The organism is Thalassotalea nanhaiensis (assembly GCF_031583575.1).
In the GTDB taxonomy this organism is placed as follows: Bacteria; Pseudomonadota; Gammaproteobacteria; order Enterobacterales; family Alteromonadaceae; genus Thalassotalea_A; species Thalassotalea_A nanhaiensis.
Window position 1 is genome coordinate 1,095,758 of sequence record NZ_CP134146.1, and the last position, 115,343, is coordinate 1,211,100.

At 38.6% G+C, this 115,343-nt stretch carries 99 protein-coding genes (2 of these 99 running past the window's edge); 56 read left to right on the forward strand and 43 right to left on the reverse strand.

Annotation, left to right across the window (positions count from 1 at the left end):
* From RI845_RS05005 to RI845_RS05015, 3 genes are all read left to right on the forward strand, one after another.
* Window positions 1–657 carry the 3' portion of a sodium-dependent transporter gene (locus tag RI845_RS05005; protein ID WP_348388649.1) on the forward strand. It extends 714 nt beyond the left edge of the window, so 657 of the gene's 1,371 nt are visible here — the last part of the coding sequence; its start codon lies beyond the left edge, outside the window; it ends in the stop codon at window positions 655–657.
* Between the two features lie 523 nt (window positions 658–1,180).
* Entirely contained in the window at window positions 1,181–3,493 is a 2,313-nt protein-coding gene (locus RI845_RS05010; protein ID WP_348388650.1) for a TonB-dependent receptor, read from the forward strand.
* Window positions 3,494–3,622: 129 nt separating this feature from the next.
* Window positions 3,623–4,045, forward strand: coding sequence for a hypothetical protein (locus tag RI845_RS05015; protein WP_348388651.1), 423 nt, complete (start codon window positions 3,623–3,625; stop codon window positions 4,043–4,045).
* Between the two features lie 71 nt (window positions 4,046–4,116).
* Here the strand turns inward: RI845_RS05015 and RI845_RS05020 are convergent, their stop codons facing one another.
* The 4 genes from RI845_RS05020 to RI845_RS05035 all read right to left on the reverse strand — a co-directional run bounded on the left by RI845_RS05020 (window position 4,117) and on the right by RI845_RS05035 (window position 7,383).
* A complete protein-coding gene (locus RI845_RS05020) occupies window positions 4,117–4,674 on the reverse strand; it encodes a hypothetical protein (RefSeq protein WP_348388652.1) in 558 nt (185 codons plus the stop codon).
* Between the two features lie 232 nt (window positions 4,675–4,906).
* Window positions 4,907–5,437 carry a hypothetical protein gene (locus RI845_RS05025; protein WP_348388653.1) on the reverse strand — a complete coding sequence of 177 codons (531 nt, stop codon included), beginning with the start codon at window positions 5,435–5,437 and terminating at the stop codon, window positions 4,907–4,909.
* Between the two features lie 212 nt (window positions 5,438–5,649).
* Complete coding sequence (locus RI845_RS05030; RefSeq protein WP_348388654.1) at window positions 5,650–6,612, reverse strand: LysR family transcriptional regulator; 963 nt, start codon at window positions 6,610–6,612, stop codon at window positions 5,650–5,652.
* A gap of 99 nt (window positions 6,613–6,711) precedes the next feature.
* Entirely contained in the window at window positions 6,712–7,383 is a 672-nt protein-coding gene (locus RI845_RS05035) for a malonic semialdehyde reductase (RefSeq protein WP_348388655.1), read from the reverse strand.
* A 193-nt stretch (window positions 7,384–7,576) separates the two neighbouring features.
* On the opposite strand from RI845_RS05035, the gene RI845_RS05040 reads away from it, so the two are divergent.
* From RI845_RS05040 to RI845_RS05075, 8 genes are all read left to right on the forward strand, one after another.
* Window positions 7,577–8,401: a sulfite exporter TauE/SafE family protein gene (locus RI845_RS05040; protein ID WP_348388656.1), complete on the forward strand. Its 825-nt coding sequence runs from the start codon at window positions 7,577–7,579 to the stop codon at window positions 8,399–8,401.
* A gap of 429 nt (window positions 8,402–8,830) precedes the next feature.
* Window positions 8,831–9,763, forward strand: a complete 933-nt coding sequence (locus tag RI845_RS05045; RefSeq protein ID WP_348388657.1) for a fumarylacetoacetate hydrolase family protein — start codon at window positions 8,831–8,833, stop codon at window positions 9,761–9,763.
* Window positions 9,764–9,783: 20 nt separating this feature from the next.
* Window positions 9,784–10,317, forward strand: coding sequence for a VOC family protein (locus RI845_RS05050; RefSeq protein ID WP_348388658.1), 534 nt, complete (start codon window positions 9,784–9,786; stop codon window positions 10,315–10,317).
* A gap of 16 nt (window positions 10,318–10,333) precedes the next feature.
* On the forward strand, window positions 10,334–11,161 hold the full coding sequence (locus RI845_RS05055) for an alpha/beta fold hydrolase (protein ID WP_348388659.1): 828 nt from the start codon (window positions 10,334–10,336) through the stop codon (window positions 11,159–11,161).
* A gap of 81 nt (window positions 11,162–11,242) precedes the next feature.
* Window positions 11,243–12,868, forward strand: a complete 1,626-nt coding sequence (locus RI845_RS05060; RefSeq protein WP_348388660.1) for a thiamine pyrophosphate-binding protein — start codon at window positions 11,243–11,245, stop codon at window positions 12,866–12,868.
* A gap of 1 nt (window position 12,869) precedes the next feature.
* Entirely contained in the window at window positions 12,870–14,357 is a 1,488-nt protein-coding gene (locus RI845_RS05065; RefSeq protein ID WP_348388661.1) for an aldehyde dehydrogenase family protein, read from the forward strand.
* Window positions 14,358–14,542: 185 nt separating this feature from the next.
* Window positions 14,543–15,193 (forward strand): GntR family transcriptional regulator, encoded by a 651-nt coding sequence (locus tag RI845_RS05070; RefSeq protein WP_348388662.1) that lies wholly within the window; start codon window positions 14,543–14,545, stop codon window positions 15,191–15,193.
* A gap of 162 nt (window positions 15,194–15,355) precedes the next feature.
* On the forward strand, window positions 15,356–16,414 hold the full coding sequence (locus RI845_RS05075; protein WP_348388663.1) for a hypothetical protein: 1,059 nt from the start codon (window positions 15,356–15,358) through the stop codon (window positions 16,412–16,414).
* Window positions 16,415–16,488: 74 nt separating this feature from the next.
* Here RI845_RS05075 and RI845_RS05080 read toward each other — a convergent pair whose 3' ends face one another.
* From RI845_RS05080 to RI845_RS05105, 6 genes are all read right to left on the reverse strand, one after another.
* Window positions 16,489–17,025: a 3-hydroxyanthranilate 3,4-dioxygenase gene (locus RI845_RS05080; RefSeq protein ID WP_348388664.1), complete on the reverse strand. Its 537-nt coding sequence runs from the start codon at window positions 17,023–17,025 to the stop codon at window positions 16,489–16,491.
* 305 nt (window positions 17,026–17,330) lie between these two features.
* The gene (locus tag RI845_RS05085; protein ID WP_348388665.1) at window positions 17,331–17,642 is read right to left on the reverse strand and encodes a 2Fe-2S iron-sulfur cluster-binding protein; all 312 of its coding nucleotides are present in this window, start codon (window positions 17,640–17,642) and stop codon (window positions 17,331–17,333) included.
* Window positions 17,643–17,671: 29 nt separating this feature from the next.
* Window positions 17,672–18,403 (reverse strand): sulfite exporter TauE/SafE family protein, encoded by a 732-nt coding sequence (locus RI845_RS05090; RefSeq protein ID WP_348388666.1) that lies wholly within the window; start codon window positions 18,401–18,403, stop codon window positions 17,672–17,674.
* 21 nt (window positions 18,404–18,424) lie between these two features.
* On the reverse strand, window positions 18,425–18,868 hold the full coding sequence (locus tag RI845_RS05095; protein WP_348388667.1) for a VOC family protein: 444 nt from the start codon (window positions 18,866–18,868) through the stop codon (window positions 18,425–18,427).
* A gap of 40 nt (window positions 18,869–18,908) precedes the next feature.
* Window positions 18,909–19,721, reverse strand: coding sequence for an aspartate dehydrogenase (locus RI845_RS05100; protein ID WP_348388668.1), 813 nt, complete (start codon window positions 19,719–19,721; stop codon window positions 18,909–18,911).
* Window positions 19,722–19,878: 157 nt separating this feature from the next.
* Window positions 19,879–21,186: an MFS transporter gene (locus RI845_RS05105; protein WP_348388669.1), complete on the reverse strand. Its 1,308-nt coding sequence runs from the start codon at window positions 21,184–21,186 to the stop codon at window positions 19,879–19,881.
* 432 nt (window positions 21,187–21,618) lie between these two features.
* Between RI845_RS05105 and RI845_RS05110 the strand changes: the two genes are divergently transcribed.
* The 10 genes from RI845_RS05110 to RI845_RS05155 all read left to right on the forward strand — a co-directional run bounded on the left by RI845_RS05110 (window position 21,619) and on the right by RI845_RS05155 (window position 30,596).
* Window positions 21,619–23,097 (forward strand): 2-hydroxymuconic semialdehyde dehydrogenase, encoded by a 1,479-nt coding sequence (locus RI845_RS05110; protein WP_348388670.1) that lies wholly within the window; start codon window positions 21,619–21,621, stop codon window positions 23,095–23,097.
* Window positions 23,098–23,162: 65 nt separating this feature from the next.
* Entirely contained in the window at window positions 23,163–23,999 is an 837-nt protein-coding gene (locus RI845_RS05115) for a 2-keto-4-pentenoate hydratase (protein WP_348388671.1), read from the forward strand.
* Window positions 23,992–24,966: an acetaldehyde dehydrogenase (acetylating) gene (locus tag RI845_RS05120; protein ID WP_348388672.1), complete on the forward strand. Its 975-nt coding sequence runs from the start codon at window positions 23,992–23,994 to the stop codon at window positions 24,964–24,966. The genes RI845_RS05115 and RI845_RS05120 overlap by 8 nt, the downstream gene beginning before the upstream one ends.
* A gap of 9 nt (window positions 24,967–24,975) precedes the next feature.
* Window positions 24,976–26,055, forward strand: coding sequence for a 4-hydroxy-2-oxovalerate aldolase (gene dmpG, locus RI845_RS05125; protein WP_348388673.1), 1,080 nt, complete (start codon window positions 24,976–24,978; stop codon window positions 26,053–26,055).
* A 2-nt stretch (window positions 26,056–26,057) separates the two neighbouring features.
* Window positions 26,058–26,849, forward strand: coding sequence for a 2-keto-4-pentenoate hydratase (locus RI845_RS05130; RefSeq protein ID WP_348388674.1), 792 nt, complete (start codon window positions 26,058–26,060; stop codon window positions 26,847–26,849).
* 31 nt (window positions 26,850–26,880) lie between these two features.
* Entirely contained in the window at window positions 26,881–27,312 is a 432-nt protein-coding gene (locus tag RI845_RS05135; protein ID WP_348388675.1) for a RidA family protein, read from the forward strand.
* Window positions 27,313–27,355: 43 nt separating this feature from the next.
* Window positions 27,356–27,892, forward strand: coding sequence for a 3-hydroxyanthranilate 3,4-dioxygenase (locus tag RI845_RS05140; protein ID WP_348388676.1), 537 nt, complete (start codon window positions 27,356–27,358; stop codon window positions 27,890–27,892).
* A gap of 70 nt (window positions 27,893–27,962) precedes the next feature.
* Complete coding sequence (locus RI845_RS05145) at window positions 27,963–28,955, forward strand: amidohydrolase family protein (protein ID WP_348388677.1); 993 nt, start codon at window positions 27,963–27,965, stop codon at window positions 28,953–28,955.
* A gap of 61 nt (window positions 28,956–29,016) precedes the next feature.
* Window positions 29,017–29,628: a fumarylacetoacetate hydrolase family protein gene (locus tag RI845_RS05150; RefSeq protein WP_348388678.1), complete on the forward strand. Its 612-nt coding sequence runs from the start codon at window positions 29,017–29,019 to the stop codon at window positions 29,626–29,628.
* A 98-nt stretch (window positions 29,629–29,726) separates the two neighbouring features.
* Entirely contained in the window at window positions 29,727–30,596 is an 870-nt protein-coding gene (locus tag RI845_RS05155) for an endonuclease/exonuclease/phosphatase family protein (RefSeq protein WP_348388679.1), read from the forward strand.
* On the opposite strand, the gene RI845_RS05160 is transcribed toward RI845_RS05155, so the two are convergent.
* From RI845_RS05160 to RI845_RS05170, 3 genes are all read right to left on the reverse strand, one after another.
* A complete protein-coding gene (locus RI845_RS05160) occupies window positions 30,597–30,932 on the reverse strand; it encodes an SUI1 family translation initiation factor (RefSeq protein ID WP_348388680.1) in 336 nt (111 codons plus the stop codon).
* A gap of 138 nt (window positions 30,933–31,070) precedes the next feature.
* Window positions 31,071–31,997 carry an electron transfer flavoprotein subunit alpha/FixB family protein gene (locus tag RI845_RS05165; RefSeq protein ID WP_348388681.1) on the reverse strand — a complete coding sequence of 309 codons (927 nt, stop codon included), beginning with the start codon at window positions 31,995–31,997 and terminating at the stop codon, window positions 31,071–31,073.
* The gene (locus RI845_RS05170) at window positions 31,997–32,746 is read right to left on the reverse strand and encodes an electron transfer flavoprotein subunit beta/FixA family protein (protein ID WP_348388682.1); all 750 of its coding nucleotides are present in this window, start codon (window positions 32,744–32,746) and stop codon (window positions 31,997–31,999) included. The genes RI845_RS05165 and RI845_RS05170 overlap by 1 nt, the downstream gene beginning before the upstream one ends.
* Window positions 32,747–33,057: 311 nt before the next feature.
* Here RI845_RS05170 and RI845_RS05175 point away from each other — a divergent pair, with 311 nt between their 5' ends.
* Window positions 33,058–34,707 carry an electron transfer flavoprotein-ubiquinone oxidoreductase gene (locus RI845_RS05175; RefSeq protein WP_405054097.1) on the forward strand — a complete coding sequence of 550 codons (1,650 nt, stop codon included), beginning with the start codon at window positions 33,058–33,060 and terminating at the stop codon, window positions 34,705–34,707.
* A gap of 202 nt (window positions 34,708–34,909) precedes the next feature.
* Here the strand turns inward: RI845_RS05175 and RI845_RS05180 are convergent, their stop codons facing one another.
* A complete protein-coding gene (locus RI845_RS05180; protein WP_348388683.1) occupies window positions 34,910–35,218 on the reverse strand; it encodes a DUF6170 family protein in 309 nt (102 codons plus the stop codon).
* 183 nt (window positions 35,219–35,401) lie between these two features.
* On the opposite strand from RI845_RS05180, the gene ribH reads away from it, so the two are divergent.
* Genes ribH through RI845_RS05200 form a run of 4 tightly spaced genes read left to right on the forward strand, consistent with a single transcriptional unit; the run spans window position 35,402 to window position 37,791 of the window.
* Window positions 35,402–35,866, forward strand: a complete 465-nt coding sequence (gene ribH, locus RI845_RS05185; RefSeq protein ID WP_348388684.1) for a 6,7-dimethyl-8-ribityllumazine synthase — start codon at window positions 35,402–35,404, stop codon at window positions 35,864–35,866.
* Window positions 35,867–35,878: 12 nt separating this feature from the next.
* Window positions 35,879–36,295 carry a transcription antitermination factor NusB gene (gene nusB, locus RI845_RS05190; protein WP_348388685.1) on the forward strand — a complete coding sequence of 139 codons (417 nt, stop codon included), beginning with the start codon at window positions 35,879–35,881 and terminating at the stop codon, window positions 36,293–36,295.
* A 34-nt stretch (window positions 36,296–36,329) separates the two neighbouring features.
* The gene (gene thiL, locus RI845_RS05195) at window positions 36,330–37,298 is read left to right on the forward strand and encodes a thiamine-phosphate kinase (RefSeq protein ID WP_348388686.1); all 969 of its coding nucleotides are present in this window, start codon (window positions 36,330–36,332) and stop codon (window positions 37,296–37,298) included.
* Window positions 37,299–37,317: 19 nt separating this feature from the next.
* Entirely contained in the window at window positions 37,318–37,791 is a 474-nt protein-coding gene (locus RI845_RS05200; RefSeq protein WP_348388687.1) for a phosphatidylglycerophosphatase A family protein, read from the forward strand.
* A gap of 393 nt (window positions 37,792–38,184) precedes the next feature.
* Here the strand turns inward: RI845_RS05200 and RI845_RS05205 are convergent, their stop codons facing one another.
* Window positions 38,185–39,678: a peptide MFS transporter gene (locus RI845_RS05205; RefSeq protein WP_348388688.1), complete on the reverse strand. Its 1,494-nt coding sequence runs from the start codon at window positions 39,676–39,678 to the stop codon at window positions 38,185–38,187.
* A gap of 445 nt (window positions 39,679–40,123) precedes the next feature.
* Here RI845_RS05205 and RI845_RS05210 point away from each other — a divergent pair, with 445 nt between their 5' ends.
* From RI845_RS05210 to pgi, 14 genes are all read left to right on the forward strand, one after another.
* The gene (locus tag RI845_RS05210) at window positions 40,124–42,877 is read left to right on the forward strand and encodes an SLBB domain-containing protein (RefSeq protein ID WP_348388689.1); all 2,754 of its coding nucleotides are present in this window, start codon (window positions 40,124–40,126) and stop codon (window positions 42,875–42,877) included.
* A gap of 163 nt (window positions 42,878–43,040) precedes the next feature.
* Window positions 43,041–44,081 (forward strand): UDP-N-acetylglucosamine--undecaprenyl-phosphate N-acetylglucosaminephosphotransferase, encoded by a 1,041-nt coding sequence (gene wecA, locus RI845_RS05215; RefSeq protein ID WP_348388690.1) that lies wholly within the window; start codon window positions 43,041–43,043, stop codon window positions 44,079–44,081.
* A 198-nt stretch (window positions 44,082–44,279) separates the two neighbouring features.
* Window positions 44,280–45,290, forward strand: coding sequence for a Wzz/FepE/Etk N-terminal domain-containing protein (locus RI845_RS05220; RefSeq protein ID WP_348388691.1), 1,011 nt, complete (start codon window positions 44,280–44,282; stop codon window positions 45,288–45,290).
* Between the two features lie 11 nt (window positions 45,291–45,301).
* Entirely contained in the window at window positions 45,302–46,324 is a 1,023-nt protein-coding gene (gene wecA / locus RI845_RS05225; protein WP_348388692.1) for a UDP-N-acetylglucosamine--undecaprenyl-phosphate N-acetylglucosaminephosphotransferase, read from the forward strand.
* A gap of 558 nt (window positions 46,325–46,882) precedes the next feature.
* Complete coding sequence (locus RI845_RS05230; protein WP_348388693.1) at window positions 46,883–48,073, forward strand: EpsG family protein; 1,191 nt, start codon at window positions 46,883–46,885, stop codon at window positions 48,071–48,073.
* Window position 48,074: 1 nt separating this feature from the next.
* Complete coding sequence (locus RI845_RS05235; protein WP_348388694.1) at window positions 48,075–49,277, forward strand: MATE family efflux transporter; 1,203 nt, start codon at window positions 48,075–48,077, stop codon at window positions 49,275–49,277.
* Window positions 49,249–49,776, forward strand: a complete 528-nt coding sequence (locus RI845_RS05240) for an acyltransferase (RefSeq protein WP_348388695.1) — start codon at window positions 49,249–49,251, stop codon at window positions 49,774–49,776. The genes RI845_RS05235 and RI845_RS05240 overlap by 29 nt, the downstream gene beginning before the upstream one ends.
* Window positions 49,776–50,840 carry a glycosyltransferase gene (locus RI845_RS05245; RefSeq protein WP_348388696.1) on the forward strand — a complete coding sequence of 355 codons (1,065 nt, stop codon included), beginning with the start codon at window positions 49,776–49,778 and terminating at the stop codon, window positions 50,838–50,840. The genes RI845_RS05240 and RI845_RS05245 overlap by 1 nt, the downstream gene beginning before the upstream one ends.
* Window positions 50,837–51,997, forward strand: coding sequence for a glycosyltransferase (locus RI845_RS05250; RefSeq protein WP_348388697.1), 1,161 nt, complete (start codon window positions 50,837–50,839; stop codon window positions 51,995–51,997). Before RI845_RS05245 ends, RI845_RS05250 begins: the two co-directional genes overlap by 4 nt.
* Window positions 51,994–52,506: an acyltransferase gene (locus tag RI845_RS05255; protein WP_348388698.1), complete on the forward strand. Its 513-nt coding sequence runs from the start codon at window positions 51,994–51,996 to the stop codon at window positions 52,504–52,506. The genes RI845_RS05250 and RI845_RS05255 overlap by 4 nt, the downstream gene beginning before the upstream one ends.
* Before the next feature lie 4 nt (window positions 52,507–52,510).
* Entirely contained in the window at window positions 52,511–53,656 is a 1,146-nt protein-coding gene (locus RI845_RS05260) for a glycosyltransferase family 4 protein (protein WP_348388699.1), read from the forward strand.
* Between the two features lie 613 nt (window positions 53,657–54,269).
* Window positions 54,270–55,226, forward strand: a complete 957-nt coding sequence (locus RI845_RS05265) for a DHH family phosphoesterase (RefSeq protein WP_348388700.1) — start codon at window positions 54,270–54,272, stop codon at window positions 55,224–55,226.
* 106 nt (window positions 55,227–55,332) lie between these two features.
* The gene (galE, locus tag RI845_RS05270; RefSeq protein WP_348388701.1) at window positions 55,333–56,343 is read left to right on the forward strand and encodes a UDP-glucose 4-epimerase GalE; all 1,011 of its coding nucleotides are present in this window, start codon (window positions 55,333–55,335) and stop codon (window positions 56,341–56,343) included.
* Window positions 56,344–56,511: 168 nt separating this feature from the next.
* On the forward strand, window positions 56,512–58,152 hold the full coding sequence (gene pgi, locus RI845_RS05275) for a glucose-6-phosphate isomerase (RefSeq protein ID WP_348388702.1): 1,641 nt from the start codon (window positions 56,512–56,514) through the stop codon (window positions 58,150–58,152).
* Between the two features lie 9 nt (window positions 58,153–58,161).
* Here the strand turns inward: pgi and RI845_RS05280 are convergent, their stop codons facing one another.
* Entirely contained in the window at window positions 58,162–58,845 is a 684-nt protein-coding gene (locus RI845_RS05280) for an EAL and HDOD domain-containing protein (protein ID WP_348388703.1), read from the reverse strand.
* A gap of 326 nt (window positions 58,846–59,171) precedes the next feature.
* On the opposite strand from RI845_RS05280, the gene putP reads away from it, so the two are divergent.
* Window positions 59,172–60,671 carry a sodium/proline symporter PutP gene (putP, locus tag RI845_RS05285; RefSeq protein WP_348388704.1) on the forward strand — a complete coding sequence of 500 codons (1,500 nt, stop codon included), beginning with the start codon at window positions 59,172–59,174 and terminating at the stop codon, window positions 60,669–60,671.
* A gap of 116 nt (window positions 60,672–60,787) precedes the next feature.
* Here the strand turns inward: putP and RI845_RS05290 are convergent, their stop codons facing one another.
* The 8 genes from RI845_RS05290 to RI845_RS05325 form a co-directional block, all read right to left on the reverse strand.
* A complete protein-coding gene (locus RI845_RS05290) occupies window positions 60,788–61,501 on the reverse strand; it encodes a DUF3379 family protein (RefSeq protein ID WP_348388705.1) in 714 nt (237 codons plus the stop codon).
* Window positions 61,494–62,009 carry a sigma-70 family RNA polymerase sigma factor gene (locus RI845_RS05295; RefSeq protein WP_348388706.1) on the reverse strand — a complete coding sequence of 172 codons (516 nt, stop codon included), beginning with the start codon at window positions 62,007–62,009 and terminating at the stop codon, window positions 61,494–61,496. The genes RI845_RS05290 and RI845_RS05295 overlap by 8 nt, the downstream gene beginning before the upstream one ends.
* Before the next feature lie 176 nt (window positions 62,010–62,185).
* On the reverse strand, window positions 62,186–63,820 hold the full coding sequence (locus RI845_RS05300; protein ID WP_348388707.1) for a BatD family protein: 1,635 nt from the start codon (window positions 63,818–63,820) through the stop codon (window positions 62,186–62,188).
* Complete coding sequence (locus RI845_RS05305; protein ID WP_348388708.1) at window positions 63,814–65,754, reverse strand: tetratricopeptide repeat protein; 1,941 nt, start codon at window positions 65,752–65,754, stop codon at window positions 63,814–63,816. Before RI845_RS05305 ends, RI845_RS05300 begins: the two co-directional genes overlap by 7 nt.
* The gene (locus RI845_RS05310; RefSeq protein ID WP_348388709.1) at window positions 65,754–66,878 is read right to left on the reverse strand and encodes a vWA domain-containing protein; all 1,125 of its coding nucleotides are present in this window, start codon (window positions 66,876–66,878) and stop codon (window positions 65,754–65,756) included. The genes RI845_RS05305 and RI845_RS05310 overlap by 1 nt, the downstream gene beginning before the upstream one ends.
* Window positions 66,871–67,425: a DUF4381 domain-containing protein gene (locus RI845_RS05315; RefSeq protein ID WP_348388710.1), complete on the reverse strand. Its 555-nt coding sequence runs from the start codon at window positions 67,423–67,425 to the stop codon at window positions 66,871–66,873. The genes RI845_RS05310 and RI845_RS05315 overlap by 8 nt, the downstream gene beginning before the upstream one ends.
* Complete coding sequence (locus RI845_RS05320; protein ID WP_348388711.1) at window positions 67,413–68,414, reverse strand: DUF58 domain-containing protein; 1,002 nt, start codon at window positions 68,412–68,414, stop codon at window positions 67,413–67,415. Before RI845_RS05320 ends, RI845_RS05315 begins: the two co-directional genes overlap by 13 nt.
* Window positions 68,415–68,471: 57 nt before the next feature.
* Window positions 68,472–69,428, reverse strand: coding sequence for an AAA family ATPase (locus RI845_RS05325; protein WP_348388712.1), 957 nt, complete (start codon window positions 69,426–69,428; stop codon window positions 68,472–68,474).
* Between the two features lie 202 nt (window positions 69,429–69,630).
* Here RI845_RS05325 and fadI point away from each other — a divergent pair, with 202 nt between their 5' ends.
* The 3 genes from fadI (at window position 69,631) to RI845_RS05340 (ending at window position 73,522) form a co-directional block, all read left to right on the forward strand.
* Window positions 69,631–70,941, forward strand: coding sequence for an acetyl-CoA C-acyltransferase FadI (gene fadI, locus RI845_RS05330; protein WP_348389505.1), 1,311 nt, complete (start codon window positions 69,631–69,633; stop codon window positions 70,939–70,941).
* Between the two features lie 5 nt (window positions 70,942–70,946).
* On the forward strand, window positions 70,947–73,103 hold the full coding sequence (gene fadJ / locus RI845_RS05335) for a fatty acid oxidation complex subunit alpha FadJ (protein ID WP_348388713.1): 2,157 nt from the start codon (window positions 70,947–70,949) through the stop codon (window positions 73,101–73,103).
* A gap of 203 nt (window positions 73,104–73,306) precedes the next feature.
* Entirely contained in the window at window positions 73,307–73,522 is a 216-nt protein-coding gene (locus RI845_RS05340; RefSeq protein WP_348388714.1) for a hypothetical protein, read from the forward strand.
* A gap of 296 nt (window positions 73,523–73,818) precedes the next feature.
* Here the strand turns inward: RI845_RS05340 and RI845_RS05345 are convergent, their stop codons facing one another.
* From RI845_RS05345 to RI845_RS05355, 3 genes are all read right to left on the reverse strand, one after another.
* Complete coding sequence (locus RI845_RS05345; RefSeq protein ID WP_348388715.1) at window positions 73,819–74,109, reverse strand: hypothetical protein; 291 nt, start codon at window positions 74,107–74,109, stop codon at window positions 73,819–73,821.
* A gap of 253 nt (window positions 74,110–74,362) precedes the next feature.
* The gene (locus RI845_RS05350) at window positions 74,363–78,898 is read right to left on the reverse strand and encodes an EAL domain-containing protein (protein ID WP_348388716.1); all 4,536 of its coding nucleotides are present in this window, start codon (window positions 78,896–78,898) and stop codon (window positions 74,363–74,365) included.
* Between the two features lie 198 nt (window positions 78,899–79,096).
* Window positions 79,097–81,862 carry an insulinase family protein gene (locus tag RI845_RS05355; RefSeq protein ID WP_348388717.1) on the reverse strand — a complete coding sequence of 922 codons (2,766 nt, stop codon included), beginning with the start codon at window positions 81,860–81,862 and terminating at the stop codon, window positions 79,097–79,099.
* A gap of 241 nt (window positions 81,863–82,103) precedes the next feature.
* On the opposite strand from RI845_RS05355, the gene sixA reads away from it, so the two are divergent.
* Window positions 82,104–82,580: a phosphohistidine phosphatase SixA gene (gene sixA / locus RI845_RS05360; RefSeq protein WP_348388718.1), complete on the forward strand. Its 477-nt coding sequence runs from the start codon at window positions 82,104–82,106 to the stop codon at window positions 82,578–82,580.
* Between the two features lie 44 nt (window positions 82,581–82,624).
* On the opposite strand, the gene smrB is transcribed toward sixA, so the two are convergent.
* The gene (gene smrB / locus RI845_RS05365) at window positions 82,625–83,176 is read right to left on the reverse strand and encodes an endonuclease SmrB (RefSeq protein ID WP_348388719.1); all 552 of its coding nucleotides are present in this window, start codon (window positions 83,174–83,176) and stop codon (window positions 82,625–82,627) included.
* 54 nt (window positions 83,177–83,230) lie between these two features.
* Here smrB and prmB point away from each other — a divergent pair, with 54 nt between their 5' ends.
* The 5 genes from prmB (at window position 83,231) to RI845_RS05390 (ending at window position 92,269) form a co-directional block, all read left to right on the forward strand.
* Window positions 83,231–84,166 carry a 50S ribosomal protein L3 N(5)-glutamine methyltransferase gene (gene prmB, locus RI845_RS05370; RefSeq protein ID WP_348388720.1) on the forward strand — a complete coding sequence of 312 codons (936 nt, stop codon included), beginning with the start codon at window positions 83,231–83,233 and terminating at the stop codon, window positions 84,164–84,166.
* 3 nt (window positions 84,167–84,169) lie between these two features.
* Entirely contained in the window at window positions 84,170–85,258 is a 1,089-nt protein-coding gene (aroC, locus tag RI845_RS05375; protein WP_348388721.1) for a chorismate synthase, read from the forward strand.
* A gap of 145 nt (window positions 85,259–85,403) precedes the next feature.
* On the forward strand, window positions 85,404–87,842 hold the full coding sequence (locus RI845_RS05380) for a DUF748 domain-containing protein (protein WP_348388722.1): 2,439 nt from the start codon (window positions 85,404–85,406) through the stop codon (window positions 87,840–87,842).
* Between the two features lie 226 nt (window positions 87,843–88,068).
* Window positions 88,069–91,194: an efflux RND transporter permease subunit gene (locus RI845_RS05385; RefSeq protein WP_348388723.1), complete on the forward strand. Its 3,126-nt coding sequence runs from the start codon at window positions 88,069–88,071 to the stop codon at window positions 91,192–91,194.
* 10 nt (window positions 91,195–91,204) lie between these two features.
* Window positions 91,205–92,269, forward strand: coding sequence for an efflux RND transporter periplasmic adaptor subunit (locus tag RI845_RS05390; RefSeq protein ID WP_348388724.1), 1,065 nt, complete (start codon window positions 91,205–91,207; stop codon window positions 92,267–92,269).
* Between the two features lie 70 nt (window positions 92,270–92,339).
* Here RI845_RS05390 and lipA read toward each other — a convergent pair whose 3' ends face one another.
* The 14 genes from lipA to leuS all read right to left on the reverse strand — a co-directional run bounded on the left by lipA (window position 92,340) and on the right by leuS (window position 106,662).
* Entirely contained in the window at window positions 92,340–93,323 is a 984-nt protein-coding gene (gene lipA / locus RI845_RS05395; RefSeq protein ID WP_348388725.1) for a lipoyl synthase, read from the reverse strand.
* Window positions 93,324–93,328: 5 nt separating this feature from the next.
* Entirely contained in the window at window positions 93,329–93,970 is a 642-nt protein-coding gene (gene lipB / locus RI845_RS05400; protein ID WP_348388726.1) for a lipoyl(octanoyl) transferase LipB, read from the reverse strand.
* Window positions 93,971–94,115: 145 nt separating this feature from the next.
* Window positions 94,116–94,379 (reverse strand): DUF493 family protein YbeD, encoded by a 264-nt coding sequence (gene ybeD, locus RI845_RS05405; protein WP_348388727.1) that lies wholly within the window; start codon window positions 94,377–94,379, stop codon window positions 94,116–94,118.
* A 52-nt stretch (window positions 94,380–94,431) separates the two neighbouring features.
* Entirely contained in the window at window positions 94,432–95,280 is an 849-nt protein-coding gene (gene dat, locus RI845_RS05410; protein ID WP_348388728.1) for a D-amino-acid transaminase, read from the reverse strand.
* A 146-nt stretch (window positions 95,281–95,426) separates the two neighbouring features.
* Window positions 95,427–96,590, reverse strand: coding sequence for a serine hydrolase (locus RI845_RS05415; RefSeq protein WP_348389506.1), 1,164 nt, complete (start codon window positions 96,588–96,590; stop codon window positions 95,427–95,429).
* A 152-nt stretch (window positions 96,591–96,742) separates the two neighbouring features.
* Window positions 96,743–97,555 carry a septal ring lytic transglycosylase RlpA family protein gene (locus RI845_RS05420; RefSeq protein WP_348388729.1) on the reverse strand — a complete coding sequence of 271 codons (813 nt, stop codon included), beginning with the start codon at window positions 97,553–97,555 and terminating at the stop codon, window positions 96,743–96,745.
* Window positions 97,556–97,828: 273 nt separating this feature from the next.
* Complete coding sequence (rodA, locus tag RI845_RS05425) at window positions 97,829–98,944, reverse strand: rod shape-determining protein RodA (protein WP_348388730.1); 1,116 nt, start codon at window positions 98,942–98,944, stop codon at window positions 97,829–97,831.
* Window positions 98,945–98,976: 32 nt separating this feature from the next.
* Window positions 98,977–100,920: a penicillin-binding protein 2 gene (mrdA, locus tag RI845_RS05430; protein WP_348388731.1), complete on the reverse strand. Its 1,944-nt coding sequence runs from the start codon at window positions 100,918–100,920 to the stop codon at window positions 98,977–98,979.
* Window positions 100,921–100,926: 6 nt separating this feature from the next.
* Window positions 100,927–101,397 carry a 23S rRNA (pseudouridine(1915)-N(3))-methyltransferase RlmH gene (gene rlmH, locus RI845_RS05435; RefSeq protein ID WP_348388732.1) on the reverse strand — a complete coding sequence of 157 codons (471 nt, stop codon included), beginning with the start codon at window positions 101,395–101,397 and terminating at the stop codon, window positions 100,927–100,929.
* Between the two features lie 6 nt (window positions 101,398–101,403).
* Window positions 101,404–101,727, reverse strand: a complete 324-nt coding sequence (gene rsfS / locus RI845_RS05440) for a ribosome silencing factor (protein ID WP_348388733.1) — start codon at window positions 101,725–101,727, stop codon at window positions 101,404–101,406.
* Between the two features lie 130 nt (window positions 101,728–101,857).
* Complete coding sequence (gene nadD, locus RI845_RS05445; protein WP_348388734.1) at window positions 101,858–102,511, reverse strand: nicotinate-nucleotide adenylyltransferase; 654 nt, start codon at window positions 102,509–102,511, stop codon at window positions 101,858–101,860.
* Window positions 102,495–103,553: a DNA polymerase III subunit delta gene (gene holA, locus RI845_RS05450; protein ID WP_348388735.1), complete on the reverse strand. Its 1,059-nt coding sequence runs from the start codon at window positions 103,551–103,553 to the stop codon at window positions 102,495–102,497. Before holA ends, nadD begins: the two co-directional genes overlap by 17 nt.
* A gap of 8 nt (window positions 103,554–103,561) precedes the next feature.
* The gene (locus tag RI845_RS05455) at window positions 103,562–104,074 is read right to left on the reverse strand and encodes an LPS-assembly lipoprotein LptE (RefSeq protein ID WP_348388736.1); all 513 of its coding nucleotides are present in this window, start codon (window positions 104,072–104,074) and stop codon (window positions 103,562–103,564) included.
* Window positions 104,074–106,662, reverse strand: a complete 2,589-nt coding sequence (leuS, locus tag RI845_RS05460; protein ID WP_348388737.1) for a leucine--tRNA ligase — start codon at window positions 106,660–106,662, stop codon at window positions 104,074–104,076. The genes RI845_RS05455 and leuS overlap by 1 nt, the downstream gene beginning before the upstream one ends.
* A gap of 207 nt (window positions 106,663–106,869) precedes the next feature.
* Here leuS and RI845_RS05465 point away from each other — a divergent pair, with 207 nt between their 5' ends.
* The gene (locus RI845_RS05465) at window positions 106,870–107,355 is read left to right on the forward strand and encodes a zinc ribbon-containing protein (protein WP_348388738.1); all 486 of its coding nucleotides are present in this window, start codon (window positions 106,870–106,872) and stop codon (window positions 107,353–107,355) included.
* On the opposite strand, the gene RI845_RS05470 is transcribed toward RI845_RS05465, so the two are convergent.
* Entirely contained in the window at window positions 107,345–109,705 is a 2,361-nt protein-coding gene (locus RI845_RS05470; protein WP_348388739.1) for a carbohydrate binding family 9 domain-containing protein, read from the reverse strand. The two genes, RI845_RS05465 and RI845_RS05470, sit on opposite strands and share 11 nt — an antisense overlap.
* 454 nt (window positions 109,706–110,159) lie before the next feature.
* Here RI845_RS05470 and RI845_RS05475 point away from each other — a divergent pair, with 454 nt between their 5' ends.
* The 5 genes from RI845_RS05475 to nuoC form a co-directional block, all read left to right on the forward strand.
* Window positions 110,160–112,556 carry a Lon protease family protein gene (locus RI845_RS05475; protein WP_348388740.1) on the forward strand — a complete coding sequence of 799 codons (2,397 nt, stop codon included), beginning with the start codon at window positions 110,160–110,162 and terminating at the stop codon, window positions 112,554–112,556.
* Window positions 112,557–112,698: 142 nt separating this feature from the next.
* Window positions 112,699–112,872 (forward strand): hypothetical protein, encoded by a 174-nt coding sequence (locus RI845_RS05480; RefSeq protein WP_348388741.1) that lies wholly within the window; start codon window positions 112,699–112,701, stop codon window positions 112,870–112,872.
* A gap of 414 nt (window positions 112,873–113,286) precedes the next feature.
* A complete protein-coding gene (locus RI845_RS05485; RefSeq protein WP_348388742.1) occupies window positions 113,287–113,823 on the forward strand; it encodes an NADH-quinone oxidoreductase subunit A in 537 nt (178 codons plus the stop codon).
* A 1-nt stretch (window position 113,824) separates the two neighbouring features.
* The gene (locus tag RI845_RS05490; RefSeq protein WP_348388743.1) at window positions 113,825–114,463 is read left to right on the forward strand and encodes an NADH-quinone oxidoreductase subunit B family protein; all 639 of its coding nucleotides are present in this window, start codon (window positions 113,825–113,827) and stop codon (window positions 114,461–114,463) included.
* Window positions 114,463–115,343: the start of an NADH-quinone oxidoreductase subunit C/D gene (gene nuoC, locus RI845_RS05495; RefSeq protein ID WP_348388744.1), read on the forward strand. The gene runs 907 nt beyond the window's last position; the window shows 881 of its 1,788 coding nt (coding positions 1–881); its start codon is at window positions 114,463–114,465; its stop codon lies beyond the right edge, outside the window. The genes RI845_RS05490 and nuoC overlap by 1 nt, the downstream gene beginning before the upstream one ends.

Here is a 115,343-nt window from a genome sequence, read left to right on the forward strand (position 1 = left end):
GGTAGTGTAATGGCTTATGGCGGTTATTTATCAAAAGATATTTCCATTCCTAAATCGGTGTTAACCGTCGCCTTTGCCGATACTTTGGTGGCTCTGTTAGCTGGTCTTGCAATATTTCCATTTGTGTTCGCCTTTGATTTAACGCCATCAAGTGGGCCTGGGTTGATTTTTGAAACTCTGCCAATAGCGTTTGGGCAACTACCAGGTGGACAATGGGTTGGTTTATTATTTTTCTTTTTATTAGCTGGCGCCGCGCTTACAACAGCTTTGTCTATGCTTGAGTGTTTGGTACGTTTCCTATCGGATAGGTACCAATTCACCCGAGTTAAAGCTACATGCATTGCCGGCTCTGCCAGTGCTGTTTTAGGTTTAGGTGCTGCTTTATCATTTAACCTGTTAGCAGATTTCAAACCACTTGGCTTTATTGACTTTTTTAGTGGTAAAACATTGTTTGATTTAATGGATTATTCGGTAGCCAATATTATGATCCCGTTCAATGCATTATTAATTGTGTTGTTCTGTGGATGGGTAATGAAAAAAGATGTTGTGCAAGTAGAGTTTGCAGAGCAATCATCTGTTTGGTTTAAGCCATGGCTAACACTAATTCGATTCATTGCCCCAGTAGGCGTAATTGCGGTGTTAATTATTGGTTTGTAATACAACTTTATTATTCTGATCAGGCAGGTAAAACTGCCTTTTTTACTTCAGGGAAGAAGGAATGCCAAGCTCACATGGATGTTATAGGGTTGGCTCATTTACTTTTCACTTCAACTATTGGCAAAATTTCCCCGTTAATTTAAATAAATTTGTTTCGAAACTAGGAACAAAATATTAACATGGGTTAATAATAATAAATTTTTACCAACTCCAAAATTTATATTTTTCACAACAATTGCAATTCTCATTTTTATGTCTTTATAACCTGTTGAATTTTAACTGTTAAAGTTTGAATTTTGGTTTTTATTGAATAAATTGGCTATATATAAAAGTGTATAGCAGACCCGTAATAAATTATTTTTATTATATGTTTGACTCCTTTAGTGTGGTTACAGATGAGTAAGAACATAATAACAACTCATTAATAAAATAAATTCATTCATAAAAATTATAAAAGATAATTCCCTAGCACTGGGGTGGAGAACACAAGATGAGTATGCAACATATTTCAAAGGTTAAAACCATGCGAAACCCAATAGCAATGAGTGTCGCTCTTGCCATAGGTTTAACTAACCTGTCAGCTTTTGCTGAAGAAGCAACTACAGAAAACGTTGAAGTAGATGAGTTAGCGATTGAGCATGTAACCGTTACTGCTCGTCATAAAGTTGAAAGTTTACAAACAACACCGATTGCTGTTTCAGCATTTGGTGCAGATCAAATTAAAGAAGAACGTATAAACGGCTTAGAAGATATTTCAAGCAGAGTACCTGGTTTTCAGATGAATGCTTATAACTCGGCTGAGCCAGAATTATTTATGCGTGGTATTGGTAGTGATATAGAAAGTGCCGGTGCTGCAGCAGCAATTGGTATGTATATCGATGGCGTTTATATTTCACGTGGTACCAGTGCTGTTATGGATTTATACGACCTTCAAAGCGTTGAAGTGCTGCGTGGTCCACAAGGTACATTGTATGGTAAAAACGTTGTCGGCGGTGCAGTAAACTTTATCACTAAACGCCCTGTTGATGGTGATATGGAAGGTAGCGCAGAAGTTACCGCTGGTGATTATGGTCTAATGGAAGCGAAAGGCTATGTTACTGGTGCTGTCTCAGATAGCATGGCGGGTAAAATTTCTGTAGTGTCAAAAACACGCGATGGTTACGGTAAAAACACCTATACGGGTAATGATGCCGATGTTGCTGAAAGTACCTCTGTACGTGGTCAATTATTATATACCGCCAGTGACGATTTAGAAGTATTGTTTACCGCGGCATCAAGCAGTGCTGAAGGGGTACCAAAAATTAAACATATTGGCTATAGCGCAGGTCGTAACGAAGCGTTTATTAGTGAAGACCCGCGTGAAGATTTAAGCAGCGTTGATAATGATGAAGAATCAGACAGCACAACGTTTGCAGTGCAAGTTGATTGGACAACTGGTATTGGTCATTTAACCTCAATCACAGCGTATCGTGATAATGATTACAGCATTTATGAAAATGCGGCTGCTGGACTTGTAGATTCAACTCAAAAGTTTGAATGGTGTGGCGATTGGAGCACTTTTGATATTTACCCTTGTGAAGATAACACGGTGGAGAATCAAGAAGACTTAGCGTTAATCCAACCAGATGATGAATGGTTGTCATTAAAAGAAGAACAATCTGAGCAGTTTTCACAAGAATTTCGTTTAGCCGATGTAAGTGACGGACCATTAGGTTGGTTAGTTGGTGTGTTCTACATGACTGAAGACATTGACCGTCAAGAAGAAGTTGATTATTGGTTTGATACGCAATGGGGTACAACTACTGGCAATATATATAACACTACAGTAAATGACACCACAAGCTACGCTGTTTTTGGTCAAGCTAGTTATGAATTAACGGACAAGTTATCTGTTACTGGTGGTTTACGTTGGTCGCGAGATGAAAAAGACTTCTCCGGTACCGCTGGTGGTAAACGTTTTGATAACTGTTGTGGTCATCACATTGACCTCGAAGGTAACTGGGTATTTGATGAATACGCATTCGAGACTGATGATTCATGGGAAGAGTGGACACCAAGTTTTAACTTAGATTATCAAGCAACAGACGATATGTTCTTGTATGCATCAGTAGCGAAAGGCTATAAAGCGGGTGGCTTTAACGGTGAAGGCATGGAAAAAGCTGAAGAAGCAATTATTGCTTTTGATCCTGAAACAGCTTGGAACTATGAAGTTGGATTTAAAACGCGAAGCTTTTCTGACAGATTACAAGTAAATGGTGCGTTATTCTTTACTGAATATACCGATATTCAAACCACAGTTTGGGTAGAAACCGGTGAAACCACGCCTGATAACTTACAAGTGTTTAACGGTACTGGTGAAGTATCTGGTTTAGAGTTGGAAGTTGTTGCCTTAGTGACTGAAGGTTTAACCCTAAAAGGTAGCTACGGATTTATTGATTCAGAATTTACTGAAGACTTTGAAGTGGATGGTGAAAACCTCAAAGGCAATAAAATGCGCCGTACACCAGAAAACACGTTCAGCCTAAATGCTGTATATGAGTGGGGCATGGGTGACTTTGCTGAAGCAAGTGTAAGTGTTAGTTACCAATATCAAGACGAATACTTCTTTGATAACTCAAATGATCCACTTACCCAAGTTGACTCAGAAACTAACGTAGATGCTGTATTTATGCTGCGTAGCTGGGAAGACACATGGTCAGTTCAAGTTTGGGCTAAAAACCTAACTGACGAGCTGAACGTTGCTTCTACTACTGTGTATGCTGCTATGGACGATACCGTGTATAACTCGTACAAAGCGCCTAAAACAGTTGGTGTTACCTTTGGCTATAACTTTTAATTCAGGGATGAATTAATGCAAAACAAACAGGGATGTTATCTGTTTTGCTAAGTTGAAGAGCTAATAAAATATGACAAACATGGCCCTGAAGACGAACATTTTCAGGGCTTTTTTATTTTTGAGGATCCTATGAATTATATTAAATTATTCCTGCTTGCTGCACTTTTAACACTAACAATTATCGTTCCTAATAAAGCGCATAGCGTTGCCGATCAAAATGCAATTTATACAATTACCGTTTGGAAAATACACCCTGGTAAACATGTTGAATTTATAAAGTACATGACTGAATGGGAAGAGGTGTTCAAAGAAATTAATGAACCGCCAATGAAATGGTATCGAAAAATATCTGGTGACAGCTATGACTTTGTCAGCATTAGCCCGCCATTTAATTATGAAGCAGAAAAAGCCATGGAGGCTGCGGGTAAAAAACGCGGTTTACCAATTGGCTATAACTATACGTTAAAGCTTAATGAATTTGCTGATACGTACACCAGTACTATCGTGGAAGGACCGCAGTCTATGGCTGACTTATTGGCACAGATTGAATAGTCCAACGTATAAAATCACATTGGGTCAGAGTGTATGAATTCATTTTATAACCTTCTGACCCAGAATATTTTTTAAATATTGCTTATATCAACTTCACATTGGTAATTTGAGTCTGTTCTACCTGGGTAGTCAATTCGCATTTGGTTGTATTCTATATCATCAAAACTGGCTTCCATAGTATCGGTAAACTTATCAGCTGTTTTTCCTATTACCCTGCCTTGCTTGCCCAATGCATCAAATTCATGTTGATGCTCAGCCATTAATAAATCTAACTTTGCGACTACTGCCTCTTGTTGCTTTAAGTAATTTTTATCAATATATAAACTATCATCACTTTCTTGGATAGCTAATGCTGTTAACTCTTCAATCTGCTTTGTATAATCATTGAGCTCTTGCTCAATAGACTGAATTGGCAATTCTAATGAAGCCATCTTCTGTTCTTCAGCTCGCAATGCCTTATAAGCTTCTATTTGTTCTGAATTCATCGGGTATTGAGCAACTAGGTTACAGTTGTTCAACAAGCTAATGGTGTAGCCTGTGTCATTTTCGTTTGACTGTGTAGCAAATGCAGTACTAATTAATAAGCATGATGAAATCGCGGTATAAGTGAATGTTTTGTGAAATGTCATGGTAGCCCCTGATTATCGGTTTTATTTAAATTCAATAACTAGTAAGTCGAGGGGATTGCAAAAAAAGTTTAAATTAGTTTTTAATTTAATCTATAGATGACTAAAACTTTATGGCCTTTGTGTTAAGGGAGGCGCTATCTAGTGAGTTACGGTTTTTGATTTAGGTAACTGAAGAAGGAGCTGTATAAAGTCTGGCCGAATGCTTTTGGCCAGACTATAAAGGCATTGAAAGCTATTTAATTGTTATCGGTTTATATGAAAGACCCATATAAGCTTGACCTTTCCATGAGTCTAATACAAAGCTGATATTGGCATTGTCGTTCTTCCACTCACTGTTTAACTTGTAATCACCTTTAGAGGTAAGTTGGCACAGTTGCTCAACATTAACCGTGCTTAAATCCACTTTATTATCAGTAACTACCTTTGCTTTTCCGTATTGCTTTTCAACTTCAGCTTTTACTTCGTTGTAGGCACTAACACAATTAACGGCTGTTTCACTAAAGCCTTTGTAATACAAGACATTAACTAAATTTCCTGCATCATTAAATAAGTACTCTTTATGAAATTCAATATTAAATAAATGGCTTTCATAAGTTATACGCGTTGGTATTTCGTCATCGGGGGCAGTCTTATGGTTTTTCTTTACATCACTGAAACTTTGGCTCCAGTCTATTTTTTCCAATGCCGTGTTATTGGTAGCACCAACATTGCCTACACATAAAAATGAAAGTAAAACGAAGGGGAATTTTTTGAATGGTTTCATGGTAATACCTTTAATTAATCGCTTAGTTAAAGGTTGCCAGATATTATAGGTAAAGTCTTATAACAGATTGGCTTGTTATAACTCCTTTATTGTTATAGCTGAAGCTAAAATTGAGTCAACTTTTATAACGTCCATGTTAAGTAAACATTCCTTTGTCCCTGAAGTATAAAAAGCCAACAATAAATGTTGGCTTTCAGATAGGTTGATAATGATTAATAAATTTCTTTATAGCGCTTGGTAAGTTTTTCTGCCTCTTCGCGTAACGCTTCTAATAAGTAATGCGCTGCAGGTGGCAATTGGCGTTGAGCTCTTAACGTTACGCCAATAGGACCTGGTGCAATAATTAAAGGAATATCCAAACGTTTCATTAAGCCTATTTCTTCGTAGGTTAACACTACTTGCAATGGCAATGCGGTGATCATATCGGTATTCTTTAATAATGTACGGTTGGTTAATATAGATACGGATTCAACTGGGTTAACCGGAACATCTAAACCTTCCCGATGAAAAGCACCGTCAATTTCATCTCTTAACATGGTTTCTCTTGGCGGCAATATCCACTGTTGATCGACTAAATCATGCAGAGTAAGGTTTTTTCTACTCTGTAATGGATGATCTGCGCGGGCAACAATCACTACCGGTTCATGATAAAGCACTTCATTGGTTAAGCCGTCTTCGGTGGGAACCTCAGGAATACGACCAACCATAATGTCTAAATCATCAATCTTTAATGATTTCGTTAATCGGTCTGCAGTACCTTCTTTTAACGATACTGAAACATTAGGTCTGTTTTTCTTCAATCTAGCAATAGCATTAGGTAATAACGTTGCACTGGCGGCTAATAAACTACCTACCGTTACTCGGCCGGTTAACCCGCCTTGTAATGACGATAATTCTTCACTGGCGTGTTTAACTTGTGAAAGTATTAATTTGGCATGCTTAATTAATACTTCACCATAAAGGGTTGGTGTTACGCCTCGTGATGAACGATCGAACAATTCAATATTTAGTGCAGATTCAATGTCTCGAATAATTTTTGTAGCAGCAGGCTGGGCCATATTATGTATTTGTGCGGCTTTGAATATATTTCGTTGTTCGCCAACAGTGACCAACAATTGTAAATACTTAAACTTTAAACGCGACACTAAGTGGCGCTCTAACATATTAGGATTCATTTAAATTCTCTTTGTTGGTTAAATTCATATCGTTAAAATGATTTATTACTTTAATATAACAAGGTTAACTTTTATAACAAAGTAATTATACCTGTTTGATTATAACAAGGAGCACACTTCATCAAATTCAAATCTTGGTAACCGCTGAAATATCTTTTTAGTATCGCCATAACCTAAGCTGCATAAAAAGTTACTTTTAATACTGGTGCCACTGAAAAATTCATCATCTGCAGCCTGGTTATTAAACCCAGACATTGGGCCAATATCCAAACCAAGAGCACGAGCCGCTATCATCAAATAGCCACCTTGTAAGGTGCCGTTGCGAAAAGCAGTACTTGAAACCATGTTAGGGTTATTCTCAAATAAGCTTTGAGCGCCAGGGTTGTGGGCAAAAAGTTTTGGCATGTGTTTAAAAAACTCCATATCATGGCCAATAATTACCGTAACCGGTGCACTTAGTACTTTATCTACATTCAGAGGAGCTAAACACTTTTTCAAACGTTGCTTGGCTTCATCGGTGCGAATAAATACAAAACGGGCAGGGCAGGTATTCATACTCGTAGAGCCCATTTTTACAATGTCATAAAGTTGCTTGAGTAAGTCATCACTTACCGGCTTGTCCAACCAACCGTTGTGGCTTCGAGCTTCTCTTATTATTAAATCCAGGGCATTATCATCAAGGATAGGACTTTGTATTTTTAGTTCATCCGCCTTAAGTTGAGCGCTTTTAATTGCATGCAGCTGTTGCTCGGTAAATTGTGGCTTATCCATATTTTCAATCTTCTTTCTATTAGTAGATAGAGCTATCATCGGCTTTTTATTGACATAGTTAAATTAAAATATAACCCCTTGGTTATATCTATTTTGTTATATCAGAGTGAAGTATTATAGCGTTGTCTAGATAGTGTTGCTTGGGTATACTGGCTGCAAGATTTTTAGAGCATTTGAATAAGGTACAAAACCAATGGATATGTTGATTGATATATTACCCTTTGTGGCAATGATGCTGGTAACCGGTGTAGTTGGCGGGATTTTAGCTGGTTTGTTAGGTGTTGGCGGCGGAATTGTGATCGTGCCAGTTCTTGATACTGCCCTTGGTTTTTATGGAGTCGACAGCGCTATTCGAATGCATATCGCGGTAGCCACATCATTGGCGTGTATTATTTTAACGTCAATATCTTCATCAAAAGCTCATCATGCCAAAGGCGCCGTTGATTTTAATTTAATTAAAATTTGGGGGCCTGCTGTTTTTATTGGCTCGTTAATTGGTTCTATGGCGGCAAGTTATGTAGATAGCCAAGTTCTGTCTGCAATTTTTGGCGTTGTTGCACTAATTGTTGCGATTAAAATGGCTCTGCCATTAGATAATGTGATTATTAGACAAGATGTACCTCGTGGTATTACAGCTCCAGCAACACCTGTTGTTATCGGTGGCTTATCAAGCATGATGGGGATTGGTGGTGGTACGTTAAGTGTACCAGTATTAACGTTGATGAATCAGCCAATTCACCGAGCGGTTGGTAGCGCAGCATTCATTGGTTTATTAATTAGCATTCCCGGCACCATTGGTTTCATTGTTTCTGGGTTCAACGATCCTCGACTACCTCCTGGCAGTTTTGGCTATGTAAACCTTATTGGTTTCGCGCTAATTTCACCGGTAACTGTATGGGCTGCACCAATAGGCGCTAAAATTGCGCATAGTTTAGATAAACGTCATTTAAGTACATTATTTGGTGGCTTCTTATTCATCGTTGCTTGTCGGATGATTTACCGCACCCTGGTTGCTTAATCGGTTGCTTAATCGGTTGCTTAATCGGTTGCTTAATCGGTTGCATAATCCCCTTTAAATCCTTTTGAACAAAATTTGTTTCAGGCAGCAGCATCTCCTCTCGTGATGCTGTTGCCTTTTTACTTCAGGGACGAAGGAATATCAATTTGCCATGGGCCATTCATTCATATCCCTGTGATCATGGCATACACAACTTCCATGTTGAAAACGGCATTAAGTTTGTAACTTCAGGGACGAAGGAATGCAAAAATCCATTTTCCTATTCAATAAATCTCCATGCAGATAACCCGCTATATCGCAAAAGATAAAGCTATTTAGCTAGTTATAATAAAAGTGTTATAAGTAGCCGGTAAAAATTTAGTCGATTTTTATAGCGAAACATCGCACATTGTATACATAACTTTTACAAACAATTAATGGAGTGTAGCAATGACAAATTACGGTTTAGCTACTTATCAACAAGGCGACGTAACAAGTACCGCTATTGTATTTGAACAACAATACTTTGATCTAAAAACCGCCTATAGTGCGGTTTATCCAAACAATAGCCAAATTCCAGCTTGGACTTGTGATGTAACGATAGCTTTATCACAGTGGCAAAAAATTAGCGCTGACGTTGATGCTTTTGCACAAGCTGCTGCTAAGCAGTTAGCAAGCCTTAAACCTATTAGTGGTGATTACCAAGTGTTAGCGCCATTCAGACCAACTACTATTTTTGGTACGGCATCGAATTACCATGAACACGCTGCAGAAATGAACACCATTTTAGCTGCTAAACCAGACAGCTCACCTTATGTATTTATGAAGGCAACTACCAGTGTTGTAGGTACTAATGAATACGTAATTTTACCACCAGAAACCAAAAAGCTTGATTGGGAAGTTGAGCTGGGTGTGGTTATTGGTAAAACGGCTCGCCGAGTTAAAGCAGAAGATGCGCTTGATTATATTGCTGGCTACACCGTGGTTAATGATATTTCGGCAAGAGATTTAAATCACCGTACAGACTACCCGTTCAAGCATGACTGGTTTCGCGGAAAAAGCTGGGATACATTCTGCCCAATGGGGCCAGTATTTGTTCCTAAAAGTGCAATTGCAGACCCTCATAAAGTGAAATTGGCGTTATACCTAAACGACAAACAAATGCAAGACGGCAACACCAGCGAGTTGATTTGGGATGCATTTGAGCAAATTCAATATTTATCAAGCATTTTAACGTTACAACCTGGCGATGTGATCATGACCGGAACTCCTGCAGGAGTTGGTAAAGGAATTGGCCTATTCTTAAAGCCTGGAGATGTACTGCGTGCATCTGCTGAAGGTGTTGGCGAAATAATTAATACTGTAAAAGCAGAGCAGTTGTAAACTCACTTAAGGATCAAATAATGTATAAACCACAACCATTAAAGTTAGGTCATTTAGTCTTAAAAGTGAACGATATTCAAACCTCGGTAAAATTTTATCAAGACGTTGTTGGTCTAGAGATCTCCGACTGGATTGATGATCGTATGGTATTTATGCGTTCAAGTAGTGATCATCATGATTTAGCCCTTTTACAACTGCCTGACAATCAAATTGGTAAGTTGGATCCGGAGCAAAACCGAGTGGAGCACTTTTCTTATCAAGTTGAATCACTTGTTGAAATTAAACGTATTACGGCAATGCTGATTGAACGTGGTATCGAGATAGACCGTGGCGTAGGCCGTCACGGCCCAGGCGATAATACCTTCATCGTATTTAAAGACCCAGATGGTAATAATGTTGAGTTTTACTCAGACATGTTACAGATCACTGACCAAGCGCCATATCAAGCATCAGTGTGGAAAAGTGCAGAATTAGAAACGTTTGATCAATGGCATCTAAAAGATTTCGTGGTTGAACCGCCAGCCAGAATTACTGCCATTTTGAAAAAAGATTAAGAAAGTAGGAATTATTATGTCGATTTTAGAAATTAATTCGAATCAGTTTTATTATGAAGTACATGGCGAAGGCGAGCCGGTAGTATTAGCTCATGGTCTAGGCGGTAATCATGCAACTTGGTATCAGCAAGTCGCTGTATTAGCTAAAGCCTACCAAGTTATAACCTTTGATCACCGTGGGTTTGGCTCTTCAACAGACAATGACAAACTTGGTCGAGCTGGCTTTGTTAGTGATTTACTGGCATTGCTTGATCATTTAAACATTGATAAAGCGGCACTAGTCGGCCAGTCAATGGGTGGCGGCACAGTTATTCATTTTGCCAACCAATATCCTGAGCGAGTTGCAGGTTTAGTCATCGCTGATTCTTTACACGGTTTGGTCGAATCTGATGATGTAGAAAAATTAATGAATCAAGCTCGAATAGATACCCAAAACTTAAGTCAGTTAGACAGAGTGTTAGGTCAAAGCTATAAAGCACAAAACCCACAAGGCGCTTTACTTTATCAACAAATCAATAGCTTCAACGCAACTGACAAGTCTAATTTGGTTGGTGAATATGCAGCAACAAAAGTATCACCGCAAGCATTAGCAGACCTTGGTATAGCGATTATGTTTATTAGTGGTCAGGATGATATTTTATTTCCAATAGACGCGGTACGATTAGTGCAAGATCAGGTGGCAAACTCATTTATTGTTGAATTTGATAATTGTGGTCATTCAGCATTTTATGAACGCGCGCAAGAATTTAACGATAGTGTATTAAGCTTCTTACAAATGGCAGGATTAAATCCTAATAATAATTCTGCCCACAGTAATGCTTCTGGCTATGTAAAGGTGGGTTAACAATCGCAGTTAATATAACGGCTTTAACCCTTAATAAACTGCCTTTGGTAGTTAACAAAAATATTTAATTTGGTGTTTATGATGAGTAATAAAACAGTAGCACAACAAGTGGTCGATGCATTAATTGACTTAGGTGTTAAGCATGTATTTGGTGTACCTAGTGGTGGTTGGGTCGATTATATGGAAGCGATGCGCACCACTGACGGCATAGATTTTGTATTAGCAACCCATGAAGGTGGCGCTGGTTTTATGGCTGATGTTTATGGTCGTATTACCGGTGTACCGGGTGTTTGTTTTGGTACATTTGGCCCTGGTGCGACTAATTTAGCAACAGGTGTTGGCAGTGCGTATTTAGATCGCTCACCAATGATCGCCCTAACCGATGAAATGGCCAGTGATAAACGCAATCGTATTGTGCAAATGAATATTGATCATCAAGCACTATTTGCCCCAATTACTAAAAAGACCACTCGTTTAGAGGCTGATAAAGTCCGAGAGATTATTTTCGATGCAGCGCAAGTTGCACTCTCTGGTGTGCCAGGCCCTGTGCATGTCGGTTTACCTGCTGGCATGAGTAGCCAAGTGACGACTGAACAAGACATTTTGCCATATGCAATTAAGTCTCAGCCTAAAGCTGATAAAGAAATAATAACGCAAATGCAAACATTGTTTGCTGATGCGAAAAAGCCGGTGATTGCTTTGGGGATGCGTGCAGTCACCAGTGGTATTCAAGATCAAATACTTAAATTTGCTGAAAAGTGTAAAGTACCTGTCGTGCTTAATCCTATGGCTAAAGGGATGATCCCTGAAGATCACCCATGTTATGCCGGCGTATTGTTTCATGCACTAAGTGACGTGGTTGGTCAAACTCATCAACAAGCCGATTTGGTATTAAGTATTGGTTATGATGAAATTGAATTTAACTATGAAGATTGGATCCCTAATGTACCAGTAGTCAGTATTGATATTGTTGCTACCGATTTAGATACAACAGAGTATACCTTAGCCTGCGATGTTATTGGCGATATTAAGCATTCTGTCGATCAGCTTACCAAAGGTGTTTTTGCAGAGAAGTCTTGGGATTTACCTGCAATTGCTATTAGGAAAGCTGATATGTTCGCGCAAATGTCGTCACAAAATGGCGCTTTTGGCCCATGTGCTGCATTAGATATATTACGAGAAAAACTACCAAACGATGGCATTATGACCTGTGATGTTGGCGCTCATATCCATTTAATTGGGCAAAAATGGCCAACACCAAAACCAGGCTTACAAATAATGACCAATGGCTGGTCAGCTATGGGGTTTGCTATTCCATCAGCGATCACGGCTAAACTAACCAACCCAGATACCAGTGTATGTGCAGTTGTCGGAGACGGCGGTTTCTTAATGACAGCAGGCGAGTTAGCCGTAGCGGTTAGAGAAAACCTTAAGATTGTATTTGTGCTGTTTACTGATAACGACTTAGCGCTTATTCGTATAAAACAAGAAAAGAAAAGCAATCCAATTTATGGAACTCCAATCCGTGAACGCGGCACTATTGGTGGCGATAACATTTTTGGTGTTCCGGTCATTAAAGCCTTTGAACCTGCTGAATTTGATACTGCTCTAACGCAAGCTTTTGCCGCAGATGGTCCGATAATTGTTGAAGCAATTCTAAACTCTCGTGAATACGACGACTTAGTACTTAGAAAGGATAAACCATAATATGCCAGCATTAGCGACTAAATTCGATGATAATATGACAGCCTCTTGTACGGGTTTAAAAAGAGAGAGTAACACTATTTTAATTAATGGTGATTGGATTGGTGCCAAGCAAACCATGACGATTATTAATTCATTTGATAACAGTGTTATAGGCGAAGTTTCTTGTGCCGACAATGAGCATGTTGCCTTGGCAATTCAAAGTGCTAAGAACGCGTTTAAACTTAATCAGCATCAACCTAGCCATGAACGTGCTGCGATTTTAAAAACGGCAGCACAAAAGGTGTTGGCCAGGCTTGAAGAGTTTGCCAAAACTATTGCACTTGAAACTGGTAAGCCTATTGTTGCTGCTCGTAAAGAGGTAAGCCGATGTGTTAATACTCTTAACTTATCTGCCGAAGAAGCAACTCGCTTAACAGGTGAAACGGTTAAGTTTGACAGTTTTAGCGGCGGTGAAAATCGCTTGGGCTATTACGAACATGTGCCGTTAGGCGTTATTGTGGCTATCACGCCATTTAATGACCCGCTAAATCTTGCCGCTCATAAAATAGGGCCTGCACTTGCGGCTGGCAATTCAGTTATTTTAAAACCCTCACAACAAGCACCTTTGTCAGCAATTAAACTGGTAGAAGTGCTAATTGAAAGTGGTTTGGCTAAAGGTCAAATAAACGTGTTAACTGGCTATGCCAGAGATTTTGCCCAGCATTTAGTATCAAGTAAAGATGTGGCAATGGTGACATATACAGGCGGCGAGGCTTCTGGTGAAATTATTGCCAAAAATGCCGGTATTAAAAAGTTAGCGATGGAGCTTGGTGCAAACTCTCCAGTAATAGTGATGGATGACTGCAATATTGATAAAGCGGTAGAAGCCTGTGTTTCAGGCTCATACTGGGCTGTTGGCCAAAACTGTATTGGCGTACAACGTATTTATATTGAACGCGGCATTTATCAACAGTTTAAAGCTAAGTTTATAGAGCACACTGCTCAGCTTTCGGTAGGCGATCAATTAATTGATGCCAACGATATTGGTCCTATGATCAACGAAACTGAAGCGAAACGTATCGAAAACTGGGTGAACAGTGCGGTAAATAAGGGCGCCAACTTATTAGTCGGCGGTAAACGAGCGGGCGCTTGTTATTACCCTACAGCATTAGACAATGTTGCGGTAAACGAAAATTTAGTTTGCCAAGAAGCATTTGGTCCGGTGGTAAGTTTATTTCCTTTTACCGATTTAGATGAAACCATTGAACTTGCAAATAATGTTGAGTTCTCTATACATGGCGCGGTGTTTACCTCAAATATAAATACCGCTATGAAGGTTTCTCGAGAGCTTGAGGTTGCCGGTGTAATGGTTAATGACTCTAGCGATTATCGCTTAGATGCTATGCCGTTTGGCGGGGCAAAGCGTGGCAGCATGGGTCGAGAAGGAGTCAAGTTTGCGGTAAAAGAAATGACTCACACTAAAGTTTTTTGCATGAACTTAGATGCATAGCAACTAACTTATTGGTATCAACACTCCCTAGACACAAGCGTTGTACACAATGTGCAGCGCTTGTATTTTTACTTCAGGGATGAAGGAATGCAAATCGCCAAGGATGGCAATAGATTTGTAACTTTGCAAGTTAACTCTGTTGTCGTACTATATCGCTAAGTCTCTCTAATGATATAGTCGCTTTTATGGCAAGTTTAACCATTTCCGATAAAATCTATAACCAACTTTCTAGCGCAATAATTTCAGGCCAAATAAAGCCCGGACAAAAGCTTGAAGAACAAGACATTGCCAACAAGTATGGCGCCTCCCGTACACCAATTCGTGAAGCACTTAGGCTACTTCATACGAATGGTCTGGTTGAAAGTAGACCCCATAAAGGCGTTACGGTAATTGAGCTTGATATTGATCAGCTTGCCGATATGTATGAAGCTTTAGCTGAACTGGAAGCCCTGTGTGCAGGTCTTAGTAGCGAGCGTATGACCATGGTTGAACGTAAGCAGTTACTGCGCTTACATGAACAATCTAAACAAGCTGTAGAATCTGAAAATGTTGACGAATTTGCCGCTTTAAACAACCAAATTCACCGTGCTATTCATCAAGGATCACGTAATAAAACCTTACTCGAAACGATAAATAAACTACGTAAGCGTTTAAGCCTTTATCGCCAACCTTGGTTATTTGAAAAGCGTAATCGCCTTGATGCTTCATTTAATGAACATGATGAATTGGTGGAAGCGATAACTAAAAGTCAAAAAGACGCAGCATTTAATGCAATGAAAAATCATATCTCTAATACCAGTATGGGAACATTAGATTACCTGATGAGACAAAAGTAGCTGAAATTTCAATTTATCCTGACTTATATTCTATTTAGCTAATATGAAAAAGTCTGACGAATTTTAAAATCACTCACAGTTTATTAATAATACGTAAGATCAACCTATTATCAGCTGATAAGCTCATTCTCCAATAACAATAAAAATCATTGGAGAACAAGATTGTCTTACACAAAAGTTGCTGGACTACAGCTGTCAATGTCAAAGCTGGCATGGAAAATCGCACAATCCTTATTGTGGCTGATTGGGGTCATTATTGTTGGCTTTCTTATCTTTAAGCCAGACATTGGTATTTTACTTTTTTGGAATTTATTAATTCCAATAGCTCCGGCAATTGTGGTAATTATTCCGGGGGTATGGCGAAATATCTGCCCGATGTCTTCCACGTCTTTATTTTTGACAAAACTAGGGTCTTCCAAGCAGAAAAAACTGAGTACTAATAACAGTGGTAAATTGTTTGCCATAGGCGTTGCCGCGTTAATACTAATCGTTCCTCTTAGACACCTTCTGTTAAATACCAGCGGCCCGGCTACAGCGGCTATGCTACTCATTGCTGCAGCCATTGCCATTGTAATGGGGTATAAATATGAATGGCGAAGTGGCTGGTGTGCCTCACTGTGTCCAATACATTCTGTTGAACGCTTATATGGTAGTACTCCGGCATTTACTACCGATAATGCCCATTGCACAACATGCGAAAAGTGTACGTCTGTTTGCCCCGATTCAACCAAGCAAATGTCAGCTGTAAAAACTCGTAATATGACTGTGGAAAAACTATCTGGTTTAGTAATGACTGGTGGTTTTGTTGGTTATATTTGGGGCTGGTATCATGTTCCTGATTATCTCAATGTTGGCTTTTGGCAAGTGCTTAACGCATATGTATGGCCGTTAGGGGCAGGGTTGGTAACTCTTGCCATTTACCTGTTAATACGAAAACAGCTTGCTCCAACTGCTATTCGAGAATTAAATAAGATTTTCGCCACTTCTGCCGTTATTTGCTATTACTGGTACCGTTTGCCATCGCTTGTTGGTATGGGACTGTTCCCTGATGATGGTGTGCTAATCAACCTGTCTGATGTTTTGCCTTGGTGGTTCCCTGTTTTGCTAAAACTGGCAAGTGCATTGTTCTTTATTTGGTTTATGCTAATTCGTAACCAGAATAGACAAAAAAGAAGTTGGAGTATCCGCCCTGAGTATGCAATTAAAGTATCTAATGTGTAGCTTTCTTAATAACAAAATAAACCTCATATTTTCCGATAAACGTAAAATATGAGGAATGTTTGTTAGGGAAGTGATCAGTTGCTTGGTTTGTCTTTACCCGGATGAATGGTGCCACAATTTTTACATGTTCTCGCGTCCATATTATTGTGGAATGCTTCATAGGCCTTTGGTAAATCTTCAACAATAGATAAAATTTTAGCTTCTATTTGGTAAACCATTTCATAGCAATTTGAGCAGTGCCATTGCAGTTTATCTAATTGTCCTTCTGGCCTTGCCGGCTCAACAACTAAGCCTATGCTATCTGGCTCTGGACGTTGCGGTGAGTGCAATACTCCTGCAGGTAATAATAGCATTTCACCTTCTTTAATATGAATTTCACAAGGCTCGCCGTTTTCATCAAACGAATTTAAGTAACAGTTACCTTTAAGTTGGTAAAATAACTCTTCAACTGGGTTGCAATGAAAATCTAATCGCTCATTCGGGCCACCTACCATCATCACCATCATGTTGGCATCTTTAAAAATTAATTCATTATTTACCGGCGGACGCTTTAATAAATGTTGATTGTCGTTAATCCATTTTTGTACGTTTAATGCTTTTGGCAAGGCCATAATAGCTTCCTCTGTTTTTGCTTCAAGTATTGTATACCAGTTTCATTAAATTATTGCCCACTTGTGCTGGTTAAAATACTCCATGGCGGCGTTGCTCTCAATCCCAATAGCCAGCTATTGGTCAATCGAGCGCCTTACCCTGATTTATTTTACCTACGCACAACAAGATCACAAACTTAATGAAACTGGTATTACTATATCCTGAGGAATTTTGAATAATTTGATGCAAATCAATTGTATGAAGCACTGGTTATAGTGCTTTAAAGCCCTGTTATATGACTTAAATTATAGCAACTGAATATGTACTAATTTCCTACTTTAATGATCATGCCATCAAGTTTATCACTGACGATTATTTGGCAAGCCAGTCGTGAATTAGCATTGCTATTTTTTAACTTACTAAGCACCTGTTCTTCGCCAACATATTTAGTGGATAATTTATCGATATAGGTTTCATCGACATGAACTAAACAGGTGCCACAACTACAACAGCCGTTACAAACAGCAGGAATGCCTGAAATTTCATTTTCCACGGCGGCAACCATAAGGCTTAAGTTATTTTCTGCAATTACGGTTTTCTCTAAGCCGTTATTTTGAATAAATGTAATTTTAGTCATAGTTTGTCCTGAATTGTTGGAACAATATTTTATATGCTTATTTTTAAAATTGTGACAATGGTCGTATACGAAGCCAGGCCGGTTAAAATAAGTTTCAATAGATTCATAAAATGCTGATTGGGAATTTTATCGCGTAAATAGGTGCCTAAAATGGAGCCAATTGTTGCACCAATAACAGCAGCTAAAATGAGCTGCCAGTATTCAAAGAATTGAAAACCGATAACACTATACACCAAGACTTTATTTAAGTTGGTTATGCCCATTAATAAAGATGCAGTGGCAATTATTTGCTCTTTATCAGTAAGCTTTTTATACAATAAGGTAACCGTAATTGGCCCAGGGGCTCCCACTAATAAGCCTAGACCTGCTTGTATTGCGCCAACTATGTAAAAGCTTTCAAACCGACTAAATGCTATCTCAATTGGTTTAAACCAAAGTGTTATCAGCAAATAAACTGAAATAAAAAGTGGTAAAAACTGGCTAGAAATATTGACTAAAAACACACTGAACAATAAGGTTCCAACTATCGCACCGACAATAAATTGACCGACAAAAGGCCAATGCACATGGCTAAAGCAAAGTGCCAATCTGGAACTGTTACTGGCAAATTGGGTAATACCATGAATAGGAATAATTGCTGTAACCGGAACAAAAAAAGGTAATACCAGAACTAAGATCATTCCGCCACCCATAGCGCAAATGCCGGCTAGGGTGGAGGTGAATGTTGCAATCAAAAAGAGGCTTAACTCATTTGAGAACATTAGTGATATTAGCTTTTTTTATTAGAGTGATTTATAGGTTTCTGTACCTACCCAACCACGCTCTGAAATATCAACCATGATGTTTTCTGGACCATTCATTTTGTATTCGGCATTGTCTTTAGCCGGGTTCTTACCAAGGCCTTGGGCTAGGTTTACATCGTGACGTGGCTGATAGCCGTTTTCTTGAAAGTCACCAACCATGGCTTCAATATCATCACATTGAAAACCAATATGATGTAACCCAACATATCCCTGTGGAAATTCTTTACCGGCAGCTGGGCCATTTTTAAAGTTCAATATGGCTAAGTTTACATTGCCATCAGTTACGTAATAACCGTTAGCATTGCGACTGGCAACAACACCAGCAACAGACCAGCCCATCACGTTCACAAAGAAGTCTTTGCTTTTGTCAGGATCGCTTGACGCCATGGCTAGATGTTTTAATTTGATTATTTTTTTACTCATAATTGTTCCTAAATTTTTAAATTGAATGTTCTATTAATGCTTAGCTGCCAACTCGTAGCGGGCTAGTAATGGACCTCAGGGCGGTTATTACGCTTAATGCGGTAATACGGCCGGTACCAGGGTTTTCAATGGTTGGTACATTTTCAATGGTTAAGGCAAAGCTTGCGCTGTCGGCATCTACATTGATGTAATGGGTATTTCTGGTTTTTGTTGGGTCAGCCCAAATTTCAAGTTGGGTTTTATCTGCACCAACACCTGCTAAACCTAAAGCCGCTGCAACATTAACGTTTGATGGAAACTTTTCTGCTCCTTCACGTGCGCTGCCTTTAAATACTTGTAGAGGCTCAGTTAAATTAGAGATATCAATGTTATTTTCAACGATGTATTTCGCCTTAATCAGAGATGTAGGTGGCTTTCGGGTAACCATAGTTACTGAATGAATGGTGCTTTCAGCTGCAGCTCTAACTGCATCAAGGCCTAACAGGGCGCCAGTTGCCAAGATGATTTGACCGCTATTATTTTTAGCAACATCAACAATACTAGGGTTTTGTAGTATTGCTGCTCCGCTTACGGTAACTAATATTTTACCTTGTTTTAAAATAGGCTTTGCCACATTCATAAACGCTGAGGTTGGTGCACATTCAACTATAACGTCAACAATATTAGCTAACTCATCTGCGGCAACTACTGCAACGGGTTGCTTATAATCGCTTAGGTTCTGTTTAGCTTTATCTAAATTTCCTGACGTAATAGCGGTTAATTCTAAACCATCTATACCGTTATCTAATGCCTGGCCTACTACTTGGCCAATAGTGCCAAAACCTGCAATGCCTACTTTTAAATTTGTCTTCATAATTAAATCTTCAATCTTGGTTATTAAAACCTTAGTTACTTATTAACTTGTTATTACCACTGTGTTCTTAGTGCTTAAATTGTATACACGATAGTTGGGCGGACCAGCAGCAATTAAAAATATACTGCTAGTCCTAGGGAGTTACATTGTTGGATCATTAGCTTTTAACTTTACGAACTGGCAACTCAGGGTACTTACCCATCATCAATATACAGACACAACAGAGAACCATAATCGCTGACATTGCCCATAAAACTTCGGTATAACGCCCCACTGCATCGTATGTTAAGCCCATGATTAAAGGACCTATACTTGCACCAAGTTTAAAGCCTGAATAACTATAACCGTAGATTTCACCAAATGAGCGTTGACCAAAGTACTTACTAGTAAAGTACGCCATCACATCAAATTCAGCGCCAATGGCAATACCAATTAATGCGGTACAAATAGCGGCTTCAAAACCAGTCGCACCCATGGCAAATAAAGCAAGGCCGATGACAGGCCCGAACATAAATGCGATAACCACATAAGGAGCAAAGAACTTATCCATTAAATAGCCAGCGAGTAATCGGCCACCGACAATCGACATGCCTAAATAAGCAAAAGTGCCAATCGCTTCTTTGATACTCATACCGCGGTCAGTCATCATCGGAATTAAATGTACTAAGACCGTTGAAGTACAAAGACCAGTAATTAAAAATGAAGTAAACATCAACCAGAAGGTTTTTTGCTTAATTGCTTCTTTCGTGGTGTAACCCATTAATTGTGAATTTGGTTTTGAGAAAGAAGTTTGTTGTGCACTAGGAGCATCAGTTGATCCGTCTGGACATAAACCTATATCACTGGGTTTATCTTTAAAAACAAACTTACAAATAGGCAAGGCAATAACTAAGATAAGTACACCAATAGCAAGGTAAGCTTCACGCCAGGTATAGTGCTCCATAAAGTAAGAAGCAATTAATGGCACCATCGTAGTACCTAGCCCAACACCTGCTAAGCCAATACCTAAAGCAAGGCCTCGTTTTTTATTAAACCAACTTACTAATAATTTTGAATAGGTTAACGGAGCTGTACCTGCGCCTAGTAATGGGATAACAACACACATAGCGTATAAGTGCCAAATTGACGGGGTAAGTAGTGACATTGACGCTATGGTGAGGGCAAATAAGAATGTTGAAGGCACCAATATTTTTTTAACGCCGTGTTTATCTATCATTCGACCGACATAAGGGAAAAACACGATAGCCGTGATACCAATAATCGTAGGACCAAATGATATTTGCCCTCGGGTCCAGCCGAAACTTGTTTCAAACGCTTTGATAAAGGTACCAAAAGACATCGCTATAACACTATAGCCAAGTGATAACCCAATAATGGTTCCGATCACTACCCACCAGCCATAAAATATTTTATTTGTTTGCATTGCTTTATCCATTTCTGGTGATTTTACATATTCGCTCGTCATATGAACCTCATCTGTTTTTATGTATGCAAATTAACGTAATTGTATACATGGTGACTGTCAAGACTATATTTTTGACTAAAATTGAATCGCCTTAAATTGCTACTTTCTCTATCAAGGAATAAAAATCCTAAGAAAATGTGCAAATTTTTTACTTGATCAAAGTGTTAATTACATCGATTGATCTAGTAATTAAATTCCTTTGCACTAGTAAAAACGCGCTATCCATTAAACCTCAAACGTTTGTTTTACGATTACGTTAATTGTCTTTCTGATTGTTATTCGAACATAGCTTTACTTGATTTTCAAAGAGAATAAACGCTCTCAGTAATAACTTTTTTGTTATAGCTGAGGTGGTAAATATTATTTTTATATTATGTCTTGGTTTAATAAAGTGGGGGTATTGAAAAATACTGCCCATAAAGAGCACTAACTATGAACAACCCTATACCTCATGCAGGTTCAGTCTTAAAAAATTACATTGGCGGCGAATTTGTTAGTAGCGAACTGCTATTTGATAACGTGAACCCAGTTGACGGCACAGTTATTAATCAAGTTGCTGAAGCCAATCAAGTTATGGTTGACCAAGCTGTTAATGCTGCACAAGCAGCACTTCATGGTGAATGGGGTAAATTATCTTTGGAGCAGCGCTGTGCATTGTTGCATAAAGTTGCCGACGGCATTGAAGAGCGCTTTGATGATTTTGTTGCCGCTGAAATGGCTGATACCGGAAAATCTTTTTTTCAAGCCCGCACTATTGATATTCCTCGCGGCGCTGCAAACTTTAGAATTTTTGCCGACATGGTGAAATCACAATCAACAGAATGTTTTCATACTGACACCCCTGATGGCAAAGGCGCATTGAACTATGCGGTTAACAAACCACTTGGTGTGGTTGCTGTTATTGCTCCTTGGAACTTACCGCTTTTATTAATGACTTGGAAACTTGCCCCAGCAATGGCTGCCGGTAACGTAATTATAGCCAAGCCATCTGAAGAAACACCGGCAACTGCAACACTACTTGCAGAGGTAATGCACAACGCGGGTATCCCTCATGGTGTGTTTAATCTGGTACATGGCTTTGGTCATAAATCTGCAGGTGAATTTTTAACAACTCATAAAGGTGTCGATGCCGTTACTTTTACCGGAGAGTCGAGCACTGGCTCAGCAATTATGAAAGCTTCTGCTGATGGTGTTAAAGCATTGTCATTCGAACTTGGCGGTAAAAATGCCGGCATTATATTTGAAGATTGTGATTTTGAAGAAGCTGTTGCAGGTACTACGCGTTCTGTATTTACCAACGGCGGGCAAGTTTGTTTATGCACCGAGCGTTTATACGTACATCGTTCTATTTTTGACAAGTTTGTCGCTGCGTTAAAAGTAAAAGCAGAAGCCCTCAATATTGGTTGGCCTCTAGATGAAGCTACTGATATGGGACCTGTGATCTCACATAAACATCGCGACAAGGTTCTTGCTTATTACCAAGGTGCGATTGATGACGGCGCTACCATTGTTACCGGCGGCAAAGCACCAACATTTGGCGATGCCCGTGATAATGGCGCATTTGTACAGCCAACAATTTTCACCGGTTTGTCTGAGCAAAGCAAAATTGTAAAAGAAGAAGTATTTGGCCCTGTTTGTCACATTACTCCGTTTGATCATGAAGATGAAGCTGTGGCTATGGCTAACGATAGCGACTACGGACTTGCGGCAACAGTGTGGACGACTAATTTACAACGAGCTCATCGCGTAGCAGGCCAAATGGATGTTGGAATTTGCTGGGTGAATTCCTGGTACTTACGCGATTTAAGAACACCGTTTGGCGGCATGAAGTTATCAGGAGTTGGCCGAGAAGGTGGCGTGCACTCTCTTAATTTCTATTCTGAGCCAACCAATATTTGTATCAAGCTTTAGTACTGCTAGACCTTTGAGACTAAGTACTACTGTTTACTAAAAATTTAATGAGTCAGGAAATTATAATGACATCAAATACAACAAAATTAAGCCAAGACGAAAACGTAATTAAAGCGGCTGAAAATATTCGAAAAGCGCATGAAACGGGAATTCCTTGTGCACCAGTTCGCGATTTACTAGCCGAACAATGCCTAGATTCTGCTTACGCTGTTCAGCAAATTAATCGTCATCATTGGCAAGAGTCTGGGCGTCGCACTGTTGGTGTAAAAGCTGGCTTAACCTCAAAAACCGTACAGTGCCAACTCGGTGTTGCTCAACCCGACTTTGGCGTGTTGTATGCCGATATGTTTATTGGTGATGGCGAAACTGTTGCTATAGATGCAGTACTGCAACCAAAGGTTGAAGCTGAAATCGCACTAGTTCTAAAAACGGATATTGATGTAGACAATCCAACCGTTGTCGACATCATTAATGCTACCGCTTATGCCTTGCCAGCCATTGAAATTGTTGGCAGCCGAATAGCAGATTGGAATATCAATATTGTTGACACCATTGCTGATAACGCCTCTTCAGGTTTATTTGTATTGGGTAGCAAACCCGTTGCTTTAGCTGATTTAGATTTGCGTTTATGCGGCATGGTAATGGAGCGTCGTGGTGAGCAAGTGTCAACCGGAGCAGGGCAGGCATGTTTGGGGAACCCATTGAATGCTGCAGTTTGGCTGGCAAAAACATTTGTTGAAAACGGCACACCACTAAAAGCTGGCGACATTATTTTAACTGGCGCATTAGGCCCTATGGTGCAAGTGGCACCTGGCGATGTAATTGACACTCGTATATCTGGTTTAGGCTCAGTACGAGTTGCCTTTGCCGAAAACCAAAGCAAGGATACTTCTAATGACTAATTCAAAGGTAAAAGTAGCAATTATTGGTTCAGGTAATATTGGTACCGATTTAATGATCAAAATATTGCGCACTTCTAATAATTTAGAAATGGCTGCAATGGTTGGCATTGACCCAGATTCAGATGGTTTAGCCAGAGCGAAACGTTTAGGCGTAGCAACAACTCATCAAGGAATTGATGGCTTGGTTAATTTAGCAGAGTTTGCTGACATTAAAATCGTGTTTGACGCCACGTCGGCAAAAGCACATCAACATCATAATGAAGTGCTGCAAAAATATAATAAACAAGTCATTGATTTAACCCCTGCTGCCATTGGCCCTTATACATTGCCAGTAGTAAATCTTGATGAAAACCTTACCCAAGGCAACGTAAATATGGTGACTTGTGGTGGCCAGGCAACTATCCCTATGGTTGCGGCAATTAGCCAACATGCAAAAGTACATTACGCTGAAATTGTCGCATCAATATCATCAAAATCGGCAGGCCCTGGCACGCGCGCCAATATAGATGAGTTTACTCAAACTACGTCTCGTGCCATTGAACAAGTTGGCGGCGCGGCAAAAGGTAAAGCAATCATCATTATGAACCCTGCAGAGCCGCCAATGATGATGCGCGACACCGTGTTAGTACTTAGCGAATTACCTGAGGATGCTGATACCAGTGAAGCACAAATTCAAGCATCAATAGAGCAAATGGTTGCTAAGGTTCAGTCTTATGTACCCGGCTATCGATTAAAACAACAGGTGCAATTTGAACGTTTTGAAAAAGATGCACCACTGCACATTCCTGGTTACGGCGACTTTTCTGGCCTTAAATCTTCAGTATTTTTAGAAGTAGAAGGCGCTGCTCATTATTTACCTGCCTATGCGGGCAACTTAGACATCATGACATCTGCTGCGCAAGGTACTGCCGAGCGCATTGCCGAATGTAAGTTCATCAATGCTCAAACAACCGGCGTACCAGCTTAAGGATTTATTATGACTCACTCTACTGTTCATTCGACTGAGAGCGCTGCGGCGAAAAAACTATACATTCAAGATGTGACATTACGCGATGGCATGCATGCAATACGTCACAATTATTCAATTGATCATGTACAAGCAATTGCCAAAGCCATAGATAAAGCCGGTGTTGATGCCATTGAAGTAGCACATGGTGATGGCCTGGGAGGCTCTAGTTTTAATTACGGCTTTGGTGCTCATACTGACAAAGAATGGATTGAAGCCGTTAATGATGTAATTGAAAACACAAAGTTAACTACCTTAATTTTACCCGGCATTGCAGTTAAAGAAGATTTGAAATGGGCATGGGACAGTGGCGTGCGCTCTGTGCGCGTGGCTACCCACTGTACGGAAGCCGATGTAGCAAAACAGCACATTGAATATGCTCGTGAGCTTGGTATGGATACCTGTGGATTTTTAATGATGTCACATATGAGTGAACCTGAAGCACTGGCAGAACAAGCCAAGCTAATGGAGTCTTACGGCGCTCAGTGTGTATACATTACTGATTCTGGTGGCGCGATGAATATGGATGATATTGCTACTCGGGCAAAAGCCTATAAAAAAGTGCTAAAACCTGAAACCGAACTTGGTATTCATGCTCATCATAACTTATCTCTTGGCGTAGCTAACTCAATTGTAGCTGCACAACATGGTGTAACTCGTATCGATGCATCACTTGCGGGTATGGGAGCTGGAGCTGGTAACGCACCATTGGAAGTATTCATTGCCGCTGCCGAACGATTAGGTTGGGACCACGGAACTGATCTTTATACCTTAATGGACGCAGCTGATGAGCTAGTTCGACCATTACAAGATAGACCGGTGCAAGTTGACCGCGAGACATTATCGCTGGGTTATGCCGGAGTGTATTCAAGCTTTTTAAGACACGCTGAGCATGCGGCAAAAACATACGGCTTAGATACCCGTGAAATATTAGTAGAACTTGGCAACCGCAAAATGGTTGGTGGCCAGGAAGATATGATCGTTGATGTTGCTTTAGATTTATTAAAGCAGAAAAAACAACAAGCAAACATTATTAAGCAGAGAGCATAACCATGACTGATCTAACCTTTGAGCAAAAAATTTCCAGCTTAGCCAAACAAGTTGATGACGCCGCGTTTAATGCTACTGCAATTGCGCAGTTGTCGGGGCAAGGTCACCAACTAAGCCTTGTTGAAGCCTATCAAGTACAGGATGAGTCCTTGCAACGTAGGTTAGCGCGTGGAGAGCAGCAAGTTGGCATCAAAATGGGGTTTACCAGTCGAGCGAAAATGATCCAAATGGGGGTTGATGATCTTATTTGGGGGCCGTTAACCGATGAAATGTTTATCGAAGAGGGCGGAGAAGTTTCAATAAGCAAGTTTATCCACGCCAGAGTAGAGCCAGAAATAGCCTTTTTGTTAAAGAAACCGCTTAGTGGCAATTTGACGCTAACGCAAGTGATGTCTGCAGTAGAAGCGGTTGCTCCAGCACTTGAAATTATAGACTCACGTTACGACAACTTTAAGTTTTCCCTGGAGGATGTTGTTGCCGATAACTGTTCATCTTCTGGTTTCACCATAGGCGCATGGCAACAAGCGGGCGGTGATATTTCCAATTTAGGCATGGTGATGGAGTTTGATGGTTCTGCCGTTGAAATTGGCTCAAGTGCAGCCATTTTAGGCAACCCATATCGTTCTTTGGCCGCCGCTGCTCGAGTTGCCGGCGAAGCTGGAAAAGTATTACCGGCCGGCTCAATTGTACTAGCTGGCGCAGCAACTGCGGCCCAGCCAATTAAACCAGGCGTACACATTAAATTGCATTGCGAAAAATTAGGCGTTGCTGAATTTACTGTTGCTGCGAACTAGTTCACCAGCTTTCAATATTAAGGTTCTACTTATGACTACAAATACTAACTTAAACGACAGCCAAGTCATTAAAGGCAAAGCTAAACCAAGAGGCAAGTTTCCTCACTTTAAACGCGCTGGCGATTTCATTTATGTATCAGGCACGAGTTCACGTTTACCCGATAACAGTTTTGTTGGCGTTGACGTTGATGAAATGGGCGCTACTAATTTATCCATTAAGGCGCAAACCAGAGCCGTAATTGACAACATCAGCGATATTTTAGTCGCTGCCGGTGCTGACTTATCGAACGTAGTGGAAGTAAGCAGCTACTTAGTAAATATGAATGACTTCGCCGGTTATAACCAAGTGTACAGCGAGTACTTTGATGAGTCAGGCCCTGCCAGAACAACGGTAGCCGTGCACCAATTGCCTCACCCGCATTTGTTAATAGAAATAAAAGTAGTTGCTTACAAGCCCTTATAAAAAGGGCGTTAGCAAATATTTAAAACATATTTAGGAATTAACTATGAGTAACGAATTAATAGACAGTGTCAGCAGCTTACGTGGTTTCAATTTTCAACAGTGGTTGCAAGAGCATGAACACCTGTTAAAGCCACCGGTAAATAACAAACTGATTTGGGAAGATGCTGATTTAATGGTCACTGTTGTTGGCGGCCCAAATGAACGTTATGACTATCATGTTGACCCGGTTGAAGAATTTTTCTACCAATTTAAAGGCAATGCTTACTTGCGCATTATGACATCGAGTGGTCCAGAAGAAGTACACCTCAAAGAGGGCGATATCTTTTTACTACCACCATTTGTGCGTCATTCACCGCAGCGACCTCAAGAAGGCAGCTTGTGTTTGGTAATAGAGCCGAAACGACCGCCAGGCGCAAAAGATGCTTTTGAATGGTATTGCCAGGAATGTAACCACTTAGTGCACCGTGCAGAGATGATCTTGCAGAATATTTCTAAAGATTTACAGCCAGTATTTAAAGCGTTTGCTCAAGATGAATCATTACGTAAATGTCCAAACTGTGAAGCCATACATCCGGCGTAAATAGCACAAATACAGTCAATTTTTTGACTTGATAAAAATAACGAAATAGTAACGTAAAATAGGAAATATCATGCCAGTAGTAGATATGCACACCCACTTTTTGCCCAAGCAATGGCCAGATCTGGCTGAAAAGTTTGGTGGTGGAGAATGGCCATCAATGAGACACACCACACCCGGTAAAGCCATGCTTATGCAAGGTGGAAAAGATTTTCGCCCTGTTTATGAAGCCTGTTGGGATTCGTCAGTTCGCTTAGCCGAAATGGACAGAGACAATGTTGATATTCAAATAATGAGTGCCACGCCAATTTTGTTTTCTTACGCGAAACTAGCTTATCAGGCACATGAATGTGCAAAAATATTTAACGATTTAGCGCTTGAAATGTGTAGCCAAGATCATAATCGTTTGAAAGCGCTGGCGCAGGTACCTTTACAGGATATTGATAAATCGTGTGAAGAGGTTAGTCGCGCGGCTAAAAATGGCCATGTTGGCGTACAAATAGGAAATCATGTAGGTGATAAAAACCTAGACGATGAAGGCTTAGTTACCTTCTTGCAGCACTGTGCCAGTGAAAACATTTCAGTATTAGTTCACCCTTGGGATATGTTGGGTGGCGATCGTATGCCTAAGTACATGTTGCAATGGCTTGTAGCTATGCCAGCAGAAACTCAGTTATCTATTTTGTCATTGATTCTTTCTGGCGCATTTGAACGAATTTCTAAAGATTTAAAGCTTTGTTTTGCTCATGGTGGTGGTAGCTATGCCTTTCAAATTGGTCGAGTAGATAACGCTTGGAAACATCGTGATATTGTTCGCCAAGATTGTCCTAACTTACCATCATCTTACAGTGATCGTTTTTATGTAGACTCAGCAGTATTTAGTGATGATTCGCTGCAATTGCTTACTAATGTTATGGGCGATGACAGAGTTATGCTTGGCTCAGACTCGCCATTCCCACTTGGTGAGCAACGAGTTGGAACTTTAGTTAGAGAAAACAAAGTACTATCTGCAAGCTCTAAGCAAAAGATACTTGGTGATAATGCTGTTTCATTCTTTAATTTATAAGTGATTTAAATTGCTATAGAATTCATCCAAGATTTATTTATAGTCATAACTGAGGCCGTTAGTGAACACAATTAACTTTGCAAACCAAATTATTAGCCCATCAAAAGTGGTGTGTATTGGTCGAAATTACGTTGACCATATTCATGAATTAGGCAATGAAGTACCCGATGACATGGTGGTGTTTAATAAACCAAATTCGGCAATATCTTCTGAGCTTAATGCTTTTCATCAAGAGCAGTTACACTATGAAGGTGAATTGTGCTTTTTAGTTGAAGATGGCAAGTTTGTTGCTGTTGGTTTTGGCCTTGATTTAACCAAGCGTGAATTACAATCTAAGCTGAAAGCAAAAGGCTTACCGTGGGAGCGGGCTAAAGCATTTAATGGCGCTGCCGTATTGAGTGACTTTGTTGCTATCGAAAACATTGATGAGTCATTATCACTTGAGCTTTGTATTAACGGTGAAGTTATTCAAGCTGGTGGGGTCGAACTTATGATGTATAAACCTGATCAAATATTACAAGAACTGTCATCATTTATTGATTTAGTTGATGGCGATATTGTGATGACTGGCACGCCTAAAGGTGTTGGTATGATCTGTCAAGGTGACATATTTGAAGGCAAAATATTACTAAATGAAAAAGTACTAATATCTAAAACTTGGCAAGCAATATAATTACAAGGTACTACTTATTTTTAAACATCAGCTATAGTGTTGTATTAATGTTTTTTTAACCCCCTCAATTAATCAGTGTAAGCATTAGGCAAGGTTTTATGTTTGATAGCAAACTACTAGTTTGGCTTGTTTGTTTGATCCTTTCTGGTTGCAGCAATAGTGAATTTAAACACTCTGTTGATTCTCCCGCAGTCTTACGGGTGATGAGTTTTAATGTTCGAGTACCAACAGATAATTTTCCTAATAACTGGACATTACGTCGTCACTTAGTGAGCAATGTCCTCAAAGAACAACAGCCAGATATCATTGCTTTTCAAGAAATGAAGTCTGAACAAAAGCAGTTTTTATTAGCAAAATTCCCTCATTATTTGTCAATAGGAACTGGTCGTAATGAAGATGGAAGTGGTGAAGCGACGAATATTTTTTACAATCAACAACGACTTAAGCTCGATGTTGAAGTAAGTGGCAGTTTTTGGTTTTCAGACTCGCCTAACGTCCCTGGAAGTAAGCATTGGGGAAATAAGCATATTCGCAATGCTACCCTAGCAAAATTTATTGATTTAACAACAGGAAAACCACTCACTGTTGTTAATAATCATTGGGGATATAGCCAAAAATTTCATCTTAAAGCGGCAAAACTTGTAAGGCAACAAATCAACCAGCAACAAAAAGACAATGAAGCAGTAGTAGTCTTAGGGGATTTTAATTCATTACCCAAATTTAAAGGTCTAGCTGAATTAATGGCAAAGGAATCAAATGCTCCACTAATTGATAGTTGGCAAGTAAGTGATGTAGATATGGATGGATATACGTTCCATGATTTTACTGGCAAGGGGTTTAAACGCTTAGATTATATATTTTTAAATGAAGTAGTGTCGATAGAATCGTCTACTAAAATAATCCAGTCGAAGTGGTACAACCGTTGGCCATCTGATCATTTCCCATTGATGGTAAAAATTACTCTTTGATCAGCCGCCAATAAATTTAACTTTAAAGCCGTTTTTTTCTAAAACGGTTTTAATTACATCACGTTTGTCACCTTGAATTTCTATTATCTCACCAACGACAGTACCACCTGTACCACAGGTTTGCTTTAGCTTTTTTGCTAACGCTTTTAATGCTTTAGCGTCTAAGCCTAAACCTGTAATTGTTACCACGCCTTTACCTTTACGACCTTTGGTTTCACGGCGTACATGGGCAAAGCCGTCTGAAGGGGTAATATCCATTTCTGGTTTTTCTTCTTTTACACGACCGCCATCGGTTGAATAAACGAGATTAGATAATTGATCTTGTAATGATGACATAAGATTTCCTTCAAAATATCATGGGGGACAGAGTCACAGATATTGGCTATTTTCATATAATATCAAATACTTCGGTCTTCTGAAAATAAAAAAGCTTGCCAAGAGGCAAGCTTTTGTAGACGTTAAACGAACACTTATTTATAAAGCGCTTTCTAACTCTGGAAGAGCGTCGAATAAGTCTGCAACTAAACCGTAATCAGCAACTTGGAAGATAGGCGCTTCAGGATCTTTGTTGATTGCAACAATAACCTTAGAGTCTTTCATACCAGCTAAATGTTGAATAGCACCAGAAATACCTACGGCAATGTATAAGTCAGGGGCAACAATTTTACCTGTTTGACCTACTTGCATGTCGTTAGGTACGAAACCAGCATCTACAGCGGCACGTGAAGCACCAATTGCAGCGCCAAGTTTGTCAGCGATACCGTTAAGAAGGCTGAAGTTTTCACCGTTTTGCATACCACGACCACCAGAGATTACTACGCTAGCAGCACCTAGGTCTGGACGTTCTGACACAGTAAGTTCAGCGCCAACAAAACTTGAAGTACCAGCATCTGTAGAATTGCTTAACGCTACAACTTCAGCTGAACCTGTAGTTTCTACAGCATCAAAACCAGTAGCACGAACAGTAATCACTTTAGTTGCATCTAAAGATTGTACTGTTGCAATAGCGTTACCTGCGTAGATAGGACGAACAAATGTGTCGGCACTTTCTACTGCGATGATTTCTGAAATTTGCGCAACATCTAGTAAAGCGGCAACACGTGGCATAAAGTTTTTACCCGTTGTTGATGCATTCGCTAAAATGTGGCCGTAATCGCCAGCTAATTCAGTGATTAATAAACTTACGTTTTCAGCAAGTTGATTTTCATAGGCAGCGTTGTCAGCAACTAATACTTTGCTAACGCCAGCAGCTTTCGCGGCTTCATCTGCAGCTGCGCCACAGTTAGCACCAGCTACTAGTACGTGAATATCACCACCAATTGCAGCAGCAGCTGCAACAGTTTTTAATGTGTCAGCCTTAAGGCTTGCATTGTCATGTTCTGCAATTACTAAAATAGACATTAGATCACCTTCGCTTCATTTTTTAATTTTTCTACTAACTCGTCGATAGTCTCAACAATAATACCGGCTTGACGCTCAGCAGGAGGAGTTACTTTGATCAACGTAGTACGAGGGCTTAAATCGATACCGAAATCAGCAGCTGTTTTAACATCTAGAGGCTTACGTTTAGCTTTCATGATGTTAGGTAGAGATGCGTAACGTGGTTCGTTTAAACGTAAATCTGTAGTTACGATAGCTGGTAAGTTAAGAGCAACAGTTTGTAAACCGCCATCTACTTCACGAGTAACGTTAACTTTATCGCCTTCAACTTTAACGATTGATGCGAATGTACCTTGTGGCATACCTGTTAGAGCACCTAACATTTGGCCAGTTTGGTTATTGTCTGAGTCAATTGCTTGTTTACCAAGTAAAACAAGTTGTGGTTGCTCTTCTTCAACAACTTTTTGTAAAAGCTTAGCAACGTTAATTGAATCCAGGTTTTGGTCTGTATCAATTTGAATCGCACGATCAGCACCAAGTGCTAATGCTGTACGTAATTGTTCTTGGCAAGACTTGTCACCAATAGATACCGCAAAAATTTCAGTTGCAATGCCTGCTTCTTTTAAACGAACAGCTTCTTCAACTGCAATTTCACAGAATGGGTTGATTGCCATTTTCACGTTGGTTAAATCAACGTTTGAATTATCAGGCTTAACACGAACCTTGACGTTATAGTCAATTACGCGCTTGATAGGAACAAGTACTTTCATAGTGACCTCTGTTATTACCAATAAATGGTATTAAAATCTTGTTGTATTGTATTTATATTAAAATATTAATGGTAAAATTAAAACAAGTGTTTTAAATTATTTAAACGGATGTTTTAAGTTATTACTCAAAAAAAATTCTTTGATGGTGCAAAAGATTACTCACTGGATTACGAAACGTCAATGTTAACTTACATAAAAAGTGCTTTTGGGCAACATTATTACCTAATTTGCATAGGTTTGGTTGTCATAAAATGCTATAAATAGCATATTAAAATTTTTAGAAACAATTTATAGGTATTAAGGGGAATCGCGTGGAACGTGAATCGATGGAATTTGATGTTGTAATCGTGGGTGCAGGCCCATCAGGTTTATCTACAGCATGTAAATTAATGCAAATGGCACAGGAAAAAGACCAAGAATTAATGGTTTGTGTTGTTGAAAAGGGCTCTGAAGTTGGTGCCCACATTCTTTCTGGTGCGGTACTTGAGCCACGTTCGATGAATGAACTTTTTCCTGACTGGAAAGAGCGCGGTGCGCCACTGAACACGCCAGTTAATGGCGATGATATTTATCTATTAAACAGCAGCGAAAAGGGCATTAAATTACCTAACTTCGCTGTACCTAAAACTATGCATAACGATGGTAACTACATTGTTTCTATGGGTAATGTTTGTCGTTGGTTAGCAGAACAAGCGGAAGGCATGGGCGTTGAAATATTCCCAGGTTTCCCTGCGCAAGACGTTATTTATGAAGACGGTAAAGTTGCCGGTATCATTACTGGTGATATGGGCTTGGATGCTGAAGGCAACCAAAAAGATTCTTACATGCCTGGCATGGAGTTACGCGCTAAGTACACTGTATTTGCAGAAGGGTGTCGCGGTCACTTAGGTAAAGAACTTATTAGCAAGTTCAACTTAGATGCAGATAAACAACCTCAACACTACGGTATTGGTTTCAAAGAAATTTGGGATATTGATCCTGAGCTTCATCAGGAAGGTTTAGTTGTTCATACAGCAGGTTGGCCACTAGAAGGCGATACAACGGGTGGTGGTTACTTATACCATGCTGAAAATAACCAAGTATTTGTTGGCTTAATTATTGATTTAAATTATTCAAACCCGCACTTGAGCCCGTTTGATGAATTCCAACGATTAAAGCATCATCCTAAATTTGAGCAATACCTTAAAGGTGGTAAGCGTGTATCTTACGGTGCACGAGCTATTGCTAAAGGTGGCTTTAATTCATTACCTAAAATGACAATGCCTGGTGCTGTTATGGTTGGTTGTGATGCTGGTACGATTAACTTTGCCAAAATCAAAGGTAATCACACGGCAATGAAGTCAGGTATGTTAGCCGCTGAAACTATTTTCAATGCCATTACTGGTGGTGATGAAGGTGGTAATGACTTAACCGCTTTTACTGACAACTTTAAAGCATCATGGTTATATGACGAGTTATACAATACTCGTAACTTTGGTGCGGTAATGCATAAGCTCGGTACGTTCATGGGCGGTGCATACAATACCTTGGATCAAAACTTCTTTGGCGGTAAACTGCCATTTAACTTTAGCGATAACAGCTATGATCACGAATCATTAAAACTTGCTTCAGAGTGTCCTGTTATTAACTACGCGAAACCTGATGGTGTGCTTAGTTTTGATAAGTTAAGCTCGGTATTTTTATCTAACACCAACCATGAAGAAGAACAGCCTTGTCACTTAAAACTTGCGGATATGAATATTCCTATATCTGTAAACTTAGCTAAGTACGCAGAGCCGGCACAACGTTATTGTCCAGCAGGTGTCTACGAAATAGAAGAAGATGAAGCAGGTGAGAAGAAATTTGTGATCAATTCACAAAACTGTATTCACTGTAAAACTTGCGACATTAAAGACCCAAGCCAAAACATTACCTGGGTAACACCAGAAGGTACTGGTGGACCGAATTACCCGAATATGTAATTCAATATGTCTAAATTAAAAAAGCGCCTGTTGGCGCTTTTTTACTTCAAGGATGATGGAATGCAAATCGCCATGGACCGTTCCTACGCGTCCTGCGTTCTCGGCATATACAACGTCCATGTTGAAAACGGTAATAGATTTGTACGTTCTAAATACTTAGAAACGAGAAACGAGAAACGAGAAACGAGAAACGAGAAACGAGCTAGGAGTTTTCTCTTTCAAACTGACTTATAGCCTTATCTAAGTGCTGACCAATGAACACTAACGATAAGGGTCTCAGTACAATAAAATACCCTACCAAAACAAACACCAAAGGTATTAAAAAGTACCATGATTCAACATTAGCCAGCATAAAAAATGGTGGTATTAATATTGCCATTTTCAATAGATTTAACACAAACTTAGCTAATGGTGACAACTTAGCTGTAGCCAAATGAATAATTTGTTGGCGACTGCGAAAATCAAATGGTTGTAATTGTGGAAACTGATTTGAAGAAAAATAGAATTTCATGATCTATCGTCTAAAATAAATGAGGCGACCATTGTAACAAAGTAAAAAATTGTCGCAAATTAATAAAAAATTAAGTTAATACGGTGAAAGTCGAACTAAAACAACCTTATTGTGCAATTTTGAGTACCTTATTAATTTGATCTTTGTTAGAATTGCGCCAATTTTTTAAACAGGTTAATAAAAATGAATGTAATTGAAGGCTCATTTGTAGCGTCGGGCAAAAAATTTGCCATTGTTGTTTCGCGTTTTAACAGCTTTGTAGTAGAAAGCTTATTAGAAGGTGCAGTTGACGCACTTAAACGTCACGGTAATGTTAGCGATGCTGATATTACTATTGTTCGTGTTCCTGGTGCATATGAGTTACCTGTGGCAGCAAAACGCATTGCTGCTAAAGGCGGTTATGATGCAGTTATTGCAATTGGCGCTGTAATTCGTGGCGGTACGCCACACTTTGATTTTGTTGCAGGCGAATGTAACAAAGGTTTAGCACAAGTTGCGATGGAATTTGATATTCCAGTTGCATTTGGTGTTATTACTGTAGATTCAATTGAACAAGCGATCGAACGTTCTGGTACCAAAGCGGGTAACAAAGGCGCAGAAGCAGCCTTAAGTGCCTTAGAAATGGTAAACGTTTTAGATCAACTATAGGCGGAAAGCTTAGTGAAACCAACTCCAAGAAGAAAAGCCCGTGAAATTGCCGTACAAGCAATTTATTCATGGCAATTAACACAAAACGACATTGGCGAAGTAGAAGCAAACTTTATTGCTGATAATGCTAAACGTCGTTTTGATGCAGAATATTTTTCACAACTACTACGTGGTGTTGCTACTAACGTAGGTGAAATTGATGACGCAATTCGACCATTAGTTGACCGTCCTCTTGACGAAGTCGATCACGTGGAAAAAGCGATTCTACGAGTTGGTGTTTATGAACTTCGCGATTGCAAAGAAGTACCATATAAAGTCGTGATTAACGAAGCTATTGAACTTGCAAAAGCATTTGCAACTGACGATAGCCACAAGTTTGTTAATGGCGTACTTGATAAAGTCGTTAAAACATTTCGTCCTGAAGAATAATACTTAATAGAATTGGTATAACTCATTCAAACTTATGAAAGAATTTGAACTTATCAAAGAGTTCTTTACCGCTCAACCTGTGAGCCGTAAAGACGTTGCAATGGGAATTGGTGACGATTGTGCACTAATTCGAGCAAACGATAACAAACTGATCGCGGTAACCACCGATACCTTAGTTGCCGGTGTTCATTTTCCTTTAGACACACCTGCACGCGCTATAGGTCATAAAGCAGTTGCGGTAAACCTAAGTGATATTGCTGCTATGGGGGCTGAGCCTGCTTGGATCTCTGTTGCCATCACCTTACCTGAAGTAGATGAAGACTGGCTACGTGAGTTTACTGCGGGCATGTTTGAATTAACCGAATATTTCAATGTGCAACTAATTGGTGGTGACACTACGCAAGGCCCGTTAAGTATTACGATTACTGCACAAGGCTTGGTGCCTGAAGACAAAGCGCTTTGTCGCAATGGTGCGCAAAATGGTGATTACCTTTTTGTCACTGGAAACTTCGGTGACGCCGGACTAGCACTCGCTGCCATTAAAGGTCATATACATTTAAATGACGTTGATTTGGCCAAAGTAAAAGCCAAACTCGATTACCCACAACCACAAGTGTTGGTTGGACAGATGATCCGTGAATTCGCGACATCCGCTATTGATGTGTCTGATGGCTTATTGGCTGATTTAGGGCATATTTGCCGAGCATCTACGCTAGGTGTGACTATAAATGTTGATGATATTCCTTTATCAAAAGCGTTAACGGATAACTTAAGCGTTGAAGATGCCATCAATATGGCGTTAACGTCGGGCGACGATTATCAGTTGATCTTCTCAGTACCAGCAACCAATAAAGTTGGGATTGAAACTGCAATGGCCCATGCCAATGTTGAATTTAACTGTATTGGACAATTAAATACTTCAGAAGAAATCATCCTTACTTATAAAAACGAACCGTTCACGGTGAAAAAAGTAGGTTTCGAACACTTTTCTGAGAAAGCTTAGATCACTAATTGAGAATAAAATGACTAAAAAGAGTGCCAGTGAATTATTTAACATAAAAAATCCGGTGCACTTTTTAGCGTTAGGTTTTGGTAGTGGTTTGAGCCCTAAAGCCCCTGGCACAATGGGCACGCTTGCCGCGATTCCCTTATACCTAATTTGCGTTCAATTTTCTTTAAACATATTTATCGCCATAACCATTTTTATCTCAATTGTAGGCATTTGGATTTGTGACAAAGCATCAAAAGATGCCGGCGTACACGATCATGGTGCAATTGTTTGGGATGAAATCGCTGGGTTTTTCATTACCATGATAGCCGTACCTGCTACTTGGCAAGCGGTTATTGTTGGCTTTATCTTCTTTCGAATACTCGATATTGCTAAACCTTGGCCAATCTCCATTGCGGACAAAAAAATAGGCGGCGGCTTTGGCATCATGGTTGATGACATTATTGCTGGTATCCTTGCCTGCGTGTTAATGCATTTAATCTTCTAACTTTATCCACTCCATAACTCCCTATAGCTTAGTTGTTATTGCATCCGCTGTATCATCGATGTGTAGTAACGTTAGTTACGCTCTACAGTGCTAATTTAGTGTCGGTGCCATACGTTCCTAATGCACCTGTATTCACTCAATAGTTCTCTGAACCTTTCTGTCGTGGACTGTATCGAAGTGTAAGCTTTGAGGTAAAACAAGCTTGAATAAGGCTTAAAAGTGGTAGATCTTGTTATGAATATTTAAACTTGGCGATGCTACCTTCTGGTGTCATGGTGGTTTATTCAATAAACGCTAAACGTAAGGCAATAAAAAACGGAAGACCAGCTTCCGTTTTAAATAAACTCTTAACAGTCCAGATCCCGTAACAAGTACGGGACGACTATAGTCGGTTTAGTGCTTTTCAGGCATACCTTCATGAGAGCCAGTAACAGACATTTCTTCTGCTAATTTTTCATCAAGATCTTGTGGGTGAGCATCTTCTGCACCGTGCATCCAGTCAACAAGCTTATCGCTTAATAACCATAAACAGATACCCGCTAGGAATGCCATAATAGCAACACCTGAGAACGCCTGTAATGGACCAGTTTCACCAACCATTTGGCCAACCCATGCTGCTAAGTAGTTACCAACACCAGAGAAGAAGAACCACATACCCATAAGTAATGAAGTGTACTTAAGAGGTGCAAGTTTAGTTACCATTGAAAGACCAATTGGCGATAAACATAATTCACCCATTGTATGGAAAAGGTAAGCAAGAACTAACCAAATCACATGTGCTTTAACTGACTCTGAGTCACCTATTTGTAACGCAGCCATTACCATTGAGATAAAACCTAAGCCTAAGAAGAACATACCCAACGAGAACTTTTTCGGTGAGTTAGGCTCTGCAGCTCCCATTTTTAGGAACATTGCGGCAAAAATAGGCGCTAAAATGATAACAAAAATAGGGTTTACCATTTGTAGCCATGAGGCAGGCATTTCCCAACCGAAGAATACTAAATCAGTTTTATATTTTGCGAACAAGTTCATTGAACCAGCGGCTTGTTCAAAACCTAACCAGAAAATAATTGTGAAGAAAGACATGATTAAAATTACTTTAACACGGTCACGCTCTTCAGGCGTTAATGGGCCAGAAGACGCTTTATTGTCTGCTTCAGCTAGTTTTGCTGCAGGCTCAACACCAACATTACCTAAGTACTTATTAGATAAAGCAAGTTGTAATAACACACCTGCTAACATACCAATACCGGCAACCAAGAAGCCGTACTGGTAATTGATTTTTTCACCAATGGTACCAACAACTAAGTAACCTAAGATTGAACCTAAGTTAATACCCATGTAGAAGATAGTGAATGCGGCATCACGACGTTTGTCGCCTTCTTCATATAAGTCACCAACCATGGTTGAGATGTTTGGTTTAAAGAAGCCATTACCGAAGATCAATAGAATCAAGCCAGCCCAAAGAAAAGCCGTTTCCATTCCCTCGATCATTGCATGTGGCGTACCTAGTGCAAATTGACCAAGCATCATTAGTAAGCCACCAACGATGATAGATTTACGTTGACCCCAAACGTTATCGGCCATCCAGCCACCTAACACAGGTGTAACGTATACGAAAAATGCATAGATACCTAAAATACCTAATGCTTTTGATTGAACTGCCGTGTTGAATAGCTTTTCAGCGTCAGCTGCTGCAGGGTCGATACCAAAGTAGGCCATATCCCAGCCAAAACTGCTGGCAAACGCTACCAAGTAAAGTACAAAAATACCACGCATACCGTAGTAACTCATGCGTTCCCACATTTCGGTACCAAAAAGTAAGAACAAACCTTTCGGATGACCAAACATATTGCCCGCATTAGGCCCCATATTCGAATTAGACATATATCTTCCTATATAACTTCTTATAATTTTAAAAACACAATGGTTATACCTATCGGAATATGTAAATGCAAGAGAAGTTAGTCAAACTGTAACAATTCGTATAAAGTTTTTTGTAAACTTTAAAATGAACATATGTGCAGTAACTAATGTTGAAAACTCTGTAATTAAGTTTTAAAGGCACTTTATTCTCAATACGTTAGCTGATAAACTTTGCGACTTAACATAGGGAATATGCTTAAATAGTTTGGAAATTAATCAATCTGTTTAAGGAGTAGCCAGTTGATGGCTCGACAGATTCATCTATGGCAAATATATTCAAGTTTAAAAAAATAAAATGCTTGAAAATGTAAAAAATTCGTTAGTGACTATAATTCATTAAATAAGAATAAATAGTTAAGCGCTTGATTTATATTTATCAGCGCATAGATAGGATCATTTTGTGCAAATGAACAATGTAATAAAAAAAATAGTGTCATTCATTGCTATCTCTAGCATTTCGTTTTCAGCATTATCTATGAATGTTTCTCAATCGCAAATTGATGCATTTAAAAAGCTCCCAGAAGCACAACAGCGCGCCTTAGCCCAACAAATGGGTGTTGATTATAATATGATCAAAGAGCAATTAAGTGGCGGTGGTAGTAGTAGCAGTTCAAGTTCTGAAACTGAACCTACACCAACTTATCCTCGTGGCACAGAGTTTGGTAGTGACGGAAAGCCAACAATTGAACCAGAAAACAAACCTACAGATTTCTTAAAAGAAGACGACCGCTCATTAATGCAATCGGTTGAGCCTTTTGGTTATGACATTTTTGCTAATCAACCATCAACATTCGCGCCAACCAATGACATCGCAATTCCAGAAAACTACATTCTAGGGCCTGGTGATAAAATTTCGATTCAAATATTTGGTAAAGAAAATAATGACTACGAATTGCCTGTTACCCGCGAAGGGCAGGTTGTTATACCAAACCTTGGACCATATAAAGTTGCTGGTTTATCTTTTACCGAGTTAAAGGGCTATTTAACCAGCCGAATTAAAGCAAGTATCATAGGTGTTGATGTTGTTATTGGCGTAGCATCGCTTCGAACTATGCGAGTATTTGTGCTTGGTGATGCCTTTAAACCTGGTTCATACAGCCTGAGCTCTCTTTCAACTATTACCCAAGCCATATTTGCTGCGGGTGGTATTAACGAGATTGGTTCACTGCGAAATATTCAGTTAAAACGTCAAGGTAAACTAGTTTCTACTCTAGATTTATATGACTTGTTGATCAACGGTGACTCTTCTGACGACATGCAATTACAATCAGGTGATGTTGTCTTTGTCGAATCTGTTGGCGCCACGGTAAGTATTGATGGTGAAGTTCGCCGCCCTGCAATTTATGAATTAATTGAAGGCGATACCTTTGCTGATGTTCTGAAAATGGCCGGACAGTTGCTACCTTCTGCTTATGCCAAATCTACTCTCATAGAACGCTACAATAAAAGCCAGTTAAGAAGAGTGGCAACATTAGATTTAACCAATGACGAAAACTTACAGTTAGAGGTTCGTGCAGGTGATTTTATCCGTATTAAGAAAACTGCAGATGTTTACGAAGAAACCATTACAGTTATTGGCGCAGCTACTCGCCCAGGTAAATACCAATGGTATGAAGGCGTAAAAATTACCGATTTAATTGCAAGTGTCGACTCTCACTTACTGCCTTTTGCCGATCTTTCTTATAGTTTAGTTGTTCGTGAAATTGATGTAGCAAAAAATATCGAAGTTCATCAATTCAAACTCTCCGAGGTAATTGGGAATCCTGCATCCATAGATAATTTTACTCTGCAACCAAATGATAAAATAATTGTATTCTCCAATGTGTCAAAAATTAGTGAAGAAGCCATCCATTTAGACGCTTTTGCATTTACTCAAGATGAACTGTATGAAAAAGAAAGACGTTTAGCTCGAGTAAAATATAAAAACAAATTATTTTGGCAACAGTTTGGCTCTGAAAATTCTAAGTACGGCACTGCAGAAGAGCAGGACCAACAAGAACAACTGGAATTGTTAAATCAATCCATCGCAAAGTTTTCTGGCGGTGAAGTAGAAAAAGAAATCGATATTCGTGAATTAGGTTTATTTTCAAGACAGCGATTATTGTTACCAGTTATTAAAAAACTGAAGCGTCAAGGTTCATCGGGTAAGCCAATTCAATTGGTTGAGATTGATGGTCAAGTCAAATACCCTGGAATTTATCCGTTAGGGATAAACGGTAAAGTTGATGACTTGATTGCTGCTGCTGGTGGCGTAGATGAATCGGCTTATTTAACTCGTGCAGAAGTTACTCGTAACAAAATGACTGAAGAGTTAGGCGTTGAGAAAATTTCAATTAACGTCAACTTGGCAAAAGCGCTAAGCGGTGATGAAGAAGCAAATATTAAGCTTGCCAGTAAAGACAGGTTGAACATACACAGAATTCCATCATGGACTGAAAACCACGTAGTAGAGCTTCGAGGCGAATTTGTCTTTCCTGGCAAATATACGATTAGACGCGGTGAAACGTTAGCCGATATCGTTAAAAAAGCAGGTGGTTTTACGCCATATGCATACCCGAATGGTTCAGTATTTACTCGTGTTAAATTGCAAGAATTAGAGCAACAAAATTTATTCAAACTGGCAGCTGATTTAAGAACTGAAATGGCATCTAAAGCACTTTCTGATTCGTCTGCAACAGGTAACTATCAAGATGCACAGCAATTACTGGGTGATTTAACCAAGGTACAACCGGTTGGTCGTTTAGTTATCGACCTTCCAAAAGTAATGGTTCCAAATAATTATGATGTTTTACTTGAAGGTGGTGATGTTTTATACGTACCGACTAAGAAAAATTCAGTTAACGTAATTGGCCAAGTACAAGTAACGTCATCACATATTTATGATTCGAACATAGATGCTGAAGATTATATTGCTCAAAGTGGTGGCATGAAAAAACGTGCTGACGAAGAGCGTGTTTATATTATATCTGCGAACGGTAGTATAAAGGTTATGGATGATAGCAGTTGGTTCTCCGATGGAGCTAACCAGGGGTTAAAGCCTGGTGATACCATTGTAGTGCCACTTGATGGCGAATATATGAATAACTTAACTCTTTGGTCAACTGCCACTGGTATTCTTTATAATACTGCTGTAGCTGTTGCTGCAATTAATGGAATTTAGCTAATCTTGATTGCGGCGTAGTCCGCTATTAATTAAAATTAGAAAAAGCAATAGCAATGCTTTTGTTACAAATAAGTTCAGTTTTTTGCTTAACACAGCGTACAACATAACCAAAACAAATTATTAATTTTATAATAATAAACTAAAGTCAATCAGGGAAATAATGACCTACTTGTTACCATTAATAACGTCTTTTATTTTTTCAATTATTGCTATAATGCTTTTAAAACCAGTTGCATTTCATTTTCAGCTTGTTGATAGACCCAATAAACGTAAACTTCATAACGGCTCTATTCCATTAATAGGTGGAATTACGATATTCTTTGGTGTTGCCCTCTCTTTACTTATATTTGTTCCTATTAATGAAACATTCTTTTATTACCTTACTTCTGCATTTATAATTCTTATTTTAGGCGTGGGCGATGATAAGTTTGATTTATCGGTCCGTGGCAGGTTATTAATCCAAGTGTTAACAGCCATGTTAATGACAACTTCGGCGGGTTTTTACTTGCATGACTTTGGTAATATTTTTTATTTTTTCAAATTAGAACTTGGTTCTTTCGGCGTCATCATAACTGTTTTTGCTGTAATTGCATGTATAAATGCATTCAATATGATTGACGGCATAGATGGTCTAGCTGGTATGTTAAGTTTAATCACATTTACAGCTTTAACTATACTACTTACATTTAGCCACCCAACTTGGGCAGTTATCCCAATTATATTTATAGGTAGTTTGCTCGCATATTTGATATTTAATTTAAGATGGCCATTTAAAAATGTTGGTAAAATATTTTTAGGTGACGCGGGTAGTATGCTGGTTGGGTTAACTATAGTTTGGCTATTGGTCATCGGTGTTGAATCAGAAACACAAGCATTTCGCCCAGTAACTGCATTATATTTGATTGCAATTCCTTTAATGGATATGGCTGCAATTATGATTCGTCGTATAAAAAAAGGAACGTCGCCTTTTAAAGCTGATAGAGAGCATTTGCACCATATTTTTGAGCGGGCAGGAATAAGTAGAAAAAGGACATTAATCTATATAGCGCTTTGTGCATCAATTATTGCAACTGCAGGGGTGGTTTCTGAATTTTATCTTGTGCCTGAATGGATTATGTTAGTTGGGTTTGTTGGGGTATTTCTACTTTACAATTATGCATTAATCCACTCCTGGAAAATAATTCGTTGGTATAAAAGTTAACTATTAATATTTAAACTAAACAAGGTTAAGGCGCCTTATTTTTGAAAATAAGATGATTTCTATACTTTCTTTATTTTATGCTTGGCTACCTAAGTTTACAAAAAAGTTACTAATAATGCTTAAAAAAATCGGCATTATTATAATTAATTGTTATACTTTCACTAATTTATTTTTAATGGTTAATAATAAGTAAAATCGATGTCTAACGGAACTCAAGAACAGCAAAGTCAGCAGTATATACCAATGCCTCAAAATGCTGTTTTTATACCAAAAAACAATCAAGATGATGAAATAGATTTAGCTGAACTTTTGCGTGTTCTCTGGCATGGGAAAGTTTTAATAATTGTAGTCACTTTATTTTTTGCAGCCGCCTCTGTTGTATACGCAATCAATCAACCTAATACCTATAAAGCTTCCGCGTTGCTCTCTCCCGCGCAAAGTAGTAGTGGGGCTGGTGGTTTAAGCGCTCTTGCTGGCCAATTTGGTGGTTTAGCCAGTATGGCTGGTATTAATTTAGGTGGTCAAGAGCAAGATAAAACAGGCTTGGCTTTAGAAATTCTAAAATCTCGAGCCTTCATTGAAGCATTTATTAAAGACAATAATTTATTAGCTCCCTTAATGGCCTCAGAAAGCTGGGATGTTAATACAAATAAACTGATTTATAATGAAACTATTTTCCAAATAGAAACTAAACAATGGGTACGTGAAGTTAAATACCCTAAAACACCACAACCGTCTCTGTGGGAAGCTTTTGAAGAGTTTAAAAAGCATTTAATCGTTTCTGAAGATGTTCAGACAGGTATGATCAAAATATCTATTGAGCACTATTCCCCCGAAATAGCTAAAAGCTGGTTAACATTAATTATTGCTGAAATTAATCAATACATGCGAATTATGGATAAAACAGAAGCGCAAAACAGTATTGATTTCTTAACTGAAAAATTAGAACAAACTCAATTGTCAGGTATGCAAACTGTTTTTTATCAACTGATTGAAGAACAAACCAAAACCATGATGTTAACTGAAGTAAGTGATGAATATGTTTTTAAAACGATAGATCCACCGAATGTCCCTGATGAAAAAAGTGGTCCCCAAAGAGCCTTGATTTGTATTTTAGTAACCATGATAGGTGGTATCTTAGCTGTGCTTCTAGTTTTAATTCGCCATTTTTCAGCTAAACCTATCAAAGAAATTGACAAACAAGATTAAAGGATGGGAATTTGAGCCTTTCATTACTAGTAATCACAACGTTTATTTTGTCGTTTGCCGCAATAAAGTTCTTTACGCCATTAGCAGTTAACATTGGTTTAGTAGACATACCAAATGAAAGGAAACTACACATTGGTCATGTTCCTTTAGTTGGTGGTATAGCTATTTTTCTTGCTGTGCTTGTGGCTAGTTATTTGTTTTTACCAAATACAATAGAACTTAGAATGTACTTAATCGCTTCTGCGATGATCGTGTTTATTGGTGCTTTAGATGATAAATATGATCTTAGTGTTCATGTGAAACTTGTCGGACAAATCATAGTAGCCAGTATTCTTATTTATGGTATAAATGGCTACATATCAAACTTTGGTAATTTATTTGGGTTTGGAGACATTACCATTGGGGCTTGGGGGATTGTATTTTCTTATTTTGCCATAATTGTAATAATTAATGCTTTTAATTTAGTTGATGGCATCGATGGTTTAGCCGGCTGTTTGAGTATTAATACGTTTATTTCAATCGCTATTTTATTTTTAATAACGAACCAAAGAAACTACTTCGTATACCCTTTAATTATTATTGCAGCAATCCTTCCTTACTTAATGTTTAACTTAGGTTTATATAGAAAAACAGTCCAAAAAATATTCATGGGTGATGCAGGAAGTATGTTTATTGGTTTAAGCATAATTTGGTTGTTAACGCTGGGTACCCAAGGTGAATCTGCAAGTTTTAGGCCGGTTACTGCACTATGGATATGCGCTATGCCATTAATGGATATGTTAGCCATTTTTGTACGTCGAGTTAAAAAGGGAAAATCCCCTTTTAAACCAGATCGTGATCATTTGCATCATATTTTGCAAAGAGCAGGGTTAAGCCAAGCGAAAACACTATTTACTATTGTATTATTATCGGTGTTAATGTCATCCATCGGTTTTGCAGGTGAATATTTTTATTTTGCTGAAGTTTTGATGTTAGTCAGTTTTTTAATCATATTTGTTTTGTATAACCTATTGATACAAAAGTTAGTTAAATAGCTGTTTGGAGTAGCAGGAAATTTAATGCCATAACTCTATTGTGGGGGGCTGATGGCTAAGTCCTTACAAATAAACTTTTTATGCTGAAAAATTTCAGCATAATTGTTAATAAGCTGCAGTTTTTCAATTTGAAATGTACTGATCATTGTTTTATCGAAAATGCAGTTTAAGCTAATATTTCAGTGGCAACAGAAAATGTAGATTGTAATAATGAAATTTACAATGTGACAGGACAGGACTAAACGGACTCATTAGTAGTTTAAAGAATCAATAAATACTAATAGTATGAGCTATAACAAACTGTGTTTTATCAAGCTTTAGGACTGGTGATGAACGTCACTCAATTGCTGATATTTCAAAGTTGAAGTCTAAATTAGGTTTTGAATACGAATTAAGATTTTAAGAAGAAATTGATAAAGCTGTGCCTTAATGCATTGAAAAGCTTTCTCGTCTATAGTCTCTTCTAACCGATTTAATCTTACAAATTACTAATGTATTATTTATACTAATTAGCTAAAAGTTAAAGAGATGGTCGGATAATTTTGTGAGTTTGAATTTTTGAAGAAAAATAACATTATCGCGATACTATTATATCCAGTATCTCCAGCATCAGGTGTAATATACAGTTCCGTTTCTTTAGGACCGTTGCATATAATCAATTTATTATTTGTATCACTCTTTGCGGGATTTTGTGCGTATAACGTAATTCCATATGCCGGAATGGACATAGTTGTATATTACATAAAGTACAAAGAAATTGAGTTCCTTCCAATTGAAAGGTTGAGTGAATATTACCAAGTTAATTTAGGGGTTACTTATTTACTTAAGCTTATGCAATTAGCAGGGCTATCTAAAGAATTCGTACCCTTTTTAATCACATTTATATCCTATTTCACTTTTCTATACAGTGTCAAAGTTCTTGCTCCTAAAAAAGATGTAGATAAATTTAATATCAATTCTATCTATATTCTATTTTTAGCCATATTTGTAATCTCGTTTATTGCTAATGCTATTGGAATAAGAAGTGGTTTATCGACATCTATTTTTTGCCTTTCAATAGCGTATTATTTAAAAGGGGATAAGGTAAAGTTTTCGTTTTTAGCTATTATTTCTGTTTTGGTCCATGTATATATTATTCTTCCCCTTTGTTTAATCTTTTTTGTAAAGTTTCTATCTATTAGAACTGTTAGAATTATGGTTTTAATTTCTCCTGTATTGGCAGTTCTTGGTTTAGGAGAGTTAATAGCTGTACAAACTGTTCCTTTAGTATTTCCTCCTGAAATTTCAGATTATATATTAAACGTTTATGTTTTAAGTGACCGTTATGGTGTAAATGCTGAGCTAAGTTATAAAACTCAAATTGTGCTATTCTTTTTTGTTAGTCTTCCGTTTTATATGACTTGGTTTTTCGCGGCTACTTGTAAACTCGATAATGTAATAATTAAGTTAATTGGTTGTTTGATAATATTTGTATTTACATTTTGGGATTTGTTCATTCTCGTAGATCGGTATAAATATCTAATTCAAATGCTCATGGCTATTGTTTTATTTTTCAGTATCTTGAAGAATAAGGAGAATTTAAATTATATTCACTATTTCTTTTTATTTACTTGTTTCATTTCATCATGCTGGGGTGTTTTTAGGTATAAAGTATTAATAGCATCATCATATGATATTGTATATAAACCCTTTTTCTTTCTTTTTTCTAATGATGTAAATATCAACAATTTGCAAGTAATCGCGAATTAATATGAACTTTAATTTTCTCCTTATTTCTAATATCTTTTATGTTTTAGTACAGTTTCTAGTACTCTCTCTTTTTTCTAAGTTCTATTCCGTTGAAAATGTAGGTGAATATTTTTTTGCGCTATCAATAAGCGCACCTTTTATGATTTTTGTTGCGTTGAAGCTAAATAATTTTGTTATTACAAATAAAGGGGACTCTTTATCATTTTCAGTAGGAGAAATATATTTCATTCGTATTATATTTACCTTGTTAGGTTGTGGGCTTAGTCTTTTATTTTTTATAATGTTTTTTCAGAAAAATACTAGTATTTTAATTGTTCTGTTTGTAATAATATTTAAGTTTACAGAACAATTTGATGATGTATTGGCTGCATATCAATCGAAACAATTTAATTATAAACGTTTTTCAATTATTAAAGCTAGAAGGGCATCTGTATACTTATTAGTAGTTTTAATTTCTACTTTGTTAAATGATGATTTCGAAAGCAATCTCTTTTTTTCTGGGTTAATGTATTTCATTTGTTGGTACTTTCTCAGTTTAAAAGGTATTAAGCCGCTCGAACGTGTAAAAATCAAAAAAATGTTACGTTTATTTAAATTGCTTTTTCCACTTGGCCTTAGTAGTTGCATTCAATCTTTGGGGACTAGCGGTAGTAGAAGTTTTATAGGTGTTAAACTTGGTAATTCAGCTTTAGCCATCTTTGGTTCTATTTCTTATAGCATCACCGCTATCAACCTTGTAACTAACGCATTAGGTGCATACTTTTTACCTCACTTCTCGGCACTCAAACTGAATAAACATAATTTTTATAAAAAAATTATTTTCTCTCAATCTGTTGTTTTCGTCCTAGCAATAGCTTTATTGTTATTGTCCCATTATTTTGGAGAAATTTTATTGACAATCGTTTTCAATGAAGAAATTGCTGAATATCATTATGGATTATTTTTATTGTGTATATCAGCATCTTTAAAAGCTTCCACAAATTTAATCGGTACTGCACTAATAAGTATTGAAAAATATTCTATTCAAGTTTGGGTCACTTCATTATGGACAGTCTGTTTATTTGTTTTTATATATTTAATGGAAGATCAAAAACTTAAGGGTATGTTCTTAGCCGTTCTTTATGCAACTATAATAGAGTGGCTTTTCGTCTTTTTTATATCAGCATGGCATTTTTATGGGCACTTTAAAAAAACTAATCTTTAAATTATATTCATATTACTTACTTAAGAAAAGTCCGTTAAAGTATGCAAGGCGGATTGGGGTTAATGTAGGTGATAAAACTAGGTTGATAGGTATTAATAGTGGGACCTTTGGGAGTGAACCCTTTTTAATTCATATAGGCTCCAATGTAACAATTACAAAAAGAGTTCAGTTTTTAACTCATGATGGTTCTGTTGACGTTTTTCGGCATAGGGATAAAAATATTGAGTATTTCGGCGATATAAATATAGGGAATAATGTATTTGTGGGTTTTGGAAGTATAATTTTACCGAACACTAAAATTGAAGATGATGTAATTGTTGGAGCAGGAAGTTTAGTTAGAGGTGTGCTCAAAAAAGGGGGGGTATATGCAGGAGTACCAGTTAAACGGATTTGTAATATAGAGGAATTTCATCAGAAAAATATACAACAATTTACTTATATAAGAAATAAGTCGAAAAAGCAAAAAGAACAAATACTTATTGAGAAATTTAAAAAATAATGAAAATATTAATTCTATTAAGCAGGTTAAATAGAGGTGGCGCTGAGATAAGAACTCTGTCACTTCTAAAGGAACTTTCTTCTAATAAAAAGTTTAAGATCTACGTTTACCTTACTTCCGGTGAACGTTGTGAACTTGACAATGAATACGAAAAATACTCTGAGTTAATTTATAGAAATAAAAGTTATCCGATTGCATTTGACTTTATGAGTACTATCAGAAATATCAAATTCGATGTTGTTCATATTAATGCCAATTTAGCTAGCGGTGTGTACTGTTTTTTATCTTATCTATTAGGTATAAAAAAGAGAATTAGCCATATTAGAACATCTTCTGATTATGGTAGCGGGGTTTTATACAATTTAAAAAAGAAAGTGTACAGTTTTCTTACGAATACTTTTTCTACTAGAATCATTGGGGTCTGTGATGGCGCAAGAGATTTATGTAACAGTCCATCCTCTAAGTGGATTACAATTTATAACGGCATAGAAACTAAGGGAAGGAAGTTTGAATTTGAACCTCAAATACAACTTCCTTCTGACGCTATAAAGTTAATAATGATAGGGCGGTTGGCAGATATAAAAAATCATTCGTTTGCAATTGATATTGTATCAAAATTTAAAGGTAAAGTAATATTGGACATATATGGGGAGGGGGCAGCTGATTATGTTGAAAGTATTAATAAAAACATTATCGCCAAAAACTTAGTAGGTATTGTAAACCTAAAAGGTAATTGTAAAGCTCCTTTAGTAGTCATACCGAAGTATGATCTCCTCATCTTACCCTCTAAAAGAGAAGGGCTACCTGGAGTTGTATTGGAAGCGCTCAGTTGTGGAGTGCCAGTAGTATGCACCAATTTGCCTGGATGCTCTGAAATTTCAAAATATTCAACAGCAGTAAATTGCTTACCCATTGAAAAAGATAATGTTAATGATTGGATAAGTAATATCCAGAATTTTAAAAATAATAGCTCGGAAGATCTTATTATTTCAGAGTTCAATTCCAGCCCGTTTTTACATCATATACATTGTGAAGGCATTACTAATGTATGGAAACAAAAATGAAGAAGTTACTATTTGTACATGATCATATATTTATTCGGGGTCAAGATAATAATATTTATTCACAAGGAGGCTTCCCCAAACAGCTATGGTCTAAATATTTTGACTGCTTCTCAAAAATTGATGTTATTGCTCGTTGTTCAGACGAAGTTGAAGTAAATACAGAACCCTATGTTTTATCTACAGCTGGAAATGTATTTTTTCATTTCGTAAAAAAAATATCTTCACCAAAAACTTTGTTAAAAAATTTTAGTTCAGTATCAAGTATTATCGAAAATAAAGTTAGAACATCGGAGTATGTTATTGCAAGATTACCTAGCGAGAATGGTTTGTTAGCGGCTTATTATGCTAAAAAATATAAAAAACCACTTCTTATTGAAGTAGTAGGTTGTGCTTGGGATAGCTTGTGGCATTACGGAGGTACTTTTAGTAAGTTTTATGCATTCATTAGTTATGCTCGTACTAAAATGGCGATTAAAACTTCTGATTATGTTTTATATGTGACTAAAGAGTATTTACAAGAAAAATACCCTGCTAATGAGTTTGCTAAAGTGGTTAGTGCAAGTAATGTTGCAATTAATAATCAAATAACGGTTGCTTCTCCTTTGTATGAAAAGGATTATAGTACTATTAAAGTTGGGTTGATTGGTAATTTTAAAACAAGATATAAAGGTGTTCATACTGCAATTGAAGCTATAAATCTTCTCAATAATAAAGGAGTAAATGCAACTTTATATATTCTTGGTAAAGGGGATAAATCTGAATACTTAGAATTAGCTGAGAAGTTAGGCGTTGGCAATAAAGTTGTCTTTTGTGATCCTGTACCTAGTGGAAAACCAGTTCTTGATTGGATAGATAATATAGATTTATATATTCAACCTAGCTTAACAGAAGGGCTACCGCGCTCTTTAATTGAAGCAATGAGTCGTGGGCGTTTGTGTATTGGCTCCAAGGTTGGTGGGATACCTGAATTATTATCTGCTGACTTCCTGCACCAACCAAATAATGCAGAAGATTTAAGTAATGTAATTTTCAATACAATGCAAAAAGATTTGAACGAAATTTCATTAACCAATATCAATAAGTCTAAAAGCTATAATCAGTCCACTATTTATCAGAGACGATTATCATTTTTCAATCAATTTAGTAATTCAAAATGAGTCAAATTAAATACCAAATCAGATATGCCTTACCCGTATGGTTTCTTTTATTTATCACCAATATTCTACCCGATAATAAATTTTCGATCAGAATAAGAGGTTTATTAGTTAGTATTATTTTGCCTAATAAGCCTAAAAATTTAACTCTTGGAAGAGATATTACTTTATTAGGGATTGATAAATTATTTATAGGGGAGGGGGTGTATATTGCTAAGGGGACTTGGATAAATGCACTCGGTCGTGTAGAGATTGAAGATAAAGCTTTAATTTCACCTTATGTCATCATTGCTTCAGTTACTCATGGGTTTAATGGGGATAACTTCTATGGACCGTCAACTTTTAGTCCTATACGTTTGGGTAAAGGTTGCTGGTTAGCCTCTCATGTTACCGTTACTTCTGGTGTGCATATAGCCCCTAAAACTTTAGTAGGGGCGAACTCTTGTGTTATTAAAAATACCGAATTCGCTAGTTTTTATTCAGGTGTTCCAGCGAAAAAAATAATTAGGTAATCACATGAAACTATTAGTAATAATAACAGTGTCTCAAAATTTATTCAGTCTTTACCGTGATCAGTTTCAATACTTTAAAGAGCTAGGTGTCGATGTGACTGCTATTGCCGCTGATGGGCCAGAACATGAAATGTTGAGGGCTCAAGGAATTAGAACAATTAAAGTTCCAATGGTCAAAAGGCCTTCTCCTTTCTCCGACATGAAGAGCCTTATCTTAATTTGGTCACATATGCTTGTTAATAGATATGATATTGTAAGTATATCTACACCTAAAGCATCTCTTCTTGGTGCTTTGGCTTCATTTTTTAGTTTACACAAAAATGTTGTATTTACATTACGAGGAAGGGCATACGAAAATGAAACTGGATTTAAAAGAAAGTTCTACACTTTAATCGATAAATTAATCTGTAAAATATCTAAGAAAGTATTTTCTATCTCTAAAGAATTGGGTAATGAATTAATAACGTCAGGTTTAATTAATAAAGAAAAACTACATTTAATTGGAGAAGGTTCAAGTAACGGTGTCGATTTAACTAGATTTTCAAAGGCTAATATAGATGAGCAAACTATTCATGATTTAAAAAAGAAACTTTTAATTCAAAATAATACAAAAGTTATTTTATATAGTGGTAGGATTAGAAAAGACAAGGGAATTGAAGAGTTAGTTCAAGCTTTCAAAATATTGAATAAACAATATAATGAAGTTATCCTTTTAATTCAAGGAGAAGAGGACCACACTGATCCGCTATCAGCTAATATCATTGCCGAAATAAAGAAAAATAATAATATCATTAGAGCTCCATGGTCTTTTGAAGTTGAAAAATATTTTGCTATTGCTGATATTTTTGCCTTTCCAAGTTACCGTGAAGGATTTGGAAATGTAGCAATAGAAGCGTCTGCTATGTCGTTACCTGTGATTGCATATAACGTTATGGGATGTCGTGAAAGTGTAGTGAATAGTAAAACTGGTTTGTTGGTCACCCCTTTTTTGATAAATGACTTTGCAGATAAATTGCTTTTATTACTAAATGATGAACCTTTACGTATTAGGCTAGGTAAACAAGGAAGAGAGAGGATAGTTGACTCATTCGATAGCAGGTATATTTGGTCTCAAATTTTACAGTTATACAAATCTGTAGCGAAAAATTAAAGCTCGAAATAACTTAAACCACTTTTAATTTATTCTATTTCTGACGTGATGTTTTTTAAGATTATGATTATTGTAAAGACTCAAATATAAACTCATTTTCAATTTGGTACAATGAGTGATATATCTTGATGTTATGGTTGAGGCGCAATTGTTGATATTTATTTTTAGAGAGCGTTTTGACCATCCCCGAAGCACTAGCAATTATTATTTTGGAATTAATCACAGACCAAAGTAAATTTTGTAAATACGTTGTCTACCAGATGCTCAACCTTTATAAGCTGTGATTTTAAACATTATTTGGGGCTAGTAATTTCTTAGGAGCCCAAGTCCCGAATTTTTAATGTGGCTTGTCTTGTATTATTATACATTGAAAAGGCTAGCATTAGTCCGAAACTTTTCGGAATAATGTCAAGAAAAAGTAGATCTATTGATTTGTAGAAAAGTTTTTACAAACATATTAGCTCTTTAATTTACGAAAGTATTATTGGCAACATAATTAAAAACTCTAATGTAGCCATAAGTAATATTGCTGCATTTTTATCTCCAAAGTAATATTTTTCTAATTCATTTGAACTAAAATTAAAATAGACAATGAATTTAAAAAGGACGTTATATGCATTTTGATGTTTTCAATGGTGATGCTGACGGTATTCTTGCCTTAGTGCAGTTGCGTTTATCATTACCCAAAGAATCAACTCTGATCACCGGTGTGAAAAGAGATATTTCTTTAGTTCAACAAGTGCCTGTTGACTCTGCAAGTAGTGTTACAGTGCTAGATGTTTCAATGGAAAAGAATACATCCGCGTTGCAAAATTTATTAAACAATGATGTAGCAGTATTTTATGTCGATCATCATCGTACGGGCGATGTCCCGGAATCTCCTTTACTTACCTCTCTAGTTAACACCTCTCCTGATGTATGTACCAGTTTATTAATAAATGACTACTTAAACGGTCAACATAATTTATGGGCTATCGCTGCCGCATACGGTGATAACCTTAAAGCTGTTGCCAACCGTCATTGTTCGTTAAATGGCATAAATAGTATGTTATCAAACCAACTTGAGGCTCTAGGGACTTATGTAAATTATAATGGCTATGGTCGTACTACTGATGATTTGCATTTCCACCCAGCCGATTTGTATCAACAACTTTTAGCTTATGAAAATCCTACAAGTCTGTTTTCTAATAAATCTTCTTTATTCTATGACTTAGAGACGGCGTATCAGCAAGATATGAATAAAGCACAAACAGCGGAAGTATTGTTTGATAATGATATTTGTAAAGTGGTTTGTTTGGACGATGCTGCCTGGTCACGAAGAGTTAGTGGTGTATTTGGTAATGAGCTGGCTAACCAAGCACCCAATAAAGCTCATGGCGTGTTAACTCGTAATTTAGATGGGAGTTATACCGTTAGTGTTCGTGCACCTTTAAATAATAAGCAGGGGGCAGATGAAGTGTGTATTCAGTTCCCGACCGGTGGAGGCCGTGCTGGTGCAGCTGGCATTAATGCGTTGCCTGAAGAGCAGATAGAAACGTTTATTTCCGTGTTGCATAATTATTATGATTAGCTCCTGAAACAAATTCAGGGAATAAATTGTTGTTCAGAAAATTAAGGGCTGCTTAAACAGTTAGAATACCTGTTTAAACCGGAAACGTTTTTAAAGTGGAATTATTATGAGTTTATTAATTACGGGTGGAACCGGCTATATCGGCAGCCATACGGTTGTTGAGTTATTTTCAGTAGGTCAACAAGTCGTCATTGTAGACAGCCTTGCAAATTCTTCAACCAAATCATTAGAGCGCATTGAGCAAATAACAGGAATTAAACCTGTTTTTATTGAAGCCGACATTTGTGATAAAGATGCCATGCGCAAAGTGTTTAGCGATAATGATATTAATGCCGTGATCCATTTTGCTGGTTTAAAAGCTGTCGGCGAGTCTACCCAGATACCATTAAGTTATTATCATAATAACGTCTCTGGCACCGTTGCGTTATTGGAAGTGATGGGCGAGTTTAATGTTAAAAAGCTAGTGTTCAGCTCATCTGCTACGGTTTATGGTGAAAATAATGTTTCGCCATTAGTTGAAACCATGCCAACTTCGGCAACAAATCCTTATGGCCAAACCAAGTTAATGGTTGAACATATACTGTTTGATTTAGCTAAAAGTGATGCTGATTGGTCTATTATTTCGCTGCGTTATTTTAATCCTATTGGCGCTCATAAATCTGGGCTTATCGGTGAGAACCCTAACGGTATTCCAAATAACCTTTTACCATTTGTATCGCAAGTTGCGGTAGGGCGCCTAAAAGAGCTTAATGTATTTGGTGATGATTACGATACTGTTGACGGGACAGGCGTACGTGATTACATCCATGTGGTTGATTTAGCCATTGCTCATGTAAAAGCGGTAGCGGCTTTAGAGAAGTTACCTGGTTGTACAGCAATAAATATTGGCACAGGCAATGGTACTTCTGTATTGCAAATTGTTGATAAATTTAAAGAGGTTAGTGGCGTTGAAATTCCATTTAACATAAGTCCTCGTCGCCCTGGTGATATTGCAACAGTATTTGCTGAAGCTAAACTGGCCAATGAATTACTTGGCTGGCAAGCTGAACGAGGGTTAGATGACATGATTGCAGATACATGGCGTTGGCAATCAAATAACCCCAACGGCTTTGAATAGGGTTTAACACACTAGCATTGGCCTTAATGCCAATGCTTAAAATCCAACTTATGTATGTTAACAAACCATAACTAATTGTCTTTATATTAAAAGTTTCTTTTAAAGAAACATAATTTGCTAAACTTAACGTTATAAACCTTATAATCGTTTCAGCTTCAAGGATTTGATGTGCATTCGCAAACAACTACGCAATCAGAACATGTAAACACTTTACACGACAAAGCTAATCAATATTTAACACACTCAATTTCTGATTACTTCAATAACTCTCTTCGTTTCGAACAGTTCTCTTTGAATGCTTGTAATATCTTTCTTGATTACTCAAAACAAAATTTAGACGAAAATGTAATGCAGTCATTGCTTGGTTGGGCTGATGATATGCAGTTAAACACCGCGATAAAAGGTATGTTTGGTGGTGAAAGAATCAACCATACTGAAGACCGTGCGGTTCTACATAGCATTTTACGCGCACCGGCTGACAAACAAAAGTCCGTGTTGGGTGAGCAAGTCGCTAATGAAATTGCTGGCGCTAATCAGCAAATGAAAGAGTTATGTCAAAAGCTACACAAAGGTGAGTATTTAGGCTGTACGGGCAATGCGATAACTGATGTTGTTGCTATAGGTATTGGTGGATCATATTACGGTGCAAAAGTGGCACAAGAGTCGTTGAAAGCATTTCACCAACAAAGCGTAAAAGTACATTACCTGGCAAATATTGATGGTAGTGCTGTTGCTGAGAAGTTAGCGCTGTTAAATCCAGAAACCACACTAGTTATTATTATTTCCAAAACCTTTTCTACACAAGAAACATTATTAAATGCGAAAAGCGCAAGAAGCTGGCTTGCAAGTTACCTGACTAATTATGATATCTCAGATCATTTTGTTGCAGTCAGTTCAAATATTACTAAAGCGATAGAGTTTGGCGTAAAGGAAACTAATATATTGCCTATGTGGGATTGGGTTGGGGGCCGGTTCTCTGTATGGTCTGCAGTTGGGTTACCATTGGCCATAGCCATAGGATATAAAAACTTTGAGCAAATGCGCGCTGGTGCTTTTCAAATGGATGAGCATTTTCAAAATGCCCCTTTTGCTGAGAATATGCCGGTATTAATGGCGTTAATTGGTATTTGGAACTCAAGCTTTTTGGGTTATAACTCCTTGGCTGTTTTACCCTATGATCATTCGTTACGTGCTTTTCCTGGTTATTTACAGCAAGTCGATATGGAAAGTAATGGCAAACGTATTAATCATTTTGGTGACGAGATTAAATTAACCACCGCGCCAATAGTCTTTGGTCAAGAAGGTACGAATGGTCAGCATGCCTTCATGCAGCTAATGCATCAAAGTAATGAAATAGTTCCGGCTGACTTTATCGTGTCACTAACTTCGAACAGCGATTATCATCATCACCATACGATGTTAGTGGCTAACTGTTTCGCTCAAAGTGAAGCTCTGATGGTAGGAAAAACGTTAAAGCAAGCTAAAGCAAACTTAACAGAACAAGGATTATCCGCTAATGATGTAGAGCGTTTGGCTCCGCATAAGGTTATGCCGGGTAATTCGCCGTCAAATACAATTGTATTCGACCATTTTACACCGAAAAGGTTAGGCGCATTTTTGGCATTGTATGAACATAAAATTTTTGTTCAAGGCGTCATGTGGGGGCTTAATTCATTCGATCAATGGGGCGTTGAACTAGGGAAGGAACTCGGCACATCGATATTGGCAGTTATGGGAGGAGAAAGTAATGATACATTATCTAGTTCCACCCAAAATTTAATTTCCAAGTATTTGGATAAACGTCAATAGTGCCTAAATTCAAGCGAATGATAAGTCTAGCGCGAACTCATTGTTAGGGTTAGATTTTATTACTTCGGGTTTATCAAAAAAGAAACCTTGGAAAAAATCAAACCCTAAGTTAATAGCTTGTTTATATTCTTGTTGATTTTCAACTTTTTCGGCGAGTAACTGAATATGAGGGAAGTCCGCGAGGTGTTCAATTAACTCAATGATCTCTTCTATACTACTTTGTCTGAAATCCACTTTTATAATTTTTATAAAAGGGAAGAAGTCGTGCCACTGTTGGTGATGCACAAAATCATCTAACGCAATGCAATAACCCTTCTCATGCAAATCTTTGCAAATGGTTAAAAGCTTTGAGCAAGGCTGTTCAGTTTCCAGTATTTCAACAATGACATGCTTAGCATCAAACTGCTGGGGGTAGCCTTTTTGCAGGGTTTCTAATGTAAAATTTATAAAGGCAGGTTTTTGATTAGTGAAGGTTTTACTCTGCCTGCTCTTGAGCGTGGTTTGTATGAGTTGCACCGTCGCTAAATTTGCATCAATGTCTGGACAAACATTAATCAAGCTATCTCTGAAAAGTAATTCATAAGCAAAAATTTTATTATTTTTATCAACAATCGATTGTCTAGCGGCAAAACCTTTTAGCACATCATAGCTCGCCTGTTTCTCTTTTATTGATATTGCATTATTTAATTGCATTTGTAGTCAAATACCTAATTGTGACTTTTGAAATTCCATTTAAAAATAAACTTAGTTAATACGTTACCACATTAAAAAGAAATAAATAGTGAATTTTTATTTCTGAAATTCTAAATAAACTTGCTCAAATTTAGCTTTTTATTAACCAAGATATTATTAATCTAATTAAAACAAATTGTTAATAAAAAATAACAAGCAAAAATATAGTAATTGTACTGCAATTAGATTTATCATAAGGGATATTTTTTCTTAGTATCCCATGCAAAAACTTAAAGTTTCCATGGTATATACTTAAGAAAGCCTGTTTTAATGCTTAGGAGTCTACTTTGGCCATCGGTACTATTTTTTCGTTAGCGGTTTATTTTATTGTAATGATCGCGATAGGTTTATATGCCTTTAAAAAATCAACAGATGATGTATCGGGATATATGTTGGGGGGGCGCAGTTTAAGCCCTTCCGTGACCGCGCTTTCTGCAGGTGCTTCAGATATGAGTGGTTGGATCCTGATGGGCGTTCCAGGGGCTATGTACATTTCCGGTTTAAGTAGCACGTGGATCGCAATTGGTTTGGTAATTGGTGCTTATGCAAACTATAGAATTGTCGCACCACGTTTGCGTACTTATACAGAACTTGCCAATGACTCTATAACGCTTCCTGACTTTTTTGAAAACCGTTTCAAAGATGATAAACGTTTGCTACGTATAGTCTCTTCGATTGTCATCATCATATTTTTTACCTTATACACTTCATCAGGCATTGTCGCTGGTGGAAAGTTATTTGAAAGCTCTTTTGCGTTGAATTATGAACTTGGCCTTTATATTACGGCTGGTGTTGTAGTTTGCTACACCATGTTTGGTGGCTTCTTAGCGGTGAGTTTAACGGACTTTGTTCAGGGCTGTATTATGTTTATAGCCTTAATATTAGTGCCGGTTGTAGTGATATACAATGTTGGTGGGATAGGCGAAGTGCAACAAAGCATTGAAACTATCAACCCTGACTTGTTCAATATGTTCAGCGGTGTCAGCGCTGTTGCTATTATTTCGGCTATGGCTTGGGGGTTAGGCTATTTTGGCCAACCTCATATTATTGTTCGCTTTATGGCTATTCGCTCTGTAGAAGACTTACCCGTAGCTCGTCGTATCGGCATGAACTGGATGATTGTGTCATTGTGTGGGGCTGTAGCAACAGGGTTTGCCGGTATTGCTTATATCGCTAAAACAGGCATGCCGCTTGACGATCCTGAAACAATATTTATTCTTTTATCACAAGTACTGTTTCATCCGCTAATTGCAGGTTTCCTTCTTGCGGCAATTCTTGCGGCAATTATGAGTACTATTTCGTCGCAATTGTTAGTGACTTCAAGTTCTTTAACTGAAGATTTTTATAAAATCTTTTTAAATAAAGATGCGAGCGAAAAGCAGCTTGTTATGGTTGGTAGATTTTCAGTGCTATTAGTTGCTCTTATCGCCGTATTCTTGGCTTATGATAGAGACAGTTCTATTTTAAGCTTAGTAGGAAACGCTTGGGCAGGTTTTGGCGCCGCATTTGGCCCATTAGTTATCCTTAGCTTGTATTGGAAACGTATGAACAAGCAAGGCGCTTTAGCTGGTATGTTAGTAGGTGCCTTTACCGTGTTGTTTTGGATTTATGCGCCAATTACGGTTAATGGACAAAGCTTAAGTGCTTGGATTTATGAGATTGTACCAGGGTTTATCTTCTCTACTATTGCGATTGTGGTTGTTAGCAGAATGACAGAGCAGCCTGATGGTGATATTCAGGAAACATTCAGCAAAGTTGAGTCTTTGCATACACGCCAACCTGGCTAGCTTCGAATCACGAATACGTTGCACTCCGAATACGCTTCGCTTCGATAGAATCTTCGTGATTCGAAATGAAATGTATTCGAAGTAGCGTAGCTACGTATTCGAAATTTGGAATTGAGTTAAATCGACCATTCAATGCTTTCATCAATTTTTTGCTGCCATTGCTGTAATGGTTCGTTCTTATTACCCATTATAATCACATCACCTTGTTGATATTGATGGGTAATACCAAGCACTGATTCATCACTAAATTGCTTGGTAAATTTTAAATGAGTCGATTTTGGTACAAGAAATACAGTGACATTGTCAAACTTGCCTTCAAACACTAAGTGAATACTGTCCATGCCATCAAAATAACAATCATCGATTGAAATTAATTTTCCGATCTGGTCTTTAAAGCCAACGTTTAAATCAGAAACATCTTCATTGAAACTGGCCAAGTTATATTGGGCATTACCATGTTTAGCAAAGTTATCTGCTTCATGGTGGTAATGCGCTAATGAATAATCAGCAACATTTGAATACGCTGGACTTGAGTTAATAAAACTCACACCAATACCTACCGCGAAAGCTACTGAGGCAGCCATGGCTAAATGTACTCTCGACTTCTTCTTGGTTTGTTGATGTGAATGCAAGCTTTGACGCAAAATAAGTTGGCTGGCTAAGTTTTCTGGCACTTCAACTTTCATCGCGTTAGCAATGTTCGAATCTAAGGCTTTTAAATCATCGGCAAAATCTTTACGCTTTTTGTCATTACTCATTGCGTCGATTATATCTTGATCTTGGCTATTCGGATCAGAATACAGTCTTCGTCTGAATTCTAAGTCATCCATTTATGCGCCCCTTAATTTCGTTATCTTTTTCAATTGCATCTTTGAGTTGATTTCGTGCTCTGAACAAGCGTGTCATCACCGTATTTTTATTTAAATCCAACATATTGGCTATCTCTTCGCCGCTAAACCCACCAATAACTTGCAGAACCAATGGCTCTCGATATTCAACGGGTAAGCGAGCAATTTTTTCCCTTAGCCAATGATCTTCAAGTTGTTGCTCTGTACTAGTTGAAAAATTATCAACGGTACTGCCTTCATCGTATTCGCTCATGTCGAATTGCTTGCGTTCAAAGCGGCGAGCATTTTCTCTACGCAATATCGTAATTAGCCATGACTTAGCAGCTTTTTGGTCTTTCAACGAGTCAAGCGCCCGCCAAGCTCTAAGGAATGTTTCCTGAACTAGATCTTCGGCGATATGTTTGTCATGCACTAACCAGTATGCGTAGCGGTATAAGTCACCGTGCAACGCTTTTACCAATGCTTCGTATCTAACTTGTTTACTTGCCATAAATGGGGCCGGGCTTCCATTAACAATATTATTGTTGGGTATAGGTAAAGACCTTATCGATACCAAATTTATTTCGTAAAAATAAAATATTTCTTTAATTTTATCTCAACAAATAAAAATGCCCACATTTTGTGGGCATTTTTTAATAGCAATAACCTGATATCGGAACTCAAACGTTATTGTGGATTGATCGCTATTTCTATTTGTTGCGCTTGAATGGTTTTAGTTTGCAGCCTTGAAATTATCTTTAATAACTTACTACCTTGCCAGTTTCCTGTGTTGGCTGAGTAATAATTACGCTGTAATTCCGCTAATGCTTCATTGAAATCTACGCTATTAAGCTTTTTACTCACTTGCTCTAAATTAGCAAAGTGCTCGTTCGGATACAGATCTTTAGCCCATAAAGGTAATAAAGCAATCACTTGTTCGCCATTATTTTGTGTACAAGCAGCCATTAATTTTAAATAGCTTTGTTTATCTTCGCTGGTGAATGTTGCTTTGTTAAAGCGTAGGTTGCCTTTCAACTTTGAAACATATAACCAAGCTAATGCTGTCAGGAGCCAACCAGCTAAAAACAGCCATTGCAAAGTCGTGTTATGCTCAGTCACAATTTGCACTTCTGGCTGCATCGGTTGACTGAATGCAGGCGTGGCAGCTTGAACGCCATTGATGGTAACTGTTCTACCAGGAATAACGGTTTGTTCAAGTTTATTAAGCTTAGTATTCCACCAAGGCACAATTAAATCAGGCAAGGTATAGGTACCCGGTTTCGTTGGTACTATGGCAAATTCTTGTACCTTTTGGCTTATTAATAAACCGTTTTGTACGCCGCTTTGACTTTCAGCTTGGTCAGGATATATTTTTAAACCATCCGGCACTTCAAAGTTCAATTCTGGTAGTTGCTCTGCACTAAGTGCTGCTGCAGTTATCGTTACTTTACGAGTGATTGGCTCGCCTAATTCAAATTCTGTGCCTTCAATGGGCCATTCATCTTCAATATTAATAATTTCGCTCGGTAGCCACTCTCCACTGTAATTATCCGGGACTGGCTTCACCATAATATCTATTTCTTTACCGCGAATGCTAACAGGCTTGCCTCTGTCCATTCCTGAAAATAAAGAGCGCTTATTACTAATGATAATTTCACCTTCAAAGGTCGAACTATGCAGCACAAATTTACCACTGGTTTGCGGTTTTACCGAGTAAATACGCTCAATAATTCGATAACGTTTACCGTCGATAATTTGCGTATCTTCCTTATCTTGACCTATTTGCTTAATTTCTGCGCCTGTCATTTTCGGCTCAGTGAGTACGCCGCGTTTTAAGTTTACCGCTAAGTGCAAACGTACTTTTAAGGTAAATTGTTGCTGTACATATACGTCTTGCTCACTTACATCCGAGGTAATATATAAGTCTTTTTGCTGGCTGCTACCTTTTTCACTTTCTGCTAACACAACTAATGCAATTGGTTGGGTGTTTACTCCATCGATAGAAAGAGCAGGGATCACCACTTTGCCTTTTTTACGAGGAATAAGCAGAGTAGTCCACTGAGTTGTTCGGGTCATATCGAAGTTAACCATATTGGTTTGGCTGCTAACGGATGTGCCGCCCACAACAAAATCTTGTTGTAATACGCTCGGGTCAAATGCATCGGCCGATACTGAATCATCGGCTACAATAGTCAGTACGATAGATTCATTAACAACTGCTGGATTCTTATCAATACTTGCGGTCACGCTGGTTAATGCATTCGCCATAAATGTGGCAAATAGCGAAACTATAAAAACGCACTGTTTGATCGTTTTTACCATTTTTCTTTTACTCCAATACTGCTTCTGTTTTGACGACGCTTTTGATACTCCAGTTTCATTTTATTGCGTAGTAATAACTGGGGGTCGTCGGTAACTTTTCTTAGCATTTGTTCATGTTTTTGGTTTAATTCAGCATCTTCATTGCTGGCAGAGTCAACTACGCCAGCACTTTGTTCATCCTGTGCACTTTGTTGTTCATCTTGCTCTGCATTGTCAGCTTGAGCCGCAGCATTTTGTTCTTGTTCGGACTCATCTTGTTCAGCACTTTGTTGCTCATTGTCTTTACTTTGCTGCTCAGATTCTTGTTCGTTAGGGTTTTGATCGCCATTAGGGCTTTCTTGGCTTTGCGAGTCTTGCGATTGTTGATCTTGGTTTTCACCGTCTTGCTGATTTTGATCTTGCTGCTGTTGATCTTGGTTTTCACCGTCTTGCTGATTTTGATCTTGGTTATTATCGTTGTCACCATTTTCACCAGATTGTTGCTGTTCAGATTGTTCCTGATTTTGCTCTTGATTGGAGTCGTCTGAGTTTTGCTCTTGGTTTGACTGGTCTTGTTGCTGTTCTTGTTGTTTTAGTTGCTCCACAAGGGCTTTGTTTATTGCCGCATCCTGATGGTCTGGGTTTTGAGTTAATACCTCATCGTAGGCGTTAATTGCGTCATCATATTGTTGCAGTTTCGCCAGAGCATTACCCTGGTTATAACGGGATTCAGTAGATTCAACTTGCTTAAATGCTTCTAATGCCTTTTCAAAGTCACCGGCTTTATAGTAGCTGCTGCCTTGCCAAAGTGGCTTTGAAAACTGCTTTGCAGCTTCTGCATATTGTTGCTTTTCAAAGTTTGATTGGGCTTGTTGATTTTTGGTTTGCCATAAATCGTCCCATAGGCTTGCTTCAGCCTTTGGTGTATGCAGTGAAGATGCAATTACTAAACTTAATAAAACTGGAGTAAACAGTACTCCGCGGCGGAAGTAACCCAGCATTAAAGGTAGCGCGATTAATAATAAATACGGTCCCATCTCCTGCCATTGGTCGCCTAGGTTGTCTTGTTCATTCTGCATTTCTTTTTTTGCGTCAAGTGCTTTTAACTCACTTAGGTTTTCTAAGTCGCTGTCATCTGCGGTTATTTGGCTAAACACTCCACCACTATTTTTGCTTATTCTGGCAAGTCGTGGTGCATTCATTTTAGGGATAACAATATTGCCCCCTCTATCTTTCATCAGTTCGCCATTAGCTAAGGTAATTGGTGCACCTTGCTCGCTTCCTACACCTAAGATATTTATGCGATGTGGATGCTCATTAGCAAAATCAGTAATATCACTAAGCTCATCTGAGCTTATGCCATCAGTTACCCAATAAATATCACCTTCTAGATGTCCCGCGTTTTGTAGCATTTCATTGGCAAGTATTAATGCCGGGTATGGGTTAGAGCCTAACTCAGGCATAATGCTCGGCGATAATGAAGGCAATAGTAGTTTGATGTTTTCTATATCGGCAGTAAGCGGGCTAATAATAAATGCATCACCAGCGTATGCGACTAACCCAATTTCGCCTTCATCAATTTTTTCAACTAAATCCATTGCTTTAAAGCGCGCCATCGTTAAACGGTTTGGCTTAATATCTGTTGCCATCATCGAAAATGACATGTCCATGATAACCACCGAACCACGTTCAACATCAAATACAGGTTGTGGGAGTTTTTGCCATGTAGGGCCAGCAAGGGCAAAAATAAATAATAAGCCAATCACTGATGCTGGGATCAGTGACACAGGTTTTTTATTTTCATTGCTGCTTAATAACATATTGGCTAAATGTTTTGGGATAACATGGTGCCAAGCGCTACTTGAAATTCTAATTTTTCTAAGTTGCCAAATAACCCAAACCAGCACAATAACGGCCAGTAACCATAAAGGGCGGATAAAATGAAATTCACTCATTAAATTTGCTCCTCAGACTGTGCTTTGGTCTCAATCGACTCGTCTGTGTGTGCAGCGGAACTGACATTAGTATTTTTATCTACCTTTTTAACAGACTGACTTGAAGTCGTGATATTTTGGGTATTCGAAGACCAGTTAAATACAGAGCCAAAGCTGATATATTTAATCATCAACATTTGAATAATCATTAATACGATAGCGACTGTTAACGGGTAATAAAATAACGCAGTTAATGGACGCATTTGTTGTTGATCTTGCTCAACCGGTTCAAGTTGATCAAGTAATTGATAAATACGGGTCATTGATTCGCCGTCAGTTGCTCTGAAGTACGAACCGCCAGTTTGCTTCGCAATTTTAGTCAAAGTATTTTCGTCTAAATCGCGAGAAGGGTTTACTTTACGAGTACCAAACAGTGAACGTTCAAGCATTACTTCTGCGCCTACACCTATGGTGTAAATGGTGACATCTTTTGCTACGGCTAACTCAAGTGCTTGCTCCGGAGTTATTTTTCCAGAAGTATTTTGGCCATCAGTGACTAACAGTAACACTCGATTGGATTCTTTCTTATTAACAAAGCGTTTAACCCCGAGCGCCATCGCATCGCCAATTGCTGTTTTTTGACCAACTAAGCCAATTGCAGACTCATCGAGCATTTGTTGTATGGTTTTTCTATCGAAGGTCATTGGGGTTTGCATATACGCATCATCGCCAAATAGAATTAACCCTAAGCGATCACCATTTCTGCGTTCTATAAAGTCACCAAGCAATTCTTTAAGCATTACCAAACGATTCACCGTGCTGCCATTTACCCGCATATCTTCAATTTGCATACTGCCGGATAAATCCACTGCGATGATCATTTCTCTACCTTCGGTAGGAATTTGAATAGGGTCGCCTAACCATTGGGGTCTTGTTACCGCCAATACCAACAAACACCAGACAACGACCGCAAACCAAACGGGTAATTGCTGCTGTCCCATAGCCGATGTTTTTGAACTGGCGCCAGGTAGTAGTACAGGTACTTTCAATGCCGCCGAGCTTGCTGCTTTTTTGGGAGATAAGAAATAAACAAATAATGGCAATGGTAACAGTAAGGCAAGCCATGGCCATAAAAAGCTAATCATGGGCAACCTCACTGGTCTTGTTTGCTGCTTCGGTGTTGTTCTTTGCAGAAGAAGTTTGTGCTGTCTTAGATGATTTAATATCAGCGCCTTTACTTTCTATGAAAATAGCTTGGTTAACCCACAATAATGCTGCTTGCTGAAACTCTTGTGAGTAAAGAGAATGAGTAGATTTTCGATACTGTTGCATTAGCGCATTTTCAGCCAGCTTTATAAAACTTGCTTGCTGTTCGTTCGCTAATTTGTTTGTTAAAAATACCAATAATTTATCACCATGTAATGCTGCAACGTCATCACGGCTAAAATAATGCATGCCTACCCACTTTAAAATAGCAATAGACTGCTCAGTAGATAAGTCATCCAATTCGGTTAATTGTTTTATCGCCTGGCGTTTCACTGAGTTTTGCTTACGTTTAGCTGCTATTTTTTTATAAGTGAAAACGGCTATGGCAATTACTGTGATAAGTATGAGCCACCATCCCGGGGCAATTGGCCAACCATGGATGTTTTCGGGCAAGTGGATATCTTGTAAATTCGCTAACGGATCCAAGACTCAACTCCTGATTTTAATTGATGTTCAATGCTACTACCGGCAGAAAAGCTAATAAAGCGAGCTCCGGCCTTTTGATACATGTGTTGTTTTAATTGAGTGAGCATTTGCGCTTTTTGTTGGTAACGCTCAGCAGATTTTTTATCACCAAGCGTAAGTTGTTGTTTTACTTTACCATTCGTTACAGCGACTGATGTTTTATGATGGCTGTCAGGAAGTTCAGACTCTAAAGGATCTGATATTTGGCAAATCACTAATTCACATACGCGGGAGATCTGAGATAGCGGTAACAGAGCTTGTTCATCAAAATGATTTCCATCAGTGATTAAATACACTAATGAGCCAGGACGAGCCAACTGACGTAAACGATTACAATTTTCAATAAAGTAATCATTACTGGTTGGAGTATCTTGCTGCCAATGTTCTAAGCCCTGCAAGTGCAATTCATCCAAGGCGTGCAAATAATGTAGAACACCATTTTGGCGACTTCTCGGTTTAAGCTCTTGATGTTCAAGTTCATTAAAGACTAAACCACCAACTCTGTCGCCGCGCTTTTTGGCATGCCAAGCCACTAAGGCGGCAATATGGGAGGCTTGCACTGATTTAAATAGTAGCTTTGAACCGAAAAACATCGACTGACCCAAATCAGTGGCAATTAACACCGGGCGTTCTACTTCTTCTTTAAATAGTTTGGTATGAGTTTCACCAGTGCGCGCAGTAACGCGCCAATCGATGGCTCTTATATCGTCACCAGTTTGATAATGCCTTACTTCATCAAACTCCATACCTCTGCCTTTAGTGCGAGCGAGGTAGTTACCTGATAAATGACCATGCAAAGCCTTTTTAGGCGCAAGGTTTAACAGTGACGCCTTACCCTGATAAGGTAATAGTTCATCAATCGTTAAATTAATACCGTCACTTTGCAGGGTGCTAAGTTGTTCACTTATACCAGTATTTGCATCATCATTTGAATGCTTATTCCACCACATAGTTTTTACCTATTACTACATCTAAATCATTTAAAAAACGTTTAGCTAAATATGCCACTAACCGACAGCAACTAAGGTTAAAATACGATCAAGGACTTGATTGGTGGTAATACCTTCCGCTTCGGCTTGATAGGTAAGCATTAAGCGATGACGTAAACAGTTATGTAATACGGCTTGAATATCTTCAGGGCTGACAAAGTCTCTGCCATTTAGCCAGGCTCGTGCACGGGAGCATCGATCTAACGCGATAGTTGCGCGTGGGCTGGCGCCGTAGGCTAACCATTTGCCTAGATTTTCATCATACTTTGCACCATCTCGAGTTGCCATGATCAAGTCAACTATGTACTGCTCAAGAACGGGCGCTAAATAAATTTCAAGAGTTTCTTTGCGTGCGTGAAATATTTCCGCTTGGCTGATATTAGTAAGAGGCGCTTTTTTCTCATTTAACGCTTCGCCGCGATTTAATCGCAAAATTTCTAACTCAGAAGCTGCATTTGGATAATCAATTTCTAAATGCATTAAAAAGCGATCCAGTTGCGCTTCTGGAAGTGGGTAAGTACCTTCTTGCTCCAGTGGGTTTTGGGTCGCCATGACCAAAAATAGATCTGGTAATTGATAGGTGGTTTTGCCCACCGTCACTTGACCTTCTGCCATTGCTTCTAATAGTGCAGACTGGACTTTTGCCGGTGCACGGTTAATTTCATCGGCTAAGATTAAGTTTTGAAATAGTGGACCGTGTTGGAATACAAAGGTGCCGTCTTCTGGTCGATAAATGTCAGTACCGGTTAAATCGGCAGGTAATAAATCCGGGGTAAACTGAATGCGATGGAACTCGGCATCAACACCGTCTGCTAATGAATTAATCGCTCGTGTTTTTGCAAGGCCCGGTGGACCTTCAACAATTAGGTGACCATCAGCTAATAATGCGATTAGTAAGTTTTCAACTAATGCGTGTTGACCTACGATTTGTTCACTTAAATGTTCTTGTAATTTAGAAAATTGTTCGATTGCCATAATAATTATTATTTTCCGTAAGCGCAGTTAAATACAGTCATTGTTCGTAAAAAATATATATAAGGATCATGTTATGCGAAATCAATACTTTTAAAAAGGCTCATTTGCAGATAGAATCAAATAAAATGATCAGGTCGGACCTGTTGTAAGGTTGTTTGCAATAATAGTGCAAATGTTAATCGACGATAATAAAGGAAACATGATGGGAATTCAGCAAACCGTAAAAACAGCTCAGGGTGAACGCATTGCAATAGTTGCAGGACTAAGAACGCCGTTTGTAAAGCAAGCGACAGACTTTCACGGCATACCTGCTCTTGATTTAGGCTCTATGGTAGTTAACGAATTAATTGCTAAAAGCGATATCGATCCAGCAATCATTGAGCAATTGGTTTTTGGTCAAGTTGTACAAATGCCAAAAGCACCAAACATTGCTCGTGAAATAGTTCTGGCAACACAAATGAATGTTGCTACCGATGCGTACAGCGTTTCACGAGCTTGTGCTACCAGCTTCCAATCAACGGTGAATGTTGCTGAAAATATCATGCTTGGCAATATCGATGTGGGTATTGCCGGTGGTGCTGATTCAATGTCAGTACCGCCAATTACGGTAACGAAAAAATTAGCTCGTACTTTATTGGACTTATCAAAAGCGAAAACTTTCGGCCAAAAAGCGAAACTTATTACCAGTCTTAAATTAAAAGATTTGTTGCCGGAGCCTCCAGCTGTTGCTGAATACTCGACTGGATTATCTATGGGACAAACGGCAGAGCAGATGGCAAAAACTCATGGTATAACCCGTGAAGAGCAAGATGCATTGGCCCATCGTTCACATACCTTAGCGGCAAAAACTTGGGCTGAAGGCAAGCTTGCTGATGAAGTAATGACTGCGCACTGTGAGCCTTATAAAAGAATAGTTACCAAAGATAATTGCTTCAGAGATAACTCTGAACTATCTGGGTATGCAAGACTTCGCCCAGTGTTTGATCGCAAGCACGGCTCAGTTACAGCTGCAAACTCTACCGCGTTAACCGATGGCGCATCTGCGGTTATTTTAATGCGAGAAGGGCGTGCTAAAGAGCTTGGTTACAATATCCTTGGGTACATTCGTTCATATGCCTTTACGGCAATCGATGTTTGGGAAGATATGTTAATGGGGCCATCGTATGCCACTCCACTTGCTTTACAACGTGCTGGTTTAACGCTTGCCGATTTAGACTTGATTGAAATGCATGAAGCCTTTGCCGCGCAAACCCTTGCTAACGTAAAAATGTTTGGCAGCACTAAATTTGCTAAAGATAAGCTTGGCTTAGATAAAGCAATTGGCGATATAGACATGGATAAATTTAATGTGCTTGGTGGTTCACTTGCCTACGGGCACCCATTTGCCGCAACAGGTACTCGATTAATCACCCAGACGTTAAATGAATTAAAGCGTCGTGGCGGTGGTCTTGGATTAACAACAGCTTGTGCTGCCGGTGGTTTAGGTGCAGCAATGATTTTGGAAGTGGAGTAAGCACAATGACTGATGTAACTAAACAAGAAACTCAAACTGAAAATTCAATGTCTACATTTACACTAACGCCACAAGACAATGGTATTGCGCTGTTAAAGATTGATGTGCAAAACGAAACCATGAATGTGCTTAAAGCAGAGTTTGCTGAGCAAATTCAAGAGATTTTAAAACAAGTTAAGAGCGATAGCTCAATTACTGGTTTAGTGATTTACAGCGGTAAAAGTAATTCTTTTGTGGCCGGCGCAGACATTACAATGCTTGATAAATGTGAAACAGCGCAGCAAGCAACTGAAATTGCTGCTGGCGGACAGATGATTTTTAATCAACTTGAGCAGTTATCAATCCCTGTTGTTGCCGCAATCAATGGCCCATGTTTAGGCGGTGGTTTAGAGCTTGCTATGGCGTGTCATATGCGAGTTTGTAGTGATTCAAATAAAACTGTATTAGGGTTACCTGAGGTACAGCTAGGGCTTCTACCTGGCAGTGGCGGTACACAGCGTTTACCGAAGCTGGTTGGTTTGCAAAAGTCGTTGGACATGATGTTAACGGGTAAACAGTTGCGTCCTAAACAAGCATTAAAAGCTGGTCTTGTGTTAGACGTAGTACCTAACTCGGTATTATTAGATGTTGCCATTAAAATGGCACAAACTGGCAAGCGTAAAGCAAATAGAAAAGTAAGTATTGTTGAAAAAGCATTAGAGTCTAACCCATTCGGCAGAAAGATAGTGTTTGATCAGGCTTCAAAAACAGTACTTGCCAAAACGAAAGGTAACTATCCTGCGCCGTTAAAAATTATTGACTGTATTCGTACTGGATATGAAAAAGGCACTACTAAAGGATTAGCTATAGAAGCGTACAACTTTGGTGAGCTGACCCAAACAGCAGAGTCAAAACAGCTCCGCAATTTATTCTTTGCTACTACCGAAATGAAAAAGGAGCAGGGCGTTGCAGGAGTAGCACCAGCTAAAGTAAATAAAGTTGGCGTTCTTGGTGGTGGTTTAATGGGTGGAGGCATCGCGTATGTTTCAGCCAATAATGCCAAAACACCTGTGCGTATAAAAGATATTAACCATACTGGTATTTCACATGCGTTAAAGTACAGCTTTGATATTTTAAATAAAAAAGTAAAACGCAGATTCATGTCGCAAAGTGCCATGCAAAAACAGCTGAACATGGTAACTGGAACTGTAGATTATGCTGGCTTTAAAGATGCAGACATGATCATTGAAGCGGTATTTGAAGATTTAGGCCTTAAACAATCTATGGTGGCTGACATTGAGGCTAACTGTAAAGATGGGATCATTTTTGCCAGTAACACATCGTCTTTACCAATTAATCAAATAGCAGCCAAAGCAGCTAAGCCTGAAAACGTTATTGGTCTGCATTATTTCTCGCCAGTAGATAAAATGCCGCTTGCTGAAATTATCGCTCATGAGAAAACATCAGATGAAACAATTTCTACTACAGTTGCATTTGCTAAGCGACAAGGTAAAACGCCAATTGTTGTTAAAGATAAAGCAGGTTTTTATGTAAACCGAATTTTAGCCCCTTATGTAAATGAAGCAGCCAATATTTTATTAGCTGGTGAGCCAATTGAGAAGATTGATCGTGCTCTGGTTAAGTTTGGCTTCCCTGTTGGTCCAATAAAGTTATTGGATGAGGTTGGTATTGATATTGGTGCTAAAATTAGTCCTATATTGGTGGACGAGCTAGGGGAACGATTTAAAGCGCCGGATGCATTTAACAAACTTATTGACGACAACCGCAAGGGCCGTAAAACCAATAAAGGCTTTTATAATTACTCTGGTAAAAAAGCCAATGGCAAAGAAGTTGATGAAACTGTCTACTCACTATTGAATATTCAACCAGCAAGCAAGTTAAGTGCGCAAGAAATCAATGAACGCTGTGTATTGTTAATGGTGAATGAAGCAGTCCGTTGTTTAGATGAAGGCATTATTCGTAATGCGAGAGATGGCGATATTGGCACTATATTCGGTATCGGCTTCCCTCCATTCATAGGCGGACCGTTTAGGTACCTTGATAGTTTAGGTGCTTCAACTGTTGTTGAAAAGCTAAGCGCTTATCAAGATAAATATGGTGATCACTTTGAGCCGTGTGCTGCATTAGTAGAAATGGCACAAACTAATCGAACTTGTTATTAAGTAAGATGCAAAACAAAAGCGGTAATCACTTGCCGCTTTAATGACTAAGGGGCAATTTATTGCCTCTTTTTTTATTTTAGGAGTTAATAAAAAAAAAATTATTGAATGGATATAAGAGGTTAACAAATATGCTTGAAAAACACGCGAAAATCACTTTAGTGTAAATAGTCTATTTGTTATACTACGCGCCCTTAAGTTGTCCTATGAGTCGTGTAGAGTTAAATATGTTGTTTGTTGTTGTTTCCTTACTATGTGCCGTTTTCTTTTATTGCCAAGCTCTACAGTCCGGTATGGGGCGTAAGCGTTGGGCTACGGCTGGCTTTGTACTAGGTCCATTAGTATGGCCAATGTTCTGCATGGAGAAACGCATGAAAACATTTAAAAGGTTTGGTACTAAGTTTGGTATCTTCAACGCATAATCGCTTATACTGCATAGCATTAACTATGCGTTGAAAACTGCTTAGTCTTTTATGAGAACCAGTTCGAGGCGCTCATTTCATACACTTCAATTCTTGTTGGTGCTTTAGTTACTTTCTTAGTGCTAAATATAGCAGTAAATACTCTTAACATAATCACCTCAAAGCCTTATCTATAAAGGCTTATGACCACCAGCTGTTTGCTGACATTTCACGAATTTCAATGCTGTCTGCTACTTGCTTGGCTGTAGTTTTAGACGTAAATATTGTTTTAATCATTGCAATCATTGTCTTATCTCCTAGATGCGAACTTTCGTTGTGCCCATAGGCTTGATACGAACTTTTGTTGTGCCCATAGGCTTGATACGAACTTTAGTTGTGCCCATAGGCTTGATGCGAACTTTCGTTGTACCCATAGGTTTGATGCGAACTTTCGTTGTACCCATAGGCTTGATGCGAACTTTCGTTGTGCCCATAGGCTGAATGCGAACTTTCGTTGTGCCAGATTCTATAGGGTTGTTAACAATAGGTGCATCCATCGATGGAGCACCGGTCGAAAGTAATACTGAAAAAATTAATGAACTAAGCATGGTATTTCCTATTTTTATTTTTGAGAATTTACATATAGGTATATTTAAGCTAATAGCATGCCAACTTTTATAAAAGTTAAAATAAAGTTTAAAAACTTGTTTTCGTTACGCTTTTATTTGTGAAGGGGGAATAATAGTTTTTTCGTATTTTGTGACGAGAAATTTTTAAATTGAACAGTTGTCTAATGAACGGTGAAGTAGAAAACCTTGCTTTTAAACAAGGTCATTTAATGTCAATCATTTGAATTGAGAGTTAAATATTATTGTACGGTGTCGATTTATTGGTGATGATGTGGGAAAGCAAATAGCGGCCAAAATCTTCTTCAGCTAAAGGCTTAGAATATAAATAACCTTGCATTTGTTCACAATTGAGCGTTTTAAGGTATTTAAGTTGGCTTTCGGTTTCGACACCTTCTGCTACAACATCCATGCCAAGGTTATGGGCGATAGTTACAATAGTGGCAACCATGTTCCGGCCTTCTTCGGAATTTTCTATATCGTCAACAAACGCTTTATCAATTTTTAAGGTATTAAGCGGGAACTGTTTTAAATACGCAAGAGAGGAGTAACCTGTACCAAAGTCATCTAAAGATAAGTTTACCCCCATCTTTCTAATTTGATGCATAAGCTCTATCGCTTCTTGCGGCGAGTTCATTACAGTACCTTCAGTGATCTCAAGTTCGAGATGTTTCGCTGGTAACTTGGTTTCCTCTAATATTTCTGCAATAACATTAACTAAATTAGGCTGCCTAAATTGTACCGCTGAAAGGTTTACTGCTATTCGGCCTTTAAACATACCGTTATCTAACCATGCTTTAGTTGCTAAGCATGCTTTACGTAAAACTATTTCGCCAATCTCGATAATTTGTCCGGTTTCTTCTGAAATTGGAATAAATATATCAGGACGTATAATGCCTTTATTACCCGCCTCAAAACGTACCAGAGCTTCCATGCCTTTTACTTTACCGCTGGCAACATCAATTTTAGGTTGATAAAACACTGAGAAAAGGTCTTCTTTTAAACCGTGACGTATTAAATTTTCTATCTGTAATCGTTTAACTGCTTGTTTGTTCATTGAATCGTTAAAGAATTGATAGGTATCACCACCTTTATCTTTTGCATGATACATAGCGGTATCGGCGTTCTTTAACAGCTCATGTGAATTTTCACCATCATCAGGGAACAACACTATGCCGATACTACAAGATAAAGATATTTCTTGTTGGCGAATATAGTAGGGCTCAACGATGGTATTTAATACTTCATCAGCAATAGATGTGATTTTATGAACATCGTTAGTGCCTTCAAGTATGAGTGCAAATTCATCGCCACCTAAACGGTAACAGGTGTCTTTTATATTCCCGATGGTTGCAATACGCTCGGTTACTTTACATAACAATACATCACCAATTTGATGGCCAAGAGAGTCGTTGATTTTTTTAAAGTTATCTAAATCAAATACAAGCAATGCATGTTCAATATCTTGGCTAACTAACTGAGAATGATTCGCTTGGAAAAACGATCTATTAGGCAAGCCTGTTAATGTATCAGAGTTAGCCAGCTTACGTAATTCTGCTTCTGTTTCTTTACGTTTGGTAATATCTGAGAATACACCAACAAAATGCGATATTTTGTCGTTTTCATCGCGGATAATATCGATGGTGATATCAATCAAATACGAATCACCATTAGAGCGTTTACTTTCAATTTCGCCTTGCCAGGTGCCGTGTGACATAAGGTTCTTTTTCAGGTTCTGTAAAAAGCTTTCAGGGTAAGAGTTAAAGGCTAACAGTTGCCCTAACGCTTCAGTTCTGGTTTGGCCTGTTATCGTTTGATATGAAATATTACAATCGACCAATTTAAATTGATTGTCGTAAACCACTACTGCATCAGATATGTTTTCAATACATTTAGCAAAAAGTTTTAAGCTTTCTTCATTGGCTTTTATTTGACTGATATCTTTTAAGGTACCAGTCATACGCAATGGCGCATCATCCTCATCACGTTCTACAATCTTACCTCTATCAAGCACCCATAACCAATTGTTGGTTTTATCTTTTACTCGATATGCGGCTTCATAATGCTCAGATTTTCCTTCTTTATGCTCAAGTAATAATTGCTTAACTCTTGGGTAATCTTGTGGATGAATGTTACGGCGCTCTTCGCCGTCTTCACTCGTCTCTGAGCCTTCAAGAGGAAAATCTAATATCCCCCAAATGTTTGAACGAAACATTTGATTGGTTTTTAGGTTCCAATCCCACATTTCATCGCCAGAGCCCCATAAAGCTAGTTTTAATCGCTCTTCCGACTCTTTGATTTTTATATTGGTTTGTTCTTTATTTTGAGCTTGACGAATAAAGTAATAAATAATAAATAAACAACAAAGTATATATACAGCCCATGCTGTATTAGTTTTCCACCAAGGCGGCAAAATTGTTATTTTAAAACCCTTTAGTTGTACATATTTATTAATAGTTGAGTCATAAGCTTCTAATAAAAAAGGGTAATCACCGGCAACGAGATTTGTGTAAGTTGCTCTTCTATTTTTATAATCAGTTTCAATCCAATTATGGTCTAAGCCAACTAGCTTATATCTATAAAGAACTTGCTCAGGCATACTCGAGTTTGGCGTTAAGAACTCCAAAGTGAAAGGGGATTGATCATATCTAAGTGTTATTTCATCTAGCGTTGCAAGCCGACTTGTAAGCAAATCTTGTTCAACAGAGTTCTTTGTTTTAGTTATTTTTACTTCTTTATTTGATATTCTAAGTTTCGTTAAAATTGGAGGTGAAAGTAATTGTGAATCTAGTTTTATATCCTCAGGAAAAAAACTATTAAATCCATTGATTCCACCGAAAAACAATCGCCCTTGACTACTTTTTAGAGAGGAACCTTCCCAAAATTCATTAGATTGTAATCCATAACTAGAATCAAAATTAGAAATGGATTTTGTTATTGGGCTTATTTTACTAATACCTTTATTTGAGCTAATCCAGGCATCACCAGAATCGTCTAATAATAAGTTAGTTGTGAAGTTGTTTGCTAAACCAGAATTTTCGTTAAAATGAAAATATTCATTCGTTTTTTTATCTAATAATAGTAATCCCTTGTCCCAAAAACTGAACCAAATAAAACCATTTTCTTCATTGATATAACTAACTTGGTTTTCTTCTAAAATTTTATTTTTAGGTAGGGTTAATTGTGAAAATGTTTCAGATTTTGGTATAAATTTATAAATTTCACCTTGATTAGTGTTAATCCAAACTTCGTCATTTTTAGTGGCTGATATAGTATAAATAAGATGGTTCTCATCATTTAATTTATAAGAGGTAAGTCTTTTCTTTTTAATGTTATATCTGTGTAACGATGAGTTTTGTGAACCGAACCAAATTTCATTGTCTAAAGCTAAAAAGTCAATTCTATCATTAAGAACTTTATCCAAAGAGTTGAAAGAGTCATCCTTGGTTAATGAGTTATTGGATATGTCAAAATAGATTAATTCATTCTCATAAGTAATTAACCAAAGGTTATTTTTTTCATCAGGTAAAAATGTATTTAACCTGCCATTTATTTCTATTGGTGCTTTCGATATTTCATTTGTATATGGATTTATCGAATATAGCCCGTTGAACTCGGTATAAATCCATATATCACCATTTGGAAGTTCGGCAAATCCTAATACATTTTTTTTGTTTTTAAGGTCGCTAGATAAATAATGCGGGAAGAGAGAATAGGAAGAGCTATATTTATTTACACCACTCGAAATAGTCCCTACCCAAGTTGTATTCGACTTATCCTTAAAAATTGAATAGACAAACTTCATCTCTAATGCGGTTGAATCTAATTGAGAGATATTCTTTTCTGCTAATGTATCTTCGATAAGGTTATATGTATATAAACCACTTTCGGTTCCAATTAATAATTCGTAATCGCTTACTTTGTTAATGCTTCTTGTTCTGTTAGCCATGCTGCTAACACCATAATTTTCAGCTAATATTTTCTTTTTAAGTTTATAGTTTTTGTCAATTATGAAAATGCCATTATCAGTGGCTACCCAAAAATTATTTTCTATTTCTTTAATTTCAAAGATTCCACTAGCATCGATGTTAAGATGCCATTTATTTTTTCCATTCAGTGGTGAGGTGAAATTAAATTCATCATTAATAATATAAAGGCCATTTTCATAAGTTCCTAACCAATAATAATTATTATCGTCTTGGAATATTGATTTGATTTCTTTTAGGTTTTTTGTGTTTTCTCTGAAGTTTATTTTTGAAAAAGTTTCTGTTTGCTTGTTAAGTTTGTGTAGGCTATCACCGGTAGAAATAAATATATCTTTTTTATTATCTTCGAAAATACTCCAAATAGCCTGATCTTTAAATTTTGAATATGTATTAATAAACTCATTTGTTTTAGGGTTATATTTACTAAGTCCACTCTGAGTTCCAACCCATAAACCATTTGAACTATCTACAAATACAACTCTTACAAAGTTGTTTAATAAGGAGTTCGGGTTATCAATTTCATTTCTATAATAAGAAAATTCATAACCATCATATCGATTCAGGCCATCTTGGGTGGCAAGCCAAATAAAGCCTTCTTGGTCTTGTGCTATAGAATATACACTACTTTGCGAAAGTCCTTGTTCAATAGATAATTGTTGAAACTTGATCGGTGTTTGTGAGGATGAATGCGCTGAGAGCGAAAAAATGGCAAGCAGAGTTACCATGATTAATTGGAGTATGTTTATAGCATTAACGTTTATCTTGTTATTTTTATTAAACTGCACACAAGGCCTTTGCGTATTGCTTTGCCTCTGACAAAGAGACGTATTATTTTGATAACAATAAATGAAAAAACACTGAAATTGCTATATACACAAGTATCATCTTAAAACAATTACTGGCCAATTTAAAGGTGAATATTTTGTAAATAACCCACCTTAAATATTAGCATTTAAGCGACGAATTAATTGCTGCCAATTTGGTTAGGATTTATGTGGAGTTATTTGATGAAATTCATCGATGTCTTTAATAACTCTATGATTATTTAGCAAATACGAAAGTTCATCAGAGTGCTTTACCGATGCTAAACAAATCTTATCTACTAGCCCGTTGTTGGCGAGTGTGTTTTTGATAAAGCTCGCGATGTCTGCAAGTGTTAAGTGTTCAATTTCACTAATCAATTTTTCTTTTTGATCAAAACCATAATCTTTATTGCATATACTCATCCAATAACGTTGGCTTTTTATTCTTGGGCTAGTGTCTTTCTCTTGCAGCTGTCCAATTAACCCTTGCTGTAAATGCAGCCATTCATCACTTGATATACTGACGTCAAACTCATTAATGAATTCATCCATCGCCGAAAATAGGGCATCACTGGTTGTATCTGGAGATTGAATGTAAAAGGCGACTCCTGGGAATCGGTTCATTGGTACATAGCCAACACCTACCAAGTAACCAAACTGCCGTTCGGTTCGCATTTGATGAAAAAAATGTGGTGATAACAAATGGCTGGTGACCATAGTTATTGCCACGCTTTTAACATCGTCATTTGGCATTGGGTAATAAATGACGCTGGCATAGTCATGATCTGGTATATGTAACGGCAGTAAGCTTGCGCCTTTATCTTGATAGTCCACAACTTTTCCGTTCACGGCTTCATTTTCGTCTAAATGCTCAGACAGTTTGGCACTGATTAATTTCGCCATACTCGTTGCTTGTGGCTCTAACCAGTTACCATAAATGAATACTTCAATACATAGCTTGTTGAAATATGCTTCACAAAATTCGGTAAACCGTTGATAACTTACTTGCTCTAATGCATCAGCTAAGTCTTTGCTGCTAGGGCTGTAAGGCTTCATTAAAGCGCTTAATTTAGCAAATAATTGAGAAATTGATTTACTCTTTTGCGCATTTCGCCAATTAACCACTAACTGCTTTTTAAATAAATTAAACCGCTCTATCGCCAAGGAATGATCTTTGATGCTATCAAGCAGGTTTGCTAACAATAACGGCTGCTTTTCATTAATGCCTGATAACTGTAACGTCATCCCTCCTTGGTGTGGATATAAGTGATAATGAATGCCCGCGAGTTCTGCGTGATAATTTTGTTCAAGTACCGAGTCACTAAATAACTCAACAAATAATCGAGTCATGGCGATATGGGCTTTACTCTCAACCGCAACTGTTGAGTCAATGCCAATAAATATTTGCCCTTTAGGGACGAAAAAAGAGCTGTCTTGTTTAAACCACACTTTTAAGCCAGGTTTATCTTTGATCAACGCCGGCACTGATACTTCATTTTTGGCCGGAACGAGTGTTGGTTCATCGACAATATATGGATTAGGTGCTGGTAAACTTAACTCTTTAAAGACAAGATCATTTTTCCAACGAGTAATTAACTCCGTTGCAATCGTAGCGGTTTTATAAGGAACTTTATACCAATAACTTGTTCTATCGGTTTTCACGTGTTGATTCACGCGGATGATACGCATGTTATCAGGGCGTAAATAATCTAAAAATTCAGCGACTAAATCGGGCTTAAGTTCTGCCATAACATAATCACCATAAATGTAATCATGCTCAGGATAATGTTGCATATTAATGACCAGCTGATTCACTGAGTCTAGCGGTTTTAGTTTTTCTTGATATTGAAATGAGAATTCAGAAATTGCCTTTTTCTCATTAAAATAAGTGCTGTTAATCCCGTCTTTTTTCATCAACTGAATATAAGCAAACACCAAGGACACAATCTCATCTTGATGTTGTTCGCCTTCTTCGGTCAATCGTAAACTTATATTAAAGTCTTTAAAGTTTGCCCCGTTAACTCCGCCACCTGACGTTAATGCCATTGCCCATTGTTTGTTTTTTAAATAGGCTAAAATACTGCCGCTGCCTTCATGGCCTAACAGGTAACTTAAATAGCTCACTGGTTTATATAAATATGAGCTGTCTATACCCGGCATGGCAAAACTTAAAATAAGTTTACGATCATTTTTTTCGGGTTTAATTTCAACAGTGATACCAAGGTGTTGTTTTTTATACAACGGTTCAGTCACTTCTATTTTAGTATGTTGTTCAGACTTGATAGCTGAAAACTTTTCTATCACCAATCGCTCCAATTCAGCGATTGGTTGAGGCCCCTCGACAGCAAGCGTCATCCGTTCGGCGCGGTAATATTCATTATAAAACCGAGTCACTTCATCTTTCAAACAACTGTCTGCTTTGTCTGAAAGAGTATCTAAACTGCCTACAGAGAATTTACTAAACGGGTGCTCAGGATTAATTGTTTCTTTGTGGACATCATAAATACGACGCATATCGTCTTTAAGCTTTAACTTAAATTCAGCGTCAATGTTTTGTCTTTCTTTTTCAATAAACTCTTGTGATAACAGTGGGGCGGTAAAAAATTGACTGAAACGATCTAATGCATCATTAAAGTGTTTTTGGTTAATGTCAAAATAATAGCAAGTGTGCTCAGTGCCTGTCCAAGCATTATTAGAGCCGTTGTGTTGGGATAAATATTGTTGATATTCGCCACTTTCTGGATACTTCTCAGTACCCAAAAACAGCATATGCTCTAAAAAGTGTGCTAAGCCTTGTCTATCCTTAGGATCGTCAAAATGACCGGCATTCACAGCAAGGGCTGCAGCGCTACGGTTCGATTCGTTATTCTCAATCAATAAAACACGTAAACCATTTGCTAATGTAATCGGCTTATACTGCTTAGGATCGTTTGGGCTTTGCTTCAATAAAGGCTCCACTGCCAAGTTTAAAAACAATGACTGATTATTTTTGGTAAATATATAAAATTATTACTAAATATATAATAAATAATATACCTGATAACAATTTATTTCTGAACTATTGTTTATCTATGGCACGTAATTCTTTATTATTGTCGAAAATTAAGCCAATGCTAATGCGATACACTTTAAAAGTGACCGTCAATAGTATGAGAAGAACACAGTCCCTGACTGAATTGGTATTACAATGAACATATTTATCATGCGCCACGGCGACGCCGATACTAAAGTCCATATCGACGATCAAAGACCTTTAACTGAGCAAGGTATATTGGAAGTTAAAGTGATGGCTAAGTGGCTAGCAAATGAGAATGTTGAGTTTGACGCGGTATTTGTAAGCCCATACCTAAGAGCACAACAGTCAGCGCAAACATTAACAACAGAACTAAATGCCAGCGCGGTTTTACATACCTTAGACTTGATCACTCCTGCTGGCTCTGCGAGTGAAGTGCATGACTACTTAGATGGCACTATAGCGCTTGAGCGCTATAACAATATACTGATTGTCTCGCACATGCCTTTGGTAAGTTATTTACTTGCAGAAATGTCATTTGAGAAAAGCGCGCCAATTTTTTCTACCGCGGCCATCGCCCAAATTGACTATAATACTAAATTAATGGCAGGACATATTGTAAATCATGTATGTCCAGGGGACTTTTGCTAACGTTCATAACAAAAAGTCCAATAAAATATTGGACTCCTTTAGCTTTACGATTTACAAAATAAATCATCTTTTAAATCAATTAATACCAACAAGGCGCCATCACCACCATACTCAAGAGGTGCTTGATGAAATGCCATTACATCCGGGTGTTGCACCAACCAATGCGGTACTTTTGTTTTTAAAACTCGATTACCAATACCATGAATAATACAAGCGCAATTTACATGTTGCTTTATACATGCGGCTAACAGGGCGGCAATTTCTTGTTTTGATTCCTGCTGCTTTAAACCGTGTAAATCCAGGATGAGCTCAGGGGTATATTCACCTCTACGTAAAAGCTTTGCTTCAAAAGCGTCTACACCTTCTTTTACGTATTTCATCGGGCCTTTTGTTTCTAAATTTGGCTCAAATTCATCGGAAAAGAAAAACTGCTGTTTTTCGAACTCTTTTTTTTGCTTTTGTTGTATACTTTTCTTCTTGCTGACAAGAGTTTGCGGGTGTATTGTGTCCTGCTTAATAGGCTTTACTTTGCCTATCGCCTCTTTAAATATATTTTTTTCGTTCTCATTGAGAGCATCTTTGAATTTCATTGCCATAGTGTAAATTATTTAAAGTTTAAATAACACTGAATAACCCTTTAGGAGCCAACATTGCTTGAGTTAAATATTGATGAAGTCACCACTGACTTACACACCATAGCCGATTTTTTAAGGTGGGGAGTGAGTCGATTTAATGAGGCCGATCTTTATTACGGACACGGTAGCGATAATGCTTGGGATGAAGTTGTTAATTTAACGCTATTTGCATTGCATCTACCGGGCAATATGGACAATGCAATAATGCAAACTCGCCTCACCAAAACAGAAAAGATTGAGGTGATAAATTTAATTTTACGCCGTATTGATGAACGCATTCCTGCAGCTTATTTAACTAACCTAGCGTATTTTGCCGGTTTGCCTTTTTACGTAGATGAGCGTGTACTTGTACCTCGTTCGCCTATTGGCGAATTAATTGAAAATAAATTTAGCGACCAAATTACAGCAGTACCTGCGCGTATCCTAGATTTGTGCACGGGCAGTGGCTGTATTGCTATCGCATGTGCCTATGCATTTCCTGAAGCCGAAGTTGATGCGCTAGACTTATCTGACGATGCATTAGAGGTGGCAAGCTTAAATATTCATAACCATGAATTAAATGAACAAGTTATTCCGATTAAATCTGACGTTTTCTCTGGTGTTCCTGGTGGAAAATATGATTTGATAGTAACCAACCCTCCCTATGTAGATGCCGAAGACATCGGTGATATGCCTGATGAATTTCATCATGAGCCAGAAATGGGCTTAGGTTGCGGAGATGACGGTTTAGATATTGTCCGCACAATACTGGCACAGGCCAGTGAGCATTTATCTGATGAAGGTGTATTAATCTGTGAAGTAGGTAACTCAATGCTTCATGTTTCTGCAGAATATCCTGAAGTAGATTTTACTTGGATTGATTTTGAACACGGTGGTTTAGGTGTGTTTAAATTGACCCAACAACAATTATTACAACACAAAGAATTATTTGAACAAAAGGCGAAGAAGTAAATTATGGCTGGTAATACAATTGGAAAACTATTTACCGTAACAACATTCGGCGAAAGTCACGGCTTGGCTTTAGGAGCCATTGTAGATGGTTGCCCTCCGGGCATTGAGCTTTGTGAAGCTGATTTACAACTTGATCTTGACCGTCGTAAACCTGGTACGTCTCGTTATACCACTGCACGTAAAGAAGCCGATGTGGTTAAAATCCTTTCGGGTGTTTTTGAAGGTAAAACAACCGGTACGCCAATTGGGTTAATGATTGAAAACACCGATCAACGTTCAAAAGATTATGGCGAAATATCGCAAATGTTCCGTCCGGGACACGCAGATTATACTTATTGGCAAAAGCATGGCATTAGAGATTACCGTGGTGGTGGTCGTTCATCTGCTCGTGAAACCGCAATGCGCGTAGCCGCTGGCTCAATCGCTAAAAAATACCTAAATCAAAAACTGGGCATGGAAATTAAAGGCTGTGTTAGCCAAATCGGTGATATTTATGCTGATGTTTATGACTGGAATGAAGTTGAGAATAATCCATTCTTCTTCCCTGATGTAGATAAGATCGATGCGTTAGATGAACTTATCCGTGGCATATTAAGAGAAAAAGACTCTATTGGTGCAGCTGTAAAAGTGGTTGCTACTAATGTACCAGTTGGTTTAGGTGAACCGGTATTCGATAGATTAGATGCAGAGCTTGCTCATTCCTTAATGAGTATCAACGCGGTTAAAGGTATTGAAATTGGTGATGGCTTTGCCTGTGTAAATCAAAAAGGCTCAGAGCATCGTGATGAAATGACGCCGAACGGGTTTTTATCAAACTCAGCTGGTGGTGTGTTAGGTGGTATTTCTTCAGGACAAGACATAGTTGCTAATATCGCCTTGAAACCAACATCGAGCATTGGCGTAAGTGGCAAAACTATAAATGTTAAAGGTGAGCCCGCAGATATTATAACTCGCGGTCGTCATGATCCTTGTGTTGGTATCCGCGCCGTACCAATTGCTGAAGCTATGATGGCAATAACGATCATGGATCATTACTTACGTCATATCGCTCAAAATGGTGATGTTAATTGCCCAACGCCGATTATTGAATAAGCATAGAAAAATTAATACGCCAATTTAATTAGTATTGGTATAAAGCCACAAAAGATTTGCATGTTTCATGCGGTTTTTGTGGCTTTTTGCTTTCTATGTTCTATAACAATAAGAATAAAACGAATAACAATAGAAAAGCCTTCATATGATGCCTCGCAGTAAATACCTGATAAGTACAATTTTAGTTGTCGTCATTTTCTTAAGTGCGCTGCCTGAAGTCGCTCGTTATTATGTGATCAATAAAATTACTCAACAAGGGTTTGATAATGTAACCATCGAAGATGTCGATTTAAACTTGTTTACCGGCACCTTGCAAATAGAGAATGTGAGGGTAGAGGTTAACAACGAAGAGAAGCTGGTCATTGGCTTAATGCGGGCTGATTATCGTTGGCAGGGTATATTTAGTGGTGGTATCGCCACTGAACTTATTGAAATTCAAGACACGACATTGGCCGTTATTGAAGACGATGATGGCAACTTTGAAGTGGTGATCCCGATAGTGGCTAACGAGCAAAGTCCAACCGGTGGTCAGACCCAAATCGAACCAGAGCAAACGTTGGCAGTCCCAAATTTAGATGTTGATTTAGTGCGCTTGGCGAATATCGACGTGAATATCCAACTCAAACAATTTACTGGTCGTTATAATATTCGTCAGTTTACATTAACAAGAGTATCGACCTGGCATGATTATCCTGCCGAACTAACCCTTGATTCTCGACTGAACAATACAGAAATAAGCGCTAAACTTACCGCGCAACCACTTGCTACTACGCCGTCTGTACAAGGCGATATCGACATCAAAAATATTCAATATGGCGATTTTCAGAAACTGGCGAATATATATTTACCTTACCCAATCGATACGCTGCAAGGTATGACTGATGTTGAACTTTATTTGGATGGCATTCGCGATAAGGATAATAACCTGATCTTTAATTTTAATGGTGATTTAGTAAGCAAAAAATTGCACCTCAGTAGTAAGCAATTAGCGGTTAATTTACAAAATCTATCATCAAATTTTGACGCTAAACTGCAACTATTAAAAGACACGACGTTAGTATCAGGAACACTAAACAGCGAAATAGAAGATCTCACCATTGTGGATGAGGCATCTGATCATCTACTCATTGGCTTTGAGCACTTAACATCTACCAACCTGACGATCACCGACGAATTATCAGTCAGTGTTGAACAACTCGGTTTTTCTGAGCTGTCCTGGTTTAATAGCGTCGTTAAACAAGAACAAAAACAAGCACAAACACAAAAATCAAATAACCAGGCCAAAGTTAAGAGCAGCAACAATCTCGATACACTCATTATTGACAATGCTCAGCTCGGCAACTCCTTTAACCGCTTAACGTTAGATAAGATACAACTTGCCGGTTTGCAAACCTCATTACAGTTAAATGAGCAAAATGAGCTAAGCTGGTTGCAAACCATTAACCAAGTACAGGCACGCTTTTTTCCTACAAACCAAAGCCTTCAGACAAACCAAACTGAGGAAATAAACGCTGATACGACAATTACGCCAACGGTTGAACCCGTTAAAATAAACAATAAAGAAGACTCAAACATCGAGTTTGTGTACGGTGTAAGTACTGTTTCTTTAACTTCGCCCGCCCACATTAATCTGATCAAAACGTTGAAAAGCCAACCCCATAAGATTCAATTAGATATTAAAAAATTGGCACTTACAGAATTGACCAATCAACTAAAACCAAAAGAAAGCCATTTTGAGTTACATACAACCTTAAATAAGCACGCAAGCATTTCAGTAGAAGGTAGCGGCTATTTAACTCAGTCGCCTATAGATTTGTCATTAAACGGGCAAATAGAAGACATGTCATTTGTTACGTTATCGCCATTTATAGAGTCGTTCGCCGGCTACCAATTTACTCGTGGACAATTTGATCACAAATTTGAATTGCAGTTACATCAAAACACAATAGAAATGAGTAATGAATTACAGATCAGGAAACTACAGGTTAAGGATATTGATGAAAGCAAAGTTGTATCAACGTTGCCAATTCCTATGGCCATTAGTGTGTTGGAAGATAACAAGGGCGTCATCGATATTGATATTCCAGTTAAAGGCAATTTAGATGATGCCAATGTAAATGTGAATTCTATTCTGCAAAAATCGATCACTCAAGCGGTGAAGAAAGGCTCTATAGGTTTTTTAAAATATGCGTTACAACCTTATGGGGCGGTGTTCATCGCGGCTGAATACCTTGTCGATGCCTCTAATCAAATAGCTTTTGATGATATGACGTTTACCGTTAACAGCGCACATTTAGAAGTAACACAATTAGATTATGCCAATAAGCTGATCGCGGTATTAACAAAGCGTGATGAAATAGATTTGCATCTATGCGGAGTGAGTAACAAAGCAGATAAGGCTGAATTAATAATTGAATATCAAGGGGAGCAATTAGACGCGCAATTGGCGGAATTGGCAAAACAAAGGGCTGTATCTTTAAAAAGTTACATGTCTGAACAGGGCATTACCAATAAACGCTTATTTTTATGTAAAGCAAAGTATCAAGAAGATGGTACATCTGGCGTGACTATTTCAATGGATTAATAGCCTGAACAGTGCAGTGACTATGTAAATAGATTAGCTCATCAGCAATTAGCTTCTAATTTTTTTGCAATGTCCGGTTTTATGTCAAAATGTGTCAGGTTATTGCAAACTATTTCTGCTCGGTAATTCACCGCAAAAAGCCTTCAGTTAAACTTATCCAATTATCATAAATTCTCATTGTTGTTAATGTCTTGTTAATAAATTTGGCATCAACAGGTTAATAATAATGAAACTCACCTCTAATGCATTACACTCTCCTGCGGCAGTCGCCGTAGCTGTCGCGTTAATTTTATTAGTTGGATTACTCAGCTTAAACAAATTGCCTGTACAATTATTCCCTGATATTGAAAACCCTCGAATTGCCATACAAACCTCATGGCGTGCAGCGTCCCCACAAGAAATAGAATCGGAAATCCTTGAGCCACAAGAGCAGGTTCTTCGTGGTATTCCTGGCTTGCAATCGATGAATGCATTTGCCAATAGGGGAAGCGCGTTTATCAATCTTGAGTTTGGTATCGACACTAATATGCAGCAAACATTGATGGAAGTGATCAGTCGCATGACTCGGGTTCAGTCTCAACCTCGTGATGCAACCCCTCCTCGAGTGATGCTTGGTGGCTTTGGTGGTGGAAATCCAGCGTTAACGTTTTTCTTTTTACAAGCGTTGCCTGGTAATGAACAAGATATAGATAACTATATCGACTTTGCTGAAGACTCCATTCGTCCAAGAATTGAAGCCATTGAAGGCGTTGCTAGTGTACAAATGTTCAATGGTGAAAACCGAGAAGAATTACAAATTCGCTTCGACCCAATTAAAGCTGCTGAATTTGGGATTGAAATTCCAGAGCTTATTGCGTTAGTTTCAGGCACTAATGATATTTCAGGCGGCTTTATTGATGTCGGTCGCAGGCAATATACCTTACGCTTTAATGGTAAATATGAAGTGGAAGAGCTGTCACAACTTATCCTTGAATCTCGTAATGGGCGTAATATTCGTTTAGCTGATATCGCCACCGTGCAGGTAAGTCGAGCTGATAAGGAAGGCATTGCCGTTCAAAATGGTAATCCAGCTTTCTCAATGCGTATTGATCGAGTAAGCGGTGCCAATGTATTAGACACGTTAAATCGAGTTAAAGCGGAAGTGGAGTTAATAAATAGCGAACTTCTAGCAGAAAAAAAATTAGTGATGATCCAATCGTTTGATGCCTCGGTATTTATATATCGGGCAATAAATTTGGTCACCAGTAATTTGTTTGTCGGTGCGGTTTTATCTCTATTAGTGTTATGGTTTTTTATCCGAAGAGCCCGGGCAACGTTTATTATCGCTACGGCAATTCCTATCAGCTTATTAAGTACCTTCATCGTATTACAACTTACAGGTAGATCGCTTAATGTTATTTCATTAGCCGGATTAGCCTTTGCTGTGGGGATGGTACTGGATGCAGCCATTGTTGTGCTGGAAAATATTTTACGAATGCGTGATAAAGGCTTAAATCGACATGACAGTGCTGAGCAAGGCGCTAAACAGGTTTGGGGAGCATTGCTCGCATCTACAGCAACTACCGTCGCAATATTCTTGCCGGTATTCTTTTTAAAAGATATCGAAGGGCAACTGTTTGGAGACTTAGCCTTAACAATAGCTATCGCCGTCTCGGTGTCGTTAATTGTCGCCGTTGTACTACTTCCGGTATTGGCTAAATACTACATAAAAGAATTACCCAAAAAAGATCCTAATCAAGCCATTTGGCAAGGTATAACCGCTTGGGTGGTTAAGATAACATCCAGCAGTAAAAAACGCTTGGCCGTTTCATCAAGCCTCTTGCTAATTCCGGTGATTATTACTGTGTTAGCAGTCCCCAGTTTAGATTATTTACCACCAGTAAAGCGAGATGCGGTCGATGCTAATTTGCAGTTTCCTCCAGGCGCTAACTTACAAACTATTGAGCGTGAAGTCGTAAACCCAATTGTTGAACGATTAAAGCCTTATATGAATGGCGAAAAGCAGCCCGCACTGAAAAATTATTATCTGTTTTCAGGACCTTTTGGTGGAAATTTAGGGGTAAGGGCTAAAGACCAGTCTCAGGTAGAAGAGCTATTAAAAGTTGTTCGCGAAGAAGTATTAGTCGATTTACCGGACACTCGTGCGTTCGCTAGGCAAGGAAACTTATTTGGCGGCTTTGGCGGTGGTAGACAAGTGCAAATACATTTACAAAGCCGAGATACACAAGCATTACAAAGCGCTGCTCGCCAAGGCATAGAATGGGTAAATAATGCCATTGAAGGTGCTAATGTTCGGGCTAACCCAAGCCCTGAAATGGCAGCACCAGAATTAAGGTTGATGCCGAAAGACAGAAATATTCTTGAACAAGGTTGGTCGCGCCGTGATGTTGGCCGAGTGATAAGGACCTTGGGTGATGGTGTTTATGCAGGCGAGTATTTTAATGGCAGCAAACGGATGAATATCATTGTTCGCTCTGAAGGTTGGGATGACCCTGACAATTTGGGCGATGTTCCCGTTGTCACCGGGGCTGGCAATATTACTCAGTTATCAGAGTTAGTTACTATTCAGCGCACCGTTGGCCCGAGTCGTTTAACCCGTATTGATGGTAATCGAACCATTACATTGAATGTGAATCCGCCGCAAGGTTGGTCGCTGGAAGAAACGATTGCGGTGTTAAAAAATGACGTCGAACCACAATTAAAAGCGGTATTACCTGCCGACAGCTCAATTGTTTACGGTGGCAGTGCCGACCAATTAGAAAAAGCCATTACTGTGATGAGTGAAAATTTCTTATTCGCATTGGTGATCTTATTCTTATTGATGGCTGCTTTATTCCGCTCTGTTAAAGACAGCGCTTTGGTTATCATTACCATTCCACTGGCGACGGTTGGTGGCATCCTGGCATTAAGATTACTTAATCTATTTGTCTTTCAACCGCTTGATCTGTTAACCATGATAGGCTTTGTGATCTTGCTTGGTCTGGTGGTTAACAATGCCATATTGTTAGTGCATCAAACTCGCTTGGCACAGGTTCAAGGAATGAGTAGACCAAGTGCCGTACATCAAGCCTTAACATTAAGGTTACGCCCCATTTTTATGAGTACTGCCACAAGCTTCTTTGGCATGCTGCCTCTATTGTTACTTCCTGGAGCCGGTAGTGTTATTTACCGTGGTTTAGCTGCTGTAATCGTCGGTGGTTTAGCCGTAAGTACACTGTTTACCATTATCTTGCTGCCTTGTTTGCTACTTCTGCAACGCAGTGATTTTGGCTTTAGAAAACCTTCACCTAGCCCTACAGCAACTAACCCTGAGTTAACTGCTTTGACAATTGAACCACAAGCAAAAGTTTAAGGAAAAAATAATGAACAAATATTTATTAACCCTAGTTTCTATTAGTTTCTTTGTTACAAGCAATGCTATTGCGGCAGAAAGTGAAGGGCAACTTGTCAGTATTGAAAGGGCTAAAACGGAACAAGTGCAAGCTCGAGTTTGGTTGCCAGGTAACGTAGTGAGTCGAATGAATGCTACTATTTCTGCAGAACAAACTGGCCAACTATTGTCGATTGTTGATATTGGCAGCGAAGTTAAACAAGGGGATATCATTGCCCGAATCGATAACCGTAATTTGAAATTATTGATGGCTAGGCAACAGGCTCAATCGAAACAATATCAAGCCAATGTCGACTATTTAACTAAACAAAAACAGCGATTATTAAAACTGAGTGAGACAAATAATACTGCATTAAGTGAACTTGAACGTACTGAGAAAGATTTGGCTGTCGCCCAAAATGAAGTAGTAGCTAAACAAATGGAAGTAAAACAAACTCAATTAGCCATTACGAAAACAGAGGTTAAAGCACCATTTTCAGGGTTTATCAGCGAGCGCTTTGCCTATGTTGGTGAATTGATTGCCGTTGGCCGACCTTTGGTGGCGTTGATTGATCCTAACGATCTTGATATTACGGTTGCTGCGCCTATTTCAATAGCCCCGTTTCTAGAGGCTGGCGCCAAAATGCAGGTGAAATGGCAACAGCAGCTTATCGAGCTGCCGATCAGAACATGGAGCCGTGCGGGGGAGCAATCATCTCGTACCTTTAATGTTAGATTAGCCGCAACCAATTTAGCATTATTATCTGGTACAGCGGTGAGTGTATCGCTGCCGAAACAAAATTTGGCTGAAGTATTAATGGTCCCTCGGGATGCGTTGTTACTTAGAGAATCAGATACGTTTGTATTAACGGTTAACGAAGAGTTAGTTGCCAAAAAGGTAAACGTAACCGTAGGACAAGGTGAAGGGCATTGGGTATCAGTAATTGGCGATATTTCTGCTGGTGATACGGTTATTGTACGTGGTGGAGAACGCTTACAAGATGGTCAAGCTGTACGCATTGACGAGCAAACTATAGAGCTGGCGAAACTTAATTAGCTTTGTAAACGGTTAATAAAAAAAGGCGCTAAATTAGCGCCTTCATTTTAACAAATCGAAATTCGTTATCTTATTTAACTTCTTCACCAGCAGCTTGTTTGTCAGCATGGTAAGAGCTGCGAACCAAAGGACCACATGCCGCGTGTTCAAAGCCCATTGCTTCAGCTTCACGTTTGAACATATCAAAGTCATCCGGGTGTACATAACGCTCAACCGGTAAATGATGTTTACTTGGTTGTAAGTATTGACCAATGGTCAGCATGGTCACGCCATGGGCGCGTAAGTCACGCATTACTTCTAATATTTCTTCGTTGGTTTCACCAAGGCCAACCATTAACCCTGATTTAGTTGGAATAGTTGGATTTGCTTCACCAAACTTTTTCAATAAATCTAATGACCACTGATAGTTAGCACCTGGACGAGCTTTCGTATAAAGGCGAGGCGCAGTTTCTAAGTTGTGGTTAAACACGTCTGGCGGTGTTGCATTTAAAATGTCTAATGCACGGTCCATACGACCACGAAAATCAGGCACTAGAATCTCTACTTTCGTATGTGGTGCATGCTCGGCTATTTCGCTAATACAGTCAGCAAATTGCTGTGCGCCACCATCGCGCAAATCATCACGATCGACAGACGTTATAACCACGTATTTTAATCGCATGTCTTTTAGTGTTAGTGCAAGTTTTTTAGGCTCTTCTTTATCTGCCGCTAATGGACGACCGTGACCAACATCACAAAATGGACAACGACGGGTACAAATATCACCTAAGATCATGAAGGTGGCAGTACCATGATTAAAACATTCAGACAGGTTAGGGCAAGACGCTTCTTCACAAACAGAGTGCAATCCGTGTTTTCTTAACGACGACTTAATGTGATCTATTTTATCACTTGAGCGTGGTAATTTAATGCGTAACCAATCAGGTTTGCGCAACATAGACTCACGCTCTGAAGGCACAACCTTAATTGGGATGTGCTGCATTTTGTCGGCATCACGCATTTTTGTGCCAGGGGCAACGCGTGTTGATTTCACTTTTTCTGTTGTTTCTGTCATGACGATTATAAACCTGTCTTATAGCTAACTGTGTCAGCATTTAATAATTGCTGTAATTGCTCAACTAACACGTTACCTGTTTCGGTAACGTTATCTGGACCATTCAAGTCAATGGTTTGGATCATTTCTAAGCCCGCATAACCACACGGGTTTATACGTAAAAACGGCGACAAATCCATATTTACATTAATCGCTAAACCATGAAATGAGCAGCCCTTACGAACTCGCAAACCTAATGAAGCAATTTTTTTACCGTCAACATATACACCTGGTGCGTCAGGTTTTGCTGCTGCATCAATATTATATTGTGCCAGCGCGTTAACAATGCCGTTTTCTATTAATGTTACCAACTCTCGAACGCCCATTTTACGACGACGTAAGTTAATCATAAAGTAGATCACTTGTTGACCCGGGCCGTGATACGTTACCTGTCCGCCCCTATCAACTTTTACTACCGGAATATCGCCCGGCATTAGTAAGTGTTCTTCTTTACCCGCTTGACCTTGGGTAAATACAGGAGGGTGCTCAACTAGCCAAAGTTCATCATCAACAGTGTCATCACGAGTATCAGTAAAGTCTTGCATTGCATGCCAAACTTTTTCGTAATCCATGCTATTTAATTGGCGAATAACCAGTGGGTAGCTCAAGTGTTTATCTCTTTATGAACGTTTGTAATTTAAGTGGCGCCATTATAGCCATATTAAGCAAAAAATCCACAATAACCACAGCATCTACAGCGTGGTTATTGGTGGATTTGTAAACTTTTCAATATGACAAGAATGTCAAACATGATCAAAGCACGTAGCGCACTTCTTCAATTGCAGATAATTCTTTGTAAAGTTTCTCAATATGCGCTTGGCTAGTCACTTTAATAGGAATTGAAACTGAGTGATAGTTGCCTTTGCTGCTTGGTTTAATCGTAGGTACGTAATCTGCAGGCGTATCTTTTTGTAAGACAGCAATGATTAAGTCCGGTAGATTAGGCACAGCAACGCCCATAATTTTAAAATTTAGTACACAAGGAAATTCAAGTAGTTCATTGAATTTGGTTTTCATACAGCTCTCTTTAAACGTTTATATCAACATCAATATAAAAATATCAATGCTGCTAATTAATTAGGGTCTTTTTAAATGCTTGAAACTCACTATGGAGTACATTAGCAACAGGGCCAACTTGGCCTGAGCCGATTATTTTACCATCAATTTGGGTGATAGGTGAAATTTCTCTTGAAGAAGACGAGATCCATACCTCATCAGCGGATAATAAGTCATCAACAGTGATGTTTTCTTGGTGTACTTTTAGGCCAGACTCTTCTGCAAGTTCAATGATAACATCACGGGTGATGCCACCTAAAATCAATTGGTTTTGTGGTGGCGTATACACTTCTCTAAATTTGACCATAAATACATTCGATGTAGAGCCTTCTGTCACAAGGTTGTCTCGATGTAGAATTGCTTCATCACAACCTAGTTGCTGCGCTTTATTACGCAGCATAATATTGCCTAACAGCGCAATGGATTTGATATCACAATGTTGCCAACGAATATCTTCAAGTAAGGTTGCGCTCGCGGTTTCTATTGATTCTTCATTGACCAGCAAAGGTGAGGCTAACAGCATGACTGTAGGCGTCATCACCTCATCAATAACTTGGTTTCGATCGTTACTTACACCGCGAGTTACTTGTAGATAAATGGATAAATGGCCGCCGCCGTTGCGCTCTATAAGCGTACGAATGATGTTCTTCCATTCAATATCTGAGTGAGGGTTTATGATGTTTAATTGTTTGAGACAATAAGATAAGCGATCAAGGTGTTGCTTTAAACGAAAAGGCGTTGAGTTGTATACAGGTATGACTTCATAAATGCCATCAGCAAACAAAAAGCCTCGGTCTAGGACCGAGATTTTTGCGTCTTTCTTGGCGAGTAATTCACCATTTAAATAAACGATGTCTGTCATATTTTAAGTTTATAGCGCCATACTTATCAAGTTCAAGGTCATTCCTGCGAAGGCAGGAATCCATAAGGAACCAGATCCTGAAACAAGTTCAGGAAGTATGTATGGATTTAATCCCTGAACCTATTTCCGGATATCTTAGTAACTATTTATAGAAACTGCAGTTTCACATAATCAACTAAGCGGCTGAACATACTGCCTTCATTAACTTCTTGTAAAGTAACTAACGGGTATTCGCCAACGTCTTCACCATTTAGTTGTAAAAATACCTTACCAACAACAGTACCTTTAGCTAATGGTGCTTCTAATTGTTGATCTAACTTGAAATTTGCTTCTAGATTTTTACGTTGTCCACGAGGAATTGTAATCGAGGTGTCCGTTAAAATACCTAAGTCTACTTCTTTAATGTCACCCATCCAAACTCGGTTGGTCGCAAAGCTTTCACCGGCTTTATAAGGGGTGATTGTTTCAAAGAAACGGAAACCATAGTTTAGTAATTTTTTACTTTCAATTTTACGAGCTTGTTCGCTTTTGGCGCCCATAACTACGGTAACTAAACGCATATTGCCTTTGGTTGCGCTGGTAACTAAATTAAATCCAGCTTTTGAATGATGACCAGTTTTCAAACCGTCAACATTCATGCTCTTATCCCATAATAGGCTATTACGGTTGTATTGCTTAATGTTGTTAAAGGTAAAAGATTTTTGCTTATAAATGGCATATTCATCAGGTACGTCGTTTATTAACGCACTGGCAAGAGTTGCCATATCACGTGGTGTAGAGAAATGTTCAGTACCACTTAAGCCGTGTGAGTTTTGAAAGTTACTGCCTAACATCCCAAGTTGTTGGGCATGAGCGTTCATTAAATCAGCAAAGGCACTTTCGCTTCCGGCAATATGCTCTGACATAGCAACACAAGCATCGTTACCAGAGGCAACAATAATGCCTTGATTTAGTAACTTAACTGAGACTTCCGTACCTACTTCAATAAACATCTTTGATGAGTCAGGGAAGTTTTTTGCCCATGCGTTTTCACTGATGGTTACTAAGTCATCATTGGCAATATTACCAGCTTCAATTTCTTTACCAATAATATAGCTTGTCATCATTTTTGTAAGAGATGCAGGCTCTAATTGGATGTCGGCATTGCCTTCGGCAATGACTTTTCCGGTAGCATGATCTAATAGAATGTAACCTTCAGCATTGATTTGTGGAGCTGCTGGAATAATTGTTGTCGCAGAAGCGGTGAAAGCTGATGTCGCGAGTACAAGACCGCTAAATATGTTTATAAGTTTACGTGCTGAGTTGGTCATCATTTACCTGTAAGATTCTATATCTTTAGTTATAATTCTTTGTTGCTATCGCCCTGAAATAAACTTTCTCGGGCAAAAAATTGCTGGTTAGTATAACAACATTCTACGTTAATATAAGCGCCCGTGAGCGTTTTTATTCGGCTATTTATCGTTTATTTAGGCGATTTTAACGGGTACGCTTCCGGATACCCTTGGTTTTGTATATTCGCGAGTAATAGTTTTGCCTCATTGGCATTCTTTATTGGTCCCACTTGTACCCTAAAAAGTTCATTTTTTTCTGACAATTTTACTGGAACCTGCAATAAAAACTGTATGCCTTTGGCGGTATTATTGGCTAAAAGCTTATCGCGAGTCACCATTACATGAATATACGGTTTAAACGATGTCGATACAGCTTTTGCAACTGCTGTTGTATTAGACGTTTTGTTTGACTTACGAACCGGTTTGGCCTTGGGCTGAGGCTTAGCCGTATTTAATGTATTGGGCGTTGAAGATATTGCTTCAAGTGGAGGCAACCGTTCAATAGTATTTGTCGCTATAACATCGTTTGAATAAACTGGCTTGGTAAATTTGGCGATATTAGACTTAGTGATCGCCTCAATACGCACTTTAGCAGTACCTTTACTAAGCATCCCCAACTTGTAAGCCGCACTATAGGATAAATCAATTAACCTATCCTGATGAAACGGCCCGCGATCATTCACTCGTACAATTACTGATTTGTTATTCGCCAAATTGGTTACTTGCATATACGTGGGTAAGGGCAGTGACTTATGAGCTGCGCTAAATGCGTACATATCATACACTTCCCCATTCGAGGTTAAATGGCCATGAAACTTTTTACCATACCAAGAGGCGGTGCCCGTAGCTTTATAACCTTCTGCGGTTTTTAACACCGTATAAGGCTTGCCAAACACTTGGTAGTTTTTATTACCACCACGACTTGGGGCAACGACTTGAGGCACGGGTTCTTTTAATTCACTATCGGTCGGCAGACGCGTAGGAATACTGTCGTATTTCTGAGAATATCGGGAATTACTCTCACACGCGATGAGAGAGAAAAGGATGAATATAAGGAAAATAGATTTAGCTAACGGCACAATTGATATCTTTTTTATTATTTTAAATAAGCTTTGTAGCGCTTATTTTTACAACGATTAGTGTAGTAATTTCTAACAATAGACTCAACCATTTTTATCGTTAATTATAAGGCTATATCTACACTCAATAATATTTTGCTAAGAAATCAAACGCCTATGGGTACTAATCGCCATAATAACACCAAAACCAGCCATCAAGGTAACCATCGATGTACCGCCGTAACTGACTAAGGGCAGTGGTACCCCCACTACAGGCAGCAATCCTGATACCATACCAATGTTTACAAACACATAGACAAAAAAGGTAAGCGTTAAGCTGCCTGCCAGTAGCTTGGTAAATGCCTCTTGCGCATTAAATGCGATCCACAACCCACGCATAACAATTAATAAGTAAATTAGTAATAAACCGACAACACCGATTAAGCCAAATTCTTCGCTAAATACGGCAAAGATAAAATCTGTGTGTCGTTCAGGTAAAAATTCTAATTGCGACTGTGTACCTTGAAGCCAGCCTTTTCCTGAAATGCCGCCTGAGCCAATGGCAATTTTAGACTGAATGATATGATAACCAGAGCCGAGTGGATCCTGCTCTGGATTTAAAAACGTTAATACCCGTTGTTTCTGGTAATCACGCATCAAAAACATCCATAAAATGGGCATGAATGCTGAAACAAAGCCGGCACTAATACCTATTAGCTTCCAACTAGCGCCTGCTAAAAATAAAACGAAAATGCCGGAACTGGCAATCAATAACGAAGTACCCAGGTCTGGTTGTTTCGCGATCATCAATGTAGGGACCATTACCAATACAAAGGCAAATAATATGTGTCTTGTTTTCGCGGGAAGATCATAACGACTGATAAACCATGCGACGGTCATTGGTACCACAAGCTTCATAATTTCAGACGGTTGAAACTTCATAAAGCCTAAATCTAACCAGCGCTGTGCTCCTTTACCAACATGACCAAAGAGCAATACTGCAAGCAGCATTAATAGCCCTAATATGAATACAATTACTGCCCAGCGTTGATACACCGATGGTGGAATTTGCGCGACAACAAACATAACGCCTAAACCGATGCCCAGTCGTATAACCTGTCGTATGACTAAATCTGTATCTTGACCACCGGCACTGTAGATAACACATAAACCAACACTCATCAGTAACAAAAGCACGAACAAAAGCGGCAAATCAATATGGATTCGCTCGAGTAAGGTTTTCTTTTTCGCTTCGTCTTTTCCTACATAGCGCATGTTTTATTATTCTCTACAGCTTTTATCTGAGTTTATTTAAGGTTGGCAACAAGCTTTTTATTGGCAAAGTATTGATCCATGATTTGCCTTGCAACAGGGCCAGCATTCGAGCCACCACCACCAACAGCAACATTTTCAATCGCTATCGCGACTACAATTTCAGGTGCACTAAACGGTGCAAAGGCAATAAACATGGCATTATCACGTTTATCTTCTGAAATCTTGGTTGCATCATAATCGGTATCTTGTGCTCGCCCGACAACCTCACCTGTACCTGATTTCCCGGCAGCGTCGTATTTGGTGCCTAAAAATGCGCGGTAGCCCGTGCCGGCAGGTTTTCTAACTGTTTTATGCATAGCCTCTAAAATAATATCCCAACTGTCAGGGTTATTTAATTCTATCGGCGGTTTTTCATTTATTTCAAATGGGATAATTTCTTTCGTTAATGCTGTGGTTCGAGTAACGTCACCTGAGTCATCAAAATTTACTTCAGCAGTAAATGGTGATGTTTGATGTATCGCGGCCAAAAAGTGCGGCTCTTTAACTTCACCCTTATTCACCAATATTGATGTCGCTTGGGCCAATTGTAATGGTGTCACTGTCCAATAGCCCTGACCGATACCAATGTTTACTGTATCACCGTGATACCATGGCTGATTATACCGAGCGCGTTTCCAACCTCTACTTGGCATTATTGCGTCGCTTTCTTCATGAATGTCGATACCGGTAGATTCACCAAAACCAAACTTTGCCATGGTTTCGGAAATTTTATCGATACCGAGTTTATATGACAGATCGTAAAAAAACGTATTACAAGAGCGCATTACCGCTTCTTCTAGAGTCACCCAACCATGGCCCCATTTTAAATGGTCACGATATTTTCGTTTACCGTTTTTAAGTTTGAAAAAACCAGGATCCCAAATTTTAGACGAGGTGGTGATCATATTATTTTCTAAACCGGCTAAGCCTAAAAATGGTTTTATTGTTGATGCTGGTGGGTAGGTGCCTTTTGTCGCCCGGTTTATTAATGGTCGGTTACGGTTTTGCAGTTTTTTATAGTTTTTTGACGAAATGCCGTGTACAAACAAATTACCGTCATAACTTGGGTTTGAATAAAACGCTAACACGCCACCATCTCTAGGGTCTATTGCAACCACAGCGCCACGTTTTCCAGATAATGCTCGTTTAGCAATCATCTGTAATTCAATATCCAGGCTTAAGGTAATATCACTGCCTGAGATAGGCGGCGTAAAACTGAGGGTGCGTAAAATTCGACCTTGGTTGTTTACTTCAACTTCCTGATGGCCCATGGTGCCATGTAAGATATCTTCGTAATAGCGCTCTAAGCCCAATTTACCGATGTCACGCGTGGCTTTATAATCTTCCGACTTGCCTTGCTCGTCCAGATTAATTAAATCTTTGCGGTTAATTTTGGCAACATAGCCTAAAGAATGAGTGGTTAAATCGCCAAAAGGGTAATAGCGCTTTAATCGCGCTTCGATAATAACCCCTGGAAATAAGTGTTGGCTAACCGATATTTTCGCTACTTGTTCATCATTCAATCGAGAAATCAATTCAATAGGTTTGAAACGACGTTTGTAACGCATTGCCTCTAAAAACTTTACTTTTTGCTCTTCAGAAATTTCAACAATGCTACCAAGTAACTCAAGGGTTTTATTGATGTCTTTAACTTGCTCTGGGATAACTTCTAATGAATAAACCGGTTTGTTTTCAGCTAACAATACGCCATTTCGGTCGTAAATCAGCCCGCGATTAGGCGCTACTGGCAATAGTTTAATGCGGTTTTTATTTGATCTTGTTTGATACTTTTCAAACGAGTTCACTTCTAACTCGTATAAATTATTGAATAAAATCAGCAGCATAACCAATACACCTAAGAAGGTAATAAAGGCTCTACGGGCGAATAGGTTTGCCTCTGCACTGTGGTTTCTAATTGATACGTGTTTGATAGCCACTAACCCTTACTCACGATGATAAGGGTGGTTATTGTTGATACTCCAAGCACGGTACAAACTTTCTGCGATCATAATTCTTACCATAGGGTGTGGTAAGGTTAGAGCAGATAAAGACCACTTTTGTTCCGACGCTTTTATACAAGCGGGTGCTAAACCTTCAGGACCACCTACTAGCAAGGATACATCGCGGCCATCCATTTGCCATTTTTCCAGCTCTTTCGCCAGTTGGGGAGTTGTCCAGGGCTTACCTTCTACTTCTAAGGTAACGATGCGATTGCCTTTTGGAATAGCTGCTAGGGTCTGTTCGCCTTCTTTTTCTAAAATGCGAGCTATGTCAGCATTTTTGCCGCGCTTACCCGGAGTGATTTCGATTAAATCAAAGCTTAAATCACGAGGAAATCGACGAGAGTATTCGGCAAAACCTTGGGCAATCCAACTCGGCATTTTATTGCCTACGGCAATGAGGGTAAGGCGCATAGGATGTTATTCGTCAGTCCAAAGTTTTTCAATTTGGTAAAGGTCGCGAGTGTCATCAGTCATTACGTGCACAATTACATCACCTAAGTCGATCAGTGCCCATTCACCAACATCAGTACCTTCGATACCAATTGGCTTCATGTTTTCAGCTTTCATTGCCGTGTTTAGGTTTTCAGCAATTGATTTTACATGTCTTGACGAGTTACCAGAACAAATCATCATATAGTCTGTAAAACTGGCTTTTTCTGCGACGTTGAGAGTAATAATATCTCGGGCTTTAATGTCTTCTAGTTGTTCTTGTACAAATTCAACTAATTGTTCTGCTTGCAAAGTGTTTTCCTTAAGGATCTATAGCATTTATGGCTAAATGCAAAAATAACGGTTGCCAATTCAGGCGAAGTACTTATCAATTGTGCCTATTCTAACCCGAAGTGAGAAAAGTTAACAGAGGCCCCGAAAATTAACGATAAAGTTTATGATTCTCAATAAATTGAGCCACATCTGGTGATAAAAACTCGGCGCAATTTTCATTTTTACTGAGCTTTTCACGAATTAATGTAGATGAAATATCGACTTGGCAAGTTTCTAGTAATAAAATTTTGCCAGCGTTTTGTTGTTTCACCACATTAATGTTGTCGGTAATTCGAACTTGGATACCTTCATCGAGCAATTTGCTTAAGCAATAACCCGGCCGTGTTGCGACGACAAAATGACAAAGTGTTAGCAACTCTTGTATCTGGTACCAGCTAGGTAATGAAATTAATGAGTCGGTGCCGATAAAAAAATATAGCTTGGCATTAGGATGCAGCCGCTTTAACTCTTTAATTGAATCTATGGTATATGATGTTGAAGACCGATTTAATTCTCGTTGATCTAAGCTAAACAGTGGATGTGTTTGGCACACTAATTCAACCATTTCTTTACGTTGTTTGGTATTTGCAATGGTAGATGTCTTATGCGGGGGAATATGCGCAGGTACAAGTAGTACTTGATTTAAGCCGAGTTGTTTGGCGATGTCTTCACTGGGTTTTATGTGCCCTAAATGAATAGGGTCAAAGGTGCCGCCAAAAATGCCAATATGCTCTTGGCCTTTCATGCTAGGAGGAATACTCATAATCAAGTGACAGATGTTTGGTAACATCACCATAATATAACGTTAGGCACACATCAGATAATAAAATAAAATCGTCAAAATCACTGCTGGTTTTGCTGATCAAGTCGGTTTTAGCCAATCGCATTTTAGCCCGTTTAATATTGGCTAAGCTGATGTTGTTAAGCGCATGGTTATATAAGGGTTTTTTCTTATCCCAAATGCGTAACTCTTTAAACAGGGCATCACGACTTTCACCATTAGCCTGACGAGTCAGCATCATTTCAATTTGCAATATTTCTTTATGCACTATCCAAACAAGTTGTGCCAACACGACACCTTCATGTTTCATTTGGGTAAGCATGTTATTGCATTGCTCTAACTGACCACTAAGCAGAGCATCGGTTAACTGAAATGGGCTAAATTTTGACTGTTTGATCAACAGCTGTTCTAAGTCTTCGCGGCGAATGAATTGTTGATCAAATAAAAGCGTAAGTTTTTGCAGTTCTTGCGCTAACGCAGGGGTATTACCGATGAAAAAATCGCTCAGTAATATTTGTGCTTGCGAGTCCATGTTTAGCTTTAATTGTCGGCATTGGTTATTAAGCCAAATGCTCAAGCTTTTGCCTTCAAGATCATAAAGAGGAATATAACAGCCAATTTTATCTAGCGATTTGAACCACTTTTTCTTAACCGATGATGCATCAAGTTTGGGGCCGTGCAAAATTAATAACACATCACTTTGGCCTTGACTGGCAATGAATTCGCCAATGTCAGCGAGGGTTTTTACTGCGCTGTCATCAAGCTTATTATTAACTAAATCGATTTCAATAATGCGCTTTTCAGCAAATAGACTTAACGATTGAAACTCATTATATACTTGGTTCCAATCAAATTTATCATCGTTACTAAAACGAATTAATTCATCATAGCCTTGGTTTTTAGCGCTGAGTTTAATGTTATCTAGGGCATCATTTTTTTGCCAAGGTTCATCCCCAAACACTAACCAGACATCCAGTAATTGTTTCTGCAGCTGATTAGCAAGTTGGTTATGATAAATGCGCATATTCGATATTAAAGCTCGGTAGCAGCAAGGTTGCGTAAGATGGTGTTGGCAGCTTCAATACGCATTTCTTTGCGTAATAAACTTAACTCTCTAGATTTCGCCAATGCTCTATCAGGATCTTCCTGATAATTGCGGGTTACGTCAAAACTGTAGCGTTGGTTATCTTTGTTTTCAAACCTGACTTCATAACGTACTGAGTAAGTTAATTCATACTCGGCAACTTGTCCGTTTTCAAATAAAGATAGTGTGCGACGATTAAGCGAATCTTTTAAAATACGTAACTCTGCAATATTAGCGGTGCTTTTATTTACCAGAGTTACATCGTTATCTTTTAAGTGTGTTTTTACAAAGCGGGTAAGTTCTCCATGGGGATCTTGTGAGCTTACATATAAGGTTTGCATTTCAACGGGTAATAAATAATCACCACGCAAATGAAAACCACACCCTGAAAGTATGGTTACCGTTAGCAAAGCGCTAACGGTAGTGTTTATCCATTTTGTAAAAACAGCAGTTTTTGTCATTAATTGGCCACGATATTAAGAAGCTTACCCGGTATGTAAATAATTTTACGCACGGTTTTACCTTCTGTAAACTTAACTACATTCTCTTCCGAAAATGCAATCTTTTCAACATCTTCTTGTGAAGCGCTGGCATTAACAGTAATTTTTGAACGTAATTTACCATTTACTTGCACAATCACCAGTTTCTCATCTTGTACTAAGGCAGCGTCATCAACGATAGGCCAAGCTGCCTCTTCAACGGCAGTACCGTCACCAATTGTTGACCATAATTCATGGCCTAAATGTGGTGTAATTGGCGTTAACATTAATACAATAGCTTGAATAGCTTCATGCATGATGGCTTTGTCGGCATCAGATTCAAGGTTAGCTTTCGCCAAATGATTCATCAGCTCCATTATCGCTGCAATCGCGGTATTAAAGGTATTACGACGACCAATATCATCACTTACCTTGGCAATTGTTTTGTGTAACTCACGACGTAAGTTTTTCTGAGCCGAATTTAGTTGAACATCCGCTAATGCAGGGATTGCTGCGTCTTTTGTCGCTTCGGTGAAATCAAATGCTAATTTCCATACACGTTTTAAGAAACGATGTGCACCTTCAACACCTGAATCAGACCATTCTAAAGTTTGCTCCGGCGGTGAAGTAAACATTATGAATAAACGTACGGTATCAGCACCAAATTGGTTGATTACTTCCTGTGGGTCGATACCATTGTTTTTCGACTTACTCATTTTAGTCATGCCACCAGATAATACTGGTTGGCCATCAAGTTTAGATGTCGCTTTGGTTACTGCGCCTTTTTCATCGCGCTCAACCTCAACATCGCTCGGCGCAATCCAGGTTTGGGCGCCGTTACTTTCTTCACGGTAAAATGTTTCAGCTAATACCATACCTTGACATAACAGGCTTTTAAACGGTTCGTCTGAGTCAACTAAACCAACGTCACGTAACAGTTTGTGGAAGAAGCGAGAATACAATAAATGTAAAATGGCATGTTCGATACCACCAACGTATTGATCCACCGGTAACCAGTAGTTCGCTTTTTCCGGGTCTAACATACCGGTATCGTGATCTGGTGAACAGTAACGAGCATAGTACCAAGATGACTCCATAAAGGTGTCAAAGGTATCGGTTTCATGAAATGCTGCTTCACCGTTATAGGTGGTTTTTGCCCACTCAGGATCGGCTTTAATTGGTGACGTAACACCATCCATGACCACATCTTCAGGTAAGCGTACTGGTAACTGGTCTTGTGGTACTGGCACAGACTCACCGTTTTCCAACGTTAACATTGGAATAGGCGTACCCCAGTAACGTTGACGAGAAACACCCCAGTCACGTAAGCGATAATTTACTGTAACCTTACCTTTTCCTGCAGCAGCTAAATGCTCAGAAATAGCTTTAAAGCCTGCGTCAAAGTCTAAGCCATCAAACTCACCCGAGTTAATTAATGTGCCTTTCTCAGTAATAGCAGCAACTGCAATGTCATCTTCGTCTGTACCTTCGATAACTTGCGTAATATTTAAACCGTACTTAGTAGCAAATTCAAAATCACGTTGATCATGTCCTGGTACCGACATAACCGCACCTGAGCCATAATCCATAAGCACAAAGTTTGCTGCCCAAACAGGTACTAGCTCGCCTGTTATTGGGTGAACTGCTTTAAGGCCGGTATCAACACCAAGCTTTTCCATGGTAGCCATATCGGCTTCAGCAACTTTATTGTTTTTACATGATGCAATAAACTCGCTTAATTCACTGTTGGTTTTAGCTGCTTCCAACGCCAGAGGATGCTGAGTGGCAAGCGCAACATACGTTACCCCCATTAATGTATCTGGACGGGTAGTATAAATATCAAAGCTTTCGCTAGAATCGGCCACATTGAAGGTCATTTCTACGCCTTCAGAGCGACCAATCCAGTTACGTTGCATGGTTTTAACTTGCTCAGGCCATCCTTCAAGCTGGTCTAAGTCGTTTAATAACTCTTCTGCGTAATCTGTAATTTTAATAAACCACTGTGGAATTTCTTTACGTTCAACAATGGCGCCAGAGCGCCAGCCACGACCGTCAATTACTTGCTCATTTGCCAGTACAGTGTGATCAACTGGATCCCAGTTTACCGTAGCATTTTTCTTGTAAACTAAGCCTTTTTCAAACAATTGAGTGAAAAACCATTGTTCCCAACGGTAATACTCAGGCGTACATGTGGCTAATTCACGGTTCCAGTCATAACCAAAACCTAACGACTTTAATTGATTACGCATGTAGTCAATGTTTTCATAGGTCCATTTAGCCGGTGCTGCTTTATTTTTTATCGCTGCATTTTCTGCTGGTAAACCAAACGCATCCCAACCCATAGGTTGCATTACGTTTTTACCTTGTAAGCGCTGATAACGGCTAATTACATCACCAAGAGTATAATTACGTACGTGCCCCATGTGTAAACGTCCACTTGGGTACGGGAACATCGATAGGCAGTAAAACTTTTCTTTTCCTGGTTTTTCAGTAGCAACAAACGTATTGTTTTCAGTCCAGCTCTGTTGAATTTTTTCTTCAATAGACTGTGGATTATAAATGGATTCCATTAACGGTTTTCTCAAGCGTTGGTCGTGCTAAAAATACAGGCAATTATTTGCGTTTATTCAGCACTAGACGTGAATTTAAAATATTGCTCGGATAATAACTTAAATAATTGCTAAATGGTATAGAAGAGCACGTGCTTTATCCCTAAACCGTGTAGTTTGACTATACTTTTTAGATAACGGGTAATATTTATATATTTGAGACTGTTTATGAGTGACAAAAATAGCAATTATCAGAATGTTTTTGACAAAATCTACATTTGGCTAAAAGACGCTAAAAACGATGAAGTAAAGTCGATAATGCAATGGGTCAAAAAAGCCGATGAGGTTATTAATGCAGCAGAGCAAGTTTCAATAAATGAGTATCAACTATCGGTTGACAGTTTTAAGCAAGATTTACTTGGCTTTTACCAGCACAACAAAGCCGATGCCGAAAACTCAATGTATCTGAACGCCATCAGCGAAGGCATGTGGCAGCATTTGGCTCATATGACCGATCAAACTCAAGTTGAATGGACTGAATTAGTCGATGACTTTAATCATGACGGTACCTATAAAACAGGTGATTTAATCGGTTTTGGTCGTATTCAGTGCCAAGGATGCGACCGGCAAGTTGATATTACCCATGCCAGTACGGTGATCCAATGCCCAAATTGTGGCTCAAATGAATATTCTCGCCAAGCGTTTAGTGAATAGACGCATAGCTGAGTTTTAAAAACACGCTTTTGTCATCTTTTTCCATGTTATCAAAGTTATCCTCGCCTTGGCTGTGCTCAGAATAGCCAAGATAGAATACTGTTTGAGGGTTAAATTTATAACCATAAAGCAATTCAAGGTTCAGATCTTTGGTGTTTGCATCAATGTCATCGCTATCTTGATATAAGTAATTGTCAGGGTTGCGACTGGTGTTGTTAAAAATCATAGTAAATCTTAAAAAACTTTGTAGATCAAACTGGTAGGTAGTTCTAAGATCAGTTAACCGGGCAATGTATTTGTTCGCACCGTCGGCGTCTAATTTACTGAAACTATGCTTTAACTTCATTTCTAAATGGGAGTTAATGTTCCATTTTAGCATTGGGTGAACTTCATAGGTTGTACCATTACGATTACCTGAGAAATCAATTTTATCGCCATAGATAAAATCAGAGTCAATGGTAACACCAGCAATGGGCTTAATATGGGTATTAAATTGCCACACATTTTGCTTAAACATGGTGGTGTTACCGTCAATGGCTAACGAGCTTTTATCTAAGCGGGAGCCAACGGCATTTCGATGGGTATAAGCAAGTTGTAACCATGAATTATAAATCCCCTCAATAGAGGTTTTAATGTCGAACTCTTCTTCAATTAACTCGCCATCATCATTATGGGTTGTGTCGTAATCAGAATATATTTCAAATTGCGTCCACCATTGGTCAGGCTCTGCAAACCAACGACGTTCGCCGCCGACTTTAAATTTATTGCTATCAATTTTAGGAATAAAACCAAGATCGCCTCGAAAACCAGAGTTTTGGCTTTCATAAGCGGCTTTATATAGCCAGTATTTACTGTTGTGAGTATAAGACAGTATGCCAGCATTACCGGTAAAGCGCGTATCGTCAATGGTTCTTAATACTTGTTCGTTAAAGTCACATTGGTACAAATCGCATTGCTCAGATTGTGGTGGTTGCTGACAATCTTGCGGATCGTCAGATTGGCAAAATTGTTGGTAAAAGTCTTCAGGATAATGGGTTGTAGACTGCAAATACTGAAACTTTAGAGTATCGGTATTTGATAGCTTAATATCACCGTCAAAGCCATTGACTAAATTATAATAATCATCATTACTACGATAGGTACTTGTAAGCCCTAAGGTGGTATTAGTATTAACATTTTTACGGTAACGAAAGGCACTACCTTTTGATTTTCCATCGATGGTCGCTATGGCTGAACCTCGATTTCCTGGGATCAAAATATTGGTTTGATCGTCATCGGTTATAAAGAATGCCACTGTTTGATCTGAATATTTACCGGTTAATTTAGCACCAAAATTTGGGGCGTTTATATTACGGGTGTAAACTAGATCATAGTGTGAATCAAAGTAGTCGCTGTTATCTAAAAAGAAAGGGCGTTTCTCTTCATTAAACAATGCAAAGGTGTTATTGATACTTAGTTGCGCGTTGTCGGTTTCAACCGTTGAAAAATCGGGATTTAACGTGGCATTTAACAATGTGTTAGGGGTGACACCCCAGCGTACATCTAAACTTAAATTACTGTCATTTTCTCTATACCAGTTAGCATTTTCATCACGCTGTTCTCTTGAACTTAATACCAGAGAAGGAGTAACGGTAATATTAGAACCTAATTTTGCTTGCTTAAAACCTGTAGCTTCAACATGTTGGCAAACCTCACACTTGTTGTTTCTGTCCATGTAAATATTTGACAGTCTAAGCATAATATCCCGAGGATAATAACGGACTAATTCTATCCCCCAGGTTTGTTGATTTAATTCGTCATTAAAATTGAGCATTCTTAACGGCAACGCCATCTCTACCACATAACCGGTATCGGTAATTCTGCCTGCACTGTCCCAAATTCCGTCCCAAGAGTCGCTTTCATTTTTGGTTATTTCATTTTCGATACCGTCTACTTGAGCGCCAAGAGGGTTGACAAAAAAACGATACGCTAAACGGTGATCATTGAACGTGTCTATTTTTATGCCAATAAGATCATCGCCCCAAGACTTATCTCTGTCGCGGTAATATGCCCTAATGTTTTTAGGATCAGGATCATCAGCAATAAAAGCGACATATAACGTATCGCCATCTTCGACCATGAATGCTTGAGTATTAAAGCTGTTAGCAATATTGTCATACGGTCGGGTAATATTGTTCATGCTAATCGGCTTTGCTTGTTGCCAAATTTCTTCATCCAATTTTGCATCAATCTTGATATCGGCGAGCACATTGGAAATAATTATTTTTTCACTATTGATGTGAGAATTATTGGCATTTGATGAGAATATCCAGAGAAAACTAGACAATAACAGACTGAGGCGAAACAACATTAAAGATCCGAAAAAGGTGATGGTTACAAAAAATTACAGGGATTGTTAGTTTTGTTTACGTTTATCTCAATTGATAATCGCTCAAAGGCGAGATATTTGAGATGAGTGACAGGAGATTTAGCAAAATATAATCAATAGCTTAGAGGTAACAATGAATAACGCAGATAAATTACTTTAAGCCCATCCGCACTTAGTGTCTAAATAGACCAATTTCATCGTGTCGGCTACCTGTATGATTTATACATACCGTTGTTGTTTTAGATATGTTTATCGAGCTTTTTGATGGCACAATTGCTTATAAATTCGCCTAAAATTGAAATTGTTTTGTCACTCTCAAACATGCATCTTGAGGTAGCACGGGTATCGGTATACACTGAGTTTTAGGAACTCTATTTTTGTTACGTACTTCGTAACAGCGTCCTTCATTCAAGTCTTTAAAGGATATCAATATTACATGACAGTATCTAACGACGCACTTAAGGTGCCAGCTAAGCAATTGTGTGCGGAATTACCTGAAACGCTATTTTCCAAAAGTCAGGTAGATGTCAATGTTAAACAAAAATTTATTGGCCATGAACGAGCCAAAGAAGCTCTGAATTTTGGCCTGTCGATGCCATCAACCGGATTCAATGTATTCGCTAAAGGCGAACCGGGTAGTGGTAGACAAACCTTAATAAGCCAAATGTTGGCTGAATTTGCCAGTCAGCAAGACACCGCCAACGAATGGTGTTACATAAATAATTTTGATGATCATCAAGCGCCGCATAAATTGTATTTAAATGCCGGTGAAGGCAAACAATTACAAGGTAAAATCAATTCATTAATTGATGATTTGATGGACTTGTTTCCAGAAATTTTTGATAACCCCGGCTATCAACGACAAAAAGCGGCCATAGATCGCGCCTTTAATAAAAAATACGATGAAGCAATAGAGAGTGTTGAAGAACATGCCTATTCAAAAGATGTTGTGTTGTATGAAGAAAAAGGCGAAATCAGCTTTGCCCCATTAGTGGATGGTAAGCCTTTAAACGATAAAGATTTTGCCAACTTGGATGAAGCTAAACGCACTGAGTTTTATCAATTGTTGGAAGAGTTGGAAACAATTCTTAGTGAGAAATTGTTAGAATTACCATTGTGGAAACGTGAATCCAGCGTTGCCTTGCGTAAATTAAAGTTTGATACGGCAGAACAAAGTATAAGACCGTTGATAAAAGAGCTTGAGCGTGAATTTGCCGCAAACCTTGGCGTGTTAAAGTATCTTCATCAAGTAAAAGGCTCTATCACTGAGGCTGTGTTAGACATTTTGGTTGATGAAAGCTCTGACAATCCACGCGATGACAAAGCGTGTCGTAAAATGATGGAAGAGCGGTTTATGCCAAACTTATTGGTTTCGCGTTTGCCTAACGAGGGAGCCCCGGTTGTTTATGAACAAAATCCTACTTATCAAAACCTTTTTGGCTCGATCGATTATTCTTCATTTCAAGGTGCGGTGTATACCAATTATCGCTTAATCCGCAGCGGCGCACTTCATCGCGCCAATGGCGGTTATTTATTATTGGATGCTGAAAAATTATTAACTCAACCAATGATTTGGCAACGATTAAAGCTGGCTTTAAAAACTGGCGAAGCACAAATCGATCATCCATATGCCGATATGGCTATGGGAAGTAGTGTGAGTTTACAGCCTGAAAAAATACCGTTAAAAGTGAAAGTAATTTTACTGGGTAATTCTGAAATTTATTACACCCTGCAAGAATACGATCAAGAGTTTACTGAACTGTTTCGCGTACTGGCTGACTTTGATCGCCATGTTGATAAAAACGAAGAAAACTTAAAAGCCTATGCGACATTAATACGCCAGCATGCGCAAAAGCATGACTACCCGGCAGTAAGTGATAAAGCGGTTAGTTTATTGGTTCGCTATTCACTGCGCAAAGCCGAGCATCAACAGCGTTTGTCTGCCAATATTGTGCAAATAAATGACTTGCTTGATGAAACCAAGTTTATTTGGCAAAACCAAGGCAGTAGCGGCAATATTGAAGCGAATCATGTTGAAGCCGCTCTAGCAGCGAAAGCCAGACGAACAGGCCGTTTAAGTGAAACATGGTTGCAGGAAATCAAAGAAGAACAAGTACTTATTTCTACCGACGGACAAGCGGTTGGCAAGGTTAATGGCCTTACCGTACTAGAAATTGGTGACAGCGTGTTTGGTACACCTGCGCGTATTTCTGCCACTGTTTATGCAGGTGCGCAAGGGGTAACTGATATTGAGCGTGAGGCTGAGTTAGGTAAATCAATTCATTCGAAAGGCGTATTGTTATTGATTGGCTACCTTGGACATAAATACGGTCAAAGCTTCCCATTATCTATATCAGCGAATATTGCTATTGAGCAATCTTATGGGCATATCGACGGAGATAGCGCCTCAATGGCCGAACTTTGTGCACTAATTTCATCAATCACTAAGTTACCAATTAATCAAGAGCTTGCCATAACCGGGTCAATGAACCAACACGGTGAAGTGCAATCTATTGGCGGCGTAAATGAAAAAATTGAAGGGTTCTATCGCCTTTGTCGTGATAAAGGGTTAACCGGTAGTCAAGGTGTAATCGTACCTAAGACTAACAAGATGAATTTAATGCTCGACCCTGACGTTATTGAAGCCGTTGAAAAAGGCGAGTTCAGTATTTATGCAGTCGATCATGTCGATCAAGCGCTTGAGCTGTTACTTGGCCAAACCGCCGGTGTGGCAAAACGAGATGGCACTTACCCAAGAAAGTCTATTCATGGTTTGGCAATGGACAAATTGTCGTATCTATCGGATATGATCAATGGCGGTGATGGGGAATAACTTTCGGCACGAATACATTACTTCGTAACTCCGAATACGTAGCTTCGCTACTTCGAATACGCTGAACTGCTTAGAAATGAAGTGTATTCGGAGCATAGCGTATTCGAAGTGAAATGTATTCGTTACTATTTGCAGGAACTTTATGACATTACTAATCATCTTAGCCGTGGTGTTTGGCGGCGTGGCCTTAATGGTTATACTCGGTGAAAAATACGGTAAACCGATGGAAGCACAAGAACAGCAAAAATATTCAAAATGGCTGGTCATTTTAGTGTTTATCATGCTGTTTGCCGCGTTGATAAATCAAATAATCTAGGGGCTAATACGCTACGCTTCTAATCCGTTTCACTTCGAATACGCTGGCGCTTCGATACCGACTTCACGATTCCCAGTGCAATATATTCGGAGGAGCAAAGCACCGTATTCGCTACTGAATTAAGAATACGTAGGCACTTCGAAAACTGCTTCGTGATTCGCAGTGCAGCGTATTCGTAGGCGCATCGCGCCGTATTCGAAACTGATATAAAAATCTCCTTTTCTTTTTCATAAAACTTGGCTATTCTTTAATCAGTAACTAATTGAAAAATTATAAAAAAACACACATATTAACAATAAATTATTTTATCTCTAAGCTAACGCTGTTACAAAAATAAGCGCTTAGAGAACGCGATAAGTGTGCATTATGCGTTAAGCATTTTACATTGTGGTCTATCGTACATTGGGGGGTTGCGTGAGCGCGATAGATCTGTCCGTTGTACTAATTACAGTCGCTGTAGAATCAGTTACTACTGCCACTTCTACTACATTAACTGTTGCTGAGCAGCAAGTTGAGCAAATCTGGCCGATTGCTGCCTATTTTGTGTTGTTAATGTTTCTACTGGCCATCATGCTCGGTCTGTCTGCAGTCTTGGGTCCTAAAACCAATCGCCGTCATACTCATACTCCTTACGAATCCGGTATCGTTGCCGTTGATGCGCCAAAAAGTCGCTTCACTAATCACTTTTTCTTATACGCCATCTTCTTTGTTATTTTCGATTTAGAAACCATTTTCCTGTTTGCATGGGTTATTGCATTTGATGAAGTCGGCCTTGCGGGCTTTATTGAGGCGTCAATTTTTATTGGCATATTGTTAGTGGCGCTTATCTATGTATGGCGTATTGGTGGTTTGCAATTAAAACACAAACATTTACCGGCACGAGAGTTACTTCGAGCAAGCTCCGCCAAAGCGGATAATGTAAGCAGCACTGCTGAAAAGGGAGAGCAATAATATGGAATGGTCCATGACGAAAGCCGCCATCGACAAAGAAATGCTTGATTCTCGTAACATCTCTGAAGACGACTTAAAGCGCAACGTGATGTTTGCCAAGCTCGATGACATGATCAACTGGGGGCGTAAAAACTCAATCTGGCCGTTTAACTTTGGTTTATCTTGCTGCTATGTAGAGATGGCTACCGGCTTTACCTCTAGGCACGACATTGCTCGTTTTGGCGCTGAAGTAATTCGCGCGACTCCAAGACAAGCGGATTTAATGGTTATATCAGGTACTTGCTTTCGTAAAATGGCACCGGTTATTCGACACCTTTATGATCAATTAATGGAGCCTCGATGGATAATTTCTATGGGCTCATGTGCAAATTCTGGCGGCATGTATGACATATATTCTGTCGTACAAGGTGTTGATAAATTTATCCCTGTCGATGTCTATGTACCTGGTTGTCCTCCTCGACCTGAAGCATTACTGGAAGGACTATTACTGCTGCAAACCAAAATTGCCAATCAACCACGTCCATTAAGCTGGGTAGTGGGAGAGCAGGGCACAACCGAAGTCGTCAAACCGTCACTTAGAGATATTAAGCAACAAAGCCGTATTGACGTTACCGTTTTAGATGAGCCGGATAGCATATAATGAGTAGCTCTTTTTTGAAAAATTCAAAAGACTGGCAGGTACAAGCGCCGTTTAGTATTAGCGAAGAAGTTCATAATATAAACAGTGAAATCATCCTGAATAAACAAGTTCTTATCGATAATATCGAAACGTATTGGGTGGATAAAAATCATTTAGCTATGTTGATGTATTTACTAAGGCATCAACTGGATGATGGTTTTGATTTTTGTTTCGACATTACCGCCATTGATGAACGGGTACGTGAACATAAGCTAAGCACTCATGTTCGTGATTTTACCTTGGTGTATCATTTACGATCTTATGCTCGTAACCGAGATGTGCGTATAAAAGTAGCACTAAGTAGTAATGACAAAAACGCGGAAACGGTAAGCAATATTTGGCCAAATGCCAATTGGTATGAGCGAGAAGTGTGGGATATGTTTGGCATAACCTTTAATAATCACCCACACCTTGCCCGTATCTTAATGCCTGAAACTTGGGTAGGGCATCCGTTATTAAAAGATCACCCGGCACGAGCCACTGAAATGGACCCGTTTACGCTACCTGATGCGCAACAAGACATCGAGCAAGAAGCGTTAAAGTTTAACCCTGAAGCCTGGGGAATGAAACGACAAAGTAAAACCAGTGACTTTAGTTTTTTAAACCTTGGCCCAAACCATCCAAGTGTGCATGGTGCATTTCGTATTGTGCTGCAAATGGAAGGTGAAGAAATTGTCGATTCTGTGCCTGATATTGGTTATCACCATCGCGGCGCTGAAAAAATGGGCGAGCGTCAATCTTGGCATAGTTATATCCCCTATACCGACAGAATAGATTATCTGGGCGGAGTTATGAATAACTTCCCTTATGTGATGGCCGTTGAGCAGCTTGCCGGCATCAC

Coding starts and splice junctions, on each gene's coding strand:
- RI845_RS05220 (WP_348388691.1), top strand. CDS start 44,280: ATGTCTAACGGAACTCAAGAACAGCAAAGTCAGCAGTATATACCAATG.
- fadJ (WP_348388713.1), top strand. CDS start 70,947: ATGACTGATGTAACTAAACAAGAAACTCAAACTGAAAATTCAATGTCT.
- RI845_RS05165 (WP_348388681.1), bottom strand. CDS start 31,997: ATGTCTATTTTAGTAATTGCAGAACATGACAATGCAAGCCTTAAGGCT.
- RI845_RS05265 (WP_348388700.1), top strand. CDS start 54,270: ATGCATTTTGATGTTTTCAATGGTGATGCTGACGGTATTCTTGCCTTA.
- rlmH (WP_348388732.1), bottom strand. CDS start 101,397: ATGCGCCTTACCCTCATTGCCGTAGGCAATAAAATGCCGAGTTGGATT.
- RI845_RS05305 (WP_348388708.1), bottom strand. CDS start 65,754: ATGAGTGAATTTCATTTTATCCGCCCTTTATGGTTACTGGCCGTTATT.
- RI845_RS05170 (WP_348388682.1), bottom strand. CDS start 32,746: ATGAAAGTACTTGTTCCTATCAAGCGCGTAATTGACTATAACGTCAAG.
- RI845_RS05210 (WP_348388689.1), top strand. CDS start 40,124: ATGAACAATGTAATAAAAAAAATAGTGTCATTCATTGCTATCTCTAGC.
- holA (WP_348388735.1), bottom strand. CDS start 103,553: ATGCGCATTTATCATAACCAACTTGCTAATCAGCTGCAGAAACAATTA.
- RI845_RS05345 (WP_348388715.1), bottom strand. CDS start 74,109: ATGCTTAGTTCATTAATTTTTTCAGTATTACTTTCGACCGGTGCTCCA.
- rodA (WP_348388730.1), bottom strand. CDS start 98,944: ATGCGCTATGTAGGAAAAGACGAAGCGAAAAAGAAAACCTTACTCGAG.
- fadI (WP_348389505.1), top strand. CDS start 69,631: ATGGGAATTCAGCAAACCGTAAAAACAGCTCAGGGTGAACGCATTGCA.
- RI845_RS05020 (WP_348388652.1), bottom strand. CDS start 4,674: ATGACATTTCACAAAACATTCACTTATACCGCGATTTCATCATGCTTA.
- RI845_RS05490 (WP_348388743.1), top strand. CDS start 113,825: ATGGAATGGTCCATGACGAAAGCCGCCATCGACAAAGAAATGCTTGAT.
- RI845_RS05260 (WP_348388699.1), top strand. CDS start 52,511: ATGAAACTATTAGTAATAATAACAGTGTCTCAAAATTTATTCAGTCTT.
- leuS (WP_348388737.1), bottom strand. CDS start 106,662: ATGGAATCCATTTATAATCCACAGTCTATTGAAGAAAAAATTCAACAG.
- RI845_RS05280 (WP_348388703.1), bottom strand. CDS start 58,845: ATGCAATTAAATAATGCAATATCAATAAAAGAGAAACAGGCGAGCTAT.
- RI845_RS05030 (WP_348388654.1), bottom strand. CDS start 6,612: ATGAATCCTAATATGTTAGAGCGCCACTTAGTGTCGCGTTTAAAGTTT.
- RI845_RS05320 (WP_348388711.1), bottom strand. CDS start 68,414: ATGTGGTGGAATAAGCATTCAAATGATGATGCAAATACTGGTATAAGT.
- RI845_RS05455 (WP_348388736.1), bottom strand. CDS start 104,074: ATGACAAAAACTGCTGTTTTTACAAAATGGATAAACACTACCGTTAGC.
- RI845_RS05100 (WP_348388668.1), bottom strand. CDS start 19,721: ATGAAGACAAATTTAAAAGTAGGCATTGCAGGTTTTGGCACTATTGGC.
- RI845_RS05205 (WP_348388688.1), bottom strand. CDS start 39,678: ATGTCTAATTCGAATATGGGGCCTAATGCGGGCAATATGTTTGGTCAT.
- RI845_RS05480 (WP_348388741.1), top strand. CDS start 112,699: ATGACATTACTAATCATCTTAGCCGTGGTGTTTGGCGGCGTGGCCTTA.
- RI845_RS05470 (WP_348388739.1), bottom strand. CDS start 109,705: ATGTTGTTTCGCCTCAGTCTGTTATTGTCTAGTTTTCTCTGGATATTC.
- RI845_RS05105 (WP_348388669.1), bottom strand. CDS start 21,186: ATGACGAGCGAATATGTAAAATCACCAGAAATGGATAAAGCAATGCAA.
- RI845_RS05340 (WP_348388714.1), top strand. CDS start 73,307: ATGAGTCGTGTAGAGTTAAATATGTTGTTTGTTGTTGTTTCCTTACTA.
- RI845_RS05140 (WP_348388676.1), top strand. CDS start 27,356: ATGAGTAACGAATTAATAGACAGTGTCAGCAGCTTACGTGGTTTCAAT.
- RI845_RS05080 (WP_348388664.1), bottom strand. CDS start 17,025: ATGGCCTTGCCAAAAGCATTAAACGTACAAAAATGGATTAACGACAAT.
- RI845_RS05065 (WP_348388661.1), top strand. CDS start 12,870: ATGCCAGCATTAGCGACTAAATTCGATGATAATATGACAGCCTCTTGT.
- aroC (WP_348388721.1), top strand. CDS start 84,170: ATGGCTGGTAATACAATTGGAAAACTATTTACCGTAACAACATTCGGC.
- RI845_RS05235 (WP_348388694.1), top strand. CDS start 48,075: ATGAACTTTAATTTTCTCCTTATTTCTAATATCTTTTATGTTTTAGTA.
- lipA (WP_348388725.1), bottom strand. CDS start 93,323: ATGACAGAAACAACAGAAAAAGTGAAATCAACACGCGTTGCCCCTGGC.
- RI845_RS05040 (WP_348388656.1), top strand. CDS start 7,577: ATGGATATGTTGATTGATATATTACCCTTTGTGGCAATGATGCTGGTA.
- dat (WP_348388728.1), bottom strand. CDS start 95,280: ATGACAGACATCGTTTATTTAAATGGTGAATTACTCGCCAAGAAAGAC.
- RI845_RS05130 (WP_348388674.1), top strand. CDS start 26,058: ATGACTGATCTAACCTTTGAGCAAAAAATTTCCAGCTTAGCCAAACAA.
- RI845_RS05045 (WP_348388657.1), top strand. CDS start 8,831: ATGACAAATTACGGTTTAGCTACTTATCAACAAGGCGACGTAACAAGT.
- RI845_RS05050 (WP_348388658.1), top strand. CDS start 9,784: ATGTATAAACCACAACCATTAAAGTTAGGTCATTTAGTCTTAAAAGTG.
- RI845_RS05090 (WP_348388666.1), bottom strand. CDS start 18,403: ATGTTCTCAAATGAGTTAAGCCTCTTTTTGATTGCAACATTCACCTCC.
- nadD (WP_348388734.1), bottom strand. CDS start 102,511: ATGAGTATTCCTCCTAGCATGAAAGGCCAAGAGCATATTGGCATTTTT.
- galE (WP_348388701.1), top strand. CDS start 55,333: ATGAGTTTATTAATTACGGGTGGAACCGGCTATATCGGCAGCCATACG.
- RI845_RS05180 (WP_348388683.1), bottom strand. CDS start 35,218: ATGAAATTCTATTTTTCTTCAAATCAGTTTCCACAATTACAACCATTT.
- RI845_RS05380 (WP_348388722.1), top strand. CDS start 85,404: ATGATGCCTCGCAGTAAATACCTGATAAGTACAATTTTAGTTGTCGTC.
- RI845_RS05120 (WP_348388672.1), top strand. CDS start 23,992: ATGACTAATTCAAAGGTAAAAGTAGCAATTATTGGTTCAGGTAATATT.
- RI845_RS05060 (WP_348388660.1), top strand. CDS start 11,243: ATGAGTAATAAAACAGTAGCACAACAAGTGGTCGATGCATTAATTGAC.
- RI845_RS05025 (WP_348388653.1), bottom strand. CDS start 5,437: ATGAAACCATTCAAAAAATTCCCCTTCGTTTTACTTTCATTTTTATGT.
- RI845_RS05300 (WP_348388707.1), bottom strand. CDS start 63,820: ATGGTAAAAACGATCAAACAGTGCGTTTTTATAGTTTCGCTATTTGCC.
- RI845_RS05245 (WP_348388696.1), top strand. CDS start 49,776: ATGAAAATATTAATTCTATTAAGCAGGTTAAATAGAGGTGGCGCTGAG.
- RI845_RS05145 (WP_348388677.1), top strand. CDS start 27,963: ATGCCAGTAGTAGATATGCACACCCACTTTTTGCCCAAGCAATGGCCA.
- RI845_RS05240 (WP_348388695.1), top strand. CDS start 49,249: ATGGGCACTTTAAAAAAACTAATCTTTAAATTATATTCATATTACTTA.
- RI845_RS05325 (WP_348388712.1), bottom strand. CDS start 69,428: ATGGCAATCGAACAATTTTCTAAATTACAAGAACATTTAAGTGAACAA.
- RI845_RS05415 (WP_348389506.1), bottom strand. CDS start 96,590: ATGACCAACTCAGCACGTAAACTTATAAACATATTTAGCGGTCTTGTA.
- smrB (WP_348388719.1), bottom strand. CDS start 83,176: ATGGCAATGAAATTCAAAGATGCTCTCAATGAGAACGAAAAAAATATA.
- RI845_RS05015 (WP_348388651.1), top strand. CDS start 3,623: ATGAATTATATTAAATTATTCCTGCTTGCTGCACTTTTAACACTAACA.
- ybeD (WP_348388727.1), bottom strand. CDS start 94,379: ATGAAAACCAAATTCAATGAACTACTTGAATTTCCTTGTGTACTAAAT.
- ribH (WP_348388684.1), top strand. CDS start 35,402: ATGAATGTAATTGAAGGCTCATTTGTAGCGTCGGGCAAAAAATTTGCC.
- RI845_RS05390 (WP_348388724.1), top strand. CDS start 91,205: ATGAACAAATATTTATTAACCCTAGTTTCTATTAGTTTCTTTGTTACA.
- RI845_RS05135 (WP_348388675.1), top strand. CDS start 26,881: ATGACTACAAATACTAACTTAAACGACAGCCAAGTCATTAAAGGCAAA.
- RI845_RS05290 (WP_348388705.1), bottom strand. CDS start 61,501: ATGGATGACTTAGAATTCAGACGAAGACTGTATTCTGATCCGAATAGC.
- thiL (WP_348388686.1), top strand. CDS start 36,330: ATGAAAGAATTTGAACTTATCAAAGAGTTCTTTACCGCTCAACCTGTG.
- RI845_RS05115 (WP_348388671.1), top strand. CDS start 23,163: ATGACATCAAATACAACAAAATTAAGCCAAGACGAAAACGTAATTAAA.
- RI845_RS05310 (WP_348388709.1), bottom strand. CDS start 66,878: ATGATTAGCTTTTTATGGCCATGGCTTGCCTTACTGTTACCATTGCCA.
- RI845_RS05385 (WP_348388723.1), top strand. CDS start 88,069: ATGAAACTCACCTCTAATGCATTACACTCTCCTGCGGCAGTCGCCGTA.
- RI845_RS05095 (WP_348388667.1), bottom strand. CDS start 18,868: ATGAGTAAAAAAATAATCAAATTAAAACATCTAGCCATGGCGTCAAGC.
- RI845_RS05155 (WP_348388679.1), top strand. CDS start 29,727: ATGTTTGATAGCAAACTACTAGTTTGGCTTGTTTGTTTGATCCTTTCT.
- RI845_RS05295 (WP_348388706.1), bottom strand. CDS start 62,009: ATGGCAAGTAAACAAGTTAGATACGAAGCATTGGTAAAAGCGTTGCAC.
- RI845_RS05055 (WP_348388659.1), top strand. CDS start 10,334: ATGTCGATTTTAGAAATTAATTCGAATCAGTTTTATTATGAAGTACAT.
- RI845_RS05255 (WP_348388698.1), top strand. CDS start 51,994: ATGAGTCAAATTAAATACCAAATCAGATATGCCTTACCCGTATGGTTT.
- RI845_RS05110 (WP_348388670.1), top strand. CDS start 21,619: ATGAACAACCCTATACCTCATGCAGGTTCAGTCTTAAAAAATTACATT.
- RI845_RS05085 (WP_348388665.1), bottom strand. CDS start 17,642: ATGACTAAAATTACATTTATTCAAAATAACGGCTTAGAGAAAACCGTA.
- wecA (WP_348388690.1), top strand. CDS start 43,041: ATGACCTACTTGTTACCATTAATAACGTCTTTTATTTTTTCAATTATT.
- sixA (WP_348388718.1), top strand. CDS start 82,104: ATGAACATATTTATCATGCGCCACGGCGACGCCGATACTAAAGTCCAT.
- RI845_RS05160 (WP_348388680.1), bottom strand. CDS start 30,932: ATGTCATCATTACAAGATCAATTATCTAATCTCGTTTATTCAACCGAT.
- RI845_RS05250 (WP_348388697.1), top strand. CDS start 50,837: ATGAAGAAGTTACTATTTGTACATGATCATATATTTATTCGGGGTCAA.
- RI845_RS05035 (WP_348388655.1), bottom strand. CDS start 7,383: ATGGATAAGCCACAATTTACCGAGCAACAGCTGCATGCAATTAAAAGC.
- RI845_RS05010 (WP_348388650.1), top strand. CDS start 1,181: ATGCGAAACCCAATAGCAATGAGTGTCGCTCTTGCCATAGGTTTAACT.
- RI845_RS05070 (WP_348388662.1), top strand. CDS start 14,543: ATGGCAAGTTTAACCATTTCCGATAAAATCTATAACCAACTTTCTAGC.
- dmpG (WP_348388673.1), top strand. CDS start 24,976: ATGACTCACTCTACTGTTCATTCGACTGAGAGCGCTGCGGCGAAAAAA.
- RI845_RS05200 (WP_348388687.1), top strand. CDS start 37,318: ATGACTAAAAAGAGTGCCAGTGAATTATTTAACATAAAAAATCCGGTG.
- RI845_RS05465 (WP_348388738.1), top strand. CDS start 106,870: ATGAGTGACAAAAATAGCAATTATCAGAATGTTTTTGACAAAATCTAC.
- RI845_RS05475 (WP_348388740.1), top strand. CDS start 110,160: ATGACAGTATCTAACGACGCACTTAAGGTGCCAGCTAAGCAATTGTGT.